Source organism: Labedaea rhizosphaerae (assembly GCF_004362825.1).
Lineage (GTDB): Bacteria > Actinomycetota > Actinomycetes > Mycobacteriales > Pseudonocardiaceae > Labedaea > Labedaea rhizosphaerae.
Genome location: NZ_SNXZ01000001.1, coordinates 1,204,179 through 1,318,434 on the forward strand (window position 1 = coordinate 1,204,179; position 114,256 = coordinate 1,318,434).

115 protein-coding genes (2 of these 115 only partly in view) are annotated in these 114,256 nt (G+C 70.1%); 52 read left to right on the forward strand and 63 right to left on the reverse strand.

Translation table 11 applies throughout. The annotated features are described in order from the left end of the window. From gyrB to dnaA, 6 genes are all read right to left on the reverse strand, one after another. A protein-coding gene (gyrB, locus tag EV186_RS05545) for a DNA topoisomerase (ATP-hydrolyzing) subunit B (RefSeq protein ID WP_133847960.1) crosses the window boundary here: on the reverse strand, nt 1–340 show its 5' end (the start). It extends 1,637 nt beyond the left edge of the window; only the first 340 of its 1,977 coding nucleotides appear in the window; its start codon is at nt 338–340; its stop codon lies beyond the left edge, outside the window. Nucleotides 341–544: 204 nt separating this feature from the next. Beyond that, a complete protein-coding gene (locus tag EV186_RS05550) occupies nt 545–1,084 on the reverse strand; it encodes a DciA family protein (RefSeq protein WP_243753825.1) in 540 nt (179 codons plus the stop codon). A gap of 160 nt (nt 1,085–1,244) precedes the next feature. Continuing rightward, the gene (recF, locus tag EV186_RS05555; protein WP_133847961.1) at nt 1,245–2,390 is read right to left on the reverse strand and encodes a DNA replication/repair protein RecF; all 1,146 of its coding nucleotides are present in this window, start codon (nt 2,388–2,390) and stop codon (nt 1,245–1,247) included. A 9-nt stretch (nt 2,391–2,399) separates the two neighbouring features. Further along, nucleotides 2,400–3,311, reverse strand: coding sequence for a phosphogluconate dehydrogenase (NAD(+)-dependent, decarboxylating) (gene gnd, locus EV186_RS05560; RefSeq protein WP_133847962.1), 912 nt, complete (start codon nt 3,309–3,311; stop codon nt 2,400–2,402). A gap of 31 nt (nt 3,312–3,342) precedes the next feature. Beyond that, on the reverse strand, nt 3,343–4,476 hold the full coding sequence (dnaN, locus tag EV186_RS05565; RefSeq protein WP_133847963.1) for a DNA polymerase III subunit beta: 1,134 nt from the start codon (nt 4,474–4,476) through the stop codon (nt 3,343–3,345). Nucleotides 4,477–5,285: 809 nt separating this feature from the next. Then, nucleotides 5,286–6,908 carry a chromosomal replication initiator protein DnaA gene (dnaA, locus tag EV186_RS05570; RefSeq protein WP_133847964.1) on the reverse strand — a complete coding sequence of 541 codons (1,623 nt, stop codon included), beginning with the start codon at nt 6,906–6,908 and terminating at the stop codon, nt 5,286–5,288. 464 nt (nt 6,909–7,372) lie between these two features. Between dnaA and rpmH the strand changes: the two genes are divergently transcribed. The 9 genes from rpmH to EV186_RS05615 all read left to right on the forward strand — a co-directional run bounded on the left by rpmH (nt 7,373) and on the right by EV186_RS05615 (nt 13,936). Further along, nucleotides 7,373–7,510 carry a 50S ribosomal protein L34 gene (rpmH, locus tag EV186_RS05575; protein ID WP_043614899.1) on the forward strand — a complete coding sequence of 46 codons (138 nt, stop codon included), beginning with the start codon at nt 7,373–7,375 and terminating at the stop codon, nt 7,508–7,510. A gap of 17 nt (nt 7,511–7,527) precedes the next feature. After that, nucleotides 7,528–7,890 (forward strand): ribonuclease P protein component, encoded by a 363-nt coding sequence (gene rnpA, locus EV186_RS05580; RefSeq protein ID WP_133847965.1) that lies wholly within the window; start codon nt 7,528–7,530, stop codon nt 7,888–7,890. Further along, on the forward strand, nt 7,887–8,213 hold the full coding sequence (gene yidD, locus EV186_RS05585; protein WP_243753826.1) for a membrane protein insertion efficiency factor YidD: 327 nt from the start codon (nt 7,887–7,889) through the stop codon (nt 8,211–8,213). The genes rnpA and yidD overlap by 4 nt, the downstream gene beginning before the upstream one ends. Nucleotides 8,214–8,218: 5 nt before the next feature. Further along, nucleotides 8,219–9,337 (forward strand): membrane protein insertase YidC, encoded by a 1,119-nt coding sequence (gene yidC / locus EV186_RS05590; RefSeq protein ID WP_133847966.1) that lies wholly within the window; start codon nt 8,219–8,221, stop codon nt 9,335–9,337. A 56-nt stretch (nt 9,338–9,393) separates the two neighbouring features. Next, nucleotides 9,394–9,978: a Jag family protein gene (locus EV186_RS05595; protein WP_424982376.1), complete on the forward strand. Its 585-nt coding sequence runs from the start codon at nt 9,394–9,396 to the stop codon at nt 9,976–9,978. Between the two features lie 81 nt (nt 9,979–10,059). After that, the gene (locus EV186_RS05600; RefSeq protein WP_133847967.1) at nt 10,060–11,169 is read left to right on the forward strand and encodes a DUF4037 domain-containing protein; all 1,110 of its coding nucleotides are present in this window, start codon (nt 10,060–10,062) and stop codon (nt 11,167–11,169) included. 108 nt (nt 11,170–11,277) lie between these two features. Then, nucleotides 11,278–11,985 (forward strand): 16S rRNA (guanine(527)-N(7))-methyltransferase RsmG, encoded by a 708-nt coding sequence (rsmG, locus tag EV186_RS05605; protein ID WP_133847968.1) that lies wholly within the window; start codon nt 11,278–11,280, stop codon nt 11,983–11,985. 107 nt (nt 11,986–12,092) lie between these two features. Further along, nucleotides 12,093–12,986 (forward strand): ParA family protein, encoded by an 894-nt coding sequence (locus tag EV186_RS05610; RefSeq protein ID WP_279538275.1) that lies wholly within the window; start codon nt 12,093–12,095, stop codon nt 12,984–12,986. Next, a complete protein-coding gene (locus EV186_RS05615; protein WP_133847970.1) occupies nt 12,983–13,936 on the forward strand; it encodes a ParB/RepB/Spo0J family partition protein in 954 nt (317 codons plus the stop codon). The genes EV186_RS05610 and EV186_RS05615 overlap by 4 nt, the downstream gene beginning before the upstream one ends. Before the next feature lie 63 nt (nt 13,937–13,999). On the opposite strand, the gene EV186_RS05620 is transcribed toward EV186_RS05615, so the two are convergent. Then, entirely contained in the window at nt 14,000–14,953 is a 954-nt protein-coding gene (locus EV186_RS05620; protein WP_133847971.1) for a D-alanine--D-alanine ligase family protein, read from the reverse strand. 43 nt (nt 14,954–14,996) lie between these two features. Further along, nucleotides 14,997–16,310: an aminotransferase-like domain-containing protein gene (locus EV186_RS05625; protein WP_133847972.1), complete on the reverse strand. Its 1,314-nt coding sequence runs from the start codon at nt 16,308–16,310 to the stop codon at nt 14,997–14,999. A gap of 188 nt (nt 16,311–16,498) precedes the next feature. Between EV186_RS05625 and EV186_RS05630 the strand changes: the two genes are divergently transcribed. Beyond that, a complete protein-coding gene (locus EV186_RS05630) occupies nt 16,499–17,125 on the forward strand; it encodes a GNAT family N-acetyltransferase (protein WP_133847973.1) in 627 nt (208 codons plus the stop codon). A 180-nt stretch (nt 17,126–17,305) separates the two neighbouring features. On the opposite strand, the gene EV186_RS05635 is transcribed toward EV186_RS05630, so the two are convergent. The 8 genes from EV186_RS05635 to EV186_RS05670 form a co-directional block, all read right to left on the reverse strand. Beyond that, complete coding sequence (locus EV186_RS05635) at nt 17,306–18,448, reverse strand: N-acetylmuramoyl-L-alanine amidase (protein WP_133847974.1); 1,143 nt, start codon at nt 18,446–18,448, stop codon at nt 17,306–17,308. A gap of 152 nt (nt 18,449–18,600) precedes the next feature. Next, the gene (gene trxB, locus EV186_RS05640) at nt 18,601–19,593 is read right to left on the reverse strand and encodes a thioredoxin-disulfide reductase (RefSeq protein ID WP_133847975.1); all 993 of its coding nucleotides are present in this window, start codon (nt 19,591–19,593) and stop codon (nt 18,601–18,603) included. A gap of 82 nt (nt 19,594–19,675) precedes the next feature. Then, nucleotides 19,676–20,464, reverse strand: a complete 789-nt coding sequence (locus EV186_RS05645; protein ID WP_133847976.1) for a hypothetical protein — start codon at nt 20,462–20,464, stop codon at nt 19,676–19,678. Beyond that, nucleotides 20,461–21,087, reverse strand: a complete 627-nt coding sequence (gene sigM / locus EV186_RS05650) for an RNA polymerase sigma factor SigM (protein WP_133847977.1) — start codon at nt 21,085–21,087, stop codon at nt 20,461–20,463. Before sigM ends, EV186_RS05645 begins: the two co-directional genes overlap by 4 nt. A gap of 45 nt (nt 21,088–21,132) precedes the next feature. After that, nucleotides 21,133–22,713: a protein kinase family protein gene (locus EV186_RS05655; RefSeq protein ID WP_243753828.1), complete on the reverse strand. Its 1,581-nt coding sequence runs from the start codon at nt 22,711–22,713 to the stop codon at nt 21,133–21,135. Between the two features lie 82 nt (nt 22,714–22,795). Then, a complete protein-coding gene (murJ, locus tag EV186_RS05660) occupies nt 22,796–24,541 on the reverse strand; it encodes a murein biosynthesis integral membrane protein MurJ (RefSeq protein WP_133847978.1) in 1,746 nt (581 codons plus the stop codon). Nucleotides 24,542–24,612: 71 nt separating this feature from the next. Then, the gene (locus EV186_RS05665; RefSeq protein ID WP_133847979.1) at nt 24,613–26,769 is read right to left on the reverse strand and encodes a DUF6049 family protein; all 2,157 of its coding nucleotides are present in this window, start codon (nt 26,767–26,769) and stop codon (nt 24,613–24,615) included. Between the two features lie 4 nt (nt 26,770–26,773). After that, nucleotides 26,774–27,316 carry an NUDIX hydrolase gene (locus EV186_RS05670; RefSeq protein WP_133847980.1) on the reverse strand — a complete coding sequence of 181 codons (543 nt, stop codon included), beginning with the start codon at nt 27,314–27,316 and terminating at the stop codon, nt 26,774–26,776. Nucleotides 27,317–27,418: 102 nt separating this feature from the next. Here EV186_RS05670 and EV186_RS05675 point away from each other — a divergent pair, with 102 nt between their 5' ends. Continuing rightward, the gene (locus EV186_RS05675) at nt 27,419–28,885 is read left to right on the forward strand and encodes a CCA tRNA nucleotidyltransferase (protein ID WP_133848791.1); all 1,467 of its coding nucleotides are present in this window, start codon (nt 27,419–27,421) and stop codon (nt 28,883–28,885) included. Here the strand turns inward: EV186_RS05675 and EV186_RS05680 are convergent. Next, on the reverse strand, nt 28,865–30,100 hold the full coding sequence (locus EV186_RS05680; RefSeq protein WP_133848792.1) for an MFS transporter: 1,236 nt from the start codon (nt 30,098–30,100) through the stop codon (nt 28,865–28,867). The two genes, EV186_RS05675 and EV186_RS05680, sit on opposite strands and share 21 nt — an antisense overlap. Before the next feature lie 403 nt (nt 30,101–30,503). On the opposite strand from EV186_RS05680, the gene EV186_RS05685 reads away from it, so the two are divergent. Further along, nucleotides 30,504–31,103, forward strand: coding sequence for a YqgE/AlgH family protein (locus EV186_RS05685; RefSeq protein WP_279538276.1), 600 nt, complete (start codon nt 30,504–30,506; stop codon nt 31,101–31,103). On the opposite strand, the gene EV186_RS05690 is transcribed toward EV186_RS05685, so the two are convergent. Next, on the reverse strand, nt 31,100–31,510 hold the full coding sequence (locus tag EV186_RS05690; RefSeq protein WP_133847982.1) for an SdpI family protein: 411 nt from the start codon (nt 31,508–31,510) through the stop codon (nt 31,100–31,102). The genes EV186_RS05685 and EV186_RS05690 overlap by 4 nt on opposite strands. Before the next feature lie 65 nt (nt 31,511–31,575). Here EV186_RS05690 and EV186_RS05695 point away from each other — a divergent pair, with 65 nt between their 5' ends. The 3 genes from EV186_RS05695 (at nt 31,576) to EV186_RS05705 (ending at nt 36,332) form a co-directional block, all read left to right on the forward strand. Beyond that, nucleotides 31,576–32,718, forward strand: coding sequence for an esterase-like activity of phytase family protein (locus tag EV186_RS05695; protein WP_133847983.1), 1,143 nt, complete (start codon nt 31,576–31,578; stop codon nt 32,716–32,718). 166 nt (nt 32,719–32,884) lie between these two features. Continuing rightward, on the forward strand, nt 32,885–35,713 hold the full coding sequence (leuS, locus tag EV186_RS05700) for a leucine--tRNA ligase (protein ID WP_133847984.1): 2,829 nt from the start codon (nt 32,885–32,887) through the stop codon (nt 35,711–35,713). Nucleotides 35,714–35,810: 97 nt separating this feature from the next. Next, nucleotides 35,811–36,332, forward strand: a complete 522-nt coding sequence (locus EV186_RS05705; RefSeq protein WP_133847985.1) for a CcdC protein domain-containing protein — start codon at nt 35,811–35,813, stop codon at nt 36,330–36,332. On the opposite strand, the gene EV186_RS05710 is transcribed toward EV186_RS05705, so the two are convergent. After that, on the reverse strand, nt 36,322–37,077 hold the full coding sequence (locus EV186_RS05710; protein WP_133847986.1) for a class I SAM-dependent methyltransferase: 756 nt from the start codon (nt 37,075–37,077) through the stop codon (nt 36,322–36,324). The two genes, EV186_RS05705 and EV186_RS05710, sit on opposite strands and share 11 nt — an antisense overlap. A 14-nt stretch (nt 37,078–37,091) precedes the next feature. After that, complete coding sequence (locus EV186_RS05715) at nt 37,092–37,838, reverse strand: TetR/AcrR family transcriptional regulator (protein WP_133847987.1); 747 nt, start codon at nt 37,836–37,838, stop codon at nt 37,092–37,094. Nucleotides 37,839–37,995: 157 nt separating this feature from the next. On the opposite strand from EV186_RS05715, the gene EV186_RS05720 reads away from it, so the two are divergent. After that, a complete protein-coding gene (locus EV186_RS05720) occupies nt 37,996–40,074 on the forward strand; it encodes an MMPL family transporter (RefSeq protein WP_133847988.1) in 2,079 nt (692 codons plus the stop codon). A 233-nt stretch (nt 40,075–40,307) separates the two neighbouring features. On the opposite strand, the gene EV186_RS05725 is transcribed toward EV186_RS05720, so the two are convergent. After that, nucleotides 40,308–41,945: a DUF2339 domain-containing protein gene (locus tag EV186_RS05725; RefSeq protein ID WP_166659030.1), complete on the reverse strand. Its 1,638-nt coding sequence runs from the start codon at nt 41,943–41,945 to the stop codon at nt 40,308–40,310. A gap of 540 nt (nt 41,946–42,485) precedes the next feature. On the opposite strand from EV186_RS05725, the gene EV186_RS38745 reads away from it, so the two are divergent. Continuing rightward, nucleotides 42,486–42,641: a hypothetical protein gene (locus EV186_RS38745; RefSeq protein WP_166659031.1), complete on the forward strand. Its 156-nt coding sequence runs from the start codon at nt 42,486–42,488 to the stop codon at nt 42,639–42,641. Between the two features lie 100 nt (nt 42,642–42,741). Next, nucleotides 42,742–43,584, forward strand: coding sequence for a ribokinase (locus EV186_RS05730; RefSeq protein WP_243753830.1), 843 nt, complete (start codon nt 42,742–42,744; stop codon nt 43,582–43,584). 162 nt (nt 43,585–43,746) lie between these two features. Here the strand turns inward: EV186_RS05730 and EV186_RS05735 are convergent, their stop codons facing one another. Continuing rightward, on the reverse strand, nt 43,747–44,646 hold the full coding sequence (locus EV186_RS05735) for a LysR family transcriptional regulator (protein ID WP_133847991.1): 900 nt from the start codon (nt 44,644–44,646) through the stop codon (nt 43,747–43,749). A 132-nt stretch (nt 44,647–44,778) separates the two neighbouring features. Here EV186_RS05735 and EV186_RS05740 point away from each other — a divergent pair, with 132 nt between their 5' ends. Continuing rightward, nucleotides 44,779–45,132: a nuclear transport factor 2 family protein gene (locus EV186_RS05740; protein ID WP_133847992.1), complete on the forward strand. Its 354-nt coding sequence runs from the start codon at nt 44,779–44,781 to the stop codon at nt 45,130–45,132. Further along, nucleotides 45,129–45,533 (forward strand): MarR family winged helix-turn-helix transcriptional regulator, encoded by a 405-nt coding sequence (locus EV186_RS05745; protein ID WP_133847993.1) that lies wholly within the window; start codon nt 45,129–45,131, stop codon nt 45,531–45,533. The genes EV186_RS05740 and EV186_RS05745 overlap by 4 nt, the downstream gene beginning before the upstream one ends. On the opposite strand, the gene EV186_RS05750 is transcribed toward EV186_RS05745, so the two are convergent. From EV186_RS05750 to EV186_RS05775, 6 genes are all read right to left on the reverse strand, one after another. Beyond that, nucleotides 45,530–46,705: a glycine C-acetyltransferase gene (locus EV186_RS05750; RefSeq protein WP_133847994.1), complete on the reverse strand. Its 1,176-nt coding sequence runs from the start codon at nt 46,703–46,705 to the stop codon at nt 45,530–45,532. The genes EV186_RS05745 and EV186_RS05750 overlap by 4 nt on opposite strands. Further along, nucleotides 46,706–47,734 carry an L-threonine 3-dehydrogenase gene (gene tdh, locus EV186_RS05755; protein WP_133847995.1) on the reverse strand — a complete coding sequence of 343 codons (1,029 nt, stop codon included), beginning with the start codon at nt 47,732–47,734 and terminating at the stop codon, nt 46,706–46,708. Nucleotides 47,735–47,835: 101 nt separating this feature from the next. Further along, a complete protein-coding gene (locus tag EV186_RS05760) occupies nt 47,836–48,453 on the reverse strand; it encodes a DUF1707 SHOCT-like domain-containing protein (protein WP_243753831.1) in 618 nt (205 codons plus the stop codon). Between the two features lie 9 nt (nt 48,454–48,462). Continuing rightward, nucleotides 48,463–49,092: a response regulator gene (locus EV186_RS05765; protein WP_133848793.1), complete on the reverse strand. Its 630-nt coding sequence runs from the start codon at nt 49,090–49,092 to the stop codon at nt 48,463–48,465. Between the two features lie 8 nt (nt 49,093–49,100). Beyond that, the gene (gene macS / locus EV186_RS05770; protein ID WP_133847997.1) at nt 49,101–50,267 is read right to left on the reverse strand and encodes a MacS family sensor histidine kinase; all 1,167 of its coding nucleotides are present in this window, start codon (nt 50,265–50,267) and stop codon (nt 49,101–49,103) included. Continuing rightward, on the reverse strand, nt 50,264–51,493 hold the full coding sequence (locus EV186_RS05775; RefSeq protein WP_133848794.1) for an AI-2E family transporter: 1,230 nt from the start codon (nt 51,491–51,493) through the stop codon (nt 50,264–50,266). The genes macS and EV186_RS05775 overlap by 4 nt, the downstream gene beginning before the upstream one ends. A gap of 269 nt (nt 51,494–51,762) precedes the next feature. On the opposite strand from EV186_RS05775, the gene EV186_RS05780 reads away from it, so the two are divergent. The 3 genes from EV186_RS05780 to EV186_RS05790 all read left to right on the forward strand — a co-directional run bounded on the left by EV186_RS05780 (nt 51,763) and on the right by EV186_RS05790 (nt 58,749). Beyond that, nucleotides 51,763–53,988 carry a translocation/assembly module TamB domain-containing protein gene (locus tag EV186_RS05780; protein WP_133847998.1) on the forward strand — a complete coding sequence of 742 codons (2,226 nt, stop codon included), beginning with the start codon at nt 51,763–51,765 and terminating at the stop codon, nt 53,986–53,988. 207 nt (nt 53,989–54,195) lie between these two features. Continuing rightward, on the forward strand, nt 54,196–55,071 hold the full coding sequence (locus EV186_RS05785) for a hypothetical protein (RefSeq protein WP_133847999.1): 876 nt from the start codon (nt 54,196–54,198) through the stop codon (nt 55,069–55,071). A gap of 207 nt (nt 55,072–55,278) precedes the next feature. Next, nucleotides 55,279–58,749, forward strand: a complete 3,471-nt coding sequence (locus EV186_RS05790) for a beta strand repeat-containing protein (RefSeq protein ID WP_133848000.1) — start codon at nt 55,279–55,281, stop codon at nt 58,747–58,749. 209 nt (nt 58,750–58,958) lie between these two features. On the opposite strand, the gene EV186_RS05795 is transcribed toward EV186_RS05790, so the two are convergent. The 3 genes from EV186_RS05795 to EV186_RS05805 form a co-directional block, all read right to left on the reverse strand. Then, the gene (locus EV186_RS05795) at nt 58,959–59,732 is read right to left on the reverse strand and encodes a GGDEF domain-containing protein (protein ID WP_166659032.1); all 774 of its coding nucleotides are present in this window, start codon (nt 59,730–59,732) and stop codon (nt 58,959–58,961) included. 92 nt (nt 59,733–59,824) lie between these two features. Continuing rightward, nucleotides 59,825–60,592, reverse strand: a complete 768-nt coding sequence (locus EV186_RS05800; protein ID WP_133848002.1) for a dioxygenase family protein — start codon at nt 60,590–60,592, stop codon at nt 59,825–59,827. A gap of 34 nt (nt 60,593–60,626) precedes the next feature. After that, nucleotides 60,627–61,022 carry a MarR family winged helix-turn-helix transcriptional regulator gene (locus tag EV186_RS05805; protein WP_133848003.1) on the reverse strand — a complete coding sequence of 132 codons (396 nt, stop codon included), beginning with the start codon at nt 61,020–61,022 and terminating at the stop codon, nt 60,627–60,629. 36 nt (nt 61,023–61,058) lie between these two features. On the opposite strand from EV186_RS05805, the gene EV186_RS05810 reads away from it, so the two are divergent. Together EV186_RS05810 and EV186_RS05815 are read left to right on the forward strand one after the other, a co-directional pair. After that, complete coding sequence (locus EV186_RS05810) at nt 61,059–61,487, forward strand: MarR family winged helix-turn-helix transcriptional regulator (protein WP_133848004.1); 429 nt, start codon at nt 61,059–61,061, stop codon at nt 61,485–61,487. Between the two features lie 10 nt (nt 61,488–61,497). Continuing rightward, the gene (locus EV186_RS05815) at nt 61,498–62,055 is read left to right on the forward strand and encodes a maltokinase N-terminal cap-like domain-containing protein (RefSeq protein WP_133848005.1); all 558 of its coding nucleotides are present in this window, start codon (nt 61,498–61,500) and stop codon (nt 62,053–62,055) included. Here EV186_RS05815 and dnaB read toward each other — a convergent pair. The 7 genes from dnaB to EV186_RS05850 form a co-directional block, all read right to left on the reverse strand. Next, nucleotides 62,046–63,428, reverse strand: coding sequence for a replicative DNA helicase (dnaB, locus tag EV186_RS05820; RefSeq protein ID WP_424982083.1), 1,383 nt, complete (start codon nt 63,426–63,428; stop codon nt 62,046–62,048). The genes EV186_RS05815 and dnaB overlap by 10 nt on opposite strands. 444 nt (nt 63,429–63,872) lie before the next feature. Then, a complete protein-coding gene (gene rplI / locus EV186_RS05825) occupies nt 63,873–64,325 on the reverse strand; it encodes a 50S ribosomal protein L9 (RefSeq protein WP_133848006.1) in 453 nt (150 codons plus the stop codon). 14 nt (nt 64,326–64,339) lie between these two features. Then, nucleotides 64,340–64,588, reverse strand: a complete 249-nt coding sequence (gene rpsR / locus EV186_RS05830; RefSeq protein WP_133848007.1) for a 30S ribosomal protein S18 — start codon at nt 64,586–64,588, stop codon at nt 64,340–64,342. 39 nt (nt 64,589–64,627) lie between these two features. After that, a complete protein-coding gene (locus EV186_RS05835) occupies nt 64,628–65,134 on the reverse strand; it encodes a single-stranded DNA-binding protein (RefSeq protein ID WP_133848008.1) in 507 nt (168 codons plus the stop codon). A gap of 16 nt (nt 65,135–65,150) precedes the next feature. Continuing rightward, nucleotides 65,151–65,459 (reverse strand): 30S ribosomal protein S6, encoded by a 309-nt coding sequence (rpsF, locus tag EV186_RS05840; RefSeq protein WP_133848009.1) that lies wholly within the window; start codon nt 65,457–65,459, stop codon nt 65,151–65,153. Nucleotides 65,460–65,544: 85 nt separating this feature from the next. Then, a complete protein-coding gene (locus EV186_RS05845; protein ID WP_133848010.1) occupies nt 65,545–66,390 on the reverse strand; it encodes a hypothetical protein in 846 nt (281 codons plus the stop codon). 37 nt (nt 66,391–66,427) lie between these two features. Further along, nucleotides 66,428–67,447 (reverse strand): hypothetical protein, encoded by a 1,020-nt coding sequence (locus EV186_RS05850; RefSeq protein WP_133848011.1) that lies wholly within the window; start codon nt 67,445–67,447, stop codon nt 66,428–66,430. 125 nt (nt 67,448–67,572) lie between these two features. Between EV186_RS05850 and EV186_RS05855 the strand changes: the two genes are divergently transcribed. The 4 genes from EV186_RS05855 to EV186_RS05870 are packed head-to-tail and all read left to right on the forward strand — an operon-like array spanning nt 67,573 to nt 69,739. Next, complete coding sequence (locus EV186_RS05855) at nt 67,573–68,349, forward strand: deoxyribonuclease IV (protein ID WP_133848012.1); 777 nt, start codon at nt 67,573–67,575, stop codon at nt 68,347–68,349. Continuing rightward, on the forward strand, nt 68,346–68,735 hold the full coding sequence (locus tag EV186_RS05860) for a DUF3052 family protein (RefSeq protein ID WP_133848013.1): 390 nt from the start codon (nt 68,346–68,348) through the stop codon (nt 68,733–68,735). Before EV186_RS05855 ends, EV186_RS05860 begins: the two co-directional genes overlap by 4 nt. Before the next feature lie 27 nt (nt 68,736–68,762). Then, on the forward strand, nt 68,763–69,230 hold the full coding sequence (locus tag EV186_RS05865) for a hypothetical protein (RefSeq protein ID WP_133848014.1): 468 nt from the start codon (nt 68,763–68,765) through the stop codon (nt 69,228–69,230). Beyond that, nucleotides 69,227–69,739, forward strand: coding sequence for a hypothetical protein (locus EV186_RS05870; RefSeq protein ID WP_133848015.1), 513 nt, complete (start codon nt 69,227–69,229; stop codon nt 69,737–69,739). Before EV186_RS05865 ends, EV186_RS05870 begins: the two co-directional genes overlap by 4 nt. Here the strand turns inward: EV186_RS05870 and EV186_RS05875 are convergent. The 3 genes from EV186_RS05875 to EV186_RS05885 all read right to left on the reverse strand — a co-directional run bounded on the left by EV186_RS05875 (nt 69,726) and on the right by EV186_RS05885 (nt 74,516). After that, a complete protein-coding gene (locus EV186_RS05875; protein WP_208115482.1) occupies nt 69,726–71,303 on the reverse strand; it encodes a glycosyltransferase family 87 protein in 1,578 nt (525 codons plus the stop codon). The two genes, EV186_RS05870 and EV186_RS05875, sit on opposite strands and share 14 nt — an antisense overlap. 50 nt (nt 71,304–71,353) lie before the next feature. After that, nucleotides 71,354–74,044 (reverse strand): transglycosylase domain-containing protein, encoded by a 2,691-nt coding sequence (locus EV186_RS05880; protein ID WP_133848016.1) that lies wholly within the window; start codon nt 74,042–74,044, stop codon nt 71,354–71,356. A gap of 67 nt (nt 74,045–74,111) precedes the next feature. Then, nucleotides 74,112–74,516 carry a DUF5318 domain-containing protein gene (locus EV186_RS05885; protein WP_166659033.1) on the reverse strand — a complete coding sequence of 135 codons (405 nt, stop codon included), beginning with the start codon at nt 74,514–74,516 and terminating at the stop codon, nt 74,112–74,114. A 189-nt stretch (nt 74,517–74,705) separates the two neighbouring features. Here EV186_RS05885 and EV186_RS05890 point away from each other — a divergent pair, with 189 nt between their 5' ends. From EV186_RS05890 to EV186_RS05910, 5 genes are read left to right on the forward strand one after another with little or no spacing between them, the layout of a single operon-like run. Then, the gene (locus tag EV186_RS05890) at nt 74,706–75,263 is read left to right on the forward strand and encodes a PadR family transcriptional regulator (RefSeq protein ID WP_133848798.1); all 558 of its coding nucleotides are present in this window, start codon (nt 74,706–74,708) and stop codon (nt 75,261–75,263) included. A 17-nt stretch (nt 75,264–75,280) separates the two neighbouring features. After that, complete coding sequence (locus EV186_RS05895) at nt 75,281–76,387, forward strand: inositol-3-phosphate synthase (protein WP_133848017.1); 1,107 nt, start codon at nt 75,281–75,283, stop codon at nt 76,385–76,387. A 54-nt stretch (nt 76,388–76,441) separates the two neighbouring features. Then, nucleotides 76,442–76,927 (forward strand): RNA polymerase sigma factor, encoded by a 486-nt coding sequence (locus EV186_RS05900; RefSeq protein WP_243753832.1) that lies wholly within the window; start codon nt 76,442–76,444, stop codon nt 76,925–76,927. Then, the gene (locus EV186_RS05905) at nt 76,927–77,589 is read left to right on the forward strand and encodes a hypothetical protein (protein WP_133848018.1); all 663 of its coding nucleotides are present in this window, start codon (nt 76,927–76,929) and stop codon (nt 77,587–77,589) included. Before EV186_RS05900 ends, EV186_RS05905 begins: the two co-directional genes overlap by 1 nt. Before the next feature lie 10 nt (nt 77,590–77,599). After that, the gene (locus EV186_RS05910) at nt 77,600–78,289 is read left to right on the forward strand and encodes an SDR family oxidoreductase (protein ID WP_133848019.1); all 690 of its coding nucleotides are present in this window, start codon (nt 77,600–77,602) and stop codon (nt 78,287–78,289) included. On the opposite strand, the gene EV186_RS05915 is transcribed toward EV186_RS05910, so the two are convergent. The 6 genes from EV186_RS05915 to EV186_RS05940 form a co-directional block, all read right to left on the reverse strand. Next, a complete protein-coding gene (locus tag EV186_RS05915; protein WP_133848020.1) occupies nt 78,286–79,599 on the reverse strand; it encodes an amidohydrolase family protein in 1,314 nt (437 codons plus the stop codon). The two genes, EV186_RS05910 and EV186_RS05915, sit on opposite strands and share 4 nt — an antisense overlap. A 17-nt stretch (nt 79,600–79,616) precedes the next feature. Beyond that, a complete protein-coding gene (locus EV186_RS05920) occupies nt 79,617–80,627 on the reverse strand; it encodes a nitric oxide synthase oxygenase (RefSeq protein WP_243753833.1) in 1,011 nt (336 codons plus the stop codon). Between the two features lie 46 nt (nt 80,628–80,673). Next, nucleotides 80,674–81,306: a tRNA (guanosine(46)-N7)-methyltransferase TrmB gene (trmB, locus tag EV186_RS05925; RefSeq protein ID WP_243753928.1), complete on the reverse strand. Its 633-nt coding sequence runs from the start codon at nt 81,304–81,306 to the stop codon at nt 80,674–80,676. Between the two features lie 87 nt (nt 81,307–81,393). Next, complete coding sequence (locus EV186_RS05930) at nt 81,394–81,924, reverse strand: hypothetical protein (RefSeq protein WP_208115483.1); 531 nt, start codon at nt 81,922–81,924, stop codon at nt 81,394–81,396. Nucleotides 81,925–82,246: 322 nt separating this feature from the next. Then, nucleotides 82,247–83,008 carry an ABC transporter permease gene (locus EV186_RS05935; protein ID WP_133848023.1) on the reverse strand — a complete coding sequence of 254 codons (762 nt, stop codon included), beginning with the start codon at nt 83,006–83,008 and terminating at the stop codon, nt 82,247–82,249. Nucleotides 83,009–83,012: 4 nt separating this feature from the next. Next, nucleotides 83,013–83,972: an ABC transporter ATP-binding protein gene (locus EV186_RS05940; protein ID WP_133848024.1), complete on the reverse strand. Its 960-nt coding sequence runs from the start codon at nt 83,970–83,972 to the stop codon at nt 83,013–83,015. Nucleotides 83,973–84,176: 204 nt separating this feature from the next. On the opposite strand from EV186_RS05940, the gene EV186_RS05945 reads away from it, so the two are divergent. Beyond that, the gene (locus EV186_RS05945) at nt 84,177–84,728 is read left to right on the forward strand and encodes a TetR/AcrR family transcriptional regulator (protein ID WP_133848025.1); all 552 of its coding nucleotides are present in this window, start codon (nt 84,177–84,179) and stop codon (nt 84,726–84,728) included. Further along, nucleotides 84,725–85,621 (forward strand): SDR family oxidoreductase, encoded by an 897-nt coding sequence (locus tag EV186_RS05950; protein ID WP_133848026.1) that lies wholly within the window; start codon nt 84,725–84,727, stop codon nt 85,619–85,621. Before EV186_RS05945 ends, EV186_RS05950 begins: the two co-directional genes overlap by 4 nt. Here the strand turns inward: EV186_RS05950 and EV186_RS05955 are convergent. The 6 genes from EV186_RS05955 to EV186_RS05975 all read right to left on the reverse strand — a co-directional run bounded on the left by EV186_RS05955 (nt 85,612) and on the right by EV186_RS05975 (nt 90,591). Then, on the reverse strand, nt 85,612–86,352 hold the full coding sequence (locus tag EV186_RS05955; RefSeq protein WP_133848027.1) for an ESX secretion-associated protein EspG: 741 nt from the start codon (nt 86,350–86,352) through the stop codon (nt 85,612–85,614). The two genes, EV186_RS05950 and EV186_RS05955, sit on opposite strands and share 10 nt — an antisense overlap. Continuing rightward, entirely contained in the window at nt 86,349–87,599 is a 1,251-nt protein-coding gene (locus tag EV186_RS05960; protein WP_133848028.1) for a hypothetical protein, read from the reverse strand. Before EV186_RS05960 ends, EV186_RS05955 begins: the two co-directional genes overlap by 4 nt. A 3-nt stretch (nt 87,600–87,602) precedes the next feature. Then, nucleotides 87,603–88,235 carry a DUF3558 domain-containing protein gene (locus EV186_RS05965; RefSeq protein WP_166659034.1) on the reverse strand — a complete coding sequence of 211 codons (633 nt, stop codon included), beginning with the start codon at nt 88,233–88,235 and terminating at the stop codon, nt 87,603–87,605. After that, the gene (locus EV186_RS38750) at nt 88,232–88,630 is read right to left on the reverse strand and encodes a hypothetical protein (protein WP_166659035.1); all 399 of its coding nucleotides are present in this window, start codon (nt 88,628–88,630) and stop codon (nt 88,232–88,234) included. Before EV186_RS38750 ends, EV186_RS05965 begins: the two co-directional genes overlap by 4 nt. A 98-nt stretch (nt 88,631–88,728) precedes the next feature. Continuing rightward, nucleotides 88,729–89,385: a response regulator gene (locus EV186_RS05970; protein WP_133848030.1), complete on the reverse strand. Its 657-nt coding sequence runs from the start codon at nt 89,383–89,385 to the stop codon at nt 88,729–88,731. A gap of 9 nt (nt 89,386–89,394) precedes the next feature. Continuing rightward, entirely contained in the window at nt 89,395–90,591 is a 1,197-nt protein-coding gene (locus EV186_RS05975; RefSeq protein WP_208115484.1) for a sensor histidine kinase, read from the reverse strand. Nucleotides 90,592–90,802: 211 nt separating this feature from the next. Here EV186_RS05975 and EV186_RS05980 point away from each other — a divergent pair, with 211 nt between their 5' ends. From EV186_RS05980 to EV186_RS06030, 11 genes are all read left to right on the forward strand, one after another. After that, nucleotides 90,803–92,389: a dynamin family protein gene (locus EV186_RS05980; protein ID WP_133848802.1), complete on the forward strand. Its 1,587-nt coding sequence runs from the start codon at nt 90,803–90,805 to the stop codon at nt 92,387–92,389. A 296-nt stretch (nt 92,390–92,685) separates the two neighbouring features. Then, nucleotides 92,686–93,087, forward strand: coding sequence for a nucleotide exchange factor GrpE (grpE, locus tag EV186_RS05985; RefSeq protein ID WP_243753929.1), 402 nt, complete (start codon nt 92,686–92,688; stop codon nt 93,085–93,087). Next, on the forward strand, nt 93,084–94,925 hold the full coding sequence (locus EV186_RS05990; protein WP_133848031.1) for a dynamin family protein: 1,842 nt from the start codon (nt 93,084–93,086) through the stop codon (nt 94,923–94,925). Before grpE ends, EV186_RS05990 begins: the two co-directional genes overlap by 4 nt. Before the next feature lie 72 nt (nt 94,926–94,997). Beyond that, the gene (locus tag EV186_RS05995) at nt 94,998–95,609 is read left to right on the forward strand and encodes a hypothetical protein (protein WP_133848032.1); all 612 of its coding nucleotides are present in this window, start codon (nt 94,998–95,000) and stop codon (nt 95,607–95,609) included. 136 nt (nt 95,610–95,745) lie between these two features. Further along, entirely contained in the window at nt 95,746–96,489 is a 744-nt protein-coding gene (locus EV186_RS06000; protein ID WP_133848033.1) for a hypothetical protein, read from the forward strand. A gap of 315 nt (nt 96,490–96,804) precedes the next feature. Then, nucleotides 96,805–98,643 (forward strand): phosphoenolpyruvate carboxykinase (GTP), encoded by a 1,839-nt coding sequence (locus tag EV186_RS06005; protein ID WP_133848034.1) that lies wholly within the window; start codon nt 96,805–96,807, stop codon nt 98,641–98,643. 127 nt (nt 98,644–98,770) lie between these two features. Beyond that, the gene (locus EV186_RS06010; protein WP_133848035.1) at nt 98,771–98,977 is read left to right on the forward strand and encodes a hypothetical protein; all 207 of its coding nucleotides are present in this window, start codon (nt 98,771–98,773) and stop codon (nt 98,975–98,977) included. Nucleotides 98,978–99,355: 378 nt separating this feature from the next. Further along, nucleotides 99,356–99,544 carry a hypothetical protein gene (locus tag EV186_RS06015; RefSeq protein ID WP_133848036.1) on the forward strand — a complete coding sequence of 63 codons (189 nt, stop codon included), beginning with the start codon at nt 99,356–99,358 and terminating at the stop codon, nt 99,542–99,544. A gap of 116 nt (nt 99,545–99,660) precedes the next feature. After that, nucleotides 99,661–99,945: a DUF3311 domain-containing protein gene (locus EV186_RS06020; RefSeq protein ID WP_133848037.1), complete on the forward strand. Its 285-nt coding sequence runs from the start codon at nt 99,661–99,663 to the stop codon at nt 99,943–99,945. After that, a complete protein-coding gene (gene mctP / locus EV186_RS06025) occupies nt 99,942–101,618 on the forward strand; it encodes a monocarboxylate uptake permease MctP (RefSeq protein ID WP_133848038.1) in 1,677 nt (558 codons plus the stop codon). Before EV186_RS06020 ends, mctP begins: the two co-directional genes overlap by 4 nt. 106 nt (nt 101,619–101,724) lie before the next feature. Further along, a complete protein-coding gene (locus tag EV186_RS06030; RefSeq protein ID WP_133848039.1) occupies nt 101,725–102,303 on the forward strand; it encodes a peroxidase-related enzyme in 579 nt (192 codons plus the stop codon). Here the strand turns inward: EV186_RS06030 and EV186_RS06035 are convergent. From EV186_RS06035 to EV186_RS06055, 6 genes are all read right to left on the reverse strand, one after another. Next, on the reverse strand, nt 102,273–103,187 hold the full coding sequence (locus tag EV186_RS06035; protein WP_133848040.1) for an ROK family protein: 915 nt from the start codon (nt 103,185–103,187) through the stop codon (nt 102,273–102,275). The genes EV186_RS06030 and EV186_RS06035 overlap by 31 nt on opposite strands. 167 nt (nt 103,188–103,354) lie before the next feature. Beyond that, complete coding sequence (locus EV186_RS38755; RefSeq protein WP_166658961.1) at nt 103,355–103,492, reverse strand: hypothetical protein; 138 nt, start codon at nt 103,490–103,492, stop codon at nt 103,355–103,357. A 206-nt stretch (nt 103,493–103,698) separates the two neighbouring features. Beyond that, entirely contained in the window at nt 103,699–104,913 is a 1,215-nt protein-coding gene (locus EV186_RS06040; protein WP_133848041.1) for an ATP-binding protein, read from the reverse strand. Between the two features lie 141 nt (nt 104,914–105,054). After that, a complete protein-coding gene (locus tag EV186_RS06045; protein ID WP_133848042.1) occupies nt 105,055–105,807 on the reverse strand; it encodes a MerR family transcriptional regulator in 753 nt (250 codons plus the stop codon). Between the two features lie 237 nt (nt 105,808–106,044). After that, the gene (locus EV186_RS06050) at nt 106,045–106,401 is read right to left on the reverse strand and encodes a nuclear transport factor 2 family protein (RefSeq protein WP_133848043.1); all 357 of its coding nucleotides are present in this window, start codon (nt 106,399–106,401) and stop codon (nt 106,045–106,047) included. 72 nt (nt 106,402–106,473) lie between these two features. Further along, complete coding sequence (locus tag EV186_RS06055) at nt 106,474–107,748, reverse strand: acetyl-CoA C-acetyltransferase (protein ID WP_133848044.1); 1,275 nt, start codon at nt 107,746–107,748, stop codon at nt 106,474–106,476. Between the two features lie 83 nt (nt 107,749–107,831). On the opposite strand from EV186_RS06055, the gene EV186_RS06060 reads away from it, so the two are divergent. Together EV186_RS06060 and EV186_RS06065 are read left to right on the forward strand one after the other, a co-directional pair. Further along, nucleotides 107,832–109,181, forward strand: coding sequence for a 3-oxoacyl-ACP reductase (locus EV186_RS06060; RefSeq protein WP_133848045.1), 1,350 nt, complete (start codon nt 107,832–107,834; stop codon nt 109,179–109,181). Then, nucleotides 109,181–110,029, forward strand: a complete 849-nt coding sequence (locus tag EV186_RS06065; protein WP_133848046.1) for a MaoC/PaaZ C-terminal domain-containing protein — start codon at nt 109,181–109,183, stop codon at nt 110,027–110,029. Before EV186_RS06060 ends, EV186_RS06065 begins: the two co-directional genes overlap by 1 nt. Before the next feature lie 26 nt (nt 110,030–110,055). Here EV186_RS06065 and EV186_RS06070 read toward each other — a convergent pair whose 3' ends face one another. Then, on the reverse strand, nt 110,056–110,514 hold the full coding sequence (locus EV186_RS06070) for a winged helix-turn-helix transcriptional regulator (protein WP_133848047.1): 459 nt from the start codon (nt 110,512–110,514) through the stop codon (nt 110,056–110,058). A gap of 229 nt (nt 110,515–110,743) precedes the next feature. Between EV186_RS06070 and EV186_RS06075 the strand changes: the two genes are divergently transcribed. Then, entirely contained in the window at nt 110,744–111,322 is a 579-nt protein-coding gene (locus EV186_RS06075; RefSeq protein WP_243753930.1) for a dihydrofolate reductase family protein, read from the forward strand. Here EV186_RS06075 and EV186_RS06080 read toward each other — a convergent pair. Beyond that, on the reverse strand, nt 111,319–111,975 hold the full coding sequence (locus EV186_RS06080; protein WP_243753834.1) for a TetR/AcrR family transcriptional regulator: 657 nt from the start codon (nt 111,973–111,975) through the stop codon (nt 111,319–111,321). The two genes, EV186_RS06075 and EV186_RS06080, sit on opposite strands and share 4 nt — an antisense overlap. Before the next feature lie 83 nt (nt 111,976–112,058). Between EV186_RS06080 and EV186_RS06085 the strand changes: the two genes are divergently transcribed. Continuing rightward, nucleotides 112,059–112,694 carry an SCP2 sterol-binding domain-containing protein gene (locus EV186_RS06085; protein ID WP_133848049.1) on the forward strand — a complete coding sequence of 212 codons (636 nt, stop codon included), beginning with the start codon at nt 112,059–112,061 and terminating at the stop codon, nt 112,692–112,694. 27 nt (nt 112,695–112,721) lie between these two features. Next, nucleotides 112,722–113,279, forward strand: coding sequence for an SCP2 sterol-binding domain-containing protein (locus EV186_RS06090; protein ID WP_243753835.1), 558 nt, complete (start codon nt 112,722–112,724; stop codon nt 113,277–113,279). On the opposite strand, the gene EV186_RS06095 is transcribed toward EV186_RS06090, so the two are convergent. After that, on the reverse strand, nt 113,255–114,142 hold the full coding sequence (locus EV186_RS06095) for a hypothetical protein (protein ID WP_133848050.1): 888 nt from the start codon (nt 114,140–114,142) through the stop codon (nt 113,255–113,257). The two genes, EV186_RS06090 and EV186_RS06095, sit on opposite strands and share 25 nt — an antisense overlap. Then, nucleotides 114,139–114,256, reverse strand: partial view of a VOC family protein gene (locus EV186_RS06100; RefSeq protein WP_133848051.1) — the final stretch only. Its footprint extends 239 nt past the window's final position; 118 of the gene's 357 nt are visible here — the last part of the coding sequence; its start codon lies beyond the right edge, outside the window; the stop codon is at nt 114,139–114,141. Before EV186_RS06100 ends, EV186_RS06095 begins: the two co-directional genes overlap by 4 nt.

Sequence of the window (114,256 nt, forward strand, 5' to 3'; positions counted from 1 at the left end):
CGTAGGAGTCGCTGTCGAACTTGCCGCCCGCGTGCAGCATGGTCATGACGACCTCGAGGGTCGACTTGTGCTCCTCGGGGTGCTCGCCGACCGGGATGCCGCGGCCGTCGTCGACCACGCGCACACCGCCGTCGGCCAGCAGGGTCACCTCGACCTTGGTGGCGTAGCCGGCCATCGCCTCGTCGACGGAGTTGTCGACGACTTCCCAGATAAGATGGTGGAGGCCGCGCTCGCCGGTGGAGCCGATGTACATACCGGGGCGCAGCCGGACGGCCTCGAGCCCCTTCAGGACTGAGATGGAGCCGGCACTGTAGTCGTTGTTCTGCCTGTCAGCTGCCACGTGCCGCTCTCTCTCCCTGGTCCACTCCGACGTCCCCGTCGGGATCCCTCTCTCCATAGTACTGGGGCGACTCGTCAGAAGTGGGCCTGGGACACGTCTAGATTGCTCACAGAGACGATGAAGTCGACCCAGACGGGTGGCACCGCTGGCCCGACATCCGCGAGGCGGCAGCGTCAACGCCAGACACGCGCTGTCAAGCTGCGGTCAGCCATAGGTGTCGCGCGGGCCTCTGCCGGACACATGGCGGGGCCCTTTACGCCAACTGGGCGCAGCGGGTCCCTGCACTTTGAGCTTGGTGACCACGCCGTTGCCGACCCCCCGGGCGATCTTGGCGATGAGCTGGCGTTGCAGCAGCCGCAGCTGCGTCGCCCACGCGGTGGAGCTGGCCGCGACGGTCAACTCGCCTTCCTTGAGCGTCACCGGCTTGGCGTGTTCGGCCACCTCTTCACCGACCAGTTCGGCCCACTTGCCGAAGACCTGCCCGCCGACCAGGCGCTCGTTCCAGCCGCGGGCGGTGGCGACGCGGGAGGCGAGCCGGCCCAGCGGCTGCGGGTCGCGGTCGTCGGCGCCCGCCCCGGACCAGCGACGGCGTCGGCGCGACCGGCTCGGCAGCGCGCCCGCGACGCCCTTGCGGCCCGTCGGGTTGCGGGTTTTGGCGACCTCCCGCGCGGCCGCCAAAGCGGCTCTGGCAAGATCTGAACCCCGCAGTTCCGGCCCGGTGTGCTGATCACCATCGGTTGCCAACTCACTCGTTCGAGTTTGGCCGTTGTCCGGTTTGCCCGTTTTGGTCGGCCCATTCGGGCGCTGGGTGACCGCGTTATCCACACTATCCACAGGGTTGTCCCCAGATGTGGGTTTGATCACATCACCCCGCGTGACCTCGGGCGACTCCGATCGGTCCGACTCACTCGACACGACGCACCTCCCCGTCGGCCACCCGGAAGCGGGTGCCGGCCAACTCGCCGGGCACATCCTCCTCCACCGCCGCCGTCACGAGGACCTGTTCGGCCGCTATGGCCACTTCGGCGAGTCGCTGTCGCCGGCGCCGGTCGAGCTCGGCGAAGACGTCGTCGAGCACGAGCACCGGTTCGGTGCCTTCCGCGCGCAACAACTCGTAGGCGCCCAGGCGCAGCGCCAGCGCGTACGACCACGACTCGCCGTGACTGGCGTAGCCCTTGGCCGGGGCCTCGCCGAGCACGAGGTCGAGCTCGTCGCGGTGCGGCCCGACCAAGCTCACCCCCCGCTCGAGTTCCTGACTTCGTTTCTCCCCAAGCGCCGCGAGCAACGCCTCGGTGATGGCAGAAACGTCGGCGCGCTCGCCGCCGGTCGGCAACGCCTCGCCGAGCGAACTGCGGTATCCGATCGCCGCCGGCCGCGATTCCGGCGCGACCCCGGCGTAGGCCGCGGCGACGAGCGGGGCGAGGTCGTCGACCAGGTCCAGCCGCGCGGCCAGCAACTCGGCGCCGTGCTTGGCGAGGTGCCCGTCCCACACGTCGAGCGTGCTCAGGTCGTTCTCACCCCCGCGTCCGCCACGGCGCGCCGCGCCCGCCGACTTCAACAGGGCGTTGCGTTGCCGCAACACCTTCTCGTAGTCCGCCCGCACGCCCGCGTACCGCGGCGCGCGCTGCACGAGCAACGCGTCCATGAACGCGCGCCGCTCGCCGGGGTCGCCCCGCACCAGCGCCAGGTCCTCGGGCGCGAACAACACGGTGCGCAGGATCCCGAGCACGTCGCGCGGGCGCGGCACCGGACCGCGGTTGACCCGCGCCCGGTTCGCCTTGCCCGGCGCGATCTCCAGCTCGACGGTCAGCTCACGGTCTTCGTTGACCAGGGCCGTGCGCACCACCGCGCGCGGGCAGCCGTGCCGGACCAGCGGCGCGTCCGTCGCCACCCGGTGCGAACCGAGGGTGGCGACGTAGCCGATCGCCTCGACCAGGTTGGTCTTGCCCTGGCCGTTCTGACCGACGAGCACGGACGCGCCGGGTTCCAACGCGAGATCGGCGTGTTCCCACGAACGGAAGTCGGTGACCTGCAGGTGCCGGACGTACAGCGTGTTACCTCACTGGGTGGAGCCCGAACCGGAGCTCGGGCCGGCCGCGTGCACGGCGTGCCCGCCGAACTGGTTGCGCAGCGCGGCAACCGCGCGCATGGCGGGTGAGTCGTCCTGGCGCGAGGCGAACCGGGCGAAGAGCGCCGCGGAGATCACCGGCGCGGGCACCGAGTGGTTGATCGCCTCCTCGACGGTCCACCGGCCCTCGCCCGAGTCCTCGACGTAGCCGCGCAGGTCGTCCAGCTCCGGGTCGGAGTCCAGGGCGTTGACCAGCAGGTCGAGCAGCCACGACCGGACGACGGTCCCGCGCTGCCACGCCTTGATCGTCGCGGGCACGTCCTCGACGAGCTCGGACGCCTCGAGCAGTTCGAAGCCCTCGGCGTAGGCCTGCATCAGCCCGTACTCGATGCCGTTGTGGATCATCTTCGCGTAGTGACCTGCACCGGCCGGGCCGACGTGGGCGAAGCCCTGCTCGCGCGGGCCTTCCGGGCGCAACGCGTCGAAGATCGGCAGCGCGCGCTCGACGTCTTCCTTGGCACCGCCGACCATGAGGCCGTAGCCGTTCTCCAGACCCCAGACACCGCCGGACACACCGCAGTCCAGGTAACGCAAACCCTTGCTGTCCAGGTGTTCCGCGTTCGCCTTGTCGTCGGTGAACCGGGAGTTGCCACCGTCGATGACGAGGTCGCCCTCGCTCAGCAGGTCGCTGAGCTCACGCACGGTCTGCCGGGTCGGCTCGCCGGACGGGACCATGACCCACACGGTCCGGGGTGCCTCGAGCTTCGACACCATGTCTTCCAGTGACGTGGCGTCGGAGCGCTCCGGGTTGTGGTCGAAGCCGACGACGTCGTGGCCCGCCTTGCGCAACCGCTCGCGCATGTTGAAGCCCATTTTGCCGAGGCCGACGAGTCCGAGCTGCACGGGTTTGAGTCCTCTCGATCGCGGGATCGTCTCAGCCGGGCAGGCGCACCGGCATCAGCAGGTACAGGTAGCCCGGGGTCACCTTGTCCTCCTCGCCCACCGGCTTGACCAGCGCGGGCCGGTTGGGCGTGGTGAACGAGAGCTCGGCCTTGTCCGAGTGCAAGGCGGCGAGCCCGTCGGAAAGGTAGCCCGGGTTGAACGCGATGGTCACCGGATCGCCGGTGAAGCTCACCGGAAGTTCCTCCTCCGCGCTGCCTTCGTCGTCGCCGCCGGCCGAGAGCCGCAGGCCGCCGTCGTCGAACTCCAACCGGACCTGGGTGCCCCGCTCGGCCACCAGCGACACGCGCTTGATCGCCTCGGCGAGCGGGCCCACCTCGATGATCGCGCTGGCCGACTGCTCGGCGGGCAGCAGCTGGCGGTAGCGGGGGAACTCCGCGTCGAGCAGCCGGGAGGTCGTGTTGCGACCGTTGCCCGACAAGCCGAGCAGGCCGTCGCTGGCCGACAACGCGAGGGAGACCTTGCTGCCCGCGGAGCCGAGCGACTTGGCCGCGTCGGCGAGGGTGCGGGCGGGCACGAGCACGGCCGCGTCCTCGACATCGCCGTCCGGGGTCCAGGTGAACTCACGCATCGCGAGCCGGAACCGGTCGGTGGCGACGAGGGTCAGCGTGTCGCCGTTGATCTCGACCCGGACGCCGGTGAGCATCGGGAGGGTGTCGTCCTTGCCCGCGGCGACCGCGACCTGGCTGACCGCCTGGCCGAAGACCTCGCCGGCGAGCTCACCGGCGTGCTTGGGCATCGCCGGGAGCGACGGGTAGTCCTCGACCGGCATGGTCGGCAGGCTGAACTTCGCGCTGCCGCAAGTGATCGCGACCCGGGAGCCGTCGACGGAGATCTCCACCGGGTGGTTCGGCAGCGACTTGGTGATGTCGGCGAGCAACCGGCCGGAGACCAGGGTGCGGCCGCCGTCGGCGATGGTTGACGGCACGCCGACGGTCGCGGACACCTCGTAGTCGAACCCCGAGATGGTCAGCGCTTCGCCGTCGCTGCCGGACCCCGCGTCCAGCAGGACGCCGCCGAGCACCGGAACGGGCGGGCGGGACGGCAGGCTGCGCGCCACCCAGGCGACGGCGTCGGCGAGCCCGTCGCGTTCGACGCGGATCTTCATGGGAGTCCTTTCCGGCTCAGGTGTTGCGGCCAGACGTAGAGGGCAACCGTAGAGCGTGACCCTCGGCCCCGTCACCTCGGGCCGCGTCGTCCAGCCTGCACCGGCCGAGGCCACGAGGCGAGCTGTCCCCAGATCCGGCGTCCCCCTGTTTTTAGGTTTTTCTTCTTGTGGAGAAGAGAAAGACAGCAGCAGTAGTAAGCGTTGTGGATTGTGTGGACAGCCGGTGTCTCAGCAGGTCGGCAGGCGCGGTCGCCTGTGGGCGGACGACGGTACGGACCGGTGGACAGCTCGGCCCGTCGGTGGAGAACTCGGCGGCGGTCGCGATCCGTCCACATTCCGGGGAAGTTGTCCACAGATCCATCCCCAGGTGTGGGTCGGTTAGCCCCCAGGCACTGCACAGGGTGACGAACGCAAGTTGAGGTCCAAAGTCCCCCGTACTGGTGACGCAGACCACGCCTCGAACGGCCCAACGGGCGGATTCGGAGCGTGTCCGGGTGCCTTGGAGTGCCCCGAGGCGGCAGGTTTTATTCGCGGTGGGGAGCGTCCGGCCCACCGGCAATAAAGATCCGCGGCACGAGACGGCGGGAAGACGGCAGTACGACGGCGGCGCGAGACCCGGCGGCCGGTCGGGGAAGGGTGGCAGAGGCCGGGCGAACCCGCCAGCCGCACCTTCTTATTGCGGCTGGGGAGGCTCGTGCACAGCGCCAATAAAGAGGTGCGGGCGACCGTGTGGTCCAGATGACCGAGACACCGACGACGGAGACCCCCGACCGACGGGCCGGGGGTCTCCGCGTGGGGACTGGGTTTTCCTAGGCGCGGGCGCGCTGCTTGATCCGGGAGGTGAGCTCCTGGACCTGGTCGTAGATGCGCCGGCGCTCGGCCATCTCCTTCTTGATCTTCTTCTCCGCGTGCATGACCGTCGTGTGGTCACGGCCGCCGAAGGTCTGCCCGATCTTGGGCAAGGAGAGGTCGGTGAGCTCGCGGCACAGGTACATCGAGATCTGCCGCGCCTGGGCGAGCGCCTTCGTCTTGCCGGGACCGCACAGGTCGTCGATCGTCACGCCGAAGAACTCGGCGGTGACCGCCATGATCGTGGTGACGCTGATCTCCGGCGCGTGCGAGTCCGGGATCAGGTCGCGCAGCACGATCTCCGCGAGCCCGACGTCGACCGGCTGCTGGTTGAGCGACGCGAACGCCGTCACCCGGATCAGCGCGCCCTCGAGCTCGCGGATGTTCGCCTCGATGCGGGCGGCGATGAACTCCAGGACCTCGGCCGGGACGTTCAACCGGTCCTGCGCGGCCTTCTTGCGCAGGATGGCGATGCGTGTCTCGAGCTCGGGGGGCTGGATGTCGGTGATCAGGCCCCACTCGAAGCGGGTGCGCAGGCGGTCTTCCAGCGTTTCCAGGCGCTTCGGCGGCCGGTCGGAGGAGACGACGATCTGCTTGTTCGCGTTGTGCAGTGTGTTGAAGGTGTGGAAGAACTCCTCCTGAGTACCTTCCTTGCCCTCCAGGAACTGGATGTCGTCGACCAGCAGCACGTCGATGTCGCGGTAGCGGCGCTGGAAGGCGACCTTGCGGTCGTCGCGCAGCGAGTTGATGAAGTCGTTGGTGAACTCCTCGGTCGACACGTACCGCACGCGCATGCCGGGGAACAGCCGCTGGGCGTAGTGCCCGACCGCGTGCAGCAGGTGCGTCTTGCCGAGTCCGGACTCGCCCCAGATGAACAGCGGGTTGTACGCGCGGGCCGGCGCTTCGGCGACGGCGACCGCGGCCGCGTGGGCGAACCGGTTGGACGCGCCGATCACGAAGGTGTCGAACGTGTACTTCTCGTTCAACCGGGTCTTCGAGGTCTGCGGCTGGGCGGGGGCGGTGAACGGCTGACCGCTCATCGGGCGCTGTCCGGTGAAGGTCGGCCAGATCTCGTGGACGGTGGCGAGCGCGTCGCCTTCCTCGTCCACCTCGTCGCTCTCGGACCCGTCGCCGTCGGAGTCCTCGACGGTGACCCCGTTCAGTCCGTTGACGCCATTGACCCCGTTGCCGTTGGGCGCGGAACCGTTCAACACGCCGTGGCCGTCGACGGCCTCCATCGGCGGCATGGGGGGAATCGCCGGGATGGGCGGCATCGGCGCGGAGGTCTCGGGCATGCCGTGGGTCTTCGGCGCGGGTGCGGTCACCGCGTCCACCTTCACCGCGAGCGAGACCGTGCGGCCGAGGCGCCGGGACAAAGCTTCGGTGATCGGCTCGCGCAGCGCGCGTTCGATCGCTTCCTTGGCGAACTCGCTCGGCGCGGCGAGCAGCGCGGTGCCGTCCAGCAGGCCGATCGGCCGGGTCACCCGCATCCAAGCTCGCTGCTGGGGCGACAGGGTTCCCGCGGACAGCTCCCGGACGACCTGTTCCCAGACGACGCCAAGGGTGTGCTGTTGCTCGGACACCTGTTGCGCTCCCCTCCCCTCGATTTGCACAGCCTTGTGCCCACGGCCGGCGAAGTGGGGCGGGCCGCGACACTCGGACGCCACGCGGCATCCACAGGGTTGTCCACAACTGTGCACGAAGGTACGGCGAACCGCAGCGAAGCCCCTCTTCGGGTTCAACGTACTTCAGCGGCGCAGTAGGGGCTCCCACTCCCCGATCCGGCCAACCAAGAAGGGGCACGCTAACAAGAGGCGACGCATGCCACAAGATGCCGGGCGTCGCAAGCACCTCAAAGGTTGCGGCGTGTCGGTGGGCGGCGCGGACGGCCACTGGCGGGAGGGCGGGTTGGAGGGCGTTTCGACGCTCGCGTACCCTTGTCGGAGTCTCCCGCTGGTAGCGGGTCTGTTCCGCGCGCCCGCCAGCGGCGCCGTGCTGGGCCGATGGCAGGGGACAACCACAAGCCTGTCAGTACTGGAGACCGACCGTGAGCAAGCGAACCTTCCAGCCCAACAACCGCCGCCGGGCCAAGACGCACGGCTTCCGCCTGCGCATGCGTACCCGCGCCGGCCGCGCGATCCTCGCCGCTCGCCGCCGCAAGGGGCGCGAGAAGCTGTCGGCCTGACCGGGTCGACCTCTGCCGTGCTGCCCCCGGCCGCCCGGCTCACCCGAGGTGAGGACTTCCGCCTCGTCACACGGCGCGGGCGCAAAGCCGCGCGCCGTACCGTCGTGGTGTACGCCTTGCCGCGCCCCGAAGTGGTCCAGACCACAGTGGGGTTCGTGGTGAGCAAGGCCGTCGGCAACTCGGTGGTCAGACACCGGGTGACCAGGCGGTTGCGCCACATCGTGCGCGATCGCCTGGGAACTCTGCCGTTGCACGGATCGTTGGTCGTGCGGGCGTTGCCGCCGGCGGCCGACGCGTCGAGTGCCGCCATGCGGGCCGATCTCGATGCCGCGTTGCGGCGATTGCGCCTGTCGGGGACCGATGACGGCGGTGTTGAGTGAGCACGACGACTTTGTTGCGGACCGGTGTGGAGCCCCGGCCCGGTTTCGTCGCTCGCGTGCTGCTCCAGCCGATCAGGTTCTACCGCCGGTTCATCTCACCGGTGCTGCCCCCGTCGTGCCGCTTCGAGCCGAGTTGCAGTGCGTACGCCGCCGAGGCGATCAGCACGCACGGCGCGGTGCGCGGGCTGTGGCTCGCGGTGCGCCGCCTGCTCAAGTGCGGCCCGTGGCACCGGGGCGGTTACGACCCGGTCCCACCCCGCCGCGGTGACGCGGCCCTGAACTCCGGGACGACCCCGGCACACCCGATCCCCGTCGAGGAGTAACTGGCGTGCTCGACTTCATCTACTACCCGGTGTCGTTCATCCTGTGGTGCTGGCACTGGGTGTTCGGCAAGGTCCTGGGCGACAACAACGGCGCCGCGTGGGCGCTCGCGATCGTGTTCCTGGTCTTCTCGCTTCGGGCGATCATGTTCAAGCCCTTCGTGAAGCAGGTCCGCTCCATGCGCAAGATGCAGGAGTTCGCGCCGGAGCTGAAGAAGATCCAGAAGAAGTACGCCAACGACCGGCAGCGCCAGGCCGCGGAGATGCAGAAGCTGCAGCAGCAGCACGGCTTCTCCCCGCTCGGCGGCTGCCTGCCGATGCTGCTGCAGATCCCGGTGTTCATCGGTCTGAACCACGTGCTGCGCTCGTTCGGGTCGATCCTGCCCAACGGCCAGCCGCGCACCGAGAACTACTTCTTCGACCAGCACGGCGTCGAGTCCTACAACGCGGCGACGATCTTCGGTGCGAAGCTGAACAACTTCATCACCGAGCCGGCCGCGAGCCTGGGCACCGTCGACCGCGGTTCGGTCATCCTGGTGGCCGTGCCGCTGATGATCGCGGCGTCGATCGCGACCCACTTCACCGCGCGGCACTCGGTCTCCCGCCAGAACGCGGCGGCGGCGACCTCGCAGACCGCGATCATGAACAAGGTCACGCTGTACTTGTTCCCGCTCGGCGTGCTGGTCTTCGGTGCCTTCTTCCTCATCGGTCTGCTGCTCTACTGGTTGAGCAACAACGGCTGGACGCTGATGCAGCAGCGCCTGGTCTACAACAAGATCGACAAGGAAGAGGAAGAGAAGAAGACCGAGGCGGTCGAGAAGCGCAACGCGCTGGCGCCCAAGCCCGGTCAGAAGCCGACCCGCAAGCCCGGCACCGCCGCCGGTTCGACCGCTGGTTCGACCGCCGGCACCGCGGCGAAGTCGTCGGCCGCGCCGAAGCCGGGTCAGAAGCCGGCCGCCAAGCCCGCAGCGAAGCCCGCGGCCAAGCCGGGTACCAAGCCCGCCGCGACCAAGCCGGCCGGGCAGGCGAAGGCGACCAACGGCAGCCGTGCCGCTTCCTCCGACGAAGTCCCGGGCCTGATCTCGGACTCGTCGCGGAGCAAGAAGTCGGGCCGGAAGAAGCCGTGAGCGACGTGATCCGATCTGGAGAGGAGCTGACCGTGTCGGAGGCGGTGGAGTCCGACGTGGACGCCGTGGACAGGGTGGAGAGGGTGGACACCGCAGGCGCTGTGGACACTGTGGACACTGCGGACGCCGCGGCGGAGACGTCCGAGGCCGAGCAGCACGAGGACCAGCGCAGCGGCGCCGACCTGCTGGTGCGCGAGGGCGACATCGCGGGCGACTACCTCGAGCAGCTGCTGGACCTGCTGGACTACGACGGTGACATCGACCTGGACGTCGAGGCGTCCCGCGCGATCGTCAGCATCGAAGGCGGCGAGGACCTGGACAAGCTCGTCGGCACGCGCGGTGCGGTGCTGGAGGCGTTGCAGGAGCTGACGAGGCTCGCGGTGCAACAGGAAACCGGGACCCGCAGCCGGCTGATGCTGGACATCGCCGGGTGGCGAGCCGGTCGTCGCGAGGAGCTCCGCGACCTCGGCCGGGCGACGGCCGAGCGCGTGCTGTCCTCCGGCGAGCGCGTGCGGCTGCAGCCGATGACGCCGTTCGAGCGCAAGGTCGTCCACGACGCCGTCGCGTCGGTGAAGGGCGTGCACAGCGAGAGCGAGGGCGAAGACCCGAAGCGCCGCGTGGTGGTGTTCCTGGACTCCTGAGTCCACTTTCGAGAACGGCCCGTCCCTTCCGGGGGCGGGCCGTTTTCTTATTTCACTGGCGGGCCCGGCGATACTCCGGCCATGCAGTTCACACCCGGCCTCGAGCTGTCCGCCCTCCTCTACGGCGAGGCCGTCCGGCCGTTGCTGGACCGCTACTTCCCCGGCCTCCCCCACACCGCGGCGTTGATCGGCCCGGGCTCGGAGGTGCTCGGCTACGACACCGCCCGTTCGACCGACCACGACTGGGGGCCGCGCCTTCAGCTGTTCCTCACCCCGGATGATCTCGCCGTGCACGGCACGGCGATCTCCACTGTGCTCGCCACCGAGCTCCCGCCGCGCATCGCGGGCTACCCCACGAACTTCGTGGCGGTCGGCGGAACCCACCACATGGAGCCGGCCGACGGCCCGATCCACCACGCCGTGGCGATCGCCGACCTCGGCACGTGGTTGATCGACCGGCTCGGCTTCGATCCGCTGGACGAGATCACCGTCCTCGACTGGCTGGCGACGCCGACGCAGGTGCTGGCCGAACTGACCAGTGGTGCCGTCTTCCACGACGGCCTGTCGCGCTTGGCAGCCGTTCGGCAGCGCCTGGCTTGGTACCCGGACGAGGTGTGGCGCTACGTGCTGGCGTGCCAGTGGCAGCGCCTCAGCGAAGAGGAACCGTTCGTCGGGCGCTGTGCGGAGGCGGGAGACGAGCTCGGCTCGGCGGTGCTGGCCGCCCGCTTGGTTCGGGACGTGATGCGGCTGTGCCTGTTGCTGGCTCGGCGGTACCCGCCTTACAGCAAGTGGCTCGGCTCGGCGTTCGCCGCGCTCCCCGATGCCGGTCGACTCCGGCCGTTGCTGACCGCGGCGCTGGCCGCCACGGACGTCCGTGCCCGCGAAGCTTCGCTGGCGTCGGCGTACGAGTTGGTGGCGGAACTGCACAACGCGAGCGGCCTGACCGATCCGGTCGACCCCACCATCCGCCCATTCCACGGACGGCCGTACCGAGTGCTCCACGCGGAACGATTCACCGAAGCGCTCAGGGCGACCATCGAGGACCCTGACCTTCGCGCTCTGCCGATGACGGGCGCGATAGATCAAGTGGTGGACAACGTGGCCGCGGTAGGCAACGCGCGGTGTCGCCGGGCCGCCATGAAGGCGGTCGCCGATGTTTCACATGAATCCAGCGTCGCCGGCGATCGCTAGAGCTGTTTCACGTGAAACGCGGGTGGTCTTTCGGTGGGTCGGACAGGAGGACCGAAGTCTTCGGGGACAATCGACTGAGTCGTTGTTTCACGTGGAACGGGAGTTGTGATGGTGGAGGCGGACCACGGGGTGGTGGGCGAGGTGCCCGCGGCCCCACCGTCGGCGTCGGTCGTCTTTGGTGACCGGTTGGCTGATGCGGAGCGCTTCACCGCCCTCCTCGCCCGCCACGGCGTCGAACGCGGCCTCATCGGCCCGCGCGAGGTGGATCGGCTTTGGGATCGACACGTGTTGAACTCCGCCGTTGTCGCCACGGACATGACCGCAGGAGCTACCGTGGTGGACATCGGGTCGGGGGCGGGGTTGCCTGGCATCCCACTCGCCATCGCCCGGCCTGATCTCCGGATCACGCTCGTCGAGCCGATGGCTCGCCGGATCGAGTGGCTCTCCGAAGTCGTCACGGCGCTGGGACTCCCCATCTCGGTGATTCGTGGGCGAGCTGAGGAGCGAACTGTTCAGGAACAGGCCGGCGGTGCCGATGTCGTCACCGCGCGGGCGGTGGCACCGCTGGCCAAACTGGCCGGCTGGGCGCTGCCTCTGCTTCGTCCCGGCGGACACCTCGTGGCCCTGAAGGGCGCGAGTGCGTCGGAGGAAGTAGCCCGGGATCGCGATGCGGTGCGGCGCCTCGGTGGCGGCGCACCATCGATCCGGCAGTACGGCGAAGACGTCCTGGACGTGCCGACGACGGTCGTCGTGGTCGAGCGGACCAGTTCGGGGACCCGGCGTGACCGCGCGCGCAAGACACGGAAGGATCGGTGAAGGTGCACACCGAAGCGCAGATCGGAGCAACGCATGTTCCACGTGAAACTCCACGAGCCGAGTCGGCTCAGGATGGAGCTGTCGGGGCCGGGGAGGTGCTCCGTCCAGTGAGCCACGCGGCACACGATCCCGTTGGCCAGGGTTGGACCCCGATCGCCGAAGAGGCGGCGCGAGCCACCCGCGTGCTGCACCCCAACGAGCAGCTCCCGCGCCCGACCCAGCGGCGCGTCCTCACCGTCGCCAACCAGAAGGGCGGCGTCGGCAAGACCACCAGCGCGGTCAACCTCGCCGCCGGACTCGCTCTGCACGGTCTCAAGGTCCTCGTGATCGACCTCGACCCCCAGGGCAACGCCTCCACCGCGCTCAACGTGGAACACCGCTCCGGCACCCCCTCGATCTACGAGGTGCTGCTCGGTGAGGTGTCCGTCGCGGAGGCCGCACAGGTCAGCGACCAGTCGCCGAACCTGTTCTGCGTGCCGGCGACCATAGACCTCGCCGGCGCCGAGATCGAGCTCGTCACGATGGTCGCCCGCGAGTCCCGCCTCAAGGAGGCGCTCACGAGCGAGGCGCTCGACCAGCTCAACCCCGACTACGTCTTCATCGACTGCCCGCCGTCGCTCGGCCTGCTCACGGTCAACGCGATGGTCGCCGCGCAGGAGGTCCTGATCCCCATCCAGTGCGAGTACTACGCCCTGGAAGGTCTCAGCCAGCTGCTGCGCAACATCGAGCTCGTCCAGTCGCACCTGAACCCGCACCTGGACATCTCGACCATCCTGCTGACGATGTACGACGGCCGGACGAAGCTGGCCGACCAGGTGACCAACGAGGTCCGCAACCACTTCGGTGAGACGGTCCTCAACACGGTCATCCCCCGCAGCGTGAAGGTCTCCGAGGCGCCCGGCTTCGGCCAGTCCGTGCTCGCGTACGACCCGGGTTCCCGTGGCGCGATGAGCTACCTCGACGCGGCGAAGGAAATCGCCGAGCGCGGGACCAAGCGATGAGCGAGCGCAAGGGCGGTCTCGGCCGCGGTCTCGCCGCGCTCATCCCCCAGGGTCCCCCGCCGGGTGCGCCCGGCACCCGGCCGCGCCCGGCGGCGGTGCCCACCACGAACGGCGCGACTACCGAACCGTCCGTGGCCGGGGCGATCTACCGCGAAGTGCCCACCGACGCGATCAAGCCCAACCCGAAGCAGCCGCGCCAGGTCTTCGACGAGGACGCCCTCGCCGAGCTGGAGCACTCGATCCGCGAGTTCGGCCTGATGCAGCCGATCGTCGTCCGGGAGCTCGGCGACGACACGTACGAACTGGTGATGGGTGAGCGCCGCTGGCGGGCCACCCAGCGGGCGGAGCTGGCCACCATCCCGGCCATCGTCCGGCAGACCGCCGACGACGCGATGCTGCGCGACGCGCTGCTGGAGAACATCCACCGGGTCCAGCTCAACCCGTTGGAAGAGGCGGCGGCCTACCAGCAGCTGCTCGACGAGTTCGACGTGACCCACGAGCAACTGGCCGGCCGGATCGGGCGCAGCCGCCCGGTCATCACCAACACCATCCGGTTGCTCAAGCTCCCCCTGCCGGTCCAGCGTCGGGTCGCCGCAGGCGTGTTGTCCGCCGGTCACGCCCGCGCTTTGCTCGGTCTGGACAGCCCGGAGGCGCAGGAAGACCTCGCGACCCGCATCGTCGCCGAGGGGCTTTCGGTGCGTGCCACCGAGGAAGCGGTGACGCTCGCGAAGAGCGCGCCCGCCGCCAAGCCGAAGCCCGCTCCCCGCAAGCCGATGCAGGCGCCGGGGTTGCAGGACCTCGCCGACCGCCTCTCCGACCGGTTCGACACCCGGGTCAAGGTCGAACTCGGCAAGCGAAAAGGACGCATCGTCGTCGAATTCGGGTCCGTTGACGATCTTGAACGCATCGTCGAGCTGATGCGGACAGAAACGGACAAAAAGGGTTCGTGAGAACGATGAGGGAACGTACCAGGGCCTTACGTCACGGTGACGATGACCTTGGGTAGTCGATAACTAACCCGCAGTGCGCTCGACGGCACGCTCGATCAGCGACGCGTAGATGTCGCCGAGCGAGCGGCCGTCGGTCTCCACGGCCATCGGCAGCAGCGAGGTCTCCGTCAGCCCGGGCGAAGAATTCACTTCGAGGAAGTAGACGGTCCCGTCGGGCGCGACGATCGCATCGGTTCGCGACACGTCGCGCAGCCCGAGCCGTCGGTGTGCGGTGACGGCCAGCTCGGCGAGCGCCGCCGAGGTCTCCGCGCCGACGCGGGCCGGCGCGTGGAAGTCGGTGAGCCCGGCGGTGTAGCGCGCGGTGTAGTCGTAGACGCCGCTCTCCGGGACGATCTCCACCGCGGGCAACGCCTCCGGTCCGTCCGGCCCGTCGATCACGGCGATCGCCACCTCGACGCCGTCGATGAACTTCTCGGCGAGCACGGTGTCGCCGTACGCGAGGCAGCCGACCATCGCGGCGGGGAGGTCGGCGGCGTCACGCACCACCTGGGCGCCGAGCGCCGACCCGCCCTGGTCGGGCTTGAGCATCATCGGCAGCCCGAGCCGCTCGACCATCGCGTCCAGCACCGCCCGCGCGCCCAGCTCGCGGAACGTGCTGTGCGGCAGGACGATCCAGTCCGGCGTCGCGATCCCGGCCGCGGCCAGGTCCGCCTTGGCCGACGGCTTGTCCCACGCCCGCCGGCACGCGTGCGAGTCGGTGCCCACGAACGGCAGGTCCAACATCTCCAGCACGCTCTGGATCGAGCCGTTCTCGCCCTGCCCGCCGTGCAACGCGATCACCACGGCATCGGGCCGGTGCTCACGCACGCGATCGAGCAGCGAGCCGTCCGCGTCCCACTCCGACACGGTCACACCGGCCGTGCGCAGCGCGGCGGAAAGTCTGCGCCCGGACCGCAGCGACACGTCACGCTCGTGGGACAAGCCCCCGGACAGCACGGCAACCCAGCGGTCGGTCACGCAAGAACTCCTCACCACTCGTCCACAGTGGACGAACGAAACGCTACTCGGTGTCGGGCGCCGGCGTGAGCGGGCCGTGGCTCGACCGTGGCGCGGCAGGACCGAAAGTATCCACCAGCTGGAGCTCTTCCGACAGCACGGCGGCCAGGCGGCGCACGCCCTCGCGGATCCGCTCCGGGGTCGGGTAGCAGAACGACAGGCGCATCTGCCTGCTGCCGAAGCCGTCCGCGTAGAAGCCGGTGCCCGGCACATACGCGACCCGCTCGGTCACCGCGCGCGGCTGCATCGCTTTGGTGTCAATGCCTTCCGGCACGGTGAGCCACACGAAGAAGCCGCCGTCCGGCCTGGTCCACGTGCACCCCGGCGGCATGTGCTGCTCGAGCGCGCCCAGCATGGCGTCGCGCCGTTCCCGGTACATCTCCTGGAACGACTTGATCTGGCTCTTCCAGTCGTGCGTGGCCAGGTAGCGCGAGACGACCATCTGGTTCAGCGTCGGCGCGCACAACGCGGCGGATTCCGCGGCCAGCACCAGTTTCTCGCGCACCGCGTGTGGCGCGAGCGCCCAGCCGACCCGCAGCCCGGACGCGAACGTCTTGGAGAACGAGCCGAGGTAGACCACGTTGTCGGCGTCCATCGAGCGCAGCGCCGGGTAGATCTGCCCGTCGAAGCCGAGCAGCCCGTACGGGTTGTCCTCGACGACGAGCACGCGGTGCCGCGCGCAGATCTCCACGATCTCGGCGCGCCGGTCCACAGCCATGGTCACGCCGGCCGGGTTCTGGAAGTTCGGGATCGTGTAGAGGAACTTGGCGCGCTTGCCCGCCCGCTCGACGGCCGCCAGCGCGGCCCGCAGGGCGTCGGGCACGAGACCGTGCTCGTCCATGGCCACGTGGACCACGTCGGCCTCGTAGGAGGCGAACGTGCCCAGCGCGCCCACGTAGGACGGCCCTTCGGCCAGCACCACGTCGCCGGGGTCGCAGAAGATCCGGGTCACCAGGTCGAGCGCCATCTGCGAGCCGACCGTGATCACGATGTCGTCGGGGTGACCGGTGACGCCCTCCAGGGCCATCACGTCGCAGATCTGCTCACGCAGCTTCGGCACGCCGTGCGCGGAGCCGTACTGCAACGCGGTCAGCCCCTCGGTGGCGATGATCTGCGCTACCTCGGCGGAGAGCGAGTCGAGCGGCAGCGCGGCGAGGTTGGGCATGCCGCCCGCCAGCGACACGACCTCGGGCCGGCTCGCCACGGCGAAGAGCGCACGCACCTCGGACGCCGTCATGCCCACAGCGCGCGCTGCGTAGCGCTGCAGGTGCGGATCGAGGTCGTGTCTTGTCGAACGTTGCGGATCGTTCGAGGTCATGAGCACTCCGCCGGGTCGGGGCACGTCAATCGATCGAGTGTAACCAGAGGTTCTGGGCCCTCCGGCAACTTCCGACGCTCATCACACCGCTCTATGCTCAGCTGCGGGTCCGCGTGAGCCTGTGGCATGGTGGAGACAGGCCGATGCGATCACTGCGGGCCGCTCGAGCAGGAATCTTGGGAGGTCGGGTGTCGCGACGCGTCGTGGGCGTCACGCTGGACAACCTGGAGGACTTGCCCAAGCACTGCCGGGGCTGCGTGTACTGGGAGGTCGCGCCGCACCTCAAGGAGCAGATCGAGCAGTTCGGCGAGGCCGAGCTCGAGAAGGAGGCCTGGGTCTCCAGCGTGCTGCTGGAGTGGGGCTCCTGCGGCCGGATCGTCTACAGCGACAAGCTCCCGGTCGGGTTCGTGCTGTACGCGCCGCCGAGCGCGGTGCCGCGCGCCATGGCCTTCCCCACCTCGCCGATCAGCCCCGATGCGGTGATGCTGACCGGTTTCCACGTGCTCCCCGAGTTCCGCGGTGGCGGGCTCGGCCGCATGCTGGTCCAGGCCGTGGCCAAGGACCTCACCCGGCGCGGCGTGAAGGCCATCGAGGCCTTCGGCGACGCGAAGCCGGACGAGGACAAGTCGTGCGTCGTAGCGGCCGACTTCCTGACCTCCGTGGGCTTCAAGACCGTGCGCCCGCACCCCCGCTGGCCCCGGTTGCGGCTGGAGTTGCGCAGCGCGCTGACGTGGAAGGAAGACGTCGAGGCGGCGCTGGAGCGGCTGCTCGGCACGGTTTCCGTCACCACGGCTACGCCGGTGCTTCAGCGCTGATCGCATGATTCACGTGGAACAAGCCTGATCGGTCGCGGACTGGCCTGTGGGTAACTTGTGGACAACCCGGGTTCGTTCCTGGACGAATCTGCGGAACGCGTGAGAAACGCAGGTCAGCGCCCATGTTCCATTGTGGACATACGGGGGACAGCCTGTGGACAACTCGCCGGAAGTTGTGGACTACTCGGCCTTCGCCAGCTCGTGCCGCAGGACGTCCGCGAACGTGAACGTCCCGGTCGGCTGGTCGCCCTCGCCGAGCAGGTACAGGCGCTTGACGGCCACCAAGATCCCCTCGGCGACCACGTCGCGGAACGCCGGGTCCGACATGCGGGCCCGGTCGTCGGCGTTGGTCAGGTAGCCGATCTCGACGCGGACGGCGGGACAGCGGGTCAGGCGCAGCGCGTCCCAGGTCTTGCGGTGGGTGCGGCAGTTCTTCAGCCCGGTCCGGGCCACCAGCTCGCGCTGGATGTACCCGGCCAGCAACTCACCGACCGTGGACGTGCCGTTCACCGTGCCGAAGTGGAAGCTCGCGACGCCCTGCGCCACCGGTGAGGAGTTCTTGTCGCAGTGCAAGGACAGGAACAGGTCCGCGCCCGCCTCGTTGGCGAAGTGCGCGCGATCGCCCTCGTCCGGGCACTGGTCGGGCCCGCGGGAGAGCAGGGCCTCCATGCCGGTCGCGACCATCCGGCCCTCGAGCCGGCGCGCCAGGTCCCACACCAGGTCACGCTCGCGCACGCCCTCGACCTCGACGCCCGTGTCGGAACCGCCGTGGCCCGGGTCGATGACGATCCGCTTGCCGGTCAGGCGCGGGCCGGCGCGACGCACGCGCTCCTGCTCGCGCAGCAGGACCGGGCTGCCGCCACGGGCCCGCGGGGAGAGCTGGCGCAGCGCGCGCACCGTCTCGGCGCCGCAGATGCCGTCCACGGTCAGGCCGTAGTCGCGCTGGAAGTTGCGCAGCGCGTGCTCGGTCTGCGGGCCGAACACGCCGTTGCCCCGGCCGGCGTCGTACCCGAGCTCCAGCAGCCGCTCCTGGAGCGCGAGCACGTCGTCGCCGGAGACCGGGGAGGACACCATGTAGGCCAGCGGACGGCCGCCCAGCTGGTACGTGGCGTCCCGCAGGGCGCGGTAGGTCGCAGGACCCACGATGCCGTCGGTGATGAGCCCACGCTGCTGCTGGAACGCCCGCACGGCGTGCTCGACGTCCCCGTCGAACGGCGCCTGGTCGGCCATACCGCGGATCGGGGGCAGCAGTTCCAGCGCAGCAAGGGTGGAGCGAACCTCGGCAACGGCCGGACCCACATCACCACGGCGCAGAACCCGCATGCACCCCTCACTCGGGCCGGGCACCAGCGGGTCGCCGGTGCGTCTCAAGACATGAATCGCAAAGCTTCGCGATCGATTACGTCATTGTGCCCTGTGGGCGTCCGCCGATCGCGTAGGGTCCGCGAACTTCGTCTGCCGCGTCGGTGGTTACCTCACTTGGTCGGGGCGTAACCCCCGCCGACCAGCTCAGGAGCTTCGGCCGCCGCTTCCTCACCGTGCTCGGCCAGCCACCGCTCGGCGTCGATCGCCGCGGCACAGCCGGAGCCCGCCGCCGTGATCGCCTGCCGGTAGGTGCGGTCCACCAGGTCGCCGGCCGCGAAGACGCCGTCGACGTTGGTGTAGGTCGTGCCGTTCTTGGTCAGGACGTAGCCGTCGTCGTCGACCTGGACCACGCCGCGGACGAGATCGCTGCGCGGGTCGTGGCCGATCGCCATGAACAGGCCCGAGACCGCCAGCTCCGACTCCTCGCCGGTGATCGTGTCGCGCAGCTTCACGCCGGACACCGTCTTGTCGCCGAGCACCTCGAGGACCTCGGAGTTGAGCTGCCAGCGGATCTTCTCGTTCGCCTTCGCCCGCTCCAGCATGATCTTCGACGCCCGGAACTCCTCGCGCCGGTGGATGATCGTCACCGACTTGGCGAACCGGGTGAGGAACGTGGCCTCCTCCATCGCCGAGTCACCGCCGCCGACGACGGCGATGTCCTGGTCGCGGAAGAAGAAGCCGTCACAGGTCGCACACGCCGACACGCCGTGGCCCAGCAGGGTCTGCTCACCCGGGATGCCCAGGTAGCGCGCCGCCGCACCCATGGCCAGCACCACGGCCTTGGCCGCGTAGCGCTTGCCGTGCGCGGTCACGTACTTGACGTCACCTTCGAGCTCGACCGACTCCACGTCCTCGGGCCGCAGCTCCGCGCCGAAGCGCTCGGCCTGCGCCCGCATCTGCTCCATGAGGTCAGGACCCATGACGCCGTCACGGAAACCCGGGTAGTTCTCGACCTCGGTGGTGGTCATCAGCGCGCCGCCGAACTGGCTGCCCTCGAAGACGAGCGGTGCCAGCTGCGCGCGGGCCGCGTAAACCGCTGCGGTGTACCCGGCCGGACCGGACCCGACGATGATCAGGTTCCGGACCTCTTCCTGCGCAGTCATTTGACCTCCGTGGTTCACCTGCGTCGCAGGACGTCCGCCTGCACCATCGTGAACAAAATCCTAGAGGCCGGTGTTCCAGCGCTCAGTGGCCGGGAACCCCACCGAACTTCTGGTCGCGGATGGTCGCCGGGTTGCCCGCGGAGCACGTGTTCTCCACGAAGAGCAGCCGGAACTCCGCCGTCTTGCCGGTGGTCGTCATGATCAGCATGGCGGGGTGCCCGTCCAGGGTGACCGGACGCACACCGACGGTCTGCGCGTTGGCCGGCACGCCGTTGGCCGCGCGGCAACCGGCGAGCGTCTTCTCGTCCTTGAACGCGCCGAGGTCGTGGTGGTTCTGCGTGCCGCTGACCGCCGACTGCATGTCGCTGCTGCGCACCGCGAGCGGCGCGCCGCCACCGTCGGAGCCGGACGGACCCGGGATGGTCGCCGCGACGCCACCGCCGTTGCCGGTGGTCCCGCTGCCGGGCAGCACCGCGACCGCGATCGCGGCGACCGCAGCGGCCGCCGCGACGAGCCCACCACCGATGGCGAACCACCGGTTCCGCTTGCGCCTGGCCTCGGCGAGGCTCACGACCGGAGCGGCCCCCTGCGCCACTCCCGACCGCGACCGGGCCTCGTTGGCGATCGCCTGGTCCAACCGCGCGGCGAACTCCGCGGGCATCGGCGGCGGCGGTGCCGCCCCGAGCTCACGAAGGTTGCCGGTTGTCGCGTCCAGCGCCCGCAACACGGCCTGAGCCTGCGGGTCCTGGTTCACTTGTGCCCACACCCGCGACGCGGTAGCCGGCTCGAGCGCCCCCGCATGCAGGTCGGCAAGCAGGTCGACAGACCACGGCGGCCCCATCGGCCCGCCGCTCCCCCGAGTGCTTGTCATGACCCCTCCCAGTGACGCATCCGACGCAGATCGCGTCGTCCTCCAACGTCACCTGGGACGTTCGCATCTGCATCGGGGTTCCGCAGATGTCCCAGAACTTTGGCCAGCTTCGCGCGACCTCGGGCACACCGGCTCTTCACCGTGCCCTCGGCGATGCCGAGCATCTTGGCGGTTTCCGCGACCGAGTAGCCCTCGACGTCGACGAGCACGATCGGGACCCGCTGCTCTTCCGACAGCTCCGACAAGGCGTTCTGCACCACGAGCTTGGTTTCCCGATCCGACATGGCGTCGCGGTTCGTGGTGGGCTCGCCGGGCCCGGTCTCGGGCAGCGGCACCGTCGGGCGCGCCTGGCGCCTGCGCACGCGGTCGAGGCACGCGTTCACCACGATCCGGTGCAGCCACGTCGTGACCTGTGACTCCGCGCGGAACGAGCTGGCCGCGCGGAAGGCCGAGATGAACGCCTCCTGCAGCGCGTCCGACGCCTCCTCGGGGTCGCGCAACGTGCGCAACGCCACCGCCCACATCCGGTCGCGGTGCCGGTGCACCAGCTCCGAGAACGCCCGCGGATCACCTGCGGCATGCGCCGCGATGAGGTCGGCGTCCGAAGCGGCAGCGGCAGTCACATCGAGCAGGATATCGGTGCTGCACCCGCCGGCGGAGAACGCCCACTAACCGGCGCGGTGGAAGGCCACCTCGGTCAGCTCGGAAACGAACCCCTTGTCGGTTTCCGACAGCTTGGTCAGCCAGACGATCACGTTCTGCGCCTGCGTGCCCGCCGGCAGGTTGATCTCGTTGTGGCCGTTCTTCAGCGTGACGGTGGTGATCAGCTTGGTCTGGTCGAACTGCGGTTGGCTGGAGTCGGCGGTGCGGATCTCCACCACCGTGCCCTCGCTCGGCGAGTCGATGGTGATCTGCGCCAGCTTGACCGGCTCGGTGAACTGGGCCAGCAGGCCGATGCCCGGCTTGAACGTCGGCAGCTGCTGCTTGTAGATCGACGTCTTCCAGCCGCTGCCCGGGTCGCCGTCGACCGCGCGGCTCACCTTGGCCGGGTTGTCCGGGCCCTCGGCGATGTTGTACTCGGTGAGCGAGCCGGGCTGGACCGGGCCGGCCGGCTTGGGCGGCGCGGGCTTGTGCGAGGTCGGCGTGTTCTGGGTCTGCTGGTTGACCACGGCGGTCGGGCCGCCGGTCGGGCCGCTGTCGTCGCTGAAGAAGCTGATCAGCTGCATGCCGAGCCAGGCGAGGATGCCGACGGTCGCCACGGCGAGCAGGGTGACGCCGATGGCGAGCTTCTTGCGCCGATCGGCGTCCTGGACCGGCCTGCGCGTGGTCCAGATGGTGCCGTCGTCGTCTTCCTCGTCCTCGATCGGCTGCATCAGCTCGGTCGCCGTCTCGGCCGCGCTGACCTGCTGCAACACGTTCATGAGGGCGGCTGAGGTACGGATGCCGCCGATCGACGTGTCCTCGATGCTGCGCACGGACGCCATCGACAGGTCGCCGGGCACGGCGGGCATCACCGCGTGCGGCGGGAGGATGTGACCGTCCGGGCCGACCGGCGCCTGCGGGATGCCCTCGGGCCCGCCCGGCAGCGACCACCGGCCGGTGAGCAGCAGGTACAGGATCGCGCCGAGGCCCTTGACGTCGTCGCGCAGCGACGAGTCGGGCAGCGGGCCGGGGAAGGCGAGGCGGAGCATGCCGTCGCCACCGACCCGGATCCGCTGCGGGTGGTCGACGCCGAGCACGAGGCCCTGGTGGTGTGCCTGCTCGACGGCGGTGGCCAGCGGCTCGAGCAGCCGGATCGCGGTGGCGGGCGGCAGCGGGTGCTCGGCGATCAGGTCGATCAGGTCGGTGCCCTGGGACCAGTCGGCGACGACCATGCCGAGCACGCCCTCGTTGGCGGTGACGCCGTTGCCCAGCGTGAGCACGTCGAGCACGCGGGAGACCGCGGGGTGCGAGAAGCGGGCCGCGTGCGCCGCCCGGTCGAGGGTCTTGCGGGCGTCCTGCACGGACTTGGTGTCGCTGGGATCGCCGATGATGATCGTCAACGCGACATCGCGGCGCAGCTGCCCGTCGCGGGCCCGCCACAGGTGGGCCGCACCGCGCTGGTCGACGCCGAACTGGGCGAGCAGCCGGTAGCGGCCGTCACCGACAACGCCGCCGGGCAACAGCGTGCCGCCCCGCGCCCGCACACCGGGGCGCGCCTGCGCCCGCCCGGTGTGGGCACCTGGGTGGTCGACCCGCCTCGTCGTCACCGCACTCTCTCCGCGTCGTGTCCCCGGCCACTTAGTCTCACCAAGGTTACGGGAAACCGCGAGGTGACGCGGGCTGTGCGGGCTAACCCCGGCGAACCAACCGGGTGATTCGGCGGGTCGCCGGACGCAGTTCCTCCACTCGGAACAACGCGAGCGCGCCGAACGCGATCACGAGCACGACGATCCCCTGGACGATCAACTTCGCCCAGGCCCCCGCGAGGGTGCCGAAGCCCGCGAACACGGGTCCGATGAGCTTCATCAACCCGAACTCGACCGCGCAGGCGATCCCGCTGGCGACGACGGTGACCAGCAGCGTGCGCAGCACCCGCTTCGTCTGCAGGTTGCCCAGGCGCACCCAGAGCCACATCTGCCCGGCGACCGCGCCCACCACGTAGGTCAGCGAGTTGACCATCATCACGCCGACCACGACGTCCCGGTCGGCCAGCGACGCCTGGCACATGAAGAGCAGCGGCACCTTCACCGCCGTCATCAAGATCATGATCAACGTCGGGGTGCGCGAGTCCTTCATCGCGTAGAACACCCGCATCTGGAGCATGACCAGTGCGTACGGCAACAACCCGAACGCACTCGCGCCCAGCGACAGGCCCAGGGTGGCCGCCTCTTCCGGCTTGGCGTGCCCCAGGGAGAACAGCGCAAGCCCGATGGACACCCCGGCGACGGACAGCGCGGCGCTCATCGGGCCGAGCAGAACCGTGGACAACCGGCTGCTCAGCGACAGGTCGTCGACCAGGCGCGGGATGTCGTTGTCGGCCGCGGCCTTGCTCATCCTCGGCAGGATCGCGGTGAGCAGGGACACGCCGATCACGCCGTAGGGCAGCTGGAGCAGCAACCACGCGTTGGCGTAGATCGCCGGGCCGCCGGGGTCGCCCGCCGTCATGACCCGGGTGCCGATGACCAGGCCGACCTGGCTGACCGCGACGTAGAGCAGCATCCACGCGGCCAGTCCGCCGAACTCGCGCAGCCGGTCGTCCAGGCCCCAGTGCCAGCGGAAGCGGTAGCCGGAGCGAAGCAGCGGCGGAATCAGGACCAGGGCCTGGATCGCGATGCCGAGGGTGGTGCCGAGGCCGAGCGTGAGCAGCTTCGCGTTGCCCATCTCGACCGGGTCGATCGACAGCTTCCCGGGCATGACCATGTACAGGACGATCGTCACGCAGACCACGACGTTGTTCAGCACCGGCGCCCAAGCCCCCGGACCGAAGACGTGCTTGGCGTTCAGCACGGCCTGCAGCAGCGCGAACAGGCCGTAGAAGAAGATCTCCGGCAGCAGCAGGTAGGCGAACGCGGTGGCGAGGTCGGGGTTGGACTTGCCGGTGTTGTCGATGAACAGCCATGTGAAGAACGGGGCCGCCGCGACGGCGATGACCGTGGTGATCCCAAGCATGACCATGCCGACGGTCAACAGCCGGTCGGTGTAGCCGTCGCCGCCGTCCGGGTCGTCCTGCGCGCGCACCAGCAGCGGCACCACGACACTGGACAGCACGCCACCGAGCAGGAGCTCGTAGATGATGTTGGGCAGCGTGTTGGCGACGGTGAACGCGCCGTTCTCCGCGGCCAGGCCGAGGGCCGCGGCCAGCAGGATCTTCCAGAGGAACCCGGTGATCCGGCTGACCAGCGTGGCGATCGCCATCGACCCGCTGGCCTTGGCCAGCGAAGGCTGCTGGGGTGCCGACCGCGGCTTCGGTTCGGGTGCGGGTTCGGGGCGCCGCCGAGGTGGCGGTGGCGGTGGCGGAGATGACGGTGAAGGCCGCGGCGGCACTGGTGGCGGTGGTTGCTGGGGCGGCAGCGGACGCCGGCCCGGAGGCGGCATCTGCGCTTGTACGGGACGGCGGGGCCGCGCGCCTGGTCTCGGCCGCTGCCTCCCCCGCTCCGGGGGTTGGGTCACCGGCGTGCCTCACCCTGGGGTTCAGGCGCGGTGGCCGCGCCCGCACGGGCGGTGCGGATACGCCGGTAGATCCGCCTGCCGGACAGCAGGACCAGCGCACCGCCGGCAATACCCGTGACCACGATCGTGATGGTGCCGTACGAGGTGGAGTTCAGTTCGAGCCGCGCCGTGCTGCCCAGCACGGTGTCCCCGCTGGGTGTGGACAACGACACGTCGACGGTGAACCGGCCCGACCGCAGCACCTTGCTCTCCGCGAACACGGTGACGTTGCTGCCCGCGGGCACCATGCGCACCGGCACGGGCGCGGCCTGCAGGCCGGGCACGTCGCTCAGCTTGATCTGCACGGCCATGGCGACCGGGAGCCGGTTGGTGACGATCACCGGCAGCGGCGCGTTCTGCGAGCCGAGCGAGATCGGCGGGCCCGGCGCCTGCACGCTGACCTTGCCGATCATGCCGCTGAGCTGCGTGCGCACGCCCGCGACCCGCGCCTTGGCCATGGCGACGTGCCCGCGCCAGCCGGTCGAGGTGGCCCGCACGAGGCCGAACTTCAGCGGCTGGATCAGGCTGCCCGGCACCACCTTGCTCGCCGGGTCCTCGTGCATGGCGTTGACCAGGTCGCGCTGGGTGTTGTCGACCCGCACCAGTTCCTTCGTCACCGAGCGCGGGATCTCCGCCGCCTGGTCCGCCGGGCTGTACTCGAGTCCGGCGGCGGTGCCGCCGGCCGGGCCGTGCACGAGGTCGGCCAGTGACTCGGGCTCGGCGAAGGAGCCGGCGAACCACGAGCCCAGCTGGTCCAGCCACACCTCGAGCTCGTTCGCCGGCATCGCCCAGTGGCGCGGCGGGGCGATCAACAGGTGATCACCGCCGGTGCCGTCGAACAGCGTGCGGTAGGCCAGCACGGCCAGGGCGTCCTGCACGGACGTGCGGTTGGTGAGCGCGCTGCCGAGCAGGCCGTCCACCGGCACGGCCGTGGTGGACGAACCCGTGGCCCCCACCGTCCACGGCGCCGGTCCGCTGGAGCGCTGCACCTTGGCGGGGTCGGCGAGCACCGTCACCGGGCCGTTCGCCGCCAGGTCGGCGAGCGTGCGCTGGTCGAGCGTGCCGCGGTCGGGCCAGTACAGGCCGGGTTGCGGGGTCACCCCGAGGATCCCCTGCACCACGGCCGAGCCGGACAGGGCGAGCTGCTCGATGTCGACCGCACCCGCACGCGACAACGCGGCGAGGTCGACGTCGGCGTACGGCAGCGCGAGCACGCACTGGTTGCCGGTCACCAGCGACCGCAACCGGTCCACCCAGATGTCCGCGGCCGTCGCGCCCGTCCCCTGATGGGTCCGCCCGTCCTTGCCGGCGACCAGGTACCCACCGGCCATCGCCCGGGCGGTCTCCACCAGGTCGGGGTCGATGGCCACGCACACCGAGGACTGCAGGTCCGGATCGGTCGACGTGGCCGAGTCCAGCTGACCGAGCAGCTCGTAGAGGCGGCCGCCGGCGGCCAGCGAGGTGGCGAGGGCGTCGTCGGAGAGGACCACCTTGTCGCCCTCGGTCCGCACGACCCGCGGGTAGTCGTCGATCAGCGGCCAGAGCAGGGACACCTTGCTGGGCCGCGACGGCGCCTTGGTGTTCTTGCCGGGCACTCCGAGCACCGGCAGCAGCAGGCCGGACGTGGCCAGGCGCGCGGTGCCGCCGAACTCGGGCTTGCCGTTGATGTTGACCAGCAGCGGGTAGACGCCCGGCTGGTCGATGCCCAGGCCAGTGCCGTCCTGGCCGGTGATCGGCACCGTGATGGTCAGGTTCGCCGACTGGCCGGGCTGCAGCGCGGGCGCGACCGGCGTGAACGCGGACTGGCCGGCCTCGGTCGGCTGGTTGTGACCCAGCGCCTCACGCATCTGCTGCTCGGAGGTCTCCGGCTGGCCGCGCTGCACGCGGACCTGCAGGTCGTCGATGCGCCGGTCGCCGATGTTGGTGATCTTGCCGGTCACGGTCAGCGAACTGGACCCGGAGGTGATCACCCGCGGGCTCAACTCACCGATCGTGAGCCGCAACCGGATCGGGTCCTGCGGCTGGGGCTGGGCCAACGCGGGCGAGGGGGCGCCGAGCACAGCGAACGCTCCCGCGCACAGCAGGAGCACCAACCGCCCCGCCCTGCTCTTCACGTCCTCAGCCCCGTCCCGACCGGTGTCCACTCTCGGCAGGGTCGTCTCCTGCCCGGTCGGAGAGTAGTTGCTTGGCCTTGCGGACCAGACGGCGCTCGTCGGCATACGCCAGCCGGCTCTCCAGTTCGGTGAGCGGGACCCACGCCACCTCGGTGACTTCCACGTCCTCGTCGGAGAGCTCGTGGTCCTGCGCGATCAGCAGGAAGTGGTGCACGGTCTTGTGCACCCGCCGGTCCTCGGCGACGAACCAGTAGTCGATCGTCCCGAGCGGGACGTCGACGATCGCCGTGATGCCGGTTTCCTCCTTGACCTCGCGGATCGCGGTCTCCGCGGCGGTCTCGGTGCCCTCGATGTGGCCCTTGGGCAACGACCACAGCAGGCGGCCGCGGCGGTCCAGCCGGCCGATCAACGCGGCGTGGGTGCCCAGGTCGGCGTCGAGGACCAAACCACCCGCCGACGTCTCGTCGACCGTCGGCAACCGCCGACCACGCCGTCGGGATCGGCGGCCGGGCCGGCCTCGACTCGATCGTCCGGACGACGGGGGCACACCAACGATCGTAGTGCGATCACCGGCCGGGCGTGGGCGCCCGGCGTATCGCGGTTACGCTGGTCGGCCGTGCCAGGTGAAGTGACGTCAGGGGATGACGGGGTGACCGCCCAGCAGGCAGCTCAGCAGGCCGCCCAAGAGACGGCCCAGCGCAATGCCGTGGTGGAACTCGTCCGGATCGCCCCGATCGCCGACGAGCTCGCCGCGCGGTTCGCCGCCGCCGGTCACCAGCTCTACCTGGTGGGCGGCAGTGTCCGGGACGCCCTGCTGGGCCGGCTTTCCAGCGATCTCGACTTCACCACCGACGCCCGCCCCCAGCAGATCATGGAGCTGGTGAAGGGCTGGGCGGACGCGATCTGGGACACCGGGATCGCGTTCGGCACGGTCGGCGCGGCGCGGCGCGGGACCACGGTCGAGATCACGACGTTCCGCGCGGACTCCTACGACCGGGTGACCCGCAACCCGGAGGTCCAGTTCGGCGACTCGCTCGAAGCCGACCTGGTTCGCCGGGACTTCTCGGTCAACGCCATGGCCGTCGACCTGGCCTCGAAGACGTTCGTCGACCCGTACGGCGGGATGCAGGCGCTGGCCCAGCGCCTGCTCGACACGCCCGCGACCCCGGAGGAGTCGTTCGCCGACGACCCGCTGCGGATGATGCGGGCGGCCCGGTTCGCCAGCCAGCTCGGCTTCACCCTGGCCCCCCGGGTGCGCACGGCGATGACCGAGATGGCCGGCGAGATCACCCGGATCACGGCCGAACGCGTGCAGATGGAGATCTCCAAGCTGCTCTGCGGCGCGCAGCCGCGGCTGGGCATCGAGCTGCTGGTGGAGAGCGGGATCGCCGAGCACGTGCTGCCCGAGCTGCCCGCGATGCGCCTGGAGATCGACGAGCACCACCAGCACAAGGACGTCTACCAGCACTCCCTGGTGGTGCTGGAGCAGGCGATCGACCTGGAGGAGCCGGACGAGTCGCCGGATCTCGTGCTGCGCATCGCCGCGCTGTTGCACGACATCGGCAAGCCGCGCACCCGCCGGTTCACCCCGGGTGGTGGCGTGAGCTTCCACCACCACGAGGTGGTCGGCGCCAAGATGGCCCGCAAGCGTTTGCGCGAACTCCGGTACTCGAAGGAGATCGTCGAGGATGTCGCCAACCTCGTGTACCTGCACCTGCGGTTCCACGGCTACGGCAAGGGCGAGTGGACCGATTCGGCCGTCCGCCGCTACGTCACCGACGCCGGTGACCTGCTGCCCCGGCTGAACAAGCTGGTCCGCGCCGACTGCACGACGCGCAACAAGCGCAAGGCGGCGGCGTTGCAGCGCAGCTACGACGACCTCGAGGAGCGGATCGCCCGGCTCGCCGAGGAGGAGGACCTGGCCAAGGTCCGTCCGGACCTCGACGGCAACGAGATCATGAAGATCCTCGGCATCCCGCCGGGCCCGATGGTCGGCAAGGCGTGGCAGCACCTCAAGGAACTGCGCCTGGACAACGGCCCGATGGCGCACGAGGACGCGGTTGCCGCGCTGCTGTCATGGGCGAAAGCCCAGGGCCTAGGCGCGCCGGAGGCGTAGCACCCCGAAGTAGCCGGCCAGCCCGATCACGTACAGCCCCGCCGCGGCGAGCACCATCGTGACCGAGTGGCCGTTCGCGGGGATGAACGCGGCGCACACGGCGGCCGCGATCACCGACGTCATGTTGAACAACGTGTCGTAGAGCGCGAACACCCGGCCGCGGGCGTCGTCGCCGATGTCACGCTGCACGGAGGCGTCCACGCAGAGCTTGATCACCTGGCCGGCGTAGGTCAGCAGGAACGCCGCGCCGAGCACCGAGGGCAACGTCATCGGCAGCCCGAGCCCCAGCTGGGTGGCCATCGCGAGCACGAGCGCGGTCGCGACGGCCGTGTTCCGACCCAGCCACGTGACGACGCGGGCGGTGGTCAGGCCGGCCAGCAGGATGCCGGCCGCGCCGAACGCCGCGACCTCGCCGAGCCCCGGCAACCCGGCCCGCAGCGGCCCGCTGTCGTGGAAGTAGTACCGCATCAGCAGCACCGTGATCAGCAGCGATGCGCTGAACGCGGCCCGGTGCATGATCAACGCAATGAACCCGGCGGTCACCGCGGGCGCACGCCACGCGGCCCGCGCGCCGTCGAGCAGCCCACGCAGCACGGCGAGCGCGGCCGCGGCGGGTTCGCTCACCTCGTCGGGCCCCAGCGCGCCCGCGACGAACCGGCCGGCCAGCCACGCGGCGAGGATCGAGCCGACCACGGCGGTGCCCGTGGTCAGGCCCGAGCCGAGGTCGCCGGTGCCGTAGACCCCGCCGAGCACGACCCCGCAGCCCGCGCCGATCACGGTGACGACCGAGCCGAGCGTGGTGGCCAGGGCGTTGGCCTCGACCAGGTTGGTCAACGGGACCACGTGCGGGAGCGACGCGGAGAGCCCCGAGCCGACGAACCGGCTGATCCCGATCACGACCAGCGCCAGCAACGACAGCGTCGTGCTGGACGCGCCGGTCGCCATGGCGAACGCCGAGACGACGACCATGACCCCGCGCACGAGGTTGGCCACGACCAGCACCCGCCGCCGGTCCCAGCGGTCGAGCAAGGCTCCAGCGAACGGCCCGACGAGCGAATACGGCAGCAGCAACGCCGTGAACGCCTCGGCGATCGCGATCGCGTCGGGCTGGCGCTCGGGGTTGAAGATCACCGCGCCGGCGAGGCCGATCTGGAAGAGGCCGTCGCCCCACTGCGAGGCGAACCGCGACAGCAGCAGCCGCCGGAACCCGGCCATGGCCAGCAGTTTGCGCGCCCCGATGCGGGTGTCGGGCGTAACGGCGGGCGTGCCGGCCACGGTGTTCACGAGCACACAGCGTACGGCCGTGCGGTACCGGCCGTATAAGGCAAACCCCCCGAACTCCGGAGAGCTCGAGGGGTTTGCCGGCACTCGGGGTGCGGGGTGTCCCCGCTGCAAACGCGGAACGACCCATGCTCGCGTGGTCTGCGAGCACGGGTCGCCCCGAGTTGTGCTCGACCAAAGCGCCCGGTCGCCTCTCGGCGGGGTGCGCAGTGTGGCTCCAGCCGGACGGTATTCCACAAAGGCGATTCAGTTTGAGCCCGGGGGACACGGTGGCGCTTTGGCTACCTCGTCCAACGGAGGCGGGTCGGGGATTGTTCCCGGGCGGTCTTACCGGCTCGTGACTCGTGGATGGGATCATGTCCAGGTGCGACCGGACGCTGATGTCGAGCCAGGGACGCTCCTCGTCGCGTCACCTGGGTTGCTCGACTCCAACTTCCGCCGGACGGTGGTCTACGTCATCGACCATCGCGGCGAGGGCACGCTCGGCGTGGTGCTGAACCGCCCGAGCGAGGTGTCAGTGGATGACGTGCTGCCCGCGTGGGGCCCGCACGTCACCGAACCGAGCGCCGTGTTCGTCGGTGGACCGGTCGATCCGAAGACGGCGTTGTGCCTGGCCGCGATGCGCACGGGTGAGGACGTCTCGGCGATGGCCGGCGTGATCGGCGTGCGTGGCCCGGTCGCGCTCGTCGACCTCGACTCCGACCCGGACACGCTGGTGTCCCGGTTCCGCGGGATGCGGGTATTCGCCGGCTACTCGGGCTGGGACGTCGACCAGCTGGCCGGCGAGATCGACCGCGGCGACTGGATCGTGGTCCCGGCCCTGCCCAGCGACGTGCTGGCGTCGCCGTCCGAGGACTTGTGGGCGCGCGTTCTGCGTCGTCAGGGCATGCCGTTGGCCTTGCTGGCCACACACCCCGTGGACGTCAAGAACAACTAAGCCTTCGCGAAGGCGCAGGTCCCGCACTGGCAGCCCGCGCAGCCGGCAGGCACTTCCGGCTCGGGCTTCTCGTCCGGCACGGCCGCGGCGGCCCGGTGCCCGAGCACCCCGCCGCCCGTGGCGATGGCCAGCAGGCCGACCAACCCGATCACGGCGGCGACCAGCGTGCCCACCGCGTTCGGCATGAAGAACCCGGCGACGCCGCCGAGGACGCCGACCAGGCCCGCGACCAGCAGCGGGAGCCCGGCGACCTTGTTGGCCACCCGGAAGGTCTCGTCGGAGCGCATCGTCGCGTCCGTGCGCACGCCACCGAACCGGTTGCGCGGCAGGCGCTCGGTCAACCCGAGAAACCCGACAACAGCGATCAACAGGCCGATAACCACAGGCACGACAGCGACGGCAGCCACAGGGTTAGCGTAAGCGCCGCCTGCCGGCCAATCCCCGGACACCCCGATCGGATGTGCTGCACCTCATGCGAAGCCGTTTAGCCACCGCCGTCGCCGCCGCTGCCTGTGCGGCCTGCCTGTTCGCGCCGGCCGCCGAGGCCCACCCCGGCCACCAGCTCTCCGCCCGGTTCCTCGGCGAGAGCGTGGTCCCGCACGCCCTGGACTACCAAGGCACGACGGTGGGCGGCCTGTCCGGCATCGACCGCGACCCGCGCACCGGCCAGTACGTGATCATCTGCGACGACCGGTCCGCCCTGCAGCCCGCCCGCTTCTACACCGCGTCGATCCCGGTGGACGAGCACGGCGTCGGCCCGGTGACGTTCACGTCCACCCACCCGCTGCTGCGCGCGGACGGCAGCACCTACCCGCCGGTGACGGCGACGACGGGCACGATCGACCCCGAGGACCTGCGGGTCGACCCGTGGACCGGGAACTACCTGTGGAGCCAGGAAGGGCAGCGCACGGTCGCCGACGGCAAGGCGCCGGTGCTGGTCCAGCCGTCGGTCGGCGTCGTGCGCCGTGACGGCTCGTACGTGCGGACCCTCCCGCTGCCCGCCGACGAGCGGATCACGGCGGAGCACCGCGGCCCGCAGGACAACTTCTCCCTCGAAGGCCTCACCTATGCCGCGGGTGGGTCGCTGGTGGTCAGCGAGGTCGAGGGCCCGCTGCTGCAGGACGCGCCGAACGCGACGACCGAGCACGGCACGCTCAGCCGGATGACGGTGCAGACCCGTGGCGGCGCGGTGCTCGCGCAGTACGCCTACCCGCAGGAGCCGCTCTTCGCGAACCCGGTGCCGCCGACCGCCTTCTCGATCACCGGGGTGTCGGCCATGCTCGCGGTCGACCCGCTCGACCCGACCCGGTACCTGATGATGGAGCGCGGGTTCGCCGTCGGCGTCGGCTACCGGATCCAGATCTTCGAGATCGACACAAAGGGCGCCACGAACGTCAAGGACTACGACACGTTGGCGGGCAAGCACTTCAAGCCGGTCAGCAAGCGCCTCGTCGCCGACCTGGCCGACTACCCGCTGTCCACTGTGGACAACGTGGAGGGGATGACCTGGGGCCCACGGCTGCCCTCCGGCGAGCGCACGTTGATCCTGATCAGCGACGACAACTTCGCGGCCACCGAGGTCACGCAGGTCATCGCCCTGGCGGTACGCGACTGAACGGTAGCGGGCGTGTTGTACCCTTGTATGCATGAGCACGGCACGCCTGCTCCTTAGTCGGCCGCGTTGACCAGTTAGCTGGTGAGCGCGGCAACCCCTCATGCCCATCGGGCTGGGGGGTTTCGTCATTCTTGGCGCAGGTGAACCGCATGGAGGGGAAAAGGCGATGAGCGAGGGCACGGAAGAGGCGGTACCGGGCTACCGCTACACCGCGCAGCTGGCCAACGGGATCGAGAAGCGCTGGCAGGACTACTGGGAGAGCAACGGCACCTACCACGCGCCGAACCCGGTCGGTCCGCTGAAGGGCGACGTCCCCGAGGACAAGCTGTTCGTGCAGGACATGTTCCCGTACCCGTCGGGCGCGGGCCTGCACGTCGGGCACCCGCTGGGCTACATCGGCACGGACGTCTTCGCCCGCTACCACCGGATGAACGGGCGCAACGTCCTGCACACCATGGGCTTCGACGCGTTCGGCCTGCCCGCCGAGCAGTACGCCGTGCGCACCGGGCAGCACCCGCGCAAGACCACCGAGGACAACATCGCCAACTACCTGCGCCAGCTGCGGGCGCTGGGGCTGGGCCACGACGACCGGCGCCGGATCGCCACCATCGACCCCGGCTACTACCGCTGGACGCAGTGGATCTTCCTGCAGATCTTCAACTCCTGGTACGACACGCGCATACGGAAGGCCCGGCCGATCGACGAGCTGGTCGCCGAGTTCGCCTCCGGGGAGCGCGCGACCCCCAACGGCCACATGTGGGACGACCTGACCCCGGCCGAGCGCGAGGACGTCCTGCGGGAGTACCGGCTGGCCTACCTGTCCGACGCCCCGGTGAACTGGGTGCCGGGCCTGGGCACCGTGATCTCCAACGAGGAGGTCACCGCGGACGGCAAGTCCGAGCGCGGCAACTTCCCCGTGTTCCGCAAGAACCTGCGCCAGTGGATGATGCGGATCACCGCGTACGCCGACCGGCTGATCGACGACCTGGACCGGCTGGACTGGCCCGAGAAGGTCAAGTCCATGCAGCGCAACTGGATCGGGCGCTCGCACGGTGCGCGCATCACGTTCACCGTCGGCAACGAGGGCATCGAGGTCTTCACCACCCGGCCCGACACCGTGTTCGGTGCGACCTACGTCGTCGTGGCGCCGGAGCACCCGCTGGTGGACGCGATCGCCACGGAGCGTTGGCCGTCCACTGTGGACAAGCGGTGGACCGGCGGTGCCGACACCCCGGCCGAGGCGATCGCCGCGTACCGGCTGGCCGCGTCGATGAAGTCGGAGCTGGACCGCCAGGAGAACAAGGAGAAGACCGGCGTCTTCACCGGTGCGTTCGCCGAGAACCCGGTCAACGGCAAGAAGATCCCGGTGTTCGTCGCCGACTACGTGCTGATGGGCTACGGCACCGGCGCGATCATGGCGGTGCCCGGCCAAGACCAGCGCGACTGGGACTTCGCGAAGATGTTCGGCCTGGACATCATCCGCACCGTCCAGCCGACCGAGGGCTTCGAGGGTGAGGCGTTCACCGGCGAGGGGCCCGCGATCAACTCGGGCTTCCTGGACGGCATGGACGTCGACGAGGCCAAGAAGACGATCATCGCGTGGCTGGAGGAGCACGGCTGCGGCCGCGGCACCATCCAGTACAAGCTGCGCGATTGGCTGTTCTCCCGCCAGCGCTACTGGGGCGAGCCGTTCCCGATCGTCTACGACGAGCACGGCACCGCGATCGCCGTGCCGGAGGAGATGCTGCCGGTCGAGCTGCCCGAGGTGGACGACTACTCGCCGCGCACCTACGACCCGATGGACGCCGACACCGAGCCGCTGCCGCCGCTGTCCCGCGCGGACGACTGGGTCGAGGTCGAGCTGGACCTGGGCGAGGGCAAGAAGACCTACCGCCGCGACACCAACACGATGCCCAACTGGGCCGGTTCGTGCTGGTACCAGCTGCGCTACGTCGACCCGACCGACACCGAGCGGTTCTGCGAGCCGGAGAACGAGCAGTACTGGCTGGGCCCGCGCCCGGCCGAGCACGGCGCGAACGACCCGGGTGGCGTCGACCTGTACATCGGCGGCGTCGAGCACGCGGTGCTGCACCTGCTGTACGCCCGGTTCTGGCAGAAGGTCCTGTTCGACCTGGGCCACGTCAGCGGCGACGAGCCGTACCGCCGGCTGTTCAACCAGGGTTACGTCCAGGCCTACGCCTACAAGGACAGCCGCGACGTGTTCGTGCCCGCCGAAGAGGTGGAAGAGCGCGACGGCAAGTTCTTCTGGAACGGCGAAGAGGTCTTCCGCCAGTACGGGAAGATGGGCAAGACCGAGCGCAACGTCGTGACGCCGGACGAGATGTGCGAGCGCTACGGCGCCGACACGTTCCGGTTCTACGAGATGTCGATGGGTCCCATGGACGTCTCGCGCCCGTGGGCGACCAAGGACGTCATCGGCGCCCACCGGTTCCTGCAACGCCTGTGGCGCAACGTGATCGACGAGGACACCGGCGCGGTCGTGGTCACCGACGCGCAACCGGACGAGGAAACCCTGCGGGCGCTGCACAAGGCGATCGCGGGCGTGCACGAGGACTACGCGAACCTGCGCTACAACACGGCCGGCGCGAAGTTGATCGAGCTGAACAACCACCTGACCAAGCACTACGGCCCGGGCAAGTCACCCCGCGCCGTGGTCGAGCCGATGGTGCTGATGCTGGCGCCGCTGTGCCCGCACGTGGCCGAAGAGCTGTGGACCAAGCTGGGCCACGAGGGCTCGCTGGCCCACGGCCCCTTCCCGGCGGCCGACGAGCGCTACCTGGTCGACGACACGGTCGAGTACCCGATCCAGGTCAACGGCAAGGTCCGCGCCCGCATCACCGTCCCGGCCGACGCGTCCCGCGAGCAGGTCCACGACCTGGCCATGGCCGACGACAAGGTGACGGCGTTGATCAACGGCGCCACCCCGAAGAAGGTCATCGTGGTTCCCGGCCGCCTGGTCAACATCGTCCTGTAGCAGGGCATCGGGGGTGCGGGGTGGAGCGCGATCTCCACCCCGCACCTCCACCCGCGCGCCGATCCGCTCCGGCGGCCGCGTCCATAGCGTCGCCGCCATGAAAGACGCACTGCAGTTCGGCGGCCTCTTCCTGGGGATCGTGCTCTTCACCCAGATCGGTACCAGGCGCCACAACCTGTTCTGGACCGTCATGCCCTTCGTCACGTCGGGCTCGATCGGCGCGTTCGTGATACTCACCGGCCAGCACCACTACCAACTGCCCGGCGACGTGTGGTCCGGCGTGGTCGGCGGCCTGATCGGGGTCGCCATCGGCTTGACGCTCACCACCGTCATGCGCGTCTTCCGCCGCGACGGCCGGCTTTACGTGCGCTCCGCCTGGGCGTACCTGGCCATCTGGTTCGGCGTCCTCGCCGCCCGCACGGTCTTCGTCTGGCTGCTCGAGAACGTCCCGTCCTTCGCCACCAGCGTCGGGAAGTTCATGTTGCGCAACGGGATCGGCCCCGACGGCGCCACGTTGTTCTTCGTCCTCATGGCGCTGGCCATGTCCGTCAGCCGTGAGCTCGGCGTCCTGTACAAGGCGCACCGGTTGAGTCCGGAGCCCGAGCGGGTCAGCGCTTGACCGCGAGGTGGACGGTGATGTCGGCCGCCACCGCCACGGTTTCGGGCAAGACCGCCAAGACCCGTTCGAACAGTTGCTCCCGGGTCGAGACCGGCAACTCGAGGTAGGCCGAGACGGTGGAGAGGTGGCCCACGTAGTCCTGAGCACTCAGCCGCAGGTGCCGCTCGACCACCTCCTGCCGGACCTTGGTGAACAACCCGGATCGCAGCAATTCCGTACCCGGCCACTGCATGTCTTGCTCCGGCGGCGTTCCGTCCGGCGACGGGATGTCGTCGCTCGCCAGGAACGGCGCCCGCGCGGCCTGGAATGCCGACGCCACCTCAGGATCCGCCAAGCGGGCCGGCGCCCCGAACGACGCGAAGACGCCACCGGGCGCGAGCAACGCGGCCACGCGCTCCCACCGGCCTTCCGGCTTCGTCCAGTGCAGCGCCGCGGCCGCGTAGACGAGGTCGTAGGCGCCGGTCCGCAGGTCTTCGAAGGCGCCGGTCACGGGCGTGACGTTGTCCGGCACGTGCTTGCGCAGCTCCGCGAGCATCGCCGGATCGGGCTCGGTGGCGGTGACGGCGATGCCGCGTCGCGCGAAGAGCCGGGTCGCCTTCCCCGTGCCCGCGCCGATCTCCAGGGCCGTGCGGAGCGGCCGGTCGGCGTACCCCACGACCAGGTCGGCGACCTCCGCCGGATATCCGGGCCGGAATCGTTCGTAGGCCGCCGCCACCGCTCCGAAGCTCAACGCACGAGCAGACATGCCGAGAATCCTGCCTACCGGGTCAACCCCAAATCCGCGACCAGGTCGGCGAGCATCTTGTCGAACAACACCGCCGGGTCCGAGACCGCCAGCGGGAACCGGCCGAACACCTCCAGCGTGACCTGGCCGTAGAGCCGCACCCAGACCTGCAACATCGCGTACGAGACCCCGAGGGTGAACCGCCGCTCGTCCACCGCGATGCCGTCGGCCGACATGATCTTCATCAGCAGCCGGCGGAACCCGTCCAGGTCGGCGCGCAACTCCGCGGGCACGTCGTCGTCGGCCGGCACCGTCAGGTCCTGCGCGGCCAGCAAGCGCCCGGCGACCACCAGGAAGATCCGGCCGAACGGGTCGGCGCCGAGGTCCTCGTCGATCCAGTCGAGCTTGCTCTTGCCCTGGACCTCCATCAGCGACGCGAACACCAGCGTGAACTCCTGCGGGTGCGCGAGGGCCCAGCGCCGGAAGCCGCGACACGCCGCGAGCAGCTGCCCGATCGGATCGGCCACCTTCTCGATGTCCACGGCGAGCTCGGCGGCCGCGTCCGCGCAGATGTCCTGGCGCAGGTGGTGCATCAGGTCCTCGCGCGAGGAGTAGTAGCGGTACAGCGCGGGCGCGGTGATGCCCAGGTCGCGGGCGATCGCGCGGAGCGTCACGGCCTGGTGGCCGTGCTCGACCAGCAGCGCGCGCGCCCGGCCGCGGATCTCGCGGTCGGTGTCCTCCCGGCCATGAGGTCCACGGTCCCGGCGGGTGGCCTCGGTCATAGCGGTGCTCCCCGAGCTTGTAAACGGTGTTAACCGCAGGTACCTTCGTACCGGTAAACGCCGTTTACTAGCGGTACGACCAGCACACATAGTAGGCATTTCGGGAGGCGCTGTGTTCGTTCGGTGGGGGTCTGTGGTCTACCGGCGCAGATGGTGGGTGTCGGCCCTCGTGCTGGCGATCACCGTCGGCGGCGGGCTGTGGGGGCTCGGCGTCTTCGACAAGCTCACCCAGGGCGGCTGGGACGACCCGAAGTCGGAATCCGCGCTGGTCAACACGATCGTGCAGAACGAACTGGGCCAGCGCAGCGACATCGCCATCCGCTACACCGCGCCCGACGGCACCACGATCGACGACCCCGCCGTCGCCGGTCCCGTCGAGGCCGCGCTGTACCGCTTACCCGCCGACGCGGTCGCGCGCGTGACGTCCTACTGGGACACCCGTGCCCCGCAACTGCACGCAGGCGACAAGTACGCGCTGGCCACGATCACGTTGGCCGGCAACGGGTACGACGAACGCCAAGCCGCGTACGGCCGGATCGCCGACCAGTTGCGGGTGCCCGGCATCCAGACCGAGATCGGCGGGCAGTTGCCGACCGAGCACTCGCTGAGCGAGCAGTCCAACTCCGACCTCGCGGTCGCCGAGTCCATCTCGATCCCGGTGACGCTGATCCTGCTGGTGCTGATCTTCGGCAGCGTCGTGGCCGCCGCGCTGCCCGTGCTCGTCGGCGGCCTGTCGATCTTCGGCGCGCTCGGCGTGCTGCACCTGCTCACCCAGTTCCTCGAGGTCAACAACTTCGCGTTGAACGTCGCCTCCCTGCTCGGACTCGGCCTCGCCATCGACTACGGCCTGTTCAGCGTCGGCCGCTTCCGCGAGGAACTCGCCAAGGGCGCCGACACCGCGAGCGCGGTCCGCACCACCGTCGCGACCGCCGGTCGGACCGTGGCCTTCTCGGCGACCTTGCTGGTGCTCGCGTTGTCCGGGCTGCTGGTGTTCCCGATGGACTTCCTGCGCTCGATGGCCTACGGCGGCATGGCGGCGGTCGCGATCGCCGCGCTGGTCTCGCTGACGCTGCTGCCCGCGGTGCTCGGCATCCTCGGTCACCGCGTCGACAAGTTCGCCGTGCCGTGGCGCCGGGCCGAACGCGAACCGCGGTTGCTCGGCAAGCTCGCGGGTGCCGTGATGCGCCGCCCGATCGCGTTCGTGCTGCCGATCGTCGCCGGGCTGGTCCTGCTCGCGGTGCCGTTCACCAGCGCGAGCTTCGGCGCGGCCGACGAGAAGCAGCTGCCACCCGGCGCGTCGGCGCGTGTTGCCGCCGAGTCCATCAGCGAGACGTTCCCGCAGTTCAGCAACCGTGCCGTGCGGATCGTCCTGCGGGGCGAGGTCACCGACCCGGCGCCGTTCATCGCCGCGGCCGACGCCGTCGACGGGATCGGCCCGGTGCACCCTGTCGCGCAGCGCGGCGAGTACACCGTGTTCGGCGCGGACGTCGAGTCCGACGCGATGTCCGACCATGCCAAGACCGCGGTGCGCGACCTGCGGCAGGTCGCGCCGCCAGCCGGCACGACGATGCTGGTCGGCGGGTTCTCGGCCCAGGTCGTGGACAGCGTCGACGCGATCACCGACCGCGTGCCGGACATGATCGCGATCCTGGTCGCGGCCACGTTGTTGCTGATGTTCCTGGCGTTCGGCTCGGTGCTGCTGCCGATCAAGGCCGTGGTGATGAGCCTGCTCAGCCTGTCCGCGACGTTCGGCGTGCTGGTGTGGGTGTTCCAGTACGGCCACGGCGCCGGCCTGCTCGACGTGACCCCGCAACCGGTGCAGGCCGGGATGATCGTGCTGATCGGCGCGATCGTGTTCGGCCTGTCCACCGACTACGAGACGTTCCTGTTGTCCCGCATGGTCGAGGCCCGCGAGGCCGGGATGTCCACAAAGGATGCGATCCGGACCGGGCTGGTGCGCACCGGCCGGATGATCAGCGCCGCCGCGTTGCTGCTGGCCGTGGTCACCGGCGCGTTCGGGATGTCGTCGCTGGCCACGATGCGGTTCATCGGCGTCGGCATGGTGGTGGCGTTGCTGCTGGACGCGACCGTCGTGCGGATGATGCTGGTGCCCGCCGTGCTGCGCCTGTTCGGCGATGCCGCGTGGTGGGCGCCCAAGCGGCTGCGTCGGTGGCAGCAGCGCAGTGGCTTCGGCGAGCGTTCCGAGCTGCCGGAACGCGAGCCCGAACTGGTGTAGACCCGCGCCGCCGGCGCCGATCGCTCGGGGGGCTACGCGATCGACGCCGGCCGCGCGGAATCCGGTGCACGGCCCCCTGGCCCTGACCGGACCCCGGTGCCGCGTGGGCCATGGAACCCTCGCGGCGCCGGCTCTACGGTGCCGTCGCCGACCCCGTACATGAATTGACGCACATTTAGGGCCCGTGGGTCCGCTATACGGCCTAATCCTTTACAGATGCGCACGGTCGAGCGCTAGTGCCGTCCGGCTACCAGCCGGGCATACCGGGTCCCGGCGGCCAGCAACACCAGCCCGGCGCCGAGGAACGCGGCGACCCGCGCCAGCCCGTCGAGCGAGGCCAGGTCGAACAGCACGAGCTTGGCCAGCGCGGCCCCGGTCAGCACGAGCCCGGTCACCCGCAACGGCAGGTGGTCGATGCCGCGCAACAGCAGGACCAGCGCGGTCACCGTCCACGAGATGGTCACCAGCACGTGCCCGCCGAGGAAACCCGCCCGGTCCGGCGCGATCAGCAACCCCACGGTCAACACGGCGCCGGACGCCCCGTAGAGCCCGATCGCGGCACCGGTCAGCCACGGTCCGGGCTGGTGGTCCGGCCCGGGCAGCACACCGGCCTTGGTCGCCGCGACCAGCAGCACCGCGACCACGGCGGTCAGCAGCAAACCGGTGCCCGCGGCCGTGGCCAACGTGCCGAGCGGCGGTGCGTAGCGCGGCGGCTGGAGCAGGTAGACGATCGGCAGCCCGTGCACCAACGCCGCCAGCAGCCCGGCCAACCCGAACCCGGCCGACGCAACCAAGACGCCCGTGCCCCGCGACCGCCACGCGAGCAGCCCGAACAACAACGCCTCGCCGAGCAACACCGGCGCCAGCCCACGCCCCTGCGCGGCCAGCATCGTCGCCTGGAACAAGGCGAGCGCACTCCCGGCACCCGCGACGGTCACGAATCGCCGAGGCAGCTCGAGCAGGCCGCTCCGATCGACGAGCCACACCACCAGCAGGAACCCGCAGACGACGATGGCGAGTCCCGCGGCCGGCAGGCGCGGCACCAGGGTGGCGGCCAGCAGCCCAGGCACGACTGCGCCGACGAGCAGGCCCGGCAGTTGATCGCCATCGGGCTGCCGTGCCGCAGCGGCGGTGGCGAGCGCGATGACCAGTGCCGTCGTGGCCACCCCGAGCATGGCGGCCGTGGTCTTCGGCGTATCCGGATGCGTGGCGGTCCGCGCCACCAGAATCGTCACGGTCGAGGCGACAACCGGCGGCACCCCGGCGGCGAGCGCGAGCCCCGGCCACCGGCGGCGCAGGAGCACCGGGCTGGTCGCGGTCATCAGGACGAGCAGGAAGCCCAGCAGCAGCGGCTTGAAGCCCCCGGTCAGCACGGGCGCGCACACCGCGCAGCCGACCACGACGAACACCGCGAACAGCTCGGCATCCCAGCGCCCGGCGAGCAGCAACCCGGCACCCGCGACGAGCAGGCCCGCAAGAAGCCCGAGCCAGGACGGCAGGTAGTGGTAGAGCGTGGTCGCGGCGACGAGGTCGAGGTAGACCACCGCGAACCCGGTAGCCGCCACCGCGAGCGCGCCGATCCGATTGGCAGGCGTGCGATGCAGCCGCATCCCGGTGCCCGCAAGCCCGACGCCGAGCGCCGCCCCGAGCAGGACCCGGCTGAGCGGTCCGAGGTAGCCCCGCTGGATGGCCAGGACGAGCAGAAGCACGACACCGAGCAAGGTGACCGCGCCGCCGACCCAAGCCAGGATGCGACTACCGGCACCGTCCTTGCTGAGCCGCTGCCAGAGCGTAGGTCCCAACGGCGGTCCGGCGGGCGGGAACAGTTGAGGTGGCGGCGCACCCCACTGCTGCCCCATCGGCGCTCCCATCGGCGCTCCCATCGGCGCTCCCATCGGCGCTCCCATCGGCGGTGCCCACTGCTGGCCCGCTTGCTGTACCTGCGCTGATACCGGCGGCTGGCCGGCCTGCGCCATTGATTGCGCGTCCGGCGGTAGACCCTGCGGCGCCCCCAGCACCGATTGAGCGGCGGACATCGCCGGCCCCATTGGACTGGCCTGCTCCGCCGGACCGGGCTGCCACGCCGGAGTTGGCTGTCCTGCCGGACTGGCCTGCCCTACCGGACCGGCTTGGCCTGTGGGACCGGCTTGCTCCGCTGAACTGAGCTGTCCTGCTGGGAGCGGCTGCCCTGTTGGTGCCGGCTGCCCGGTCAGGGGCGCCTGACTCGGTCCGCCTACCTGGCCTGCCTGTTCCGCTTGGGCGGCTTGTTGCGGCGTGCTGGGCAGGCCCGCAAGGCCTTCCACACTCGGCCGGCCTGCTGTGCCCGGCAGTCCCGTTTGGTCGGTCCGCTCAGCTTGCGCCGTCAGGTCCGAGCGGATCGCTTGGGCCGTCGGATCGGGTTGGTGTGCCAGATGCGGCTGGCTTGGGTCCACCCAGCCTGGCTCGTCCGTCGAGCGCGGCGGCGTGGCCGGCGTCGGCTGCGGCGATCGCTGCTCGACGGCCAGCTCCATGAGCTCGGCGCTGATGGCGTGCAGTTGGTGGCCGACCTGATCGAGCGCGTCGGCTAACCGAGGGAGCGGGTCCTGTGCCTGCATGCTCGTCAGTGTCAGCCCCCGCGGGCGGCAGGGGATCCGTAGCATTACTCAACCGGCGTGGCAGGGTTGGCGCGTGGATGTCGTGGTGCTCGGATCGGCGAACGCGGACTTGATCGTGCGGGTGGCCCGCAGGCCGGGCCCCGGCGAAACGGTGCTGGGCTCGGACACCGAGATCCTCCCCGGCGGCAAGGGCGCCAACGTGGCCGTGGCCGCCGCCCGCCTCGGTGCCTCGGTGGCCCTGCTCGGCGCGGTCGGCACCGACGCCAACGGCGACCTGCTCCTCGACTCGCTCCGCTCCGCGGGCGTGGCCACGGACCGGGTCCGCCGCTCCCCGCGCCCGACCGGCACCGCCTACATCACGGTGGACGAGGCCGCCGAGAACTCCATCATCGTCTCCCCCGGCGCGAACACAGACCTGGATGTGTCCGATGTGGACCTGACCGGAGCCAAGGTCCTGGCCTGCTCCTTGGAAATCCCGGTCCCGGTCGTCGCCCACGCGGTCCGCACCGCGGTTCGAACCGGCGTCCGCCCAGTCCTGAACCTCTCCCCGGTCACCGACTTCGACGCCTTCGAGGGCCTGGACCCGTTGGTGGTCAACGAACACGAGGCCGAACTCCTGGGCGGCGACCCGGCCGAGCTGCTGGCCCTCGGCCCACGCAGCGTGGTGATCACCAAAGGCGGCAACGGCGCCCTCCTGGCCACCCCGGCCGGCGTTGAAGAGGTAGCCGCACCCCAGGTCGACGTCGTCGACACGACCGGCGCGGGCGATGCCTTCGTCGGCGCCCTGTCCGCTGCCCTGGCCGACGGCGCCGACCTGTCGGCCGCGGTCCGCCTGGCTGTCCGGGTGGCCTCGAAGTCGGTGACCGCCCGCGGCGCCCAACCTTCTTACCCAACCCGAGCCGACCTCGACGCTTAGGTTTTCCACAACCCCCGACCGAAGTTTCCCTTCGCGCCCCGAGTTGTCCACAGATCCGCTTTCCGACCTCCCACACCCCCGCTGACCTCGATAGACTGGCTTCAAGGGGTGCCCCCGGGAGGGTGGGGGCTTGGCTACGCGAGGCGACTTCTTGGCGGGTGGCTAGTCCAGTTCGGTGGCGCGGTCGCGCAGAGCGGAGCGCACGGCGGCGAGGCGCGGGTGGTCCTCGAGGCCACGCCGGACCGCGGCGAACACCCGGCGGGTCGGTGCGTCGCCGGCGATCGGGTGGACGACCACGTCCGGTGCGCCCGGTAGCGCCGTGCGGGGAATCAGTGCCACGCCCAAGCCCGCCGCCACCAGGGCGACCTCGGCGGTGAAGTCGTCCGACGCGTGCTCGATGCGTGGCGTGAAGCCCGCCTGCGCGCAGCACTGGACCACCACGTCCCGGCAGGGGTTCCCCGGCAGGGTGCCGATCCACGGCTCGTCGGCCAGCTCGAGGACGGCCACCTCCGACCGGTCGGCGAGCCGGTGCCCCGGCGGCAGCACCGCGACGAACGGTTCCGTGTACAGCGGGTCGGTGTGCACGCGGGTCTGCTCGTCGATCCCCGCGCGGTAGGCCATCGTGACCGCGAGGTCGATCTCGCCGTCGAGCAGCATGGGCAGGCTTTGCTGCGCCTCGGCGTCGGTGATGCGCAAGGTGATGCCCGGGTGCCGCTCCCGCAGCAGCTTCGCCGCCGGCGCGACCAGCTGCCCGATCGCCGACGCGAAGGCCGCCACGCGCACGCGGCCGATCGAGCCGTCCGCGTGGGCGGCCATCGTGGCTTCGGCCCGGTCCAGTTCGGCCAGCACCGCGTCGGCGTGCTTGACCAGGAGGTCGCCCGCGGAGGTCAGCCACACGCGGCGACCCCTGCGCCGCAACAACTCCTGGCCGACCTCCGACTCCAGGGCCGCCAGCTGCTGCGACACCGCGGACGGCGTCAGGTGCAACGCCTGTCCGGCCGCGGTCACCGTGCCGTGGTCGGCCAGTGCCCGCAGCACGCGCAACCGCCGGGGATCGATCACGGCACCATCGTCCACCACCACACGGAGTTGTCCACAGGCACTCCACTCAGATCGGGCAGTTGTCCACAGATTTCGTCGATTCATCCCCAAGTCGATCAACACAAACGTATGCGAATCGCATACAGTTGACTTATGGAAGACGTCATCGCCCAGTGGCACGAGGCCGTGAACAGCGGCGATCGCCAGCGGGCCATCGCTCTGGTCACCGACCCGATCGTCGTGCTCGGGCCGAAGGGCGCCGGACCGATCACGCCCGATCAGTTCGCCGAGTGGATCGTGCGTTCGGGGATCAAGCTCGTGCCACGCGACTGGCACCCCGTCGACGAGCACTGCGTGGTCGTCGAGGAAGACGCCACCTGGCCCGACAACCCCGAGCCGACCCGGGTGGCCACGGTGTTCCGGCTCAGCGACGGCAAGGTCGCCGCGGCCCTCCGCAAGCCCGACCTCGCGTCGGCACTCGAACTGGCCACCGAGCTGAGCCGATGAATCCAGGTCCCGGTCAGGTCCTGTTCGAGTTCGTCCGGCACTGGGCCCGCCGCGCCCCCGACGACCAGGGCCGCCTCGTGCAGGTGACCGAAGCCGTCCACACCCGGGCCCGGCGCGGGCAGAGCGCCACGGTCAACGACGTCGCCCACGAACTCGGCATCGACCAAAGTGGAGCGTCCCGCTTCGCCAAAGCCGCCGCGGCCGCCGGATACCTCGAAGTCCGGACCTCGCGTGAAGACAGCCGCCGCCGCGAACTGGTCGTCACCGAGGCCGGGCTGGCCCTGCTGGACCAGGCCCACGCCTGGCAGGAACGCGTCTTCGCCGAGCTCACCGAGGACTGGACCGACCAGCAACGCGCCGACTTCCAGAAAGCCATGACGCAGTTGGTCGAGCGCTCCTAGAGCTCCGCGCGGGCGTCGATGAAGGCGTCCACCGCACGGTTCACGTCGTCGGTGGAGTGGGCGGCCGACATCTGCGTCCGGATCCGCGCCTTCCCGTGCGGCACAACGGGGTACGAGAACCCGATCACGTAGACACCGCGGGCCAGCAGCAGATCCGCCAAACGCCCGGCGAGAGCCGCGTCGCCGATCATCACCGGGATGATCGGGTGCTCGCCGGGCAGCAGGTCGAAGCCTGCCTCGGTCATCCGCCGGCGGAACAGCTCGGTGTTCTCGCGCAGCCGGGAGAGCAGCTCGCCGGACGAGTCCAGCAGGTCGAGTGCGGCGATGGCCGCCGCGGTGATCGACGGGGCCAGCGAGTTCGAGAACAGGTACGGCCGCGAGCGCTGCCGCAGCATCTCGACGATCTCCGCGCGCCCGGACGTGTACCCGCCCGACGCGCCACCGAGGGCCTTGCCCAGGGTCCCCGTCACGACATCGACCCGGTCCTGCACGCCGAACAACTCCGGTGTGCCGCGACCGGTCGGGCCGACGAAGCCGACCGCGTGCGAGTCGTCGACCATCACCAGGGCGTCGTACTTCTCCGCCAGGTCGCAGATCTGGTCCAGCGGCGCGTAGTAGCCGTCCATCGAGAACACACCGTCGGTGGCGATCAAGCGGTACCGGGCACCGGCCGCGTCCCGCAGCTGCTGTTCGAGGTCGGCCATGTCGCGGTTGCGGTACCGCTTGCGCTGCGCCTTGCACAGCCGCACGCCGTCGATGATCGACGCGTGGTTCAGCTCGTCGGAGATCACGACGTCCTGATCGGTCAGCAGGGTCTCGAAGAGCCCGCCGTTGGCGTCGAAGCACGAGCTGTACAGGATCGTGTCCTCGGTGCCGAGGAACTCCGACAGCCGCTTCTCCAGCTGCTTGTGCGGCGCCTGCGTCCCGCAGATGAACCGCACCGACGCCATGCCGAAGCCCCACTCGGTCAACGCCTTCTGCGCCGCCTCGATCAGGGCCGGGTGGTCGGCGAGCCCGAGGTAGTTGTTGGCGCAGAAGTTCAGCACCTCGCCGTCGGCCACGCGCACGTTCGCGTTCTGCGGTCCCTCCAGCACCCGCTCGGCCTTGTAGAGCCCGCCCGCCCGGATCTCGTCGAGGCTCTTGACCAGGTCCTCACGCATCGCGCCGAACATCTACGCCTCCCAGTCCAGGATGACCTTGCCGCACTGACCGCCACGCGCCGTGGCGAACGCCTGCTCGTACTCCGCCGCCGGGAACTTGTGCGTGATCACCGGCGTGAGGTCGAGGCCGCCCTGCAGCAGCACCGACATCGAGTACCACGTCTCGAACATCTCGCGGCCGTAGATGCCGCGGATGGTGAGCATCTTCAACACGACGTTGCCCCAGTCCACCGGGAACTCCGCCGCGGGCAGGCCGAGCATGGCGATCCGGCCGCCGTGGGTCATGTTCGTGATCATGTCGCGCAACGCGACCGGCTGACCCGACATCTCCATGCCGATGTCGAAGCCCTCCACCATGTTCAGTTGCTTCTGCACCTCGGCGATCGACACGCCACGCACGTTCAGCGCGAGGTCGACGCCGAGCTTGCGGGCGAGCTCCAGGCGGTACTCGCTGACGTCGGTGATCACGACGTGCCGCGCGCCCGCGTGCCGGGCGACCGCGGCGGCCATCAGGCCGATCGGGCCGGCGCCGGTGATCAGCACGTCCTCGCCGAACACGGGGAACGCCAGCGCCGTGTGCACCGCGTTGCCGAACGGGTCGAAGATCGCGGCGACGTCCAGGTCGACCTTGTGCTGGTGCACCCACGCGTTCTGCTCGGGCAACGTCACGAACTCGGCGAAGGCGCCGTCGCGGTGCACGCCGAGCCCGCGCGTGTTCACGCACAGGTGCCGCCGGCCGGCCCGGCAGTTGCGGCACCGCCCGCAGACGAGGTGCCCCTCGCCGCTGACCAGGTCACCCACGGCCACCCGCGACACCGCGGCGCCGATCGCGACGACCTCGCCGACGAACTCGTGCCCGAGCACCAGCGGCGGCTTGATCGAGCGCTGCGACCACTCGTCCCAGCTGTCGATGTGCAGATCGGTGCCGCAGATCCCGGTGCGCAGCACGCGCAGCAGCACCTCGTCCGGGCCCGGCACGGGGTCCGGCACCTCGGTGAGGCTCAGGCCGGGGCCTGCCTCCGTCTTGACCAGTGCCTTCACCACACGCCTCCGATCACCGCCACGCGGCGCCAGTCTCGCGGCGGGCGCGGACGCCGTCCATCAGTACTTTCTGCACTGCGTTGTCAGCGCCGCTGCAAAGGTCACCGCTCCCAGCTGACCTTCCACGGGAAGCGCAGCACCATCGCGCCGATCCGCACGTACTTCGGCCTGCGGATCTCCACCGAACCCGCGCGCACCGCACCTTTGATCACGAACTGCGGCGTGCCGCTTTCCTTGGGCCGCTTGTCCTCGAGCTTGCCCATGGTCATCGTGACGCCGGAGCTCGTGACGCCCGCGTTCTCGGCGAACAGCAGCTCCACCGAGCCGCCCGCGACGTCGAGCTCGATCTCGACCTGCCGCGTGTTGATCACCGCGTCGGTGAAGTCGAGTTCGGTGGAACCCATGCGGCTGCGGATGAGCAGGCGCTGCGGCACGACCCACGGCCCCGACCGCTTCAGCGACGACATGGTGCTGCGCAGTTCGATCTGCGGTGGCGCCGTGGCGGCGGGGGCGTTCTCCGCGTGCACGAGTCCGGGCAGGTCGACGAGCACGGAGTTCAGCTCGCCCCTGGTCTTCGCGGCGAGGGCGGTGTCGGTGCGCTCGCTGAACTCGTCGAGGCTGATCAGCCCCTTGCCGATGGCCTTCTGCAGCACTTCGACCACGTGCTCGCGTTCCGCGTCCGAGACCCGCAGGTTCTTCGGATCAACCGGGCTGTTCACCCGCCCAATCTATTCCTCGCCGTCCAGCCCGTGCTCGATCGCGTACCGGGCCAGCTCCACGCGGTTGTGCAGTTGCAGCTTGCGCAGCGTCGACTGCACGTGGTTCTCCACGGTCCGGTGCGACAGGACGAGCCGGTCGGCGATCTGCCGCGCGGTCATGCCCTTGGCGACCAGGCGCAGCACCTCGGTCTCCCGCTCGGTCAGCTGGGGCGTGCCGGCCTCGGGGGCCGCCGCGATCCGCCGGTACTCGCCGAGCACGAGACCGGCGAGGCCGGGCGTGAACACCGCCTGCCCGTTGGCCGTGCGCTGCACCGCGTCCACCAGTTCGTCCGCCGACGCCGACTTGAGCAGGTAACCCGACGCGCCAGCCTTCACCGCCTCGAGCACGTCCTCGTGCTCACCGCTGGCCGACAGCACCAGCACCTTGGTGGCGGGCAGCTCGCCGGTGATCGCCCTGGTCGCGTCCACACCGGAGGTCGCCCCCAGGTTGAGGTCCATCAGCACGACTTCCGGTTGCACGGCACGCGCGATCCGCACCGCCGCCTCGCCGTCCGGCGCGGTCGCGCGCACCTCGAAGCCGCGCTCGGTGAGGTCGCGGGCGACGCCGTCGCGCCACATCGGGTGGTCGTCGACCACCATCACGGAGATCACCGGGTCCTCCCCTTGGGCAGGTGGAACTCCCACTCGGTGCCCGCGCCGGGCGCGGTGGTCACGGTCGCGGTGCCGCCGAGCTCCCCGATCCGGCCGCGGATCGACTTCGCGACGCCCATCCGCCCCTCGGCCGCGGCGTCGTCGAGCCGGGCGGGTGCCATGCCGAGGCCGTCGTCGCGCACGCTCACCACGACCTCGTCCGGCAGGTCCTCCAGCAGCACCCAGGCCTTGGCGTCGGGACCCGCGTGCTTCGCGACGTTGGTCAGCGCCTCGCTGACGACCGCGACCACCTCGCGGCCGACGGCGTCGGGCAGCAGCACCGGCGTGCTCGGCGCGGACACCTGCACGCGCTCGGTGGTCAGCACGATCAGCCGGGGCACGAGGTCGGCCGTGCCGTCACTGCTGGTCTCCCCGGGCGCCGTGGAGACCAACGCGCGCAACGCGATCTCCTGCTCACCGGCGAGCCGGGCGAGCTCCGCCGCCTCACCGCCGACCTCCATGCCACGCTTGCGCACCCGGGCCAGCACCTGCAGCACGCTGTCGTGGATGGACCGGGCCAGCCGTTCGCGCTCGGCGGTCGCCGCCTCCGCCCGCAACGCCAGGGCCAGCCGCTGCGCCGAGACGCGGGCCGACGTCGCCGCCATGCCCAGCACGAAACCGACCCCGGTCAGCAGCACCATGTCCCGGCTGAGGTCGGTGTCGACGTAGCCGCGCACCGCGAAGTTGACCAGCCCGAGCACGATGCCGAACCCGGCGCCGGCCAGCAGCCCGCCCCGCACGGCGCCGACCGCGACGACGCCGGTCACCCACACCGTCGGGACCAGCGGGACGCCGGTCACGGTCAGCTGGTCGTGGGTGAGCACCAGCCGCGACGACGCCATGAACCCGCAGCACACCACCAGGTCGAGCACGGTGAACCAGAGCCAGCGGCGGTGCTCCGGCAGGTAGCACAGCGCGATGACCACCGTCCAGGCCGTCATGGCGCCCAGCACTGCCCACGCCAGCGCGGGCCGGGCGTACTCGTGCCGGTAGGCGAACACGACGGCGGCCGCGAAGACCAGCGTCAGCACGCGCAACAACACCGCGGCCCGCCACAAGGGCGTGGTCGAGTGGTCCGCCTCCCGGCCCGGCCTCGGTTTCGCGGTTGGTGCTGGGGGTGTCACGCCGTGCCGCCGGGCTCCGGTCCGGTCTTGGGGTTCGGCTCCGTCGCCGAGGTCAGGCCGCCGGTCTCGGTGGTGTCCGTGGTGTCGGTGGTGTCGGTGGCGTCCGTGGCTTCCGGGTCCGGTTGCGAGCCTTCGTCGTCGAGCACGTCCACCGCGTCCGGGTCGACGTCGCCGTCGTGCAGGAACGACCGCACGCCCGCGTTGAGCACCGCGAGCAGCGGCACCGACAGCAGCGCACCGGCGATGCCCGCCGAGATCAACCCGGCGGTGATGGCCAGGACCACGGCGAGCGGGTGCAGCCGCACGGCCCGGCCGAGCAGCCACGGCTGCAGGACGTGGCCCTCGAGCTGCATCACGCCGACCACGACGGCCAGCACGATCAACGCCTTGACGAAGCCGAGGGTGACCAGCGTGACCAGCACGGCCACCGAACCGGCGACCACCGCACCGATGATCGGGATGAACGCACCCAGGAACACCAGCGCCGCCAGCGGCACGAACAGCTTCACACCGACGATCCACAGCCCGATGCCGATGCCGAGCGCGTCGACGAGCGCGACCGCCGCGGTCGCCCGCACGTAGCTGACCAGCGACGAGAAGCCGCGCCGGCCGGCCACGTCCACCCGCTGGCGCACGTGCGACGGGACCGCACGCACCAGGAACACCCAGATCTGCTCGCCGCCGTACAGGAAGAAGATCAGGATGAAGACGGTGAGCAGGAAGCCGGCGAGCACCTCGCCGACCGTCGCCGCGGTGGTGATCGCCCCCGAGGTGATCTCGGCCTGGTTCGACTTGAGGTTGTCGATGATGTTCTGGATGAAGCCGGTGATCTGCTCCTGGCGCAGGTGCAGCGGACCGTGCAGCAGCCAGTCGCGGATGGTGTCGAGCGAGTCGCCGACCTGCTGCTGCACCTCCGGCAGGCCGTCGGCGAACTCGCTGATCACGAACGTGAGCAGCCCGCCGACCACCCCGATCCCGCCGATCAGCACGATCAGCGTGGACAGGCCGCGGGGCACGTTCCACTCCGTCAGCTTGCCGACGGCGGGCGCCATGAGGGCCGCGAGCAGTAAGGCGACGGCCAGCGGGATGACCAGGCTCGTGAAGTAGCCGATCAGCCAGATGATCACGTACAGCGCGCCGATGACGACCAGGAAGCGCCACGACAGCGCCGCGCCGACCCGCAGGCCGGTGGGCACCAGGTTCTGCACGTCCTGTTCGCTGGTCACCTTCGGTGGCCCGGACCCGGTGCGCGACGCCTTGATCGCGCGGCCGACCCGCGCGATCCGCCGTCTCGTGGCGTCGCTGCCGCCGTGGCCGGTCTCGCTGCCGCTTGCCGTGCTCACCCAGTTGCCCCGTCCGAAAACCGTGTCCGATTCGTCGAGCTCACGCTAGCGGTCAGCACCGACACCGTGGACGACTTTCCCCGCTAGGTTGAACATCAATCGCGTATGCTGAGCGTAACATCAACTACACGCACGGTAGTGAAGGGGGATCGGTGCCGGGTTTGATCGATGCGGGCACGCTCACCGCCACCGAGCGCGCGGTCTGCGCGGCGTACCGGGGCGGCGATCGGATCGACCTGTCCGGGCTGGCCGACGCGGCCGTGCGCGGCCAGGTCGTGGCCGGGCTGCTGACCGGCGGCTACCCGCGGTTCACCGGCGGCCAGTCCCGCATCGACCTGGTCGGCGCGACCGTCACTGGCGAGCTCGACCTCTCCGGCGCGCGGATCGAGGTGGTCGCGAGCTTCTCCGGGTGCACCTTCGAGCGGCCGCCGAACCTGGAGATGGCCGAGCTGGTCGGCCTCTCCTTGCGCGGCTGCACGGTGCCCGGCCTGCACGCCCGCAACCTGCGCGTGCGCAGCGACCTCGTGCTCGAGTCCGGGTTCACCAGCACCGGCGTGGTCGACCTGACCGACGCGACGGTCGACGGCACGGTCCGCCTCGCCGCGTCCCGGCTGCACAGCCGCTCCGGTCGCGCGCTGCTCGCCGCCCGCATCCGCGCGTCCGGCTCCATCCAGGCCACCGAGATGAGCGCGCGCGGTGAGATCCGGCTGCGGGGTGCGCAGCTCGGCGGCAGCCTGCACCTCACCCAGGCCCGGCTGGTCAACCCGCTCGGCGACGCGCTCGACGGCACCGGCCTGACGATCACCGGCAACCTGCACTGCGATCGGGGCGAGCGCGGCACGGCCGCGTTCGACGCGGCCGGCCGGGTGGTCCTCGCCGGTGCCCGGGTCGGCGGCGACGCGGTGTTCTCCGGCGCCCACCTGCACGGCGCGCGCGGCGGCAACGGCCAGGTGCTGGTCACCCCGCGCGGGTCCACGGTGGAACGCCTGGTGCTCGACGCCGACCGGCTGCGCGTCGACGGCGACATGCGGCTGGACAGCGGGTTCGTGGCCGAGGGCGTGGTCGGCCTGCGCAGCATCCAGGTCGGCGGCCACCTCGTGCTGTCGGGCGCCACGCTCGGGCACCGCTCGGCGGTCCGCCCGCTCGCCGAGGCCTTCCGGGCCGGCAAGGCGGTCGACGCGGTGCCGGTCGCCCTGGTCGCCGACGGCGCCGAGGTCGCCGGTGACCTCGAGGCGCGCCCGACCCACGAGCCGCACGGCGCGTTCCGCGCGTACGGCCAGGTCCGCCTCGTCGACGCCAACATCCACGGCAGCGCAACGCTGTCCAAGGCGCGGCTGCTGGGGCCCGGTCTCGACGTCCTGTTCGCCGACCGCCTGCAAGTCGGCGGCACGCTGTTCCTGCGCGGACTCCGCGCCCGCGGCTCCATCCGGCTGCAGAACGCGAGCATCGGTTCCAGCCTCGACTGCTCCGGCGCGCGATTACTTGTGCCGCGCCTGCGCGCCGACGGCAGTGTCAAGCCCTCGCTCGACGCCCGCTCCGCCTCGATCGGCAAGGACCTCTTCTGCAGCTACGGCTTCCGCGCTGACGGCGGGGTTCGGGTGCGGATGGTCGAGGTCGGCAAGATGGCGAGTTTCCGCCGGGCCCGGCTCGGCGGGCGCAGCAGGCCGGGACAACCGATGGCCGACAAGGCGTTCAGCGGCTACGGCCTGCGTGCCCACGAGCTCGCGCTGACCTTCCCACCCAACCGCCCGCCACGCGGGATCGTCGACCTGACCCGCGCCCACGCCGTGTCCTTCATGGACTCCGCCGAGTTGTGGACCCGCCCCGAAGGCCTGCTGCTGGAGGACTTCGTCTACGAGTCGATCGAGGCCCGGCCCGACGTCGACGTCCGCACCCGGCTCGCGTGGCTGCGCACCGTCCAGCCCGACTTCGTGCCCGGGCCCTACGAGCAGCTGATCCACGTCTACGCCGAGAGCGGTCACGAGGAACTGGCCCGGCGCGTGCAGCTGGAACGCCAGCGCCGCCGCTACGCCGAGCGCGGACCGGCCGGGCGGATCTGGGGATTCCTGCAGGAGTACACCGTCGGCTACGGCTACCGGCCGTGGCTCGCGATCGTGTGGCTGCTGGTGTTCTGGCTGCTCGGCACGCTGTGGTTCGCCGGGCACGTGATGACCAAGCTCGACGCCGACCAGGTGCCGGTGTGGAACCCGCCGCTGCTGGCCACCGACCTGTTGCTGCCCATCGTGGACCTGGGTCAGGACAGCATGTGGCGGATGGTCGGCCCGTCGCAGTGGATCGCCGGTGTGCTGATCGCCGTCGGCTGGATCCTCGCGTCCACGGCGGCCGCGGGCGCCGCGCGAGTGCTCAAGCGGGACTGATCTCGAAGCACTACGGAACGTGGCCTGTGGAAACACTCTGTGTTCGTCACACGATCGAGGGGTGTTCCGGTGTCGCGCTCGCGCCGGCGTGCCGCGGGCTGGCAACCTCCGTCGTGCACCGCGAGTGAAGACGTTGCGTACTCGTACGAGCACCCACCGCTCGCGCTGCCGCCCCAACCAAAGCACGAGAGGTACCGGCAACCAGCCATGGCACGAGTTCGCACCGAGACGGCCGCACGTGTGCGGCGCGTTGTCTCGCGCGGTCTGCTCGTCGTCGGTGGCGTGGTTGCCGGCACCGCCGCCGCGTGGCTGCTTTCCTCGGCCACCGCGTCCGCCGAGACCCAGCCACACCCCCTGTCCCACCCCGGGCTGGGCTCGGTGGAAGTGCCCTCAGTGGACGGCGCGAAGGCGTCGCTGACGCAGAACTCCTTGGCGCGCAACGCGACCAAGGCGGTCAAGGACGTCGACAAGGTCGTGCAGACGACCGTGCACGCCGTCACGGCGCCCTCGGCAGCGCCGATCGACCTGTCCACTGTGGTCGGTGACCTCGACGCGTCGCTGCACGGCGAGGACGCCCAGACCTCCGGTCTCGGCGCCCTCGGCGACCAGGCCAAGAACGCGTTCAGCCAGGTCGGCGAAGACCTGGCCGAGAAGTTCGGCTTGCGTGCCGGCGGCCAGGTCGACGTCCCGAGTGAAGACGTGCCCCCGGTCGCGGACGGTCAGCCCGGCGACTCGTCGCCGATCGTCGGACCTGTCTCGCACCCACAGCCGGTGGTCGGCCCCCGTGCCGCCGCCGACGGCTTCACCGCACCGGCCGTGCAGGACCGGCTCCGGATGGGCGGGCTGAACCGTGGTTCGCCCGCCACGCCGGAGCCCCTGCGCGCGCCGGTTTCGCCGTTGCCTGCCCCGCTGGGCACCAGCGGTCACTCGTCCTCCTCCGCCGGTGGCCAGGACGGCCCCGCGTTCGGTGCGTTGCCGTCGAACGGTTTCCGCGCACTGCTCGCCGTGATCGGCACCTCGCGCCCGGCCGTTGCCGGCGCCCCGGTGCACACCGGCGCCCAGCCGGGCAACACGCCCGACTGACTTTCCCGCTCGCGCGACTCGCGTGGGTCATCGCTGCCTGATCCCAGGCCGACCCCGCACGCGCATCAACGGCTCCCGCGGGAGAGCCGCATCCCTTCCCGCATCCCTTATCTCGGGCGGACGCTGCCTGGCGCCGTGGCGAATGAGCTCGCGCCGGACCGCCTGATCAACCCCCGCAAGGGGAATCGGAAGAAGGAGAACCCAACAATGCACACCTGGGCGAAGCGTGGACTTCAGACCGCGCTGGTCACCGGTGGTTTGCTGATGCTGGGCACCGGTATCGCGTCGGCTGAGGAGAACGTCGACCCGGACCGCCCGGCATCGCCGATCGATGCGTCGGTGTCGGTGCCGATGCACATCGCCAACAACGTCGTTGGCACGCCGATGGGTCCGAAGACGCTTCCGGCCATCAACCGTGAAGCGACCCTCAGCACGGACGACGTCACCAACGCGCTGCCGACGCAGGCCAAGTCGGCGGCGGCCCCGGTGACCAAGGACGTCACCGCGAAGGCCGCGCCGATCATGAACAAGGCGGGCAACAACGTGCTCGGCCACGACGTGTTCCGCGGCAACCGCGTGAACGCCGACCTGGTCGTGCCCGTGGACGTGTCGGGCAACGCCATCGCGTTGGGCGGCAAGGCCCAGACCACCAACGACTCGTCGCAGGCCGCCGACACCGACCGCCCCGTGACGACCCAAGGGCGACACACCCTGCTCGGCGGCAACGTCGTCGACGCGGACTGGGCGGCCCCGGTGCAGGTCACCGGCAACGCGGTCAGCGCGCTGGGCGTGGCCAACACGCACAACTACTCGTCGCAGGAAGCGAGCTCCACCGGCGACATCCAGACCGACGGCACCAAGGGTGTCCTGTCGGGCAACCTGGTCGCGCCGCAGTTCGCCACCCCGGTGCAGGTGACCGGCAACGCCGTCACCGGCGCGGGCAAGGCGAGCGCCGTCAACGAGTCCGACAGCTCGGCGACCTCGGGCGGCACGCTCGCCGCCAACGGCAACCACGCGCTGCTGAGCGGCAACGCCGCGGGCGGCCCGCTGGCCACCCCGGTCGAGGTCAACGGCAACCCGGTCGCCGGGCTCGGCCACGCGTCGACGCTGTCCAACACGTCGGCCAACGCCACCTCCGGCGACACGCAGACCGGCCCGCACAAGGAAATGGCGTACATCCTGACCAACGGCGACCCCGCCGTCGGTTCGGGCAACGCCGCGCAGCCGGGCCATGCAGGTCCGGTGGCCCTCAACTGCAACGCGGCCGCGGGCGTCGGCGTCGCCGACTGCACCGGGCAGACCACCACCGACAGCACCGCTGGTGGCGCGACCGAGACCACCGGCCACAGCTCCGTGGCGTCGGGCGCCATCGCGTCCGCGCCCAGCGCCGCACCGGTCGAGGTGTTCGGCAACACGGCGGGTGCGGGCGGCACGGCGGCCACGGCCACCGACAACGCCACCAGCACGCAGGCGGGTGGCTCGACCTACACCAACGGCGGCAGCAGCCTCGCCAGCGGCACCCTGGCCACCGCGCCGGTGTGCGCGCCGGTCGACGCGTTCGGCAACGTCGCATCCGGTGCGGGTGGCTCGCACTCGACCACCACCAACGCCCTGGACTGCGCCGCCGGTGGCGCGCACGACGGCAGCACCGGTGACGACTCCGCGGGCGGCGGCAACACGGCCACCGTGCCGGTGTCGGTGCCCACCGAGGTCTTCGGCAACGGCGCCGCGGGCGTCGGCACCGCCGACACGCTGACCACCGAGAACAAGACGTCCACCGCCGGTGGCGAGAGCAACACCAACGACGACGCCGGAACGCTGGCGGCCAACCTGGTCACCGCGCCCGTCGCGGGCGCCGGTCAGGCGTACGGCAACGGGGCGGGCGTGCTCGGCTACACCAACGCCCATAGCGACACCACCACCGAGAGCACCGCGGGCAACGGCCGCACCCGGGCGAAGGGCACCGGCGGCAAGCTCGCCGGCAACCTCGCCCAGGTCCCCGTGACCCTGCCCGCGCAGTTGGTCGGCAACGGTGCCACCGCCGGTGGCCGCGGCCACACCGGTGGCACGAACGACGCGTCGTTCACCGCGGGCGGCCCCGCCGAGACCACGGGTGACCACGGCTTCGGCGCAGGCAACATCGTCGCCACCCCGGCCGGCACCGTCACGCAGGTCGAAGGCGCCGCCGCCGGTGCGCTCGGCAAGCACAACTCGGCCGTCGACAACGCGACCGACAGCACCGCGGGCGGCGACCTGCTCACCACCGGCGAGCACGGCTTCGCGGCCGGCAACGTGGTGAGCCCGCAGGCCCTGCCGATCTCCGGCGTGTTCGGCGACTCGGCGGCCGGTGCCGGCCACGCGACCAGCCTGACCGACAGCACGATCGACGCGGCCTCCGGTGGCGACATCGCGACCAACGGCGACCACGGTTTCCTGTCGGGCAACCTGGCCCACGTGCCCGCGGCCGCCGTGCCGCAGGTGTTCGGCGACGCGGCGGGTGCGGTCGGCGGGGTCGCCGGTTCCGCGTCCGACAGCCAGACCAACGGTGCCGTCGGTGGCACCACGACCACCAGCGGCCGGCCCGGCAGCCTGTCCGGGCTCAACGCCAAGCTCCCGGTCGGCGCGGTCGCGCCGGTCTACGACGTGCCGGTCGAGGTGCTCGGCAAGGCCTTCACCCAAGCCACGAACGGTGGTGCGATCGTGGTCGGTGACCGTGACCCGCAGCTGTTCGTGCCGGTCGACGGCGGGCTCGGGGCCAACCAGCTGCCGCGCATCCCGCACTTCCCGTTCACCCCGATGCGTTCGTCGCTGCCCGCCCCGAGCGTCGTGCCCGGGCTGAACGCGCCGGAGGGCCTGCCCTTCGCCGGTGACCTGGCCGGTGACATGGTCCAGCTGCCGTCGGTGCCGAGCGTCGGCTCGCTGCCGACCGCCGGCCTGCCCGGTATCGGTGCGGGCCAGCTGCCCACCGCCGACGTCCCGGCCGTGTCGAGCATCGCCCCGGGCGAGCCGACCGGTGGCCTCCCCGCGTTCGGCGGCCTCTTCGGCGCCCTGCCGGGTGTCGGCCAGGCTGTTCCCGCGCTGCCGGGTGCCGAGCGTGCGGACATGCCGACCGCTCAGCTGCCCGTGATCGGGGACGCGGTTCCGGCCGTTCCTGGTCTGCCGGCTGTGCCTGCCGTGCCTTCGCTTCCGGCTGTTGGTGACGGCGTGCCGTCGCTGCCCGCCGTCGGCGGCGGTGTCCCGGCTCTGCCGGGCGTCGGCGACGCGGTGCCCGCGGTTCCGGCCCTGCCCGCGGTCGGCGACGGGGTTCCGGCCCTGCCTGCCGTTCCGGGTCTGGCCCAGGCGGACCTGCCCACCGCTCAGCTGCCGGTGATCGGTCAGGGCGTCCCGGCGCTGCCGGGTGCGGACCTGCCGACCGCTCAGCTGCCGGTGGTCGGCAAGCCGGCCATGCCGCTGCCCACCCCCGTGGCCACCCCGGCGCTGCCGGTGAACGCGGTTCCCGCGATGGCCATCCTGCCCATGGCGGCGGTTCCTGCCCTGCCCGCCGCCACGCCTGCCCTGCCCGCGATGGACGCCGCCCCGGCGCTCCCCGCGGACACCGCTTCGCTCGCCGACACGGCCGCGAAGCTGCAGGCACTGTTCGGTCAGCTGCCCTCGGTCACCTCCCTGCCGATGGCCTGATCGTTCAGCAACAACACCGAGCCCCCGGAGACCGACCATCTCCGGGGGCTCGGTTTTTGCGTGCCTGAACGCAGTTTTCCACAGCCGACCAGTTGTCCACAGATCCGCTTCGCGCGTCCCACACCCCCGCTGACCTCGATAGACTGGCATCAGGGGTGCCCCCCGGGAAGGGTGGGGGCTGTCTTCGCGCGCGCGAGCGAAACGGCTGGTTATGCGCGTAGCGCTGCTTCGGCGCGAGCCAGCAGTTCGTGGCCGGGTACGCCGCCATCGCTTGTGGCCCAACCGATCCGCACGGCGACGTCACCGGCGAGCGCACGCACCCGAGCCGCTGTCGCGGCCCCGGTGCTGTGGTCGTGCTCGGCGACCACCGCGAAGGTGCCGCCGCCGTAGCGGGCCACCGTGTGGTCGGCGCGCAGGTCGCGGCGCAACCGCGTGCCGAATCCCGCGAGCAGTGCGTCCGCGTGGGCGACGCCGTGCGTCGCGGTCAGATCCGCCAGCCCGCGCACGTCCGCGAGCACCACCGACACCAACCCGCCCAGCGTCCGGGCCCGCGTCACGGCCTGGGCCAGCCGGTCGCCGAGCAGCACGGCGTTGGGCAGCCCGGTCAGCGGGTCCAGCAACCCGGCCGATTCCCGCAGGTCCGCTTGCACACCACGGACTTCGACGACCGCGCCATCGGCGTTCGGGGTGATCACCATCAACAGCGAACGCCGCTCGACGTCGTCGGCGACCACCAATGGGCGCATCACCCGCACGCCCGTCCGCACGGCTTGGCGGACCACCCCGACCAACGGCAACGCGGGTGTGCCGGTCGGCTCGACCGCGTGCCAGCCCGGCGGGCGGGTGTTCTCGACCAGGTGCGCCGCCGAGACGCCGAGCAGCCGGGCGGCCTGGGCGTTCGCCCCGACCACCGCGCCGTCCCGGTCGCACACCAGCACACCGAGTTGTCCTGTCGCGGACGGCACCGTGCCGACCTCGGTCATCGCGACCACGCTCCCCGACCTGCGATGGGCACGAGCCTGGTGTGCCCGGCGCGCAACCCGGGGCAGCGACATACCACCCGGTCAGGTGAATCTCAGTCGAACTGCCACGACCGCTTGGCCAGGCCGTACCAGAACCCGTCGATCACGCTGCGCCGCGCGCCCGCGCCGGCCGCGCCGAGCGAGACGAAGAGCGGCGCGAAGTGCTCGGTGCGCGGGTGGGCCAGCCGACCCGCGGGGGCGGCGTGCTCGAAGTCGATCAACGCGTCGAAGTCGCCGTCGGCCAGCGCCCGGTTGCCCCAGTCGTCGAACTCGCTCGACCACGACGGCGGCGCGCCGTGGACGCCGACGTTCATGGCGCTGAGGTTGTGGGTGAAGAAGCCGCTGCCGATGATCAGCACGCCCTCGTCGCGCAGCGGGGCGAGCTTTTCACCGATCTTCATCAGCTCACGCGGGTCGAGCGTCGGCATGGACATCTGCAGCACCGGCACGTCGGCGTCGGGGTACATCTCGACCAGCGGCACGTAGGCGCCGTGGTCGAGGCCGCGGTCCGGGTCGTCGTGCACGGGCATGCCGGGCGCGCGCAGCAGTTTGCGCACCTTGTCGGCCAGTTCCGGCGCGCCCGGTGCCGGGTAGGTGACCTGGTAGTAGTGCTCGGGGAATCCCCAGAAGTCGTAGGTCAGCGGCACGGTGGTGGTCGCCCCGATGGCGAGCGGGGCGGCTTCCCAGTGCGCGGACACCACGAGGATCGCGGTCGGGCGCGGCAGGTCGGCGGACCACGTCGCCAGCTGCCGGGTCCAGACCTCGTCGTCGGCGAGCGGCGGGGCGCCGTGGCTCAGGTAGAGCACCGGCTGAGCGGCCATGACCAACCTCCATCGGTTGAATGTTCAACCAATGCTACTCCAGGTTCGCCGCCATGCGCCGCAAGGTCTCGACGGTGCGCAGGTACTCCTCGTCCGGGATGCCGTCGATGATCCGGCGGCGTTCGGTGTGGATGCGGGCGGCGACCTCGTCGAAGCCGGCTCGGCCGAGTTCGGTGGTGGTGACCAAGTCGCCGTCGCGTGCCGCCCAGCCCTTGGCGATCAGGTCGTCGACCTCGGCTCGGACGTCCTGCTGGAACGGTGCGAGCGCGCGGTCGAGGTCTTCCTGGCTGGTCGGGGCGGCGGCGATCGTGTTGAGGACCTGCCAGTGCCGGCGCGTGAGGCCGTGGTCGGCGAGGGTGCGCCCGAAGCGGGTCTCGATGAGCGTGTCGAGGTGCTTGAGCCAGTAGCCCAGTGGCTTGGGTGTCGTCATGCATGTCACTTTACATCTAAATGTAAGATGACATCCATGGATCCGGTCCAGGAAGTCGAACGCGCCATGATCGCGATCCGGCGTTCGCAGAGCCGCCGCGTGCTGAGCAGGCAGGCGGACGTCGACCCGAACTCGGTCGCGGTGCTCGACGTGATCGAGGAATGCGAGCAGACGGGCGAATCCTGCACGGTCGCGTCGGTGCGCACGGCGTTGTCGGTGGACCAGCCGCGGGCCAGCCGCCTGGTCGCGAAGGCCGTAGAGGACGGCTTCGTGCGCCGCGAGGCCGACCAGCACGACGGGCGCAAAGCGTTGCTGCGCATGACAAGCGCGGGCCGCGCCGCCCTCGGCCAGGTGCACGAGGTGCGTCGGCAGCGGTTCGCTGAGGCCATGGCCGGGTGGTCGGTTCGCGAGCAGGAGACGTTCGCGAAGCTGTTGTCCCGCTTCATGGACGGCTTCGCCCGCTAGGTTGGCGGCCATGGCGAAGATCCACCCCGGCGCGACGCTGACCCCGCACTTCCGCGACTTCCTGCCACCGTGGATCGCGCGTCAGCCGTGGTATCCCGGCACGCAGATCCCCACCATCAGCGCGGTCGGCTTCCTCCGCCTCGAGGACCCGGCGGGCGAGGTCGGCATGGAGATCCACCTCGTGACCGACGGTTCGCGCGTCCTGCAGCTCCCGCTGACCTACCGCGGTGCACCGTTGGACGGCGGCGCGCTGGTTGCGACGGCCGAGCACAGCGTCCTGGGCACCCGCTGGATCTACGACGCCGAGACCGACCCGGTGTGGACCACCGAGCTGTTGCGGCTCGTCCGCGCGAACGACGTCTTCGACGAAAGCCGCATGCGTGGCGCCACCGAAGCACGCGGCCACCGGATCCACGACTTCGCCGATGCCGAGGTGCGCATCGAGGTCGTGCGCGTGCTGAACTCGGTCGAGCCCATCGACGACCCGAGCGTTGTCGGCGTGGTCGAGGCAACGTGGCCAGACGGATCCGGTCGCCTCGCCGTCGTGCGCAGGCTCGCTCAGCCCTGAGCGAGGTCGGTGAAACGGCTGTAGTGCAGCTGGTGCGCGACGGTCACGGTGGCCTGGGGGCCGGCGCGGTGCTTGGCCAGGATCAGGTCCGCTTCGCCGGCCCGCGGGTCGTCGCGTTCCCACGCGTCGGGGCGGTGGATCAGCATGACCATGTCCGCGTCCTGCTCCAGCGAGCCGGACTCACGCAGGTCGGCCAGCATCGGACGCTTGTCGGAGCGTTGCTCCGGACCACGGTTCAGCTGGCTGATCGCGATCACGGGCACTTCGAGCTCCTTGGCCAGCAGCTTCAGCGCACGTGAGAACTCCGAGACCTCTTGCTGGCGGGACTCGACCCGCTTGCCCGACGACATCAGCTGCAGGTAGTCGACCACGATCAGCTTGAGGTCGTTGCGCTGCTTGAGCCGTCGCGCCTTGGCCCGGATCTCCATCATCGTCATGTTCGGCGAGTCGTCGATGAACAGCGGCGCCTCGCTGATCTCGCTCATCCGCCGGGCGAGCCGGGTCCAGTCGTCGTCGGTCATGCGACCACCACGCATGTCGGCGAGGCGGATCTTCGCCTCCGCCGAGAGCATGCGCATCACGATCTCGGTCCGGCTCATTTCCAGCGAGAAGATCACGCTGGAAAGGCCGTGCTTGATCGAGCACGACCGTGCGAAGTCCAGTCCCAGCGTCGATTTCCCGACACCGGGCCGGGCGGCGATGATGATCATCTGGCCGGGGTGCAGGCCGTTGGTGACCTCGTCGAGGTCGGCGAAACCCGTGGGCACGCCGAGGGAGGAGCCGCCGCGGGAGGCGATGGCGTCGATCTCGTCCATCGTGGGCTGCAGTAGCTCTTCGAGCGAGACGTAGTCCTCGCTCATCCGGCGCTCGGTCACCTCGTAGATCGACGACTGCGCGCGGTCGACCACCTCGTTGACGTCGGAGCCCTCGGCGCCCTGGTAGCCCAGCTGCACGATGCGCGTGCCCGCTTCGACCAGCCTGCGCAGGATCGCCTTCTCCGCGACGATTTCCGCGTAGTAGCTGGCGTTCGCCGCGGTCGGCACGGTGGCGATCAGGGTGTGCAGGTACGGCGCGCCACCCACCCGGCGCAGCTCCCCGCGGCGCTCGAGCTCGGCGGCGACGGTGATCGGGTCGGCGGGCTCGCCGCGGCCGTACAGGTCCAGCACGCAGTCGTACACCGACTGGTGGGCCGGCCGGTAGAAGTCGCCGGGGCGCAGCACCTCGACCACGTCGGCGATCGCGTCCTTCGACAGCATCATGCCGCCGAGCACGGACTGCTCCGCCCCGAGGTCCTGCGGTGGTTGCCGGTCGAGGGCGCCCCCACCGCTCGACATCGCGTCAGGCCCGGGCCCGCGCTCGTCGGTGAGTGCCACGACGTCCCCCGTTTCGAGCAAGAATCGAACACAAGTTCGATATCACCACTGTAGTCGCCACCCGACGGCCGGGGCAATCCGGCACGCCGTGAACCGGTGACGGCGTGACGTTAGAGGGCTTGATCCGCAGGTCGCAAACGACCCTGTGGATGACTTTGGGGACAACTTGGGGATGGTGGCCGCCATCTGAACACAGGCGCGGAATTGCCTGGGGACAACCTGTTGACAACCGGTCGGTCCCATGGGAAACCCACAGGTCAGGCCCTGTGTACAAGGTGTGGACAGATTGGCCGGAGAAAGTTTCGGCGTGTCGTCCAAAAGGTGTACTCGGCGTGTCGCGGTGACCGCTCACCCGATCGAGGGATGGGTGGTTATCCACAAGTCGCCGTACACGCCAGCGACCGCCCTGCCGGGTGGCGAGGGCGGTCGCTGAGCGTGACGAATCTAGTTCGCGGAGACCTCGACCTTGAAGGACGCGGTCACCTCGGGGTGCAGCCGCACGCTGACCGCGTGCTTGCCCACCGTCTTGATGTGCCCGGACACCTCGAGGGTGCGCCGGTCGAGCGCGGGGCCGCCGGCCTGCTTCACCGCGTTCACGATGTCCGCACCGGTGACCGAGCCGAACAGCTTGCCGGAGCCGGCCGCGGCCTTCGCCTTGAGCGGCACGACCTCGAGCGCCTCGATGCTCGCCTTGAGCTCCTTGGCGTGCTCGAGACCCTTGACCTTGCGGGCCTCCTGCGAACGGCGGATCGCCTGGACCTGCTTCTCCGCACCCTTGCTGGCGACGATCGCCAGGTTGCGGGGCAGCAGGTAGTTGCGGCCGTATCCGTCCTTGACCTCGACGGTGTCGCCGGGGCCGCCCAGACCGCTGACGTCAGCGGTGAGAATCAGCTTCATCACGCGCCTCCTGATCAGCGAGCGGTCGAGGTGTAGGGCAGCAGCGCCATCTCGCGGGCGTTCTTGACGGCCACCGCGACGTCACGCTGGTGCTGGCTGCAGTTGCCGGTCACGCGACGCGCGCGGATCTTGCCGCGGTCGGAGATGTACTTCCGCAGCAGGGTGGTGTCCTTGTAGTCGATGTTCTGGGGACGGTTCTTCTTCTCGTCCTTGCAGAACACGCAAACCTTCTTCTTGGGCTTGCGCACAGGTGGCTTGGCCACGGTTCTACTCCTGTGGGTAACGCGTATGTGGTCTGAGTTTTAGAAGGGAGGCTCGTCGTCGAAGCCGCCGCCGCCCCCGCCGCCACCGGCGGGCGGGGCCGAGCCCCACGGGTCGTCGGCGGGCGGAGCGGACTGACCGCCGCCACCGCCACCGCCGCCGAAGCCGCCGCCTCCACCGCCACGACTGACCTTGTTCACCTTGGCCGTCGCGTAGCGCAGGGACGGGCCGACCTCGTCGACGTCCATCTCGACAACCGTGCGCTTCTCGCCTTCACGGGTCTCGAACGACCGCTGCTTGAGCCTGCCGCTGACGATCACCCGCGCGCCGCGGGTGAGCGACTCGGCCACGTTCTCCGCGGCCTGGCGCCAGATGCTGCAGCGCATGAACAGCGCTTCGCCGTCCTTCCACTCGCCGGACTGGCGGTCGAAGGTGCGCGGCGTGGAGGCGACCGTGAAGCTCGCCACCGCCGCCCCGGACGGGGTGAAGCGCAGTTCCGGATCGGCCGTCAGGTTCCCGACCACGGTGATCGTCGTCTCGCCTGCCATCGCCGAACCCCTTGCCTCAGGCCGCCGCGGCCTTGCGCGGGAGCTCCCGGCGCATGACCTTGGTACGGAGCACGGACTCGTTGAGCGAGAGCTGGCGGTCGAGTTCCTTGACCGCGTCCGGCTCGGCGTTGAGGTCGAGGACGGCGTAGATGCCCTCGGCGTGCTTGTTGATCTCGAACGCGAGGCGGCGCTTGCCCCAGACGTCGACCTTCTCGATGGCTCCACCCGATGTGCGGATCACGTTGAGGAACGTGTCCAGCGACGGTGCGACAGTGCGCTCGTCGAGACTGGGGTCGAGGATGACCATCACTTCGTAATGACGCATGTAGACCACTCACCTCCTGTGGACTCGGCGGCCACGGACTTTCCGTGGCAGGAGGGTCGTCGCGTCAGCAACGCGACACAGGGTATCAAGCCCTGCGCAGGACCCACGTGCGGACCAGGGTGCCAGTAACCACCGACAGCGCGAGCACCGCCAGCAACACCGGCAGGCCGATGCCGTCGGGGTGGCTCACGGGCAGCACCTCGGCATTGCCCGCGGTGCGCAGGCCCTGGTCGTCGTGGGCGCCGACCAGGCCGAACTGGGGCGTGTAGCCGGGCACCGCGCTGCCGTAGCGGGCCGAGGGCGACGGCGACCACGCGCCGGGTGCGGCGGCCGGGATGCCGCTGTAGTCGCGCAGCGGGGTGCGGCCGGTGAGCTTCTCCGGTGTGTAGAGCCAGAGCTGATCGGGGTTCTTGTAGCCCGCGCCCGCGACGCCGGTACCCGGGTTGCCGGTGGCGTCGCCCGGGCCCTGGTCGCCGGCGCCGTCCTGGCCGGCCTCCGTCGGGTTGATCGCCATGCCGCAGTTGTCGGTGACGATCTTGCGCAACGCGGCGAGCCCGGCGTCCTTGTTGGACGCGAACTGCGGCAGCGACGCGGCAGCGGGCACCACGACATCGGCAATGGCCTTGCCGGTGATCACCGGGTCGTCGCCGACCGTGCCGACCGGCAGAGCGGGACCGAGGTTGAACGCGGTCGAACCGGCGAGCGCGTTGACCGTGGGCAGGCTCTTCGCCGTCGCCTGGATGGCGTCGCCGACGAAGCCGGACACCGCGAGCCTGCTGAGCTGGACCGGCCGGCCGTTCGCGGCGTGGACGTCCTGCTTGCAGTTGAGCGCGAGGTAGGCCAGCGGGGCGGCCGCCGACGTGGTCGCCGCGCCCGCCAACGCGCAGGCAGACGCCAGCAGTCCCACCAGGGCCGCGGCGATTCGGCGCACCTGCTGTCTACCCCCGACGGTGTCGTCTCGTGTGCGGTCAGCTTGCGATCGTACGACGTAGCACCCACGTGCGGACCAGGGCCGCCGTCACGCCGGACAGGGCGAGCACCGCGAGCAGCACCGGGAACGCCACCCGGTCACCCGAAGGCGCGTCGAGCGCCTCGGCGTGACCGGCCGCCTCGACGCCGTCGGGCTGGCCGTTGCCGCCGAGGATGCCGAACTGCGGTGAGTACCCCGGAACGGAGCTGCCGTACTGGGCGCCCGGCGTCGGCGAGAAGAGGCCGGGCTGCGCGAACGGGAGGTTCGCGTACATGGCCATGGGCGAGCGGCCGAAGTTGTAGGGCAGGCCGTTCGGGTCGTACAGCTGCACGTCGCCGAGGCCCAGGCCGCCGACGACCGGGTTGTTGGCGTGCGGCATCTGGGTCACCGGGCCGTTGCCGCTGCCAGCGCCGGAGCCGCCGCCACTGCCGCCACCGCCGGGACCGGTCGAGCCGCCACCGCCACCGCCGCCGGAACCACCCGCACCGGGGATGCCGAGCTTCTTCTGGACGTCGGTCGAACCCTGCTCCACCGCGGCCGAGCCGTCCTGGGCGACGCCGCCGACGTCGTTGGCGACCGTCACGGTCACGCCGCAGAGCGAGGTCAGCGTCTGCTGGACGCTGCCGACGATCAGACCGAGCACCGGGCCGAGCAGCGGGATCTTCTTGAGCTGCGTGACGACCTGGGTGGCGATCGTGCCGCCGGTGATGACGGTGGTGCCGTTCTGCACGCCACCGATCGGGATCGGCGGGAGCGCGTTGAACAGGTCGGTGAAGGGCTTCTTCAGCGGCGGCCCGAGGATCGGCACCGCACCGATGATGTTCGCGACCGGCTGCACGACCGCGCTGGTGCTGAGCTGGATCGGCTGGCCAGGGGTGCCTTCGATGGTGGTCGAGCAGTCGCCGACGACGATCGGCGACGACGCTTGCGCGGTCCCGGAGGTCGCCGTGAGCCCGGCCATCGCAACGCCGAGAACGAGCGCACCCGCGCCCGCCAACGCTCCGAAGCGCCGTCGCATGGTTCCTCCGGTACTGCCGAGTAGGTTCACTCGATTAAACGACAGTAACCGCCGAACGTGACGCGGACCAGCCCAGATTGTGTACCCCCTACTTCTGTCGGTGGTGGCGACTACCCTCGTCGCCCATGAGGATCGGTGCGCACGTCCGGGACGACAAGCCGCTGGAGACCGCCAAGGACCGCGGCGCTGACGTCGTGCAGTTCTTCCTGGCCGACCCGCAGGACTGGAAGGCGCCCAAGCCGCACCCGCAGGCGGCCGCGCTGGCCGAGGCCGGGATCGACGTCTTCATCCACTCGCCCTACGTGCTGAACGTGGCTTCGACGAACAACCGCATCCGGATGCCGTCGCGCAAGCTGGTCGCCCAGCACGCGGCCGCGGCCAAGGAGGTCGGTGCGCTCGGGCTGGTCGTGCACGGCGGCCACGTCACCCGGACCGACGACCCGGCCAAGGGCCTGGAGAACTGGCGCAAGCTCTTCCAGCGGCAGGCCGACGCGGGCGGCTTCGGGGTGCCGATCCTGATCGAGAACACCGCGGGCGGCGACAACGCGATGGCCCGCCGGTTCGACATGCTCGCCCGGCTCTGGGACGAGGTGGCCGAGTTCGGCGCCGGGTTCTGCCTCGACACGTGCCACGCGTTCGCCGCGGGCGAGGACCTGGTCGGCATCGTCGACCGGGTGAAGGCGATCACCGGCCGGATCGACCTCGTGCACCTCAACAACTCCCGCGACGAGTTCGACTCGGCGATGGACCGGCACGCCAACATCCACTCCGGCACCATCGACCCGGAGCAGCTGGCCGAGGTGGTCCGCACGGCGGGTGCGCCGGTCATCGTGGAGACCCCGAACGAGGGCCAGGCCAAGGACATCGCGTTCCTGCGCGAGGCGGTCGCGGGCGCGGGATGACCGCGGGCTATTCGGGAACCCCGCTGCCGCGCAAGCTCGGCGTCAAGCCCGGCTCACGCGTGCTGGTGGTCGGCGCGCCCGACGGCTTCCAGCTGGACGCGCCCCACCACAGCCGCCCCGGACGCGAGCCCTACGACGTCCAGCTGATCTTCTGCGGTTCGTTCGCGCGGCTGCGCGCGGTGTGGCCGAAGGCGGTCGAGCGGATGACGACGGCGGGCGGCATCTGGATCGCCTGGCCGAAGAAGGCGTCGAAGGTGCCGACCGACCTGACCGACGACGTCGTTCGCGAACACGCCCTGGCCGAGGGCCTGGTCGACGTGAAGGTCTGCGCGATCGACGCCACCTGGTCCGGTTTGAAGCTTGTTCGCCGAATCGCCGACAGGTGACTGCTTGCGCCGCTACGATCACCCGCTGTGCACAACGACCCTGCTCTGGCTGAAGCCGCCAACCGCGCCCGTTTCATCACCACGATCGTCGTGGGGGTGAGCCTCCTGCTCGACGTGTTCGCCGCGTTCGTCGGCGGTGACCCGGGCACGGAGCGCAACGGCATGCTCATGGCGGTCGTCGGGTGTGTGATCGCGACGAGCGTCGTGTTCGCCATGCCGGCCATGTGCTTCTACTACACGTTCATGGCGCGCCGGGCGGGCACCGCGCGCAAGCCGGTGACGGCGAGCTTCCTGATCCTCAACGCGGTGATGCCGCTCTCCGGCGTCATCCCGGCCTGGATCATCGCGCTGGCACTCGGCCTGCGGGTGATCGGCATCGCCGCGGCCGTCGCCACCGTGCTGGCCGCCGCTCTGCTCTGGCCGACCGAGAAGCGGCTGGACCTGGTCGTCCGCGGCGAGGCGAAGGTGCTCTTCCCGGTCCAGAGCCCCGCGTGACCGCCGCAGAGGAGCCGGACGCAGAGGAGCCGGACGCAGAGGAGCCGGACGCAGAGGAGCCGGACCTGGTGCGCGCGGTCCGCGCCGCGCGGTTCGCCGCCACGCTCGGCATCGGAGTCGGCCTGCTGATCGACGCCTTCGTCGCGTTCACGAGGTCGTGGGACCTCGAAACCGCGCCCTGGGCCGTGGTGCCGGTCCTGTCGGTCGGGTGGACGCTGGCCCTGCTCGCCGATCACCGCCAACGGTGCCAGGACCCGGCGGAGCGCCGGGTACCGAGCCCGGCCGGTGTGCTGCTGTACGTGTCCGGCAAGTTGTGGCCGATCGCCGTGTGCACTCTCGTGACGATCGGGGCGTGGAACTGGGTCGTCGCCGCCGGTTCGTTCGTGTCCGGCGTCTTCTGCGCGGCGATCTGGTGGCCGCGGCAGGCCCGGATGGACCGAGTCCTCAGCGGCGAGCGCCGCTCCGCGTTCGCGACCGAACGGCCGGCGGCGAAGGTCAGCCGGAAGTGACCTCGGCCGGTTCCCGTCGCGCTCGGCGTGGTGGGGCCAGGCGGACGACGTCCTCGGCGTCTTCGAGCACACCGCCCGCCGGATCGTCGTCGCCGCTCGCGCGCACCACGTCGTGCTCCGGGCGGTAGATCTCCCGGATGATCAGCACGCACAGCCCCACCACTGCGAGGTCGCGCAGCACCACCGCACCCAGGAACCAGTCCTGCGGCAAGCCCTTGTGGTCCTCGCCCAGGTAGAACATCATGCGCGGCACCCAGACCAGGGCGTCGATCGTCATCCACGCGAGCAGCGGCTTCCAGCGCGGGATGGCGAGCACGGCCAACGGCACCAGCCACAACGAGTACTGCGGGCTCCACACCTTGTTCGTCAGCAGGAATGCCGCCACCACGAGGAAAGCCAGCTGCGCGAAGCGCGGCCGGCGTTTCGCGGACAGGCCGACCCACGCGATCGCGGCGCAGCACACCAGGAACAGCACCAGGCTGACGGCGTTCAGGATGGTCGGCGCTTCCCACGGCATCAGGTCGGGCCGGTCGAAGCCGGACCACCCGGTGAAGTACTCGATCACGTTGTAGAGCGAGTCCGGGTCCGCGCCGCGGTCGGTGTTGCGCCGGAAGAACTCGCCCCAGCCCTCGTGGAAGAGCTCGTAGATCGGGAAGTTCACCACGGCCCACGTGAGCGCGGTCGTGCCCGCGGCGATGCCCCACTGCTTGACCTTGCCCGCGCGCACACACAACACGAGCAACGCGCCGAGCAGGAACAACGGGTAGAGCTTCGCCGCGACACCGAGCCCGAACAACACGCCGGCGAGCGCCGGTTTTCGCCGCGCCCACGCCAGCATCCCGGTCGCCGCGAACGCCGTGGCCAGCGTGTCGAAGTTGGTGAACGCGTGCACCAGCACCAGCGGCGAGACCGCCACCAGGATCGCGTCCCACGGTCTGCGCCGCGCCGTGCGCGCCACCGCCCAGACGGTCACGAGCCAGGCCAGCGCCAGCCAGAACGCCGTGATGTCGAAGTAGACCGCGACCGTGATCCCGGTCGGCAGCCAGCCCAGTTCGGCGAAGTGCGTCCACCCCTGGGCGAGCTTGGCGTTGACCCACTGGAACATCCCGGTCAGCACCGGGTACTCCATGTACCGGATGTGCTGGGTGGGTTTGCCCTGGTCGTCGTACCAATAGGACTTGTAGGGGAAGCCGCCCTTGTCCAGCTGTTCGGCCGAGTACAGCGGCACGACGTCCGAGTAGCACATCGCCACGTATGGCCGGTTCGCCCGCCAGTCGAGCTGGGTGACGCCGTTGTCGTCGGTGTACTGCTGGATGCACGACGCCTTGCCGAACCAGCTGAACACCAACGCGAGCAGCGCGAACGCCAGCGCTATCCGCAGCGGGCTCCAGAACCAGTGCCGGCCCACTGCCGCGTGCCGGCCGAGCGGGCCGCCGACCGGGGTGCTGGCATGCCGGGCGAGCGTCTCGCTCCAGGTCGGGACGATCCGCTCGTGGTGGTCGAGGAAGTCCGTGTCCGCCACTTCCGCGGCCGCCGCCCCGACGCTGCGCTGCTCCTCCGGCACGGCGGGGATGCTACGGGTATCGGTGTTGGGTCAGTGTCGCGTGTGGCCGATCAACCGCCTGGTGTCCCGTGGCCGGGGCCGCCACCGCCTTGCGGGGGATCCGTGGTGGTGGTCCCGCTGGTCGGGCAGCCCAGGAAGCCGCACGGCTCGGTCGGCGTGGTGGTCGTGGTGCGGCCCGGGTGACCGCCGCCGCCGTGCTTGCGCGTCGTGGTGGTGGTCGTCGTGTCGGACTGCGTCTGGCTCGAGCTCGACTGCGTCGAGGTGAACGTGCTGTCCGGCGCCTCCGACGCGCCCTTGCCGATCGGCACGTACAAGCCCCAGGCGGGGTCGTTCTTGCCCTTGAGGTACTTGTCCATGAACGACTGCCAGATGTGACCGGGCAGCCCGGAGCCGTAGATCGGCTTGCCCTGACCGTTCACGATCGGCTCGTTCTTCTGCGCCGTCATGGACACCGCGGTCGAGATCGACTGCGTGTAGCCCACCATCCAGGCCTTCGCGTTCTGGTTGGCGTTGGCGGCGGTGTTGCCGTCCTGAAACTGCTGGGTACCGGTCTTGCCCGCGCAGTCGTGCGGCTTGTCGCACGGGATGTGCGACGACTCGGGGATCGGTCGCAGCGACTCGGTCACGTTGCGCGCGATCTGCGAGTTCAGCGCCGCGTCCTGGCTGAACGCCGGCGTGCCGTCGTCGTTGAACTGCTTGATCAACTGGCCGTCGGCGCTGAAGATCTTGGAAACCAGGTGCGGGGTGCGCCGGGTCCCGCCGTTGGCGAAGGTCGAGTAGGCCGCCGCCATGTCGAGGGTGCGAACCTGCGTCTTGCCACCGCCGATGGAGATGTTGCCGTCCGGCTCGTTCAGCAAGGGCTTCATGGTGTAGCTGCCGTCGTCGTGCGCGTCGCCCCACGGGATCTGCTTGGGGATGCCGGCCTCCTGCGCCGCCTGCACCACCGGCTTCACGCCGGTCGTGTTGAGCACCATGTCGTAGAAGACGGTGTTCACCGAGCGCTTCATGGCCAGGGCGACCGTGCAGTCCTTGCCGCAACTGCTGTTCGGACCCGCGTTGTGCACCGGCGTCGCACGGCCGGGGAACTTGCGCCCGTCGGAGCCGTCGTAGGTCTCGCCGAGCCCCTTGCCCTGCTTGAGCAGCGCCACGAGGTCGAACGGCTTGAACGAGGAGCCCGGCTCCTGGATCGCCCACGCGTAGTCGTAGTCCTCGGTGCCGCCGTAGTAGGCCTTGATCGCGCCGGTGTTCGGCTCGACGGCGACCAGGGCGGGCCGCAGGTTCTTCGGTTCGTTGGCCATGACCTCCTTGACCGACTGCTCCGCGTACTTCTGCGCGTTGCGGTCGATGGTGGTCTGGATGGTCAGGCCCTGGCGCTGGATGTCGTCCTCGGTCATGCCCAGGTCGATCTCGACCTCCTGCAGCACCCGCTTCTGGATCAACGCCATGTCGCCGGTGAGCGCCTTGGTCTTCGACTTGGACTTGTCGACCATCTTCGGCAGTTGCGCCGCGGACCGCTCGGCCGGGCTGAGCCAGTTGTTGGCGACCATCTGGTTCATCACGTAGTTCCACCGCTTGGCGACGTAGGCCTGGTCGCCGGAACGGCTCGGGCCCTGGATCATGCCGGCCAGCAACGCGGCTTGCGGGGTGGTGAGCTTGCCGACGTCGACCCCGAAGTACGCCTGCGCCGCGGCCTGGATGCCGTTGGCGCCACGACCGAAGTAGATCGTGTTCAGGTACGCGGTGATGATGTCCTTCTTGTCGTACGTCTTGCTCATCTTGTAGGCCTTGACGACCTCGAGCGCCTTGCGCGTGAGCGTGTGCTGCTCGTTCTCGCTGGCCTTCTTGATGTACTGCTGGGTGATCGTCGAACCACCGCCGACGCCGCCGGTCGCCTGGTTGTAGGCGGCGGCCAGGATGCCGGTGATGTCGAAGCCGGAGTTGGTCTCGAAGGTCGAGTCCTCGGCCGCGTAGACCGCGTGCAGCACGTTCTGCGGGATGTCCTTGTACTCGACCATCTTCCGGTTCGAGCCGACCGGCGCGATCTTGGTCATCACCGTCTTGCCGTCGCCCCACAGGAGCGTGATGGCCTGGCCCTCGCGGTCGGCCACGCTCTTGGGCGTCGGCACGTCCACGGTCTGGTACGCGATGAAGAACCCCACGATGGGGCCGATGATCATCACCGCGATCATCGCGTACGCGGTGCGCCGCACCCGGCGCCAGATCCGGCGGCGGCGCAAGCGCTTGTCGTCGGCGGTCAACGCGGGCAGCTCACGGCTTTCCGGGCCGCTGTCGTAGGCGTCGACCGCCTCGTCGAGGGCGGGTTCGCGGTGGGTGAGCAGCGCGGGCTCGGGGCGCAACGCCGGGTCGGCCTTGGGCAGCATCTCGGTCGGACCGTCCGGGCCGCCGGGCATCGGGGTACCCGGGGGCGGGCCACCGGGGCGGCCGCCGCGCGGCGGGCCCGCGGGCGGGCGCGGCGCGCCACGGCCGGGTGTCTGTTGGCCACGCGGCGGCACGGGCACGTGACGCGTGCGGCCACCATCCGCGGGCTCGTCGGTCGGCCACGCGGGCTTGCTCGCGGAGGGGCGAGCGCCACCGCCAGGCGAACCGCCACCGTCGTCGTCCCAGCTCGGGCTCCAGAAGCCGGTCCGCTCCTGGGGCTCCTCACGACGCTTGCGGTGGTCCTCGTCGGTGGGCCATGCCGGCTCGCCCGACCGGCGCCGGCGTTCCTCGTCCTCGTTCACGAAAGAGCCTCCGTGGGCACGCCCGTGGGCGTGTTTGTACTCAGTGACCTGCGCAGATGTGTGCGGTTCACTCTGCGGCCGTCCTCCTGCGGGGCTTTGGATCACGCAGACCCCGCGTTCCCAGGACGTATGACTGCACCAGGTGGTTCCATGCGCAGGTGCGGCAGACCTCGACCACGTAGACGGTGAACTCCTCGAAGAGAGTCGCCATCCGGGCGAGTTCCTCCGGGGCACGTGCCGAACCGGAGGCGTGTTTGAGCGCGTCGCCGTAGACCCACGCGACGTTGGTGAGGGGTTCCTTGCGGCAGACCGGGCACGTCAAGTCGGTCGGCTGGCCGTGGAACTTCGCGGCGCGCAGCAGGTACGGGCTCGCGTCGCACACGTCCATGGTGCCGACCCGGCCCGAGTAGACCTCGGCGAGCAGCGACCTGCGCTGCAACGCGTAGTCCACCACCTGCCGTTGCGTTCGCACGCATCCAGAGTACGGGCTGACGCCAGTGCTGCGGTCGGGCCGTCAGCTGCCGACCGGGGCCGCGGGCTCGGGACCAGGGCATCCGCGCCCGCGTGGCGATTCACACAGCGCGATCCGCTGTACAGCCGCTTGATGTATCGCAACGATATAGTGGCCGAGTAGATCGCAACGACACCGAAAGGGGTCATGATGCTCGAGTTCGCCATCCTCGGGCTGTTGCACGAGACCCCGATGCACGGCTATGAGCTGCGCAAACGTCTGTACGACACGCTCGGCACGCTGCGCACGTTCTCCTACGGCTCGCTGTACCCGACCCTGCGTCGGCTGCTGCGTGCCGGCCTGATCGCCGAGGAAGGCGAGGCGCAGGAGGGCGACGAGCGAGCGCGCACGTGGGGCAAGCGGGCGAAGCGGGTTTACAAGCTCACCGCCGAAGGCAAGGAGCGCTTCACCGACCTGCTCGCCGACGCCGGCCCGAACGCGTGGGACGACGAGGGTTTCGGCGTTCACGTCGCGTTCTTCTCGCGCACGCCGGCGGAGATCAGGATGCGCATCCTCGAGGGCCGCAGGCGCCGGGTCGAGGAGCGCCGGGAGGGGTTGCGGTCGTCGCTGGCCCGTGCGGGCGAGCAGATCGACCGCTACACCCGCGAGCTGCAACGGCTCGGGCTCGAGTCCAGCGAGCGGGAAGTGCGCTGGCTGAACGAACTGATCGCACGCGAACAGCGCGAACAACGGCACACGGAAGACTGACGAGAAGGAGAACCGGCATGGGCGAGGACCGCCGGAAGAGCACAGATCGCACGGTGCGGGTGGCCGTCGTCGGCGTCGGCAACTGCGCGGCGTCCCTTGTGCAGGGCGTGCACTACTACCGCGACGCCGACCCGGAGACCAGGGTGCCCGGCCTCATGCACGTGCAGTTCGGCGACTACCACGTCCGCGACGTCGAGTTCGTCGCCGCGTTCGACGTGGACGCCAAGAAGGTCGGCCGCGACCTGTCCGAGGCGATCGTGGCCAGCGAGAACAACACGATCAAGATCTGCGACGTGCCGCCCATGGGCGTGACCGTGCAGCGCGGGCCCACCTTCGACGGCCTCGGCGAGTACTACCGCGAGATCATCGACGAGTCCGACGAGCAGCCCGTCGACGTGGTCGCCGCGTTGCGCGAGGCGAAGGTCGACGTGCTCGTGTCGTACCTGCCGGTCGGCTCGGAAGAGGCGGACCGCTTCTACGCGCAGTGCGCGCTGGACGCGAAGGTCGCCTTCGTCAACGCGCTGCCGGTGTTCATCGCCTCGGACCCGGAGTGGGCCCAGAAGTTCGTCGACGCGGGCGTGCCGATCGTCGGCGACGACATCAAGTCCCAGGTCGGCGCGACCATCACGCACCGGGTCATGGCGAAGCTGTTCGAGGACCGCGGGGTGGAGTTGCTGCGCACGTACCAGCTCAACTTCGGCGGCAACATGGACTTCATGAACATGTTGGAGCGCAAGCGGCTCCAGTCGAAGAAGATCTCCAAGACCCAGTCGGTCACCTCGCAGATCCCGCACGAGATGGCCAAGGCGGACGTCCACATCGGACCGTCGGACCACGTGCCGTGGCTCGACGACCGCAAGTGGGCCTACGTGCGGCTGGAGGGCCGCTCGTTCGGCGACACCCCGCTGAACCTGGAGTACAAGCTCGAGGTCTGGGACTCGCCCAACTCGGCCGGCGTGATCATCGACGCCGTGCGTGCGGCGAAGATCGCCCTGGACCGCGGCATCGCGGGCCCGATCCTGTCCGCGTCGAGCTACTTCATGAAGTCCCCGCCGGAGCAGTACTCCGACTCGGTCGCGCGTGACGCCGTCGAGAAGTTCATCGCCGGCGAGGTCGAGCGGTAGCACCCGGTGCGCCCGGGGCCTAAACCCGAACCTGGCCCCGGGCGTCAGTGTGGTGTGCAGCCGGGATTCGAGGAGTTGTTCCACCAGCAGTTCGAGCCGATGAAGCGGCTCGCGTTCCTGCTCGGTGCGGACGATGCGGAGAACATCGCGCAGGAGGCGTTCCTGCGCTTGCACCGGCGGTGGCCGGGTTTGCGCGAACCGGACAAGGCGCTGGCGTACCTGCACCGGACGGTCGTGAACCTGGCCAAGTCGCGGTTGCGGCACCTGCGGGTGGTCCGCCGGGCGCCCCGCGAGGAGCCCGGCCTCGCCGACTCGGCGGAGGTGCACGTGCTCACCGGCCTGGTCGGTGGTTCGGTGCGGGCCGCGCTGGCCCAGCTGACCGAGCGGCAACGCCAGGTGCTGGTGCTGCGCTACTGGCTGGGGCTGGACCAGGCGGCGATCGGCGGTGCGCTCGGCATCGCCGTGGGCACCGTGAAGGCGACGAACTCCCAGGCCCTCGACCGGCTGCGCACCCTGCTGACCACCGAGGAGGTGCGCTGATGAACGACCTGGAAACCTTGCTGCGCAAGGAGTTCGACGAGCAGGCGCGGTCGGTCCCGGACTCCGCCGAGCCGTGGCGAGCACTGCAACGACGGCTCGCCCGCCGTCGCGCGCTGCTGGTCGGCGCGGCCGCGGCGGTGCTGCTGGTCGCGGTCGCGATCGTGGTGCCGCTTACCCGGCACCAGACCCCCATCACCCCAGCGACGGCCGCACCCACGAAGCCGTCGCCCACCACCGTTGCGCCGGTCTTCGACCACAACCACCCGGTGCTCCTCGCCGAGGGGGGCCGGGACAAGGCTTGGGCTTTCATGGTCGGTGACCGGGTCATCTGTGTCGCGATGACCAAGGGCAGCGCCGCCGTCGATCCGCAAAAGGCAGATTGCGCGCCGGATGCCGCGAATGACTCCAGCGGGCCCAGCCCGGTTCGGACCAGGGCGATCGGGCCGGAAGACGGCCCATTCGGTCACTTCTTGCTGTTCGTGGCGGATGAGGGTGTCCACGACTTGTCCGTCCGAAGCGGCGACGGCACCGCTGTCACGCTCCGGTTGCTCGGCACGACCCGGCAGCGGCAGTTCTGGGTAGCCGACTTCGGTGGCAGTCACCAGGGCTTCGGCTACGACGGGATCGATGCGAAGGGAAACCACTTCAGCGCGATCACGTAAATTTCGCGCCATGAGCGAGCGACCCACCGCGTTGATCACCGGAGCGTCCCGCGGCATCGGCGCGGTGGTCGCCGAGTCGTTGTCCGGCACCCACGACCTGCTGCTCGGCGGCCGCGACGTGGCGGCGCTGGAGAAGCTGTCCGCCCGGCTGCCCGAGGCGCGTCCGTGGCCGGTCGAGCTGACCGACCCGGCCGCGCTGGCCGCCGCGACCGCGGGCATCCACCGCCTCGACGTGCTCGTGCACTGCGCCGGCGTCGCGCGGGTGCTGCCGCTCGAGGACACCACGGTCGACGTGTGGCGCCAGGCCATGGAGGTCAACGTCATCTCCGTCGCCGAGCTGACCCGGTTGCTGCTGCCGGCGTTGCGGGCCGCCCGCGGGCACGTCGTGCTGATCAACTCCGGGGCCGGGCTGAACGCCAACCCGCACTGGGGTGCTTACGCCGCGAGCAAGTTCGCCCTCCGCGCGTACGCCGACGTGTTGCGTGCCGAGGAGGACGAGCACGGCCTCAAGGTCACCTCCGTGCACCCGGGCCGCACCGACACCGACATGCAGCGCGGTGTCCGCACCGACGAGGGCGGCGCGTACGAGCCCGACCGCTACCTGCGCCCCGAGTCGGTCGCGCAGGCCGTGCTCACCGCGGTGACGGCACCGCCCGACGCCCACTTCACCGAGGTCGTCGTGCGTCCGGCGCGCCGCTAGCCGCGCAGCCGGGTGGTGACCGCGCCCGCCGCGGCCTGCACCTCGTGCCGGTCCACGGTCGTGGGCTCACCCGCGGCGACCACGTGCTCGCCCGCCACCCAGACGTCGGTCACGTCGCGGTGCCCGCCACCCCACACCAGGTTCGACAGCAGGTGCTCGTCGGGCACGTCGAGCCCGGCCGTGAACGCAGGACCGTCGACGCCCACGTGCACCAGGTCGGCCCACGCGCCGGCTTCGAGCCGGCCGAGGTCGTTGCGCCCCAAGGCATCGGCGCCGCCCCGGGTCGCCAGCAGGAACGCCGTCGCGGCGGGCACGGCGGTCGAGTCCATAGTGGACAGGCGGGCCAGCATCGAGGCGAGCCGGGCGTCCTCCCACAGGTCGAGGTCGTCGTTGCTGGCCGGGCCGTCGGTGCCGATGCCGACCGCGACCCCGGCCGCCTGCAGGTCCACCAGCCGCGCGATGCCCGACGCCAGCTTCGCGTTCGAGCCGGGGCAGTGCCCGACTCCGACACCCGCGTTGGCGAACACCTGGATGTCCTTGTCCGACAAGTGAACCGCGTGCGCGGCGAGCACCCGGCCACGCAGCATCCCCACCGTCTCCAGCAACACCGGCACCGAACCGAACTTCTCGCGCTGCTCGGTGTCCTCGGGCAGCGACTCGGCCACGTGCACCTGCACCAGGGCACCGCGGGCCTGCGCGTGCTCGGCGACCTCGGTCAGCGCCTCTGGCGACAGCATGTACGCCGAATGCGGGCCGTAGCCCAGTTCCACGCGGTCACCCGGCCCGAACCGCAGGCCGTCGGCGTCGATCCACGCGCTGATCTTGTCCAGCTCGGCCCGCCAGTCCCAGCCGGGTGCGTCGATCACCGCGGGCGCGACGAGGACGCGTGCGCCCGTGGTCAGGACGGCGTCGACCAGCTGCTCGGCGTGGAAGTACATCTCGGCGGTGGTGGTCACGCCGTGGCGCAGCATCTCCACCGAACCCAGCAGCATCCCGGTCCGCACATCGACCGGGGTCATCTTCGACTCGGCCGGCCAGATGACCTCGTGCAACCAGCGCAGCAGCGGCAGATCGCCGCCCATCCCCCGCAGCACGGTCATCGGGCTGTGGGCGTGCGCGTTGACCAAGCCGGGCAACAGGATTCCCGAGCAGCGCCGGACCGGCCCGCGGTGTTCGGGCGCCGCGGCCGACGGCCCGCAGTAGGCGATCCGGCCGTCCGGCCCGATGTCGACGGCGGCGTCGCGCAGGACGGAGCACCGGGGATCGGCGGGCAGTACGGCGGAGGCCAGCAGGCGAACAGCGTCAGGCATGTCCAGATACTGCCGTATCAGGTTCGGACGAAGGCGGGGCCGTCCTGGTCGCCCGGCATCGGCAGGTAGGCCTGCGACGTGTGCTCCATCCGCACGCCGGCCGCGTCGAACGAGTGCAGCACCGCGCGGTTCAGCTCGACCGCCGCGCGCTCGCGCCACAGGCTGCGCTCCGAGGTCACGTCCAGCCCGAGCCGCTTCGCCACCGTGTGCGCCATGCCGTAACCGACCTCGTCGGCGAGCACGTCCTCGCCGATGGCCTGGCACAGGTAGACGCCGTTGAACGGGGCCGACGGGTATTCCACGCCGCCGATGCGCAATCGCAGGTTCGCGATCGCGGGCACCGCGTGCCAGCGCAGGCCGAGCTCGCCGAACCACGGCAAGTCCGGGTGGCTCAATGGGACCTCGCACACCGATTCACGCGGGATCGGGAAGAGCAGCGGCTGACCCGCGTTCTCGATCACCAATGGGAGCAGGTCGAACGCCGTGCGCTTGGCGGGTGGGCGCCAGCCGAGCCGGGTCACGCCCGCGGTGAAGTCGACGTAGCGGCGATCGCCCAGCACGCCACCTTCCTCCTGGTAGCCGGCGTAGCGGACCAGGTGGTCGTTGCGGATGCGTGGCGCGTCCTTGGCGAACACCGTGACCACCGGGGTCACCACGCCGTTGCCCGCGGCCATCCGCAGGTGCTTCAGGCATTCCGTCGCCACCGCGGCGGGTTCCCGCACCGCACGCAGGTCGCGGACCAGCACGTCGCGCCAGCCGACCGTGCGCGGGCACCACCCGCTCTCCCGGACGGCCATCCGGGCGCCGTAGGCCAGCTCGGCCTTGGTGTGCCGGTAGCTGCCGGTCGCCGCGACCTCCGCCCGCACCTGGGCGATGCGCGTGTCGACCTGGCCGGCTTGGGGGCGCACCCGGTGGAACCGGCGCAGGAAGTCCTCGGCCGCGGCCAGATCGACCGTGTGCTCGGGACGCACGTCTGGGAGGTCGTCGCGCAGAGCGGTCACCCGGTAGGTATCGTCGCCCACCCTCACGGGCTCGATTACACCTTCGGGTGGCCTTGACTCACATTCGGTGACGCTATTGCCGCTCAAAGAGCAGGTCGCGGCTGATCCTGCCCTCTTCGTCGGCACGCGACTCGAATTTCGTCACCGGCCGCCACGACGGGCGGGGTGCCCACCCGTCGTGCTTGTTGCGCAGCAGCGGTTCGGCCGAGCAGACCTCGAGCATCTGCTCGGCGTACTCGGCCCAGTCGGTGGCCAGGTGCAGCACGGCGCCCTCGGCCAGCCGGGACGCCAGGAGCGCAATGAACTCTGGCTGCACCAGCCGTCGCTTGTGGTGGCGCTTCTTCGGCCACGGGTCCGGGTAGAAGATGCGTGCGCCGGCGAGCCGGCCCGGCTCGATGTGGTCCTCGAGCAGGGTCACCGCGTCGCCGCGCAGGACCCGCAGGTTCGCCAGGCCCATCGCCTCGGCCCGCAGCATCAGCTGGGCCACGCCGGGCTGGTAGACGTCGATGGCCAGGTAGTTGGTCTCGGGCTCGGCCTGCGCGAGCAGCGAGGTGGTCTCACCCATGCCGGAGCCGATCTCCAGCAGCAGCGGCGCTTCGCGCCCGAACCAGCTCGTCGCGTCCAGCGGGCCCTCGGGCAGGTCGACCACCGCGCGCCCGATGGTCCCCCAGTGGCGTTCCCACGCCTTCTCTTGGCCGACGGTCATCCGGCCGCCGCGGTGCACGTAGCTGACGATGCTGCGGCGCCTGCCGAGCTGGGAGTCCGGGGTGGTCACCCGCAGACGGTAACCAAACTAGGAAAGCGATTCGATGCGGGCCACGTTGGCGCGCAGGTCGGCCAGACCCGCGACGGCGACCGGCGGCCGCTGCGCCTCGCCCGCGTGCACCGGGTAGACGTCGATCAGGCCGGGGTGACGGTCGGTCAATGCCAACGTGGTCGGCACGCCCGGTTCGGTCAGCGTGCGCTCGGAGGGCATGTACTCCCAATACCCGGTGTCCCCGTCCGCTCCCCACGGCACGAAGACCCAGCCCGCGCGTGCTTCCAGCAGGCGGGCGACGCGGTCCTCGACGGCGAACGCCTCGGCCCGCGAGCCCAGCAACCCGCTCGCGACGGCGCGCAGCCACCAGGGCGCCGGCACGTCGGGCTCGAGCTCGGTGGTCTTGCGGTAGAGGGCGAGCACCTCGCGTTCGGGTGCTCGGTGCAACCAGCCGCGGCGGGCCTCCGCCGGGCTGCGTGCGGAGTCGACGGCGTGCTGTTCGACCGCCTGCGCCCACTCGAGTGCGATCGTCGGCTCGACGTTGAACGCCGCGTGCGTGTCAGCCACCACCGTCAAGGGCCACCTCCCGACTGTCTTACGTACCAATACCCATGTGACCTGCGGTGATACCCAAGTGTCCGCCAGCTGTGCCGGAACTCACAAGGTCGTCACGAGATGTTGACGCGAGTTCATCGAAAGGTCACAAGTCCGCGTAACTCGCGTATCGCCGCCCGGAGGCCGCGTGTTGCGGTATCGACTTGGTTTCACGCGACTGGACCAATATCCGATTAACCCCGGACATGCGAAGGCCCGGATCACCCCCCGATGGTGATCCGGGCCTTTGCCTTCCCCCAGCTACCGCAGCCCCGGTCGACCTGAACCCCGAAGCTCAGGCGTCCCTGCGGTTGACCACCCACAGCGAGATGATCAGCAGCACCAGCGCGAAGACGCCGAAGTACAGCAGGCCGACCCACGGGCTGTAGGTGATCTCCGATATCGGCGGCCCGTCAGCCCCGCGGGCACCGGCGTCCGGTCGCCCGGTCAAGAAGTGCTGGGCCATGTTGAACGGCAGCCAGCGGTGGATCTTCGGGCCGACGTTCGGGATGATCTGGATCAGGTTCTCGGCCAGCTGCGAGTAGATGAGCACCAGCGAGATCGCGCCCGCCGAGTGCCGGATCATCGTGCCGACCGACACCGCGATCACCGCGGCGAGCGCGTAGATCAGGCCGGTGCCGGCCACGACGCGCCACTCGTACGCGGAGTTGATCGCCAGGTCCGCGCTGCCCTTGATCAGCTTGGCGATCCCCCACGAACCGAACGCGGTGATCTCACCGATCACCCCGGCCAGCACCGCGACCACGGTCGTCTTGGCCAGCAGTGCCTTGCTACGGCTGGGCACGGCCTGGAAGGTGGCCCGGATCGTGCCGAACCGGTACTCGGTGGTGACGGCGAGCGCGGCCATCACCATGATCACGACGAGGCCGAAGCCGTAGCCGAACTGGGTCGTCGCGACGGTGACCGGGTCGTCGGCGTTGCTGGTCCCCGCGACGAGGGCGGCGAACCCGACGGTGACGACCAGCGCCATCACCATGCACCACCACGGTGATCGCGTGGTGAAGAGCTTGATGCGTTCGACGGCGAGCAGAGTCATCGGTTCACTTCCCCTGGGACATGAGTTCGGCGGCGGCCGCGGCCGCGACGGCGTGGTCGTCGGTGATGTCGGTGTGGTACTCGACGGAGTCGCCGGTCAGCTGCATGAACGCCTCTTCCAGCGAGCCGCGCTGCGGCGAGAGCTCGTGCAGGACGACGCCGTGCTTGGCGGCCAGCTCACCGACCGTCGCACTGTCCACACCGGACACGACGAGCGCGTCCGCGTCGTCGCGGACCTCGATGCCCTCCCCGGTCAGCGCCTGCCGCAGGGCCGGCAGCTGCGGGCTGCGCACCTTGACGGTGTTCTCCGTGGCGCGCGAGACGAATTCCTCGGTGCTGCTCTGCGCGATCAGCTTCCCCCGGCCGATCACGATGAGCTCGGACGCCGTCAGCGACATCTCCGACAGCAGGTGGCTGGACACCAGGACGGTCCGGCCCTCGGTCGCGAGGCGCTGCATGAACTTGCGGATCCAGAGGATGCCCTCGGGGTCGAGGCCGTTGACCGGCTCGTCGAAGAGCAGCACCTCCGGGTCGCCGAGCAGCGCGGCGGCGATCCCCAGCCGCTGCGACATGCCCAGCGAGAACGCCCCCGCCCGCTTGTTGGCCACCGAGGTCAGGCCGACCAGTTCCAGCACCTCGTCCACGCGGGCGGCCGGGAGCTTGTTGGACTTCGCCATCCAGCGCAGGTGGGCCCGCGCGGACCGGTTGGGGTGCACCCACTTCGCGTCGAGCAGCGCGCCGACGGTGCGCAGCGGGTGGTGCAGGTCGTGGTACCGCTTGCCGTTGATCTTGGCTTCGCCACCGGTGGGACGGTCCAGCCCGAGGATCATCCGCATCGTCGTGGACTTGCCGGCACCGTTGGGCCCCAGGAACCCGGTCACCCGGCCCGGCTGCACGGTGAACGAGAGGTTGTCCACCGCTACCGTTCGCCCGTAGCGCTTGGTGAGGCCTGCTGCCTCGATCATGGTTTCTCCCCTGAGTCTTTGCTACCGCTGCCTCCATTGTGGAGGGAATGGCTGTGCGGGCGCGTCGTACTGGGGTCGCACCCTCGGTCAGCTTGTGGTCGTAGCTTGCCCTGGCCTGAAGACCGACGCGATCCGTGATCACCCTGACCCGACCCTGGTTCTCGGATGGGTGACACAGTTAATGAACTGTGGTTCAATAACCACGTGGCGCGCCCCCGGACCATCTCCGACCAGCGGATAGTCGAAGCGGCGGGCGCCGTCATCGCGCGCATGGGGCCGGGGTTCACCCTGGCCGAGGTCGCCAGGGAAGCCGGCGTGGCCGTGGGATCGGTGTCAGGGCGGTTCGGCTCGAAGCACGGTCTCCTCGTGGCGGTCGCCAAGGCCGGCACCGCGGACATGGTCGAGTCGATGCGGGCGGCGGCCGCCGCCGAGTCGTCGCCGGTCGTGGCACTGCGTGAGGCGGCGGTCACCTCCTACGCCCACCTGGGTGGTCCTGCGGAGGCGGCCAACCACCTGGGTCAGCTGGGCGTGGACATCGGCGACCCGGAGTTGCGTGGACTGCTCGCCGAGCACTTCGCGGCGACGGAAGCGGAACTGGCGGGCCTGGCCGCTCGAGCCGGCCTGCCGTGCGGTGCGGCCCGGGTGCTGCAGGGGTTGCTCGCCGGCATCGCGCTGGACTGGTCGATCCGTCCACAAGGGACGCTGGTCGACCGGCTGCGCGCGGATCTGACGTTGGTACTGGAGGGATGGACATGACGTTGGCAGGAAAGGTCGCCGTGGTGACCGGCGCGACCCGCGGGTGCGGTCGCGGCATCGCGGTGGAGCTGGGCGCACTCGGTGCGACCGTGTACGTGACCGGCAGGACGACGCGGGAGCAGCGTTCGCCGATGAACCGTCCCGAGACGATCGAGGAGACCGCGGAACTGGTGGATGCCGTGGGCGGCAAGGGGATCCCGGTGCGCTGCGACTTCACCAAGGTGTCCGATGTGGACGCTCTGGTGGACCGGATCGACAGCGGGGTCGACATCCTGGTGGACGACGTCTGGGGCGGTGACCCGTTCCACGTCTTCGGCGTGCCGTACTGGGAGCAGGACCTCGACGCCGTGCTCAGCCTGGTGCGCAACGGCGTGGAGACCCACCTGATCGCGTTGCACCGGCTGATGCCGTTGGTGGTGCGCAACAAGGGCATGGTCGTGGAGATCACCGACGGCGACGACGAGACCTACCACGGGGCTGGGCTCGCGTACTACCTGGTCAAGTCGAGCATGCGGGCGCTGGGCCGGGCGCTGGCCGGTGAACTGGAAGGCACGGACTGCACGGCCCTGACGGTGACCCCGGGTTTCCTGCGCTCGGAGTTCATGCTGGACCACTTCGGCGTCACCGAAGCCACCTGGCGCGACGGGGTGGCGAAGGAACCGCACTTCGTCATGTCGGAAACGCCGCGCTACATCGGGCGAGGCATCGCCGCGCTGGCCGACGACCCGGAGAAGGCGCGGTTCAACGGCAAGGTCATGGCCAGCTGGACCCTGATGCGCGAGTACGGCTTCACCGACCTGGACGGCACCCGTCCCGACTGGGGCCGCTGGTACGACGAGGTGGTGGCGACCGGCAAAGAGCCGGACACGGTCGACGCCGCGGCCTACCGCTGAACCAGCTGGCGGTCGAAGTCCTCGAGGAGCCGGTCGACGGCGGCGCTCAACTGCGCGGCGCTCGCCGGGGTCACGGTGATGTGGTCGCCGTGCCTGATCAGCTGGTAGCGGCCGGTCGTGCCGCGGTAGAAGGCCACCACCCGGTCCCCGCGCCGCCCGTCGACCTCCACGGCGAACTGGCCGACCTCGGTGGCGCCGTCGGTCATCTCGGCCAAGGCGCGCGCGTCGCCGCGGGCGACTCCACTGTCCTGCAACGCTTTCTGGCGAGCGATCGGCGTCGAAGCCGCCTCGGCCGCAGCCAGCGCTCGGGCGTCCACCGTCACCGACCGCCCGGCCCCGGCGGGCGCCGCGGGCAACACCTCGACGATCGTGGCCGCGAGCCCGGTCTCCGGCACGGTCGCGAACCACATCCGGTCGCCGTCGAGCTGCGCGAGCACCGCCCGCCGTGGACCGACGGCCAGCACGGTGCGCAACGCCCCGACCCGCAACTCGATGGCCTTCTTCCGCTCCGCGATCACGGCGAAGAGCGCGGCCACCGCCGGCCGCGGCTGACCGGGCCCATCGGCAAGCCCACGCCCACCGAGCGCGTCCCACACCTCCCGCTCGATGACCGCCCGCTCGGTGTAGGTGGCCCCCGGCGACGGCACGTCGAGGATCAGCGGCGGCAAGCCATACCCGAGCCCACGCCACACGACATCGAACTCGGTCGCGGACAAGGCGAACTCGGTCACTCGGGCCCACCAATGACATCCGGCGCGACGAAGAACTCCCGGTTGCGGGGGTCGCGCAGGTAGTCGTCGTCCTCGTCGAAGTGCTCGTCGCTGGGGAGGCCGTACTTGTTGGTGTGCTCGCTGTCCTCGTCGCCCTCGGCGCTGGGCCCGCCACCCAGCATCCCGCCCATACCGGCCCCACCGGCGCGCCCTGCTCCCCGCCGCCCCATCGCGGCTTCTTCCGTCGCGGCCAGGCCCGCGCCACTACGTGCACCGGGCTGCGCCCCACGCCCAGCTCCGCCCGATTCACCAGGCGCGCCCGACCGGCCAGCACCCGACCCGCCGTCCCCGCTCGACCCGTTCGACCCACCGGACCGGCCATATCCACCGGCACCGGGATATCCATCCGCACCGCCGGAGCCGCCCCACCCCGGCGTCCCGTAGCCGCCAGGCCCGGACGGACCGCCTTGCCCGCTACTCCACGACCCACCTGGGCCGCCCGACACCACCGGTGCACCAGAACCCGGCGGCGTGGCCACCGAACTCGGATCGGTCCCCTGAACCGGCACCGGCGGAGCGCTCACGTGCTGCCCACCAGGAACGGTCCCGTGCGTCGACGTTCCGCCTGAACTGCCATAGGAAGAAGACGTGCCACCGCCGGGCGCAACCGGCCCATCCACACCGCGCCGACTCGGCGACTGGCTCTTCGTCTGTGGCGGCGGCGCATCGGTTCCCGTGTCGAGCACAACCTTCGGCACGGGCGGGATTGCAGGCAACGCACTGACCCGAGCCTGTGTGGCGTCCCGGTACTCGCCCATGACCTCACGCGCCTGCTGCTCAGCCGACCGCCGTGCCGCCAACTGCGCATGCGGATCCTGAGTGGCGTCAACGAGCTGCGGCCGGTTGCCGCCAGCCGACGGCAGTGGCACCGGCAACGGCACCCGGCTGCGCGTTGCTGCCGACTCTCCGGACTGCCCCATCGCTGCGTAGCGGTTGTTCTCGCTGTGTCCGTGCATGGCGTCGCCGTAGTCGCGCATCGTGACCATCGCCCCGTGTGCCGACTCCGCGGCCGAGCCCTGCCAGTCCCCGGCGTTGGCTCGCTGTACGGCTCGATTGGTGGTCTCACTGCTCTCGTAGAGCACCGAGACGACCTTCTGCATCCGCGCTTCGAAAACGTGGGTGGTCCTGTCCGCGTCCCCCTCGCCAACCCAGCGCATGATCTCTTCGTGCGAGACCCCGTCGAGTCTGACGTCGCTGATGTCGACCATGTGTCAACGGCTCCCCGTCGTCTCGATCGCCAGCCCGGCCACCTTGTCCGCCTCCGTGCAGTACGTCGATGCAGGAGCTGGTTCGCCACTGAGATTGTTTACGAAGATGTCGATGTACTGACCATCGTGCACATCGATGATCAAGTGGCAGTTGTTTGGCAGGTCGTCGGTCGGCTTGGGCTTGATGCGCAACGCGGGAAATCCGTCCACGGTGGTCTTCTCCGGCGGGTTGACGGTTTCCCTTTCCGGGTTGGTCAACCACACGGATGCGTCCTCGGTGGTTACCGGGGAGATGAGCAGGCCAGACCCGCTGGTAGACGATGAGAAACTGCAAGAGGGGGCGCCCGTCACATCGTTGGTGTCGTGTTGCGGCGGGCGCTGGTAGCCCTTGTCGTATTCCATCTCTCGCGCTTGGCTCTTGGTCAGCATGTCGCAGGGGTCGATCCCTGTCAGATCGATGTCGCGTGGCCGGGGCGGCAAGACCCGGGAGGTGGTGGATCCAGTGGTCGTCGATCCGGCTGACGTGTCTGAAGTGACCGATGTCGCGGAGGTGGGCTGACCCTGCGCCGAATCGGTGCAGGACGTCACGACGACCGAAAGCAGGCCGCAGGCAGCGACCACAAGCCAAGGCTTCACGGGGTTTGCTCCTGCTGCTGCATCAACTGCTTGTTGAGTTCTTCCGTCTTGCCGTACTGATCGGCGATCACCTTCAACGCGTTGAAGGTGTCGACCTGCTGCTTGTGCAGCGCTCTGATGGTCGCTACCAGCGAGTTGTCGTCCTTGACGAAGTAGTTGTTGAACTCGTCCTTGGCCCATTGGCTGAAGGGGTCACCAAGCCAGGGCTCCTTGATCAGGAGGTCGTACTCGAGGCCTTGGGCGATCGGCTCGTAGAGGTCGGCGATCTGGCGGAAGGTGACCGCCAGTTCGACGACGTTCTCCGGCGTCACCTGCAGACGCTGGGTCCCCGTGCCTGCTGTAGGCGCGGGTGTGTCGGCATGGCTGCCGCCGCCGTCCTTCTGAAATCCGGCCACGATCCCCCCAGGTCATCCCCTTGCAACCAGGGAGGATAGCGAAGCACGACGACCTGACCGGGGCTGTTGATCAGGTCACCACCCGGTTGGGCTAACGGTTATGCCTCACCGGGGCGAACGAGTCCGGTCTCGTAAGCAAGGACCACCGCCTGCACCCGGTCGCGCAGTCCGAGTTTCGCCAAAACGCGGCCCACGTGCGTTTTGACAGTTGCCTCGGAAAGGAACAGTTTTCGCGCGATTTCGGTGTTGGACAAACCCTGGGCCATCAATACCAGGACTTCGCGTTCTCGTTCGGTCAAAACGTCCAGTACCGCGGCATCGCGCAGTTTTCCGCCCGACTGGCCCAGGAAGCGGTCCAGCAACCGCTTTGTCACCGAAGGCGACACGACCGCGTCCCCCACCGCCACCGAGCGCAAGGCCGACACCAAGTGGTCCGGCGGTGTGTCCTTCAGCAGGAACCCGCTCGCGCCGTTGCGCAACGCCGACAACGCGTACTCGTCGAGGTCGAACGTCGTCATCACCAGGACCTTCGATGTCCCCGCGTCGGTGATCAGCTTCGTTGCCTCGACGCCGTCCAGCACGGGCATGCGCACGTCCATCAGCACCACGTCGGGGCGCAGCGAGGCGGCCAACTCGACCGCGGCCTTGCCGTCGCCGGCCTCGCCGACGATCTCCATGTCCTCCTGCGCGCCGAGCACGAGACGGAAACCACCGCGCATGAGTTCCTGGTCGTCCACGACGAGCACCCTGATCACAGGCACAACCTACGCACCGTCCACCGGGATCACGGCCCGAACGCGCCAACCGCCGGCGGGGCCCGGACCCGCGGCCAGCGAGCCGCCGTACACGTGGGCGCGCTCGCGCATGCCGATCAGGCCGTTGCCGCCGGAGACGCCGACCAGTTGCCTGCCGCCCGCACCGTCGTCGGTGATGTCCAGTTCGATCCGCTCACCCAGCCTGGTCACCGTGACCTCGGCGGACGCGCCCGGGCCGGCGTGCTTGAGCGTGTTCGTCAACGACTCCTGCACGATCCGGTAGATCCCCAGGCCCACGCCCGCGGGCAGGTCGTCGAGGTCGCCCGACACCGTCAGGGTCACCGGCAGCCCGACGCCACGCACGCGCTCCGCGAGCTCGGCGAGCGACCCGGCGCCCGGCTGGGGCGTGCGGTCCACGTCGCGACCGTCTTCACTGCGCAGCACCCCGAGAAGCCGGCGCAGCTCGGTCAACGCTTCCCGGCCGGTGGCGGAGATCGTCTGCACGGCGCGTTCGGCGAGTTCCGGATTCCGCCGAACCGCGTATGCCGCGCCGTCGGCCTGGACCACGATCACGCTCACCGCGTGCGCCACGACGTCGTGCAGTTCGCGGGCGATGCGCGCGCGCTCGCGCCCCACGGCGATCCGGGCCTGCTGGTCGCGCTCGGTCTCCAGCAGCGCCAGCCGCTGCGCCACCTCGTTCTGGTAGGCGTGCCGCGCGCCGATGAACTCGCCGAGCACCCAGCACAGGGCGAAGGTGATCGTCACGACGATGAGCGCGATGACGCCGCTGCCGTTGTGCCAGCCGATCCGCCACCAGGCCCAGGCCACCGAACCCACCGCGAGCAGCGCCGCGTACCGCACGGCGTGCCAGCGCCCCGCGTAGGCCACCAGCGTGTACAGCGAGATGCCCAGCGCCATGTCGGCGAGGCGGATCACCGCGTCGTGGGCGTGGGTCGGCCCGCTCGGCCCGTGCGTGAACAACTGCACGTACCCGGCCACCAACACGATGTAGGCCGAGAGCACGGGGTTGCGGCGCCGGATCACCAGCGGGCCCAGCAGCCCGAGGCCCACGACCCAGAACACGACCGCGTTCACCCCGCCGGGCAGGTCGAACAGCGACAGCAGCTCGAACACGGCCAGGCATGCGGCGATGACACAGTCCCCGACCAGGGGATGTGCCTGCAACCACAAGCTCAAGCGCCGCATGGGTCCAGCGTAGGTCGACTTCGGACGATCACGCGTCAGACCGCCGTCGCACCTCGTGTCCTACCCGCGGCTGACCCCCGTGGGCGCGCGCACCCGACACTTTGACCGAACGCGTCGCCGTCGCGAAGCGCGACGTGGCACGATCAGTGGCGAATCCCCCGATCCGGCCGCGAGGAGAGAAGGCGTGACAACGGCCACCGAGCAGCAGCACATGGCCGGCCCGCTGTCCGCGGCGGTGGCCCACCTGTGCACGCGCTTGCAGCCGCAGGTATCCGCGCGCACCGCCGCCGGCTTCCGCGAAGTGCTGCGCCGGCTTTCCGCGCCGCTGCAGGTCGCAGTCGCGGGGCGCATCAAGTCGGGCAAGTCCACGCTGGTGAACGCGCTGATCGGGCGCCGGGTCGCGCCGACCGACGTCGGTGAGTGCACCCGCCTGGTCACCCGCTACCAGTACGGCACGGTCGACCGGGTCGAGGTCGTGTTCAAGGACGGCCGCAAGCAGGTGCTGCCCTTCGACGTCGGCGGCATGATCCCCAACGACCTCGAGGTCGACTTCGACGAGGTCTCCCACCTCGAGGCCTACCTGACCAACGCGGTGCTGCGCGACCTGACGGTGATCGACACGCCGGGCCTCGGCTCGCTGGACGCGGCGTCGGTCAAGCGCACCGAGGAGCTGCTCGGCGTCGCCGGCGGCAGCGCCCGCCACCGCGCGTTCGACGGCACGGACGAGGGCACCGAGGGCAAAGAGGACGAGAAAGAGGACGACGACGCCGACCTCGACCCGACCTCGCGCAACGCGGTGGCCGGCGCCGAGGCCGTGCTCTACGTCGTCACCCAGGGCGTGCGCGCCGACGACCAGCAGGCGCTCGCCGCGTTCACCGCCGCCACCGCGAGCCGCGAGGCCGGCCCGGTCAACGCGATCGCGGCGCTGAACAAGGCCGACACGATCGCGCCAGAGTCCGTGCAGGGTTCCGACGGCGACGTCTGGAAGGCCGCCAGCCTGATCGCGGAGAAGCAGGCGGCGACGCTCAAGCCGCGGGTCGCGGACGTGATCCCGGTGATCGGCCTGCTGGCCGAGTCCGCCGAGTCCGGCGGCTTCACCTCCGCCGACGCCGACGCGCTGCGTCAGCTCGCCGCCCTCGATGACGCCACATGGGAAACCATGCTGATGTCGGCGGACATCTTCGTCAGCTGGGAGTGCGACGTGCCGACCGGCACCCGCACCCGGCTGCTGGAGAAGCTCGACCTCTACGGCATCCGCTGCGCGGTCGACGCGCTGCGTGCCGACCCGGAGCTCACCGCGGGCGCGCTGCGCCGTCGCCTCCTCGACGCCTCCGGGCTGGCCAAGGTGCGCGGCCGGCTGGACGCGGTGTTCCGCGCCCGCGCCGACGGCATCAAGGCCGCGGCCGCGCTCGCCTCGGTGACCGCACTCGCGCACGCCTCCGGCGACGCGGGCGAGCGGCAGCGGGTGCACGACGCGATCGAGGTCCTGCTGGCCAAGCCGGAGGCCCACCAGCTGCGCCTGCTCGAGGCGTTGACGCTGGTCACGTCCGGTGCCGTGAACATGCCCGACGACCTCGCCGAGGAGGTCCTGCGGGTGGGCAGCAACGCCGACATCGGCGACCAGCTCGGCATGAAGGGACGCCCGCAGCGGGAGCTGTCCGCGTTCGCGCTGGAACGGGCCGGGTGGTGGCGTTCGTTCGCCTCGTTCGGCGCGACCCCCGCGCAGAGCCGGGTGGCGCACGTCGTCCACCGGGCCTACTTCCTCATCTGGCAACAACTGCGCGAACAAGCGGGGTGATCGCGTTGGCGAACTGGTTCAACAAGAAGGGCCGGACCGAGGAGGCCGACCAGGCCGACCAGGCCGACTCGACGGTCGAGGTCAAGGCCCACGTGATCGCCGACGCGATCCGGGCCGGCCAGGTGCAGCAGATGATCGGCCAGCCGATCGCCGGTCACCCGCGCCCGCCGCAGCAAACCCCGCCGCCGCAACAACAAGCGCAGCCGGCCCAGCAGACCCAGCAGCAAACCTATGCACAGCAACCGGCCCCGCAGGCGCAGGAAGCGCCGCAGGGCACGGCAGAGCCGGAGGCCGCAGTGACCGAGCCACAGCCCGAGCAGCCGGTCGCGGTCGACCAGCCCGACACCGACGCCACCGCGACGCTGCTCGACCAGGCGCTGACCGAGCGACGCACGCTGGTGCAGCTCTGCCTGTACGCGCTCGACCGGGCGCGCAGCGCGGGCGTCACCGAGCGGATCGAGGAAGCGCTCGCGACCGTCGGCGTGACCGCGCTGCGCCCGGACGGCGACAAGTTCGACCCGACCCTGCACGAGGCCGGCGGCACGGTCGACACCGAGAACGCCGAGCTGGACGGCATGGTCGCGGAGACCGAGGTGGTCGGGTTCAGCGACCGCGGCACGACCCTGCGGGTGCCGATCGTGACCGTGTACACGGCCAAGAACGCGCCCCAGACCGGCATGCAGGGAGCCACTACATGACGGCGCCCGCGGTCTCGCTGCCGAAGGCGGTCGCGCAGACCCGCCAGCAGCTGCTCAACCACCTCAAGGAAGCCGATCCCGAGGCGGCCAAGGAGATCGAGGAGCAGCGGTCGAAGCGGTCCAACCGCCCGACCGTCGTGGTCGTCGGGGAGACCAACCGCGGCAAGAGCTCGCTGGTGAACGCGTTGATCGGCCAGGAAGGTCTGTCCCCTGTGGACGCCGAGGTGGCCACGGCGACCTACCTGACCTTCGGCCACGCCGAGCAGTGGCATGCCAAGGCCTGCTACCCCGGCCAGTTCGCGCCGATCCCGATCGAGCTCTCCCAGCTGGTCAACTGGGTGTCGGCCGCGCACGAGCTGCCCGAGGGCCAGATCCCGCCCCGGTACGTGGAGATCGAGGGCCCGTCGTCGCTGCTGGAGAAGCTGTCCGTTGTGGACACCCCCGGGGTCGGTGGGCTCGACTCCATGCACGGCGAGCTGGCCATCGAGGCCGCGGCCAGCGCGACCGCGCTGCTCTTCGTCGTCGACTCCTCCGCGCCGTTCACCTCCGGCGAGCTGAAGTTCCTCAGCGAGGTCGGCGAGCGGGTCGAGACGGTGATCTTCGCACTGTCCAAAACGGACGCCTACCGCGGCTGGCGGCAGGTGCTCGACGCCAACCTCGCGCTGCTGGCCGAGCACGCGCCGCGCTTCACCGACGCGAAGTTCCACCCCGTGTCCTCGCGGATGTACGCGATGGCGGCCAAGGCCCCCAACCCGGACGCGGCGGGCATGCTGCGCGAGAAGTCCGGCATCGAGGAGCTGCGCACCGAGATGGAGGGCCTGCTCGTCGGCCGCTCGGTGATGCTCGGCGAGGCGAACACGCTGCGCTCGCTGTCCAGCGCGCTGGACGCCGTCGTGGTGAAGTTCGAGGCCGAGAAGCGGGCCCTGTCCACCGGTGCCGCCGAGGTGGAGAAGCTCAAGGAGCGCAAGGAAGAGCTGACCGCCAAGCGCAAGGAGTCCACCAAGGGCTGGCAGGTCACCATGCGCAGCGAGATCCAGCGCACCCGCCTGGAGATCACGCACGAGGTGTCCCGCCAGGTGCGCGACATGCAGTCGTGGTTCCGCCAGCAGATCGACGCGTCCGACCGGGACAAGCTGGCGACGCTGCCGCAAGAGGTGGACCACGCGCTGCAGCTGATCTCGCACAAGGTCGCGAACCAGCTCTCCAACCGGCTGAACCAGGTCGCGCAGAAGTCGCTCTCCGAGCTGTTCTCCACCGACGAGCTGACCGTGCTCAGCGCCCAGATCGCCCGCGCCGAGAACCCGCCGGTGGTGCTGCGCCCGCCGGAGAAGCGCCAGACCACCTCGGACGACAAGCTCATGGTCATCATGGGCGGGTCCAGCGGTTTCGGGCTCGCGCGTGGTGCCGCGTCGATGATCCCCGGCATGGCCGGGGTCGCGGCGGCCGGCTTCGTGATGCTGCCCGTGGCGGTCGTGGGCCTCGGCCTCGGCTGGTGGATGGGCCGCACCCGCAAGTTCCAGGCCGAGAAGACGCACATGAAGCAGTGGCTGGGCGACGCCATCGCCGACGCCCGGTCCACACTGGACCAGCTGGTCGCCGAGCAGATGATCGAGGCCGATTCACAGCTCTCCCTGGCGATGGACGAGGCGCTGCGCAACCGCATCTCGGAGATCGAGGACGAGCTCAAAGAGGTGGACAAGGCCATGCGCCTGGACGCCACCGAGCGGTCCAAGCGGCTCACCGCGGTGAGCAAGAAGCTGACGGACGTCACGAGTGGACGCGAGCGTGCCCAGGCCTTGCTGGCACGAATTCGGTCTGTACGGGATCGAAACGCCTGAATCGGACGTCTGAGCTACAACGGCGCTACAGTGCGCGCCACTGGGGTAGGTCATCACTGAGGGAGAACCACCATGCACGAGCACGACGACTACGACGCCGCCTCGGACGGCGGATACGTAGAGGTCAGCTCCCAGGGCGAGACGTACGAGCTGGACGCTCAGTACGACCTGGACCACGACGGCGTGGATGACAGCGCGGTCGTCGGGCACGCGGACGGCAGCAGCACCACGTACACCGACACCGACGGCGACGGGGACGCCGACTACAAGGTGACGGTGAACGACGAGGGCCAGGTCATCGACCAGCAGCGCCACGACGAGTCGTCCGACACGTGGGTGGGCATGAACGAGGGCGCGCACACCGAGAACGCCGACACCGCGGCGGCCGACGGCGAGCACGTCATGGTGGACACCGGCCACGGCGAGGTCGACGCGGGGGCCGCGCGCTACGACGTCGACGACGACGGCGTGAAGGACACCGCGGTCGTCACCGACGAGGACGGCGACCGGATGTACCTGACCGATGTGGACGGTGACGGCAACGCGGACGTGGCCACCGAGGTCGACGCCGACGGCAACGTCGTGGTCTACACCGAGTCCGGCGCCGACGGCGACTGGGAGGTCGCGGAGGCCGGGCACGTGGACGCGCAGGGCAACCTGGAAGTGGACTACACGCGTCGCTGACCGCGTTGTCCGGATAGCGGACCGCCTGATCAGGGCCGCGTGGGGGCGGGGAACCACCAGGCCCTACCGTGAGTCATAGAGGCAAGTCAAGGCATTCACGAGAGCCCCAGCCTGGGGGCGAGGAACGGGGAGCACCGTGTACATCGACGAGACCGGCGACACCGGCCACGACGACACCACCACCGACACCACCAGCGGTCACGACGACACCATGACCGTCACGGTGGAGGGTGAGGACTACACCACCGACGAGAACTACGACATCGACGGTGACGGCACCAACGACACCGCGGTGATCGACGACGGTCAGGGTGGCGTGGTCGCGTTCACCGACTCCGATGGCGACGGCGACGCCGACGTCGCGGTCGAGGTCGGCGCGGACGGTCAGGTCGAGGGGGCCGCGCAGTACAACGAGTCGACCGGCGAGTGGGAGCCGGTGGACGTGGGCGCGGGCGGCACCGGGGGTACCGACACCCCGGATGCCACCGACACCTCGGCGAGCACCAGCACCGACACCAGCTACGACGACACGTCGGCGAGCAGCAGCACGAGCACCGGCTCTGGCGAGGACATCACCGTCGAGACCCCGGACGGCTCGTTCGACGCCGGCCAGGCCACCTACGACACGGATGGTGACGGCGTCGCCGACACCGCCGCGGTGACCGACGGCCAGGGCGACACGATCTACGTCACCGACACCGACCAGGACGGCGACGCCGACGTCGCGGTCGCGGTCGACTCCTCCGGTGACGTGGCCGTGGCCCAGGAGCAGGGTGACGACGGCAACTGGCAGGTGACCGAGACCGGCTACGTCGACAGCTCGGGCAACTACCACCAGGACTCCGCTTCCAGCGGTGCGGACTCCTCCTGGTCCTCCTGACGTCTAGACCAATCCTGACCGACCCCGGCGCTTGCGAGCGCCGGGGTCGTCTTTTGTCCGCGTTCGGCGCCCGGTCGCCGGAATGCTTGCGTGTCAGAAGCCTCTGAATCGATCCCCTTATCGTTCTTGTGAGAGAACGAACAGACCAGCGCTCGGTCAACTGCCGGTTGCCCAGCTAACCTCGTGGGTATCCCAGTATTTGGTTCCGCTCGGCTCGACCCCCGGGCGGAGCTTCAGCCATTCAACGAGGACGCCGATGTCCGCTCGGACAGCGGCGTCCGACTGGTTTCGGCACCACATCAGGAGACGAGGCACATGACGGCAGTTCAGGAAGCGGGACAAACCATTCCTGGTCTTGACCAGGCCCCGACGGCACACCGCAAGCTTCTGGACTGGGTGCGTGAAGTCGCCGAGTTGACCACCCCCGACCGGGTCGAGTGGGTGACCGGGTCGGACGAGGAGTGGGACCGGCTGACCACCAAGCTCGTCGACGCAGGCACGTTCGTCCGGCTGGCCAAGAAACCGAATTCCTTCTGGGCCGCCTCCGACCCCGACGACGTCGCGCGGGTCGAGGAGCGCACCTTCATCTGCTCGCACGACGAGAAGGACGCCGGGGCGACCAACAACTGGATGCACCCCGGTGAGATGAAGGCGATCATGACGGAGCTGTACCGCGGCTCCATGCGCGGTCGCACCATGTACGTGATCCCGTTCTGCATGGGCCCGCTCGAGGCCGAGCAGCCGATGCTCGGCGTGGAGCTCACCGACTCCGAGTACGTCGTCGTCTCCATGAAGATCATGACCCGCATGGGCACGAAGGCGCTCGACAAGTTCTACGACGACCAGGGCAACGAGCGCGACTTCGTCCAGGCGCTGCACTCGGTCGGCGCGCCGCTCGAGCCGGGCCAGCAGGACGTGGCGTGGCCGTGCAACACCACGAAGTACATCACCCACTTCCCCGAGGAGCGGGTGATCTGGAGCTACGGCTCGGGTTACGGCGGCAACGCGCTGCTGGGCAAGAAGTGCTACTCGCTGCGGATCGCGTCGGTGATGGGCCGCGACGAGGGCTGGCTCGCCGAGCACATGCTGATCCTCAAGCTGACCTCGCCCGAGGACAAGGTCTACTACATCGCGGCCGCGTTCCCGAGCGCCTGCGGCAAGACCAACCTCGCGATGCTCGACCCGACCATCGAGGGGTGGAAGGTCGAGACCATCGGCGACGACATCGCCTGGATGCGGTTCGGTGACGACGGCCGGCTCTACGCCGTGAACCCGGAGAACGGCTTCTTCGGCGTCGCGCCCGGCACCGACTACCACACCAACCCGAACGCGATGCGCACCATCGCCAAGGGCAACTCGCTGTTCACCAACGTCGCGCTGACCGACGACGGCGACATCTGGTGGGAGGGCATGGGCGAGCCGCCCGCGCACCTCACCTCGTGGAAGAAGAACGACTGGACGCCGGAGTCCGACGACAAGGCCGCCCACCCGAACTCGCGCTACTGCACGCCGATCGAGCAGTGCGAGACCAAGGCGCCCGAGTGGGACGACCCGAAGGGCGTGCCGATCTCGGCGATCTTCTTCGGCGGTCGCCGCGCGACCACGATCCCGCTGGTCACCGAGTCCCGCGACTGGCAGCACGGCACGTTCATGGGTGCCACGCTGTCGTCGGAGACCACGGCCGCGGCCAAGGGCAAGGTCGGCGTCGTGCGCCGCGACCCGATGGCCATGCTGCCGTTCATCGGCTACAACGCCGGTGACTACTTCCAGCACTGGATCGACACGGGCAAGCGGGCCGACGCGACCAAGCTGCCGAAGATCTTCTACGTCAACTGGTTCCGCCGCGACGAGGACAAGAGCTTCCTGTGGCCGGGCTTCGGCGAGAACTCGCGCGTGCTGAAGTGGGCCATCGAGCGGCTCGAGGGCAAGGCCGCGGCCAAGGAGACCCCGATCGGCTGGGTGCCCACCGCCGACGACCTCGACCTCGAGGGTCTCGACGCGGACCCCGCGAAGATCGAGGCCGCGCTGAAGGTCGACGCCGACGAGTGGCGGGCCGAGATCCCGCTGATCGAGGAGTGGTTCGACAAGATCGGCGACACCGTGCCGACCTCGCTGCGTGACGAGTTGGCAGCGCTCAAGCAGCGCCTGGGCTGACGATCCAAGAACGGACCGCGGCGGTCACCCCGATTTCGGGTGACCGCCGCGGTTTTTTCTTCGCATACCCGCGTCACGACCTGCGAGTTCGTTCGTTTCCCGGGTCAGAAGTGGGAGGATGCGACTCATGGCAGGCACCTGGAACTGGCGGCGCTCGGACGCCGATCAGCGGGTGCACGCGTTCCGGGCCGACGACGCCGTCGGCACCTTCTGGGAAGCCGCGTGCGAACTGAGCGTCCCGGCGAGCAAGATCAAACGCACCCACGAGGGCGCTCGCTGCGTGCCGTGCCTGTTGATCATCGGCGACCAGCTCGCCGAGCGCCTGGGCCAGTAGCGCCGCCGCGGTTGTCCACAAGAGACTGCACAGCACCGACGGTGCACGCCGGAGCGCTCGCCGTGCACGGTCCGGTGTGGACGGTCTCCCCCGCTCGCCTTTTTATCCTGGCCGCCACCTGCGCACTGTCGTCGTCTGGCACTGGTGTTGCTGGTGTGACACGTGGTGCGTTGCGGCCCTCAGCGCCCACCGGCAGTCGCCGTCTCCGGTAGTTGTCCACAGCCTGTGGACAAAGCTGTGCACAGCCTGTGCACCGCTGGTCCGAACGTGGCGTGACCGCATCGAAATGAAGTTGTCGAGCTCACACCGCAACTCGGACACTGTTCTGCACGTCCAAACCAATGACCGACCACCGAGATGAGCGAGAGGAGATGCGCCGTGGTTCTCGCCGGAGTCGCCATGTTGCTGCTGGCTCTCGCGGCCATCGGCATGGTGCTGGCGTCCGCGGGTCTGCAGGACAAGGACGCGCAGGGAAAGCAGAAGACCGGGGATGGGGAGGCGAGCCGGGTACCCGCGGCGGAGGAGGACTGCCGCGGGTACCTCGGTCGCGCCGTCGCGGTGCGCTGAGCAGGCACGCTAGATCGACTACCGTCACGATTCGGACGTCATCCGATGACTGGCGTCTCGATCAGTCCTAAGGTGACCGGCGACCTGCTAGAGCCCTGCTCCCTGCGAGGTAGCCGATGTCGACTGCCAGCCCAGACGGGAAGGCGGGTTCCGGACTGCGGTTTCGCGCGTGGAACCTGCTGTTGATCATCCCGTTGTTCACGCTGATCACGGCGATCTACAACAAACACGACCCGACCTTCATCGGGATGCCGTTCTTCTATTGGTTCCAGTTCGTCGGCATCATCGTCGGCGTCATCTGCACCTCCGTGGTGTACCTGATGACCAAGGACGAACCCAATCCCGTGGCCACCGACCCCGGGCTCGACGTCGACGACCTCGATGAGGGGGCCGCGCGATGACCGGCCACTGGACCGAACTGATCGTTTTCATCATCCTGTTCGTCGCGGTCTCCGGGATGGGCTTCGTCGCCTCCCGCTGGCGCCGCGCACAGGATCTCAACCACCTCGACGAGTGGGGCCTCGGCGGCCGCAAGTTCGGCTCGTGGATCACGTGGTTCCTGATCGGCGGCGACCTCTACACGGCGTACACGTTCGTCGCCGTGCCCGCGGCGCTGTTCGGCGCGGGCGCCACCGGGTTCTTCGCGCTGCCGTACACGATCATCGCCTACCCGCTGGTCTTCCTGCCGGTGCTGCGGCTGTGGTCGGTGTCGCGGGTGCACGGCTACGTGACACCGGCCGACTTCGTGCGCGGCCGCTACGGCTCGTCGCTGCTGGCGTTGCTGGTCGCGATCACCGGCATCATCGCCACGATGCCCTACATCGCGTTGCAGCTGGTGGGCCTCGAGGCCGTGCTGCGCAGCATGGGCATCAACCACGCGGGGATCCTCGGCCACCTGCCGTTGTTCATCGCGTTCCTGATCCTGGCGCTGTACACGTACAAGTCGGGGCTGCGGGCGCCGGCGCTGATCGCGTTCGTCAAGGACATCCTGATCTACATCGTGATCCTGGTGGCCGTGATCTACCTGCCGATCAAGCTCGGCGGGTGGGGCGAGATCTTCGGTGACGCGCAGACGAAGCTGTCGTCGATCAACCCGGCGACGAAGGCCCCCTACGGCAGCACGTTGCTGACCGCCAACAACCAGCTGCAGTACGCCACGCTGGCCCTCGGTTCGGCGCTGGCCCTGTTCCTGTACCCGCACTCGGTCACCGGCGTGCTGGCCTCGCGTGGGCGGAACGTGTTGAAGCGCAACATGTCCGCGCTGCCGGCGTACTCGTTCATGCTGGGCCTGCTGGCCCTGCTCGGGTACGTCGCGATCAGCGCGGGCGTGAAGCCCGTGGTCAACGCGGCGACCGGCAAGCCCGACACCAGCACCGTGGTGCCGGAGCTCTTCCACGGCCAGTTCCCCGGCTGGTTCGCGGGCATCGCGTTCGCGGCCATCGGGATCGGCGCACTGGTCCCCGCGGCGATCATGTCGATCGCGGCGGCGAACCTGTGGACCCGCAACATCTACAAGGAGTACTTCAAGCGGGACGCCACCCCGGCGCAGGAGGCCAAGCAGGCCAAGGTCGCGTCGCTGGTGGTCAAGCTCGGCGCGCTGGTGTTCATCGTGCTGATCGACCCGCAGTTCTCCATCGACCTGCAGCTGATCGGTGGCGTGATCATCCTGCAGACCCTGCCCGCGGTGGCGATCTCGCTGTACACCAGGTGGTTCCACACCTGGGCGCTGGTCGCCGGCTGGGTCGTCGGCCAGGCCTGGGGTCTGATCCTGCTCTACGGCATCCCGAACGCCGCCGTGAAGAAGCAGCACTTCGGTGGGTCGGCGCTGGCGCTGGGCAAGCTGAACATCTTCGGCTGGCACCCGTTCCCGGGGTCGGCGCTGCAGGTGTACGTCGGCTTCGTCGCCCTGGTGGCGAACCTGCTCGTCGCGGTGATCGTCACGTTGGTCATCAGGCGCTTCGCCCGGCCGCTGGGCGTGGACGCGACCAGCCCGGAGGACTACCACGTGGACGAGGGAAGCCCCCGCATCAAGGAGCCGCAGCTCGACGTGGCCGCCGCTCCCGAGCGCACCTGACGGTCGACCGGGCGAAACGGGCCGGTGCGGAACTCTCCGCACCGGCCCGTTCGTCTTCGCGGTCGCTGGGTGCCGTCCGGCCGCCTCGGCGATTACCTTGGCCCGCATGAGCGACGAAGTCAGCCGGTTCGGCACCGCCTCCCTCGCCGGGTTGCCCGACGATCTGCGCGAGCGGATCGAGGCCATCGCCGAGAAGTCGGGGTTCGTGCCCAACGTCTTCCTCGGGCTCGCCCACCGGCCCAAGGAGTTGCGGGCGTTCGCCGACTACCACGACGCGTTGATGGACTCCAACGACGGCCTCAGCAAGGCCGAGCGCGAGTTGGTCGTCGTGGCCACGTCCGGCGCCAACCACTGCACGTACTGCATCGTCGCCCACGGCGCGATCCTGCGCGTGCGCACCAAGGACGAGCACATCGCCGACCGGGTCGCGGCCAACCCGTGGCAGGCCGACCTGTCCGACCGCGAGCGCGCGATCGTCGACTTGGCGCTCGTGCTGGCCCGCGACTCCGAGCGCTTCGGCGACGAGCACATCGCGAAGGCCCGCGCCGCCGGGCTCACCGACGACGAGATCTGGGACGTCGGCGCGATCACCGCGCTCTTCGCCATGTCGAACCGGCTGGCGCACCTGATGGCCTTGCGCCCCAACGACGAGTTCTACTTGATGGGCCGGGTCCCGCGGGCCTGAGCCGCCAGAGCCGCGGCTCCGTAGAGGCCCGCGCGCCCGCCCAGCTCGGCGGGCACCACCTTCAGGTCGGCGGCGTAAGACAGCTTGGCGTGTTCGGCGACCGATTCCCGGATCGGGTCGAACAGCAGGTCGCCGGCCTGGGCGACGCCGCCGCCGACCACGGCCAGATCGAGGTCGCACACCACGGCCGTGGCCGCGATGGCCAGGCCCACCGCCCACCCGCTGCGGCGGAACGCGGCAAGGGCGATCTTGTTGCCGTTGTGGGCGTCGGCCGCGAGCGTGGCCGCGTCCGCCGACTCCGGCGCCTGCCAGCCCTGCTGGCGGGCCCAGCGCACCAGGTGCGGTCCGGCGGCGACGGTTTCCACGCACCCGCGCCCACCGCACGTGCACGGCCAGCCGTCCTCCTCGACGACCACGTGCCCGAGGTGCCCGGCGTTGCCGGTGCGCCCCAGGTACGGCTTGCCGTCGAGCACCAGCCCGCCGCCGACGCCGGTCGACACGACCAGCCCGGTCATGAACCACGCGCCCCGGCCGGCCCCGGCCCAGTGCTCGCCCAGCGCCATGCACACGCCGTCGCCCGCGACCGTGACCTCGCAGCCGAGCCGATCCCGCAGCCGCTTGCGCAGCGGGAAGCCGCGCCAGTGCGGGATGTTGATCGGGCTGACGGTGTCGGTGAGGTGGTCGACCGGGCCCGCGCACGCGACGCCGACCGCGTCGGGGCGGGTGCCGGCGAGGACCGCGTCGATCACCTCACCGACCGCGGTGAACGTGGTCTCCGCCGAGTCGACCGGGGTGGGGGTGCGCTGCTCGGCCCGCAGTTCGCCGTCTTCGTCGAGCAGGGCCGCAGCGATCTTGGTGCCGCCGATGTCTACCGCCAGGATCACGGCGTCAGGGTACGTGGACGGACATCAAGAAACCCGGACATGAAGAAACCCCGTGGTGCTGCCAGGTCGGGGGTCCGCCAGCACCGCGGGGTCATAGGGAACATCGAGAGATGCTCCAGGCTCGTTACAAGCCCCGATGTGACACCCGTCACACCGATGTATCCAGGTCAGCGCGAGAAGCTCTGACGCTGCGAGATCGCGATGAGCTCGTGCCGCATGGCCGGCGTCGCGGCCTGCTCGATGGCACGGTTCACGGCCTTGCGAGTCCGAGCCTCGTTGCGGCGGGCGCGAATCTTGGCGGCCATGTTCATCTCTGTTGCATCCCCTTCAAGGGTTGGTCTGATGTTGTGCCTTCATTATGCGCCCGCGCGCACCCCGTTGTCACCCGATTGTCCGGTGAAGTACGGCACACGCCGATGAATCATCGGCGATAACCGCCCTCTCGGCGGCGCCTGTCCGGCCGTAGATGAGTATCCGGTTTTCTAGCATGATCACTAGAAAGCCGGATACGTCACTCGTCTTTGGTCAGCAGGAAGCGGCCGAAGTGCGGCACGGTGAAGTCGATCCGGCCGCGCTCACCGGAGTAGACCAGGCCCTTCTTGATGAGGCTGTCCCGCGCGGGCGAGAGCGACGACGGCTTGCGCCCCAGGTAGACAGCAACGTCCGCGGTGCCGGCGCCTGCCTGACCCTCGCCGGACTCCGCCGCGGAACCGTCGGTCAGCTCGGCCATCGCCCGGAGGTACTCGCGTTCGGCGGGCGTCGCACGCTCGTACCGGGAGCCGAAGAAGCCGACCGCCAGTTCCGCCTCCGCCTCGGGCGCGGCCACCGCGACGTCCTCGGCGGTGATCGGATCGGTCGGCGCGGCGTCCCACGCCGCCTTGGCGTAGGCCTGGATGAAGTACGGGTAGCCACCGGAGTGCTCGAACAGGGCGGCCATCGCCTCGTCGGTGACCTTGGCGTCCTCGCGGGAGACCGGCACCTGGACCGCGGTGGCGGCGTCCTCGCGGGAGAGCCGGTCGATGCGCACGTACCGGAACAGCCGCTCGGAGTACGACTTGCTGGCCGACAGCACGGCGGGCAGGTGCGGCAGCCCGGCGCCGACCACCACCAGCGGCGCGCCGGACTGGGAGAGCTCGTGGCAGGCCGCGCACAACGCGGACACGTCGTCCGCGGTGAGGTCCTGCATCTCGTCGATCAGCAGCGCGACGCCGGTGCCCACGTCCTGGGCCAGCTCGGCGACCTCGGTGAACAGCTCGACCAGGTCGATCTCTATGTCCCCCGAGTCGGCCCGCCCTTGCGCGGCGGGGACGTCGATGCCGGGCTGCCAGCGGTCGCGGAGCTTCGCGTTGTCCGGGTTGGACCGCAGCGCGAACGCCTTCAGCACGCCGAGCACCTGTTCGACCCGGTCCGGCGCCCGATGGCGGACCGCAAGATCGCGGATCGCCCGGTGCAACGCGGCGGACAGCGGGCGACGCAGCTCGGCGTCCGGCCGAGCCTCGATCTTGCCCGCACCCCACCCGCGCCGGACGGCCATCGACCGCAGCTCACCGAGCAACACGGTCTTTCCGACGCCACGCAGTCCGGTGAGCACCAGGCTGCGTTCGGGGCGGCCGCGCGCGACCCGCTCCAGCACCACGTCGAAGGCGTCGAGCTCCTTGTCCCGCCCGGCTAACTCAGGCGGTCGCTGCCCCGCTCCGGGGGCGAACGGATTGCGCACCGGATCCATCGTTGGAAGGTATCGGGGTTTCTAGCGCCATCCCGATATTGGGCCAGAGACCCCTACGGCGTGTCGCCGATCACAGCGCGCCCCAAGTCGGATCCATGCCACAAAGCCTGACGGCTGCGCATCACCGTCAGGCTTGTGGGCTTACAGGTTGCGGTCGGCGTAGACGTGCATGGCGTCGCGGATCAGGACCGCGGTGCCTTCGCCGTGCTTGTCGTAGTTCGCCGTGAACCGCGGGTCGGCCACGTACATGTCGCCGAGACCCGTGAAGTACGCCTTCGACACCTGCTCGCTCGAACGCTCGAGCCAGGCGTACTGGCGTGCCGTGATCGCCTGCACCTCGTCGCTGTCGGCCGCCAGGCCGGCGGCGCGAGCGGCGCCGAAGTCGCGGGCGATGTCGGCCTGCTCCTGCACGAACGCCTTGCGCTCCTGCTCGCTGAGCGCGGACCACCAGCGGTTGCCGCGGTCGTAGGCCTCCTTGCTCCAGCGCTCCGTGACCTCTTGTTCGTACTGGGTGTGGTCGAACCCGTCGAACATCTCGTCTGCCATCAGTTGTTCACCTCCCTCCAGCTTGCGCAGGGTGGTGCGCACCGACTCGATCTGCCTGCCGATGCGCGCCCGTTCCTGCTCCAACCACTCCAGATGGGCACGCAGCGCCGCCGCGCTGTCCTGCTCGCCGTCCAGCACCTCGGCGATCGAGGGCAGGCTCAGGCCGAGGTCACGCAGCAGCAGGATCCGCTGCAACCGCACGAGCGCGTGCTCGTCGTAGTAGCGGTACCCGTTCGCGCCCACACGGGTCGGCTCGAGCAAGCCGATCTGCCCGTAGTGGCGCAGCGTCCGGCTCGTCGTTCCCGCCGTGCGGGCGATGTCCTGGATGGACCAGTGGGTGCCCGTCATGTCCTCGACGATAGAAGTTGACGCAGCGTCAAGGTCAAGCCGAGATCTGGATGTGGTTGTATTCCGCTTTATAGAGCGGAGGCTAGAACGCCAAATACGGCCTCATCGACGTTCGGGGCTGTCAACCGCACCCAAGGGGAACGGGATGCAACTCAGCCACGGTAACGGCGCCAACCGACGGCTGACAGCGCGCCGTTACCGGGCTCGGAAAATTCGGGGAGGCGGACTAGCTCGTGATCACTCCACGATGCGCCAGACGCTCGCGTGGATGCACACCCACTGGTCGTCACGGCGTTCGTAGGTGTCGAGGTACCGGTTGAACCGGCCCGGCCGGGTGTCGGCGAACGCCCGCGCGGACACGATCGCCGTGTTGCCGTCGACGTGCACCACGACCTGGTCGATCTCCAGGCCGGGGTCGGGCTCGCCGTCGAGGTCCTTGGCGTACTTCTCGATGTCGTCGACCTGGCCGGTGCGCCCGTCCAGGTAGCTGAAGTTCGGCGAGAGGATCGGCTTGAGGTCGGCCCAGGAGCCTCTTCGGCAAGCGTCGATGAACCGGGTGTTCAGCTCGGTGAGCTGAGCGACGTCGTCAGTCATGGGCGGAATCGTAGTGTGGCTCGCGCCACACTAACTCCGCCTAACGCTTTATAGCGATGGGTCTAGACGGCCCTATTTCTCCAAGATTGCCGTGACGCCCTGGCCGCCGGCCGCGCAGATCGAGATCAGCCCGCGCCCGGATCCCTTCTCGTGCAACAGCTTCGCCAGCGTCGCGACGATCCGGCCGCCGGTCGCGGCGAACGGGTGCCCGGCGGCCAGCGACGAGCCGTTGACGTTGAGCTTCGCGCGGTCGATCGAGCCCAGCGGCTCGTCCAGACCCAGCTTCTCCTTGGCGAAGGCCGGGTCCTCCCACGCCTTCAACGTGGCGAGCACCTGCGACGCGAACGCCTCGTGGATCTCGTAGAAGTCGAAGTCCTGCAACGAAAGCCCGGCCCGCGCGAGCATCCGCGGCACGGCGTAGGCCGGCGCCATCAGCAGACCTTCGCCGCCGTGCACGTAGTCGACCGCGGCCGTCTCGTGGAACACCAGGTACGCGAGCACCGGCAGCTTGCGTTGCGCGGCCCACTCCTCGCTGGCCAGCAGCACCACGGACGCGCCGTCCGACAACGGCGTCGAGTTCCCCGCCGTCATCGTCCCGTCGGAGCCGCCGAACACCGGCTTGAGCTTCGCCAGCTTCTCGGCGGTGGAGTCCGGGCGCAGGTTCTGGTCGCGGGTCAGGCCCTGGAACGGCGTGACCAGGTCGTCGAAGAACCCGCGGTTGTAGGCGGCGGCGAGCTTCTGGTGGCTCGCGGCGGCGAGTTCGTCCTGCGCCTCGCGCGCGATCTCCCACTGCTCGGCGGTGATCGCCGCGTGCTCGCCCATCGACAGGCCGGTGCGCGGTTCGGCGTTGCGCGGGATCTTCGGCACGAGCTGACCGGGACGCAGGCCGGTGAGCAGCTTGAGCCGCTGGCCGACGGACTTGGCGTTGTTCAACGCGATGAGGATGCGGCGCAGGTCGTCGTTCACCTCGAGCGGCGCGTCCGACGTGGTGTCCACGCCACCCGCGATGGCCGAGTCGATCTGGCCCAGCGCGATCTTGTTCGCCACCTGGGCGATGGCCTGCAGACCGGTGCCGCACGCCTGCTGGATGTCGTACGCGGGCGTCTCCGGCGCGAGCTTGCTGCCGAGCACGCATTCGCGCGTCAGGTTGAAGTCGGCGGAGTGCTTGAGGACGGCACCCGCCGCGACCTCCCCGAGCCGCTCGCCCTGCAGGCCGAACCGGCTGACCAGCCCGTCCAGCGCCGCGGTGAGCATGTCCTGGTTGGAGGCGTTGGCGTACGGACCGTTGGACCGCGCGAACGGGATCCGGTTCCCGCCGACGATCGCGACCTTGCGGATTTCGGCCATGTCGTCCTCCTCCAAGGGGCAGGGGCTCGAGTTTCATCCTAACCTACCCGCGAGTAGGCTTACCAACGAGTAGGGAGGCGCGCATGTCAGACCGCTATCAGCAGTTCGCCACCTCGGGTCTCGGCAAGGCCCTGGTGAAGCGACTCGGCTTGCCCAATCCTGTACCGCTTCGCCGCTACACGCGCGGCGAGCCGCCGCTGACCGGCCCGGTGCTGCTCGGCGGCGCGTCCGGTGGACGGCTCGCCGACGGCACCGCCGCCGTGGTCAAGGCGACCGGGCTGGACGTCGTCACCGCGGCGGCGCCGGCCGAGGCCGAGGTCCGCTACGGCGCGCTGGTCTTCGACGCCACCGGCATCACCGACGTCGCCGGCCTGCGCGAGCTGTACGACTTCTTCCACCCCGTGATGCGCGAGGTCGTCGCGTCCGGGCGGGTGGTCGTCCTCGGCACGCCACCCGAGCACACGCAGACGCCCGGCGAACGGATCGCCCAGCGGGCGCTCGAAGGTTTCACCCGATCGGTCGGCAAGGAGCTGAGCCGCGGCGCGACCGCACAACTGGTCTACGTCGCGCCCGGGGCCGAGGGTGACACCGAGTCGACGCTGCGGTTCCTGCTGTCGGCCAAGTCGGCCTACGTCGACGCGCAGGTCATCCGGATCGGTGGGGACAACCACGCGCAGGCGCCCGACGACTGGGCCCGTCCGCTGGCCGGCAAGACCGCGCTGGTCACCGGCGCGTCCCGCGGCATCGGCGCGGCCATCGCCGAGGTGCTCGCCCGCGACGGCGCGCACGTCGTCGTGCTGGACATCCCCGCGCAGGGCCAGGACCTCTCGTCGGTGGCCAACAAGATCGGCGGCTCGACCCTGCAGCTGGACATCACCGCGGCCGACGCCCCGGACAAGCTGGTCAAGCACTTCACCGACCGGCACGACGGCGTGGACACCGTGGTGCACAACGCGGGCATCACCCGGGACAAGAAGCTTGCCAACATGAAGGACTCCGGCTGGGACTCGGTCCTGTCGGTGAACCTCGCGAGCCAGATCCGGGTCAACGACGCCCTCCTCGCGGCCGGCACCCTGAACGAGAACGGTCGCATCATCGGCGTCTCCTCGATCGCCGGCATCGCGGGCAACGTCGGCCAGACCAACTACGCCACCAGCAAAGCCGGCGTGATCGGCATGGTCGACGGGTTCGCGCCGCTGCTCGCCGAGCGCGGCGCCACGATCAACGCGGTCGCCCCCGGCTTCATCGACACCAAGATGACCGCGGCCGTGCCGTTCTTCACCCGCGAGATCGGCCGCCGGTTGAACTCGCTCTCGCAGGCCGGGTTGCCGGTCGACGTGGCGGAAACCATTGCCTGGTACGCGAACCCGGCGTCCTCGGCGGTCAACGGCAACGTCGTACGGGTGTGCGGGCAGAGCCTGCTGGGGGCGTGATGGCGACCCGCGAACTGACCAAGGAGCCGAACCTCGCGGTGCTCTACCCGAAGGCCGCGCTGTCGGGGCTGACCCGCCGCGGTTCCGGGGGCGCCCTTCCGTCCACTGTGTACACACGGTCGGGCGTGGCGGTCGATCACGCGCACCTGGCCGCCTACGACCGGGTGTGCGAGTTCCGGCTGACCGACGAGCTGCCGATCACCTACCCGCACGTGCTGACCTTCCCCATGCAGGTCACGCTGATGACCGACGGCGACTTCCCGTTCCCGCTGGTGGGCTCGGTGCACGTGGCCAACCGGATCACGCAGACGCGGCCGTTGCGGGTCTCCGACAAGCTGGACCTGCGCGTGCACGTGGAGAACCTGCGGGATCACCCGCGGGGCAAACAGTTCGACATGGTCGGCGAGGCGTCCGTGCGTGGCGAGGTCGTGTGGACCGACGTGTCCACCTACCTGCGTCGCGGCGGCGGTTCCGGTGCTTCCGAGTCGAAAGAACGCAAGGAACCGCCGAAGCCGTCGGCCAGCTGGCGGGTGCCGGGCGACATCGGCCGCCGCTACGCCGAGGTGTCGGGCGACCGCAACCCGATCCACCTGCACCCGTTGACCGCCAAGCTCTTCGGCTTCCCCACCGCGATCGCGCACGGCATGTGGACCAAGGCCCGCTGCCTGGCCGCGTTGGAAGGCCGGTTGCCGTCGGCCTACACGGTGGACGTGAAGTTCAAGCTGCCGGTCTTGTTGCCGGCCAAGGTCGGCTTCGCCGCCGAGCGGACCGGCGCGGGCGGCTGGCACTTCCAGCTCTTCGACGCCCGAAAGGGCAAGCCGCACGTGGACGGGACGATCACGGCATAAATGGCGCTCTGTCCGTTCGCGCGGGCCTAGGCCGTAGCCGCCGCGCCCGGGCCGGGCAGTGGACCGATGTCGCGCGCGTGCATGGGTTTGCCGCAGTGCGAGCAGATCAGCTCGACGTGGCTGATCTCGCCGCACGCGTGGTGGCGGTAGAGCACGGGCGGTCCGGCCGTCCCGGCCAGCCACTTGTCGCCCCACGCCGTCATGACCATGAGCATGTCCACGAGTTCGGTGCCCATCTCGGTGAGCACGTATTCGTAGCGCGGCCGGTTGTCGTAGGGCCTGCGCTCGAGCACACCGGTCTCGACCAGGTGGTGCAGCCGCTCGGTCAGCACCTTGCGTGAGATGCCGAGGTCGGCCTGGAGCTGCTCGAACCTGCTCAACCCCACCCACACGTCACGCAGGATCAGCGGCGACCACGGCTCGCCGATCACGTCGAGCGTGCGGGCGATCGAGCACGCCATCCCACCGAAGTTCGTGCGCTGCATGTCCTCGACTCTACACGTTGGGGTTCCCTCAAGAAACTTCCTCTGTTACGGTCTCAAGGTCTCTTAAAGGAACTTAGAAGGATGGATCACCATGGGATCTCACGGGGCTGTCAGCAGGCGGCCAAGGGGAACGGGACGCAACTCAGCCACGGAGAGCGGGCAAGCCGAACCACGTCAACTCAACGCAACCCATTCCGGAAACTCCGGGGAGGCGGAAGGGTGCAAGGTCATCGTCGCCCTCTCCGTCTCGGTCGACGGCTACATCACCGGTCGCGATCCCCGTGCCGGTCACGGTCTCGGCGATGGCGAGATGCTCTTCGACTGGTACTTCGACGGCGACACCCCCAGCGAGGTCTTCGACGGGTTCAAGCTCAGCGCCCCCAGCGCCCGCGTCTTCGACACGCTCGCCGACCGCGTCTCCGTCACCATCGCCGGCCGCAACACCTACGACGACTCCGACAGCTTCGGCGGCGGCAGCCCGCACCCGAAGACCCGGCTCATCGTCGTCAGCCACCGTGAGGTGCCGCAGCTCAGCGACCGTCAGCGGCACGCCACCGGCATCGAGGACGCGATCGCGAAAGCGCGGGAACTGGCCGGTGGCAAGGACATCGGCCTGATGGGCGGCGGCATCGCGACGGCCGCCCTGGAGGCGGGTTTGGTCGACGAGATCGTGCTGCACCAGATCCCGGTGCTGCTCGGCAGCGGCCGGTCGTTCTTCCAGGAACTGCCCGCGCACATCAAGCTGCGCGTGGTCGAGGTGGTGCCCGCGCCGGGCGTCACGCACCTGCACTACGAAGTCGAACGCTAATCCTCGTTCGGGGTCCAGACCTTGCCCTCGACCAGGTCGCCGAAGCCCATCCAGACCAGGTTCATCAGCCAGGTCGCGAGCGTGCGGCCGGGCACCTCCGGGTGGTCGACCCACCAGTCGGCCATGGACTCACCGGCGCCGACCAGGGCGGCCGCCATCGCAGAAGTGCCCTTGGTCGCCTGTTCGTCCATGCCCTGCTTGGTCGCGCTGCGCACTAGCAACGCGTCGACGAGTTCGATCGCACGCCCGCGCATCGCCACGAGTTCGTCGCTGAACGGGCCGCCCTGCGACGTGGCCTGCCGGTGCAGCACCCGCCAGCTGTCCCGCTGGGCGCCGACGAAGCTGAAGAACGCGCGCAACCCCTGCCAGAGCTGCATGTCCGGCGCCGAGTCGCCCTGCACGCCGCCGGCGATGGCCTCCATCATCAGGGTGGCCTCACGCCGGATGCACGCGGCGAACAGGTCCTCCTTGGAGCCGAGGTAGGCGTAGATCATCGGCTTGGAAACGCCGGCCACGTCGGAGATCTCGTCCATCGACGCCGTGTGATAGCCGTGCGCGGAGAACACCCGGACGGCGGCGTCCAGGATCTGCCGCTCCCGCACTTCGCGGGGCAGGCGCTTCACGCGCCCTTGGCGGGCATCGATCGCGTCCACAGGCCTCCCGTCGGTTCAGCTTGTCACCCAACCTACTCGAAAGTAGATTTACCCGTCGGTAGGTTTCCTGCGGAGGTGAGCCCATGGCCGAGTTCGACGGCCTGACCCCGAGCCAGCTGGTGGCGCTGGTCGACGGCCTCGACCCGCACGGGTCGGACCTCACCGCCGTCGACCTCGATGCTATCGCCCGGTCGATCGACCCAGGAACGCTGCGCAAGCACGAGTTGACCACGTTGCTCGCCGCCATCGGCCGGCTCGGCCGGGCCAACCCGGAGCTCGACCTGGGCGCGGTCGGCGCGGACACGTTCGCCCGGCTGATCTCGCGCGCGTCGAAGGACCAGATCCAGGCGTTCATGCTGCGCCCGGAGATCCGCCGGATGGTGCTCGACCTGGTCTTCCTGCACCGCATGCCCAAGCACCTGCGGGCCGAGCGCACGAAGGACATCCACGCGATCGCGCACTTCCGGATCGGCGGCGGGGCGGGCGAGGGCGGCTACGACCGCTATGAAGTGGTGATCGACCACGGCGCGTGCACGGTCACCGCGTCGCCGCGGGTCAAGGCGCAGGCGACGATCACCCTCGGCCCGGTCGAGCTGCTGCGGTTGATCACCGGCAACGCGTCGGCACCCGTGCTGTTCATGACCGGCAAGCTGAAGGTGCGCGGCGATCTGGCGTTCGCCGCGGGGATGATGGGACTCTTCGACCTGCCCCGCGGTTGACGACGCCGCTGTGACGAGGAGGTCCGCGTGGAACGGGTCGACATAGATGCGTTCGCGCGCGCCATCGACCTGGAGAAGCTCGACGAAGCGCAGTTCGTGAAGCTGATGGAGGTCCTGGACTTCCTGTCGGTCATGGGCACCGGCATCGAACTCGCGTCCATGCGCACCGAGACGTTCGTGTGGCTGATCGGCAAGGCCTCGCGCGCGCAGCTGGAACACATGATGGAGCAGCCGAACCTGCGCGAGGTCGTGCTGACCGAGGTCTTCTGCCGGATGACCAACCACGTCAAGACCGACCGAGCCACGACCAACCCGGCCGTCGTGCACTGGCGCTTCAGCGGCGGCGCGGGCGACGGCGGTTTCGACCGCTACGAAACGGTGCTGGAAGAGGGCACCTGCGTGTCGGGCACCACGCCGACCCGCGACCCCCGCGCCACGATCACGTTGGCACCGGCGGACTTCCTCCGCGCCGCGACGGGCAACGTGTCGGTCCCGCTGCTGTTCGTCCGCGGCCGCGTGAAGGTCAAGGGCGACATCGCGTTCGCCGCCGGTATCACCGGCTACTTCGACATCCCCAAGCCCTGACCCGGGATCATGCGCTTCTGGTAGTCCACCACCACCGACCACACCAGCTCCCGCACGTCCCGCGGCGGCCGCTGCGCCACCGGCACGGCCGCCTCCCGCACGCTCACCGGTGCGTCCTCGGGCAGGTCCAGCTCCGGCGCGGGGCCGGTCAGCAGGTCTCGGCGCGCGGTCCGCGCCGCGCTGACCATCCGGTGGTACTGGCCCCACAGCTGCACCTCGCCACCGGGCCACATGCCCTCGCTCGCGGACTGGCCGCCGTGGTACCAGTCGGCGAGCTCGTACACCTCGCGCGCCCACTCACGCAGGATCACGGGCGGCGCCGAGAACAACACCACACCGCCGAGCCGGGCGCAGCGGGTGCCGAAGGGCTCGACCGGGTCCCGGTAGTGCCACCGCGCGGTCGGGCTCACGTGTTCGCGCCAGCGCCGGACCGCGGCGATCTCCTTGTCCAGCCCCGGTGTCTGGAGCCGGACCGTGCCATCGGGGTTGCCGCGCAAGGGAAGCATCCGCCGCAGCTGCCGGGCCGCCTGCGCCGTCAGCGGCGTGAGCGGGCCCGGGGCCAGCACGACCGGGTCCGACGGCTCGGCGTCGAACGGGTTCGGGTCCAGGAACGGCCGGTCGATCAGCACGAGCGTGTTCGGCACCCGTTGGTAGGCAAGGCCCCACAGCAACCGGCCGAGCAGCCGGCCACCGTGGCTGTCGGTCAGCACGTGCCACGTCTCGTGCTCGTAGTTCGTGGCGAAGCGCGCCTGCGTGCCGGGGCGCAGGGTGAGCACCGTGTGGTCGACGCCGTCGAGGCGCAGCACGCGCCGGTGCAGCTTCACCCGCGGGCCGACGTCGCGCGTCGCGTCCGGCCGGATCACCACGACACCAGGCAGAACGGGTGCCCGACGGGATCGGTGTAGACGCGGAACCGGTCGCCGCCGCCGGGCTGCCGGGTCGCGCCGATGGCGAGGACCGTGGCCTCGGCGGCTTCC

Bases quoted from the DNA above. Each gene is read 5' to 3' on its own strand.
- dnaN (WP_133847963.1), bottom strand. From the start codon at position 4,476: ATGAAGATCCGCGTCGAACGCGACGGGCTCGCCGACGCCGTCGCCTGG.
- EV186_RS05600 (WP_133847967.1), top strand. From the start codon at position 10,060: ATGCAGTTCACACCCGGCCTCGAGCTGTCCGCCCTCCTCTACGGCGAG.
- rsmG (WP_133847968.1), top strand. From the start codon at position 11,278: ATGGTGGAGGCGGACCACGGGGTGGTGGGCGAGGTGCCCGCGGCCCCA.
- EV186_RS05615 (WP_133847970.1), top strand. From the start codon at position 12,983: ATGAGCGAGCGCAAGGGCGGTCTCGGCCGCGGTCTCGCCGCGCTCATC.
- EV186_RS05625 (WP_133847972.1), bottom strand. From the start codon at position 16,310: ATGACCTCGAACGATCCGCAACGTTCGACAAGACACGACCTCGATCCG.
- EV186_RS05635 (WP_133847974.1), bottom strand. From the start codon at position 18,448: ATGCGGGTTCTGCGCCGTGGTGATGTGGGTCCGGCCGTTGCCGAGGTT.
- trxB (WP_133847975.1), bottom strand. From the start codon at position 19,593: ATGACTGCGCAGGAAGAGGTCCGGAACCTGATCATCGTCGGGTCCGGT.
- EV186_RS05645 (WP_133847976.1), bottom strand. From the start codon at position 20,464: ATGACAAGCACTCGGGGGAGCGGCGGGCCGATGGGGCCGCCGTGGTCT.
- murJ (WP_133847978.1), bottom strand. From the start codon at position 24,541: ATGCCGCCTCCGGGCCGGCGTCCGCTGCCGCCCCAGCAACCACCGCCA.
- EV186_RS05680 (WP_133848792.1), bottom strand. From the start codon at position 30,100: ATGGCCGGGTTCCGGCGGCTGCTGCTGTCGCGGTTCGCCTCGCAGTGG.
- EV186_RS05695 (WP_133847983.1), top strand. From the start codon at position 31,576: ATGCGAAGCCGTTTAGCCACCGCCGTCGCCGCCGCTGCCTGTGCGGCC.
- leuS (WP_133847984.1), top strand. From the start codon at position 32,885: ATGAGCGAGGGCACGGAAGAGGCGGTACCGGGCTACCGCTACACCGCG.
- EV186_RS05705 (WP_133847985.1), top strand. From the start codon at position 35,811: ATGAAAGACGCACTGCAGTTCGGCGGCCTCTTCCTGGGGATCGTGCTC.
- EV186_RS05710 (WP_133847986.1), bottom strand. From the start codon at position 37,077: ATGTCTGCTCGTGCGTTGAGCTTCGGAGCGGTGGCGGCGGCCTACGAA.
- EV186_RS05715 (WP_133847987.1), bottom strand. From the start codon at position 37,838: ATGACCGAGGCCACCCGCCGGGACCGTGGACCTCATGGCCGGGAGGAC.
- EV186_RS05725 (WP_166659030.1), bottom strand. From the start codon at position 41,945: ATGGGAGCGCCGATGGGGCAGCAGTGGGGTGCGCCGCCACCTCAACTG.
- EV186_RS38745 (WP_166659031.1), top strand. From the start codon at position 42,486: ATGCGGCTGGCTTGGGTCCACCCAGCCTGGCTCGTCCGTCGAGCGCGG.
- EV186_RS05740 (WP_133847992.1), top strand. From the start codon at position 44,779: ATGGAAGACGTCATCGCCCAGTGGCACGAGGCCGTGAACAGCGGCGAT.
- EV186_RS05745 (WP_133847993.1), top strand. From the start codon at position 45,129: ATGAATCCAGGTCCCGGTCAGGTCCTGTTCGAGTTCGTCCGGCACTGG.
- EV186_RS05750 (WP_133847994.1), bottom strand. From the start codon at position 46,705: ATGTTCGGCGCGATGCGTGAGGACCTGGTCAAGAGCCTCGACGAGATC.
- EV186_RS05765 (WP_133848793.1), bottom strand. From the start codon at position 49,092: ATGGTGGTCGACGACCACCCGATGTGGCGCGACGGCGTCGCCCGCGAC.
- EV186_RS05785 (WP_133847999.1), top strand. From the start codon at position 54,196: ATGGCACGAGTTCGCACCGAGACGGCCGCACGTGTGCGGCGCGTTGTC.
- EV186_RS05790 (WP_133848000.1), top strand. From the start codon at position 55,279: ATGCACACCTGGGCGAAGCGTGGACTTCAGACCGCGCTGGTCACCGGT.
- EV186_RS05795 (WP_166659032.1), bottom strand. From the start codon at position 59,732: ATGACCGAGGTCGGCACGGTGCCGTCCGCGACAGGACAACTCGGTGTG.
- EV186_RS05800 (WP_133848002.1), bottom strand. From the start codon at position 60,592: ATGGCCGCTCAGCCGGTGCTCTACCTGAGCCACGGCGCCCCGCCGCTC.
- EV186_RS05805 (WP_133848003.1), bottom strand. From the start codon at position 61,022: ATGACGACACCCAAGCCACTGGGCTACTGGCTCAAGCACCTCGACACG.
- EV186_RS05810 (WP_133848004.1), top strand. From the start codon at position 61,059: ATGGATCCGGTCCAGGAAGTCGAACGCGCCATGATCGCGATCCGGCGT.
- EV186_RS05815 (WP_133848005.1), top strand. From the start codon at position 61,498: ATGGCGAAGATCCACCCCGGCGCGACGCTGACCCCGCACTTCCGCGAC.
- rplI (WP_133848006.1), bottom strand. From the start codon at position 64,325: ATGAAGCTGATTCTCACCGCTGACGTCAGCGGTCTGGGCGGCCCCGGC.
- EV186_RS05835 (WP_133848008.1), bottom strand. From the start codon at position 65,134: ATGGCAGGCGAGACGACGATCACCGTGGTCGGGAACCTGACGGCCGAT.
- rpsF (WP_133848009.1), bottom strand. From the start codon at position 65,459: ATGCGTCATTACGAAGTGATGGTCATCCTCGACCCCAGTCTCGACGAG.
- EV186_RS05850 (WP_133848011.1), bottom strand. From the start codon at position 67,447: ATGCGACGGCGCTTCGGAGCGTTGGCGGGCGCGGGTGCGCTCGTTCTC.
- EV186_RS05855 (WP_133848012.1), top strand. From the start codon at position 67,573: ATGAGGATCGGTGCGCACGTCCGGGACGACAAGCCGCTGGAGACCGCC.
- EV186_RS05860 (WP_133848013.1), top strand. From the start codon at position 68,346: ATGACCGCGGGCTATTCGGGAACCCCGCTGCCGCGCAAGCTCGGCGTC.
- EV186_RS05890 (WP_133848798.1), top strand. From the start codon at position 74,706: ATGCTCGAGTTCGCCATCCTCGGGCTGTTGCACGAGACCCCGATGCAC.
- EV186_RS05895 (WP_133848017.1), top strand. From the start codon at position 75,281: ATGGGCGAGGACCGCCGGAAGAGCACAGATCGCACGGTGCGGGTGGCC.
- EV186_RS05905 (WP_133848018.1), top strand. From the start codon at position 76,927: ATGAACGACCTGGAAACCTTGCTGCGCAAGGAGTTCGACGAGCAGGCG.
- EV186_RS05910 (WP_133848019.1), top strand. From the start codon at position 77,600: ATGAGCGAGCGACCCACCGCGTTGATCACCGGAGCGTCCCGCGGCATC.
- EV186_RS05915 (WP_133848020.1), bottom strand. From the start codon at position 79,599: ATGCCTGACGCTGTTCGCCTGCTGGCCTCCGCCGTACTGCCCGCCGAT.
- trmB (WP_243753928.1), bottom strand. From the start codon at position 81,306: ATGACCGTCGGCCAAGAGAAGGCGTGGGAACGCCACTGGGGGACCATC.
- EV186_RS05935 (WP_133848023.1), bottom strand. From the start codon at position 83,008: ATGACTCTGCTCGCCGTCGAACGCATCAAGCTCTTCACCACGCGATCA.
- EV186_RS05940 (WP_133848024.1), bottom strand. From the start codon at position 83,972: ATGATCGAGGCAGCAGGCCTCACCAAGCGCTACGGGCGAACGGTAGCG.
- EV186_RS05950 (WP_133848026.1), top strand. From the start codon at position 84,725: ATGACGTTGGCAGGAAAGGTCGCCGTGGTGACCGGCGCGACCCGCGGG.
- EV186_RS05960 (WP_133848028.1), bottom strand. From the start codon at position 87,599: ATGGTCGACATCAGCGACGTCAGACTCGACGGGGTCTCGCACGAAGAG.
- EV186_RS05975 (WP_208115484.1), bottom strand. From the start codon at position 90,591: ATGCGGCGCTTGAGCTTGTGGTTGCAGGCACATCCCCTGGTCGGGGAC.
- EV186_RS05980 (WP_133848802.1), top strand. From the start codon at position 90,803: ATGGCCGGCCCGCTGTCCGCGGCGGTGGCCCACCTGTGCACGCGCTTG.
- EV186_RS05990 (WP_133848031.1), top strand. From the start codon at position 93,084: ATGACGGCGCCCGCGGTCTCGCTGCCGAAGGCGGTCGCGCAGACCCGC.
- EV186_RS05995 (WP_133848032.1), top strand. From the start codon at position 94,998: ATGCACGAGCACGACGACTACGACGCCGCCTCGGACGGCGGATACGTA.
- EV186_RS06005 (WP_133848034.1), top strand. From the start codon at position 96,805: ATGACGGCAGTTCAGGAAGCGGGACAAACCATTCCTGGTCTTGACCAG.
- EV186_RS06010 (WP_133848035.1), top strand. From the start codon at position 98,771: ATGGCAGGCACCTGGAACTGGCGGCGCTCGGACGCCGATCAGCGGGTG.
- EV186_RS06020 (WP_133848037.1), top strand. From the start codon at position 99,661: ATGTCGACTGCCAGCCCAGACGGGAAGGCGGGTTCCGGACTGCGGTTT.
- mctP (WP_133848038.1), top strand. From the start codon at position 99,942: ATGACCGGCCACTGGACCGAACTGATCGTTTTCATCATCCTGTTCGTC.
- EV186_RS06030 (WP_133848039.1), top strand. From the start codon at position 101,725: ATGAGCGACGAAGTCAGCCGGTTCGGCACCGCCTCCCTCGCCGGGTTG.
- EV186_RS38755 (WP_166658961.1), bottom strand. From the start codon at position 103,492: ATGGCCGCCAAGATTCGCGCCCGCCGCAACGAGGCTCGGACTCGCAAG.
- EV186_RS06040 (WP_133848041.1), bottom strand. From the start codon at position 104,913: ATGGATCCGGTGCGCAATCCGTTCGCCCCCGGAGCGGGGCAGCGACCG.
- EV186_RS06045 (WP_133848042.1), bottom strand. From the start codon at position 105,807: ATGACGGGCACCCACTGGTCCATCCAGGACATCGCCCGCACGGCGGGA.
- EV186_RS06050 (WP_133848043.1), bottom strand. From the start codon at position 106,401: ATGACTGACGACGTCGCTCAGCTCACCGAGCTGAACACCCGGTTCATC.
- EV186_RS06055 (WP_133848044.1), bottom strand. From the start codon at position 107,748: ATGGCCGAAATCCGCAAGGTCGCGATCGTCGGCGGGAACCGGATCCCG.
- EV186_RS06060 (WP_133848045.1), top strand. From the start codon at position 107,832: ATGTCAGACCGCTATCAGCAGTTCGCCACCTCGGGTCTCGGCAAGGCC.
- EV186_RS06065 (WP_133848046.1), top strand. From the start codon at position 109,181: ATGGCGACCCGCGAACTGACCAAGGAGCCGAACCTCGCGGTGCTCTAC.
- EV186_RS06070 (WP_133848047.1), bottom strand. From the start codon at position 110,514: ATGCAGCGCACGAACTTCGGTGGGATGGCGTGCTCGATCGCCCGCACG.
- EV186_RS06085 (WP_133848049.1), top strand. From the start codon at position 112,059: ATGGCCGAGTTCGACGGCCTGACCCCGAGCCAGCTGGTGGCGCTGGTC.